General features: G+C 64.7%; 100 protein-coding genes and 1 pseudogene (1 of these 101 running past the window's edge). 47 read left to right on the top strand and 54 right to left on the bottom strand.

The annotated features are described in order from the left end of the window. The 5 genes from MRBLSP13_RS03400 to MRBLSP13_RS03380 form a co-directional block, all read right to left on the bottom strand. Nucleotides 1–3015 carry the 5' portion of a glycosyl hydrolase gene (locus tag MRBLSP13_RS03400; protein ID WP_363752708.1) on the bottom strand. The gene continues 267 nt to the left of window position 1, outside the view, so only the first 3015 of its 3282 coding nucleotides appear in the window; its start codon is at nt 3013–3015; the stop codon falls past the left edge of the window. 75 nt (nt 3016–3090) lie between these two features. Next, complete coding sequence (locus MRBLSP13_RS03395) at nt 3091–5832, bottom strand: TonB-dependent receptor plug domain-containing protein (RefSeq protein WP_363752706.1); 2742 nt, start codon at nt 5830–5832, stop codon at nt 3091–3093. A 240-nt stretch (nt 5833–6072) separates the two neighbouring features. After that, the gene (gene lldD / locus MRBLSP13_RS03390; protein ID WP_363752704.1) at nt 6073–7257 is read right to left on the bottom strand and encodes an FMN-dependent L-lactate dehydrogenase LldD; all 1185 of its coding nucleotides are present in this window, start codon (nt 7255–7257) and stop codon (nt 6073–6075) included. Next, nucleotides 7254–8018: an SDR family NAD(P)-dependent oxidoreductase gene (locus MRBLSP13_RS03385; RefSeq protein WP_363736898.1), complete on the bottom strand. Its 765-nt coding sequence runs from the start codon at nt 8016–8018 to the stop codon at nt 7254–7256. Before MRBLSP13_RS03385 ends, lldD begins: the two co-directional genes overlap by 4 nt. Then, nucleotides 8018–8812 carry an IclR family transcriptional regulator gene (locus MRBLSP13_RS03380; RefSeq protein WP_363736728.1) on the bottom strand — a complete coding sequence of 265 codons (795 nt, stop codon included), beginning with the start codon at nt 8810–8812 and terminating at the stop codon, nt 8018–8020. The genes MRBLSP13_RS03385 and MRBLSP13_RS03380 overlap by 1 nt, the downstream gene beginning before the upstream one ends. A gap of 51 nt (nt 8813–8863) precedes the next feature. On the opposite strand from MRBLSP13_RS03380, the gene rhmD reads away from it, so the two are divergent. From rhmD to MRBLSP13_RS03345, 7 genes are all read left to right on the top strand, one after another. Beyond that, the gene (gene rhmD, locus MRBLSP13_RS03375) at nt 8864–10093 is read left to right on the top strand and encodes an L-rhamnonate dehydratase (RefSeq protein WP_363736730.1); all 1230 of its coding nucleotides are present in this window, start codon (nt 8864–8866) and stop codon (nt 10091–10093) included. Between the two features lie 9 nt (nt 10094–10102). Then, a complete protein-coding gene (locus MRBLSP13_RS03370) occupies nt 10103–10960 on the top strand; it encodes a fumarylacetoacetate hydrolase family protein (protein WP_363752702.1) in 858 nt (285 codons plus the stop codon). Continuing rightward, a complete protein-coding gene (locus tag MRBLSP13_RS03365) occupies nt 10957–11706 on the top strand; it encodes an SDR family NAD(P)-dependent oxidoreductase (protein WP_363736734.1) in 750 nt (249 codons plus the stop codon). Before MRBLSP13_RS03370 ends, MRBLSP13_RS03365 begins: the two co-directional genes overlap by 4 nt. 63 nt (nt 11707–11769) lie before the next feature. Further along, nucleotides 11770–12678, top strand: a complete 909-nt coding sequence (locus tag MRBLSP13_RS03360) for an amidohydrolase family protein (protein ID WP_363752700.1) — start codon at nt 11770–11772, stop codon at nt 12676–12678. Continuing rightward, nucleotides 12678–13766 carry an L-rhamnose/proton symporter RhaT gene (gene rhaT, locus MRBLSP13_RS03355; RefSeq protein ID WP_363752698.1) on the top strand — a complete coding sequence of 363 codons (1089 nt, stop codon included), beginning with the start codon at nt 12678–12680 and terminating at the stop codon, nt 13764–13766. The genes MRBLSP13_RS03360 and rhaT overlap by 1 nt, the downstream gene beginning before the upstream one ends. A gap of 189 nt (nt 13767–13955) precedes the next feature. After that, nucleotides 13956–14324 (top strand): DUF6481 family protein, encoded by a 369-nt coding sequence (locus tag MRBLSP13_RS03350; RefSeq protein WP_363736740.1) that lies wholly within the window; start codon nt 13956–13958, stop codon nt 14322–14324. Between the two features lie 124 nt (nt 14325–14448). Next, nucleotides 14449–14640: a hypothetical protein gene (locus MRBLSP13_RS03345; RefSeq protein ID WP_363736742.1), complete on the top strand. Its 192-nt coding sequence runs from the start codon at nt 14449–14451 to the stop codon at nt 14638–14640. A 384-nt stretch (nt 14641–15024) separates the two neighbouring features. On the opposite strand, the gene MRBLSP13_RS03340 is transcribed toward MRBLSP13_RS03345, so the two are convergent. From MRBLSP13_RS03340 to MRBLSP13_RS03310, 7 genes and pseudogenes are all read right to left on the bottom strand, one after another. After that, the gene (locus MRBLSP13_RS03340; protein WP_363752695.1) at nt 15025–15711 is read right to left on the bottom strand and encodes a spermidine synthase; all 687 of its coding nucleotides are present in this window, start codon (nt 15709–15711) and stop codon (nt 15025–15027) included. Between the two features lie 132 nt (nt 15712–15843). After that, nucleotides 15844–16119, bottom strand: coding sequence for a hypothetical protein (locus MRBLSP13_RS03335; RefSeq protein ID WP_363752693.1), 276 nt, complete (start codon nt 16117–16119; stop codon nt 15844–15846). Then, on the bottom strand, nt 16112–16255 hold the full coding sequence (locus tag MRBLSP13_RS03330; protein ID WP_363736746.1) for a hypothetical protein: 144 nt from the start codon (nt 16253–16255) through the stop codon (nt 16112–16114). The genes MRBLSP13_RS03335 and MRBLSP13_RS03330 overlap by 8 nt, the downstream gene beginning before the upstream one ends. 257 nt (nt 16256–16512) lie before the next feature. Then, entirely contained in the window at nt 16513–16719 is a 207-nt protein-coding gene (locus MRBLSP13_RS03325; RefSeq protein ID WP_363736748.1) for a cold-shock protein, read from the bottom strand. Between the two features lie 364 nt (nt 16720–17083). Next, nucleotides 17084–19612 (bottom strand): cation-translocating P-type ATPase, encoded by a 2529-nt coding sequence (locus tag MRBLSP13_RS03320; RefSeq protein WP_363752690.1) that lies wholly within the window; start codon nt 19610–19612, stop codon nt 17084–17086. Between the two features lies 1 nt (nt 19613). Next, nucleotides 19614–21011 (bottom strand): annotated as a pseudogene (gene ppsA, locus MRBLSP13_RS03315) (phosphoenolpyruvate synthase); the annotation flags it as partial. Nucleotides 21012–21023: 12 nt separating this feature from the next. Then, entirely contained in the window at nt 21024–22037 is a 1014-nt protein-coding gene (locus MRBLSP13_RS03310) for a PEP/pyruvate-binding domain-containing protein (RefSeq protein WP_363752688.1), read from the bottom strand. Nucleotides 22038–22192: 155 nt separating this feature from the next. Between MRBLSP13_RS03310 and MRBLSP13_RS03305 the strand changes: the two genes are divergently transcribed. From MRBLSP13_RS03305 to MRBLSP13_RS03280, 6 genes are all read left to right on the top strand, one after another. Continuing rightward, complete coding sequence (locus tag MRBLSP13_RS03305) at nt 22193–23788, top strand: MBL fold metallo-hydrolase (protein WP_363736754.1); 1596 nt, start codon at nt 22193–22195, stop codon at nt 23786–23788. Nucleotides 23789–23799: 11 nt separating this feature from the next. After that, on the top strand, nt 23800–24471 hold the full coding sequence (locus tag MRBLSP13_RS03300; RefSeq protein WP_363736756.1) for an NAD(P)H-dependent oxidoreductase: 672 nt from the start codon (nt 23800–23802) through the stop codon (nt 24469–24471). 5 nt (nt 24472–24476) lie between these two features. Next, entirely contained in the window at nt 24477–25964 is a 1488-nt protein-coding gene (locus MRBLSP13_RS03295) for a thymidine phosphorylase family protein (protein WP_363736758.1), read from the top strand. Beyond that, nucleotides 25961–26845 carry a ribose-phosphate diphosphokinase gene (locus MRBLSP13_RS03290; RefSeq protein ID WP_363736759.1) on the top strand — a complete coding sequence of 295 codons (885 nt, stop codon included), beginning with the start codon at nt 25961–25963 and terminating at the stop codon, nt 26843–26845. Before MRBLSP13_RS03295 ends, MRBLSP13_RS03290 begins: the two co-directional genes overlap by 4 nt. A 167-nt stretch (nt 26846–27012) precedes the next feature. After that, on the top strand, nt 27013–27369 hold the full coding sequence (locus tag MRBLSP13_RS03285; RefSeq protein WP_363736760.1) for a hypothetical protein: 357 nt from the start codon (nt 27013–27015) through the stop codon (nt 27367–27369). Nucleotides 27370–27382: 13 nt separating this feature from the next. Continuing rightward, nucleotides 27383–27511 carry a hypothetical protein gene (locus MRBLSP13_RS03280; protein ID WP_363736761.1) on the top strand — a complete coding sequence of 43 codons (129 nt, stop codon included), beginning with the start codon at nt 27383–27385 and terminating at the stop codon, nt 27509–27511. 15 nt (nt 27512–27526) lie between these two features. Here MRBLSP13_RS03280 and MRBLSP13_RS03275 read toward each other — a convergent pair whose 3' ends face one another. From MRBLSP13_RS03275 to MRBLSP13_RS03230, 10 genes are all read right to left on the bottom strand, one after another. After that, a complete protein-coding gene (locus MRBLSP13_RS03275; protein WP_363736762.1) occupies nt 27527–28195 on the bottom strand; it encodes a phosphoribosyltransferase in 669 nt (222 codons plus the stop codon). Next, nucleotides 28192–28848: a dienelactone hydrolase family protein gene (locus MRBLSP13_RS03270; RefSeq protein ID WP_363736764.1), complete on the bottom strand. Its 657-nt coding sequence runs from the start codon at nt 28846–28848 to the stop codon at nt 28192–28194. Before MRBLSP13_RS03270 ends, MRBLSP13_RS03275 begins: the two co-directional genes overlap by 4 nt. Before the next feature lie 2 nt (nt 28849–28850). Further along, a complete protein-coding gene (locus MRBLSP13_RS03265) occupies nt 28851–30197 on the bottom strand; it encodes an erythromycin esterase family protein (RefSeq protein ID WP_363752685.1) in 1347 nt (448 codons plus the stop codon). Nucleotides 30198–30351: 154 nt separating this feature from the next. Further along, nucleotides 30352–30621: a response regulator transcription factor gene (locus tag MRBLSP13_RS03260; protein ID WP_363736767.1), complete on the bottom strand. Its 270-nt coding sequence runs from the start codon at nt 30619–30621 to the stop codon at nt 30352–30354. Nucleotides 30622–30632: 11 nt separating this feature from the next. Beyond that, nucleotides 30633–31052, bottom strand: a complete 420-nt coding sequence (locus MRBLSP13_RS03255; RefSeq protein ID WP_363736769.1) for a response regulator transcription factor — start codon at nt 31050–31052, stop codon at nt 30633–30635. A gap of 35 nt (nt 31053–31087) precedes the next feature. Further along, nucleotides 31088–31726 (bottom strand): response regulator transcription factor, encoded by a 639-nt coding sequence (locus tag MRBLSP13_RS03250; RefSeq protein ID WP_363752682.1) that lies wholly within the window; start codon nt 31724–31726, stop codon nt 31088–31090. Beyond that, on the bottom strand, nt 31692–33590 hold the full coding sequence (locus tag MRBLSP13_RS03245) for a PAS domain S-box protein (protein WP_363736773.1): 1899 nt from the start codon (nt 33588–33590) through the stop codon (nt 31692–31694). Before MRBLSP13_RS03245 ends, MRBLSP13_RS03250 begins: the two co-directional genes overlap by 35 nt. A 259-nt stretch (nt 33591–33849) precedes the next feature. After that, the gene (locus tag MRBLSP13_RS03240; RefSeq protein WP_363736774.1) at nt 33850–34650 is read right to left on the bottom strand and encodes a universal stress protein; all 801 of its coding nucleotides are present in this window, start codon (nt 34648–34650) and stop codon (nt 33850–33852) included. A gap of 237 nt (nt 34651–34887) precedes the next feature. After that, the gene (locus MRBLSP13_RS03235) at nt 34888–35544 is read right to left on the bottom strand and encodes a BON domain-containing protein (protein WP_363752679.1); all 657 of its coding nucleotides are present in this window, start codon (nt 35542–35544) and stop codon (nt 34888–34890) included. Further along, nucleotides 35516–36268: a HAMP domain-containing sensor histidine kinase gene (locus MRBLSP13_RS03230; protein ID WP_363752677.1), complete on the bottom strand. Its 753-nt coding sequence runs from the start codon at nt 36266–36268 to the stop codon at nt 35516–35518. Before MRBLSP13_RS03230 ends, MRBLSP13_RS03235 begins: the two co-directional genes overlap by 29 nt. Nucleotides 36269–36454: 186 nt before the next feature. Between MRBLSP13_RS03230 and MRBLSP13_RS03225 the strand changes: the two genes are divergently transcribed. From MRBLSP13_RS03225 to MRBLSP13_RS03170, 12 genes are all read left to right on the top strand, one after another. Beyond that, nucleotides 36455–39121, top strand: coding sequence for a bifunctional acetate--CoA ligase family protein/GNAT family N-acetyltransferase (locus tag MRBLSP13_RS03225; RefSeq protein ID WP_363752675.1), 2667 nt, complete (start codon nt 36455–36457; stop codon nt 39119–39121). After that, nucleotides 39111–39341 (top strand): hypothetical protein, encoded by a 231-nt coding sequence (locus MRBLSP13_RS03220; protein WP_363752672.1) that lies wholly within the window; start codon nt 39111–39113, stop codon nt 39339–39341. Before MRBLSP13_RS03225 ends, MRBLSP13_RS03220 begins: the two co-directional genes overlap by 11 nt. Further along, the gene (locus MRBLSP13_RS03215) at nt 39335–39802 is read left to right on the top strand and encodes a cation transporting ATPase C-terminal domain-containing protein (RefSeq protein ID WP_363752669.1); all 468 of its coding nucleotides are present in this window, start codon (nt 39335–39337) and stop codon (nt 39800–39802) included. The genes MRBLSP13_RS03220 and MRBLSP13_RS03215 overlap by 7 nt, the downstream gene beginning before the upstream one ends. Nucleotides 39803–39976: 174 nt before the next feature. Then, the gene (locus tag MRBLSP13_RS03210; protein ID WP_363752737.1) at nt 39977–40972 is read left to right on the top strand and encodes a zinc-dependent alcohol dehydrogenase family protein; all 996 of its coding nucleotides are present in this window, start codon (nt 39977–39979) and stop codon (nt 40970–40972) included. A gap of 231 nt (nt 40973–41203) precedes the next feature. Next, nucleotides 41204–41350: a hypothetical protein gene (locus MRBLSP13_RS03205; protein ID WP_363752667.1), complete on the top strand. Its 147-nt coding sequence runs from the start codon at nt 41204–41206 to the stop codon at nt 41348–41350. Beyond that, nucleotides 41347–41841 (top strand): Hsp20/alpha crystallin family protein, encoded by a 495-nt coding sequence (locus tag MRBLSP13_RS03200; protein ID WP_363736781.1) that lies wholly within the window; start codon nt 41347–41349, stop codon nt 41839–41841. The genes MRBLSP13_RS03205 and MRBLSP13_RS03200 overlap by 4 nt, the downstream gene beginning before the upstream one ends. A gap of 58 nt (nt 41842–41899) precedes the next feature. Beyond that, nucleotides 41900–42898 (top strand): efflux RND transporter periplasmic adaptor subunit, encoded by a 999-nt coding sequence (locus tag MRBLSP13_RS03195; RefSeq protein ID WP_363752664.1) that lies wholly within the window; start codon nt 41900–41902, stop codon nt 42896–42898. Next, a complete protein-coding gene (locus MRBLSP13_RS03190) occupies nt 42895–44145 on the top strand; it encodes an ABC transporter permease (protein ID WP_363752661.1) in 1251 nt (416 codons plus the stop codon). The genes MRBLSP13_RS03195 and MRBLSP13_RS03190 overlap by 4 nt, the downstream gene beginning before the upstream one ends. Then, a complete protein-coding gene (locus MRBLSP13_RS03185; RefSeq protein ID WP_363752658.1) occupies nt 44142–44834 on the top strand; it encodes an ABC transporter ATP-binding protein in 693 nt (230 codons plus the stop codon). The genes MRBLSP13_RS03190 and MRBLSP13_RS03185 overlap by 4 nt, the downstream gene beginning before the upstream one ends. Before the next feature lie 1264 nt (nt 44835–46098). After that, the gene (locus MRBLSP13_RS03180; RefSeq protein WP_013054122.1) at nt 46099–47295 is read left to right on the top strand and encodes an AAA family ATPase; all 1197 of its coding nucleotides are present in this window, start codon (nt 46099–46101) and stop codon (nt 47293–47295) included. A 53-nt stretch (nt 47296–47348) separates the two neighbouring features. Further along, nucleotides 47349–48440 carry a ParB/RepB/Spo0J family partition protein gene (locus MRBLSP13_RS03175; protein ID WP_363752656.1) on the top strand — a complete coding sequence of 364 codons (1092 nt, stop codon included), beginning with the start codon at nt 47349–47351 and terminating at the stop codon, nt 48438–48440. Between the two features lie 310 nt (nt 48441–48750). Further along, on the top strand, nt 48751–49938 hold the full coding sequence (locus MRBLSP13_RS03170; RefSeq protein WP_363736788.1) for a replication initiator protein A: 1188 nt from the start codon (nt 48751–48753) through the stop codon (nt 49936–49938). A gap of 640 nt (nt 49939–50578) precedes the next feature. Here the strand turns inward: MRBLSP13_RS03170 and MRBLSP13_RS03165 are convergent. From MRBLSP13_RS03165 to MRBLSP13_RS03155, 3 genes are all read right to left on the bottom strand, one after another. After that, a complete protein-coding gene (locus MRBLSP13_RS03165; protein ID WP_363752654.1) occupies nt 50579–51508 on the bottom strand; it encodes a hypothetical protein in 930 nt (309 codons plus the stop codon). An 892-nt stretch (nt 51509–52400) separates the two neighbouring features. Continuing rightward, the gene (locus MRBLSP13_RS03160) at nt 52401–53225 is read right to left on the bottom strand and encodes a MucR family transcriptional regulator (protein WP_363736791.1); all 825 of its coding nucleotides are present in this window, start codon (nt 53223–53225) and stop codon (nt 52401–52403) included. Nucleotides 53226–53925: 700 nt separating this feature from the next. Further along, nucleotides 53926–54201 carry an HU family DNA-binding protein gene (locus MRBLSP13_RS03155; protein WP_363736793.1) on the bottom strand — a complete coding sequence of 92 codons (276 nt, stop codon included), beginning with the start codon at nt 54199–54201 and terminating at the stop codon, nt 53926–53928. 461 nt (nt 54202–54662) lie between these two features. Here MRBLSP13_RS03155 and MRBLSP13_RS03150 point away from each other — a divergent pair, with 461 nt between their 5' ends. The 6 genes from MRBLSP13_RS03150 to MRBLSP13_RS03125 all read left to right on the top strand — a co-directional run bounded on the left by MRBLSP13_RS03150 (nt 54663) and on the right by MRBLSP13_RS03125 (nt 61935). Next, nucleotides 54663–56345, top strand: coding sequence for a ShlB/FhaC/HecB family hemolysin secretion/activation protein (locus MRBLSP13_RS03150; protein ID WP_363752652.1), 1683 nt, complete (start codon nt 54663–54665; stop codon nt 56343–56345). A gap of 48 nt (nt 56346–56393) precedes the next feature. After that, nucleotides 56394–56954, top strand: a complete 561-nt coding sequence (locus MRBLSP13_RS03145) for a 2OG-Fe(II) oxygenase (protein ID WP_363736795.1) — start codon at nt 56394–56396, stop codon at nt 56952–56954. A gap of 935 nt (nt 56955–57889) precedes the next feature. Beyond that, nucleotides 57890–58843: a hypothetical protein gene (locus tag MRBLSP13_RS03140; RefSeq protein ID WP_363736797.1), complete on the top strand. Its 954-nt coding sequence runs from the start codon at nt 57890–57892 to the stop codon at nt 58841–58843. 195 nt (nt 58844–59038) lie between these two features. After that, nucleotides 59039–60256 (top strand): autotransporter outer membrane beta-barrel domain-containing protein, encoded by a 1218-nt coding sequence (locus MRBLSP13_RS03135; protein ID WP_363736799.1) that lies wholly within the window; start codon nt 59039–59041, stop codon nt 60254–60256. A gap of 178 nt (nt 60257–60434) precedes the next feature. Further along, a complete protein-coding gene (locus tag MRBLSP13_RS03130) occupies nt 60435–61433 on the top strand; it encodes a ParB/RepB/Spo0J family partition protein (RefSeq protein ID WP_363736800.1) in 999 nt (332 codons plus the stop codon). A 316-nt stretch (nt 61434–61749) separates the two neighbouring features. Beyond that, entirely contained in the window at nt 61750–61935 is a 186-nt protein-coding gene (locus MRBLSP13_RS03125; protein WP_363736802.1) for a hypothetical protein, read from the top strand. Between the two features lie 322 nt (nt 61936–62257). On the opposite strand, the gene MRBLSP13_RS03120 is transcribed toward MRBLSP13_RS03125, so the two are convergent. The 15 genes from MRBLSP13_RS03120 to MRBLSP13_RS03050 all read right to left on the bottom strand — a co-directional run bounded on the left by MRBLSP13_RS03120 (nt 62258) and on the right by MRBLSP13_RS03050 (nt 80935). Then, nucleotides 62258–62680: a TadE/TadG family type IV pilus assembly protein gene (locus MRBLSP13_RS03120; protein ID WP_363736804.1), complete on the bottom strand. Its 423-nt coding sequence runs from the start codon at nt 62678–62680 to the stop codon at nt 62258–62260. 5 nt (nt 62681–62685) lie between these two features. Continuing rightward, on the bottom strand, nt 62686–62868 hold the full coding sequence (locus MRBLSP13_RS03115; protein WP_066562160.1) for a Flp family type IVb pilin: 183 nt from the start codon (nt 62866–62868) through the stop codon (nt 62686–62688). A 70-nt stretch (nt 62869–62938) separates the two neighbouring features. Next, nucleotides 62939–64654 carry a TadG family pilus assembly protein gene (locus tag MRBLSP13_RS03110; protein WP_363752650.1) on the bottom strand — a complete coding sequence of 572 codons (1716 nt, stop codon included), beginning with the start codon at nt 64652–64654 and terminating at the stop codon, nt 62939–62941. Between the two features lie 146 nt (nt 64655–64800). Beyond that, nucleotides 64801–65016, bottom strand: coding sequence for a hypothetical protein (locus MRBLSP13_RS03105; RefSeq protein WP_363736809.1), 216 nt, complete (start codon nt 65014–65016; stop codon nt 64801–64803). Next, complete coding sequence (locus tag MRBLSP13_RS03100) at nt 65013–65621, bottom strand: tetratricopeptide repeat protein (RefSeq protein WP_363736901.1); 609 nt, start codon at nt 65619–65621, stop codon at nt 65013–65015. The genes MRBLSP13_RS03105 and MRBLSP13_RS03100 overlap by 4 nt, the downstream gene beginning before the upstream one ends. A gap of 8 nt (nt 65622–65629) precedes the next feature. Beyond that, on the bottom strand, nt 65630–66493 hold the full coding sequence (locus MRBLSP13_RS03095) for a type II secretion system F family protein (RefSeq protein WP_363752648.1): 864 nt from the start codon (nt 66491–66493) through the stop codon (nt 65630–65632). Beyond that, a complete protein-coding gene (locus MRBLSP13_RS03090) occupies nt 66493–67386 on the bottom strand; it encodes a type II secretion system F family protein (protein WP_363736813.1) in 894 nt (297 codons plus the stop codon). Before MRBLSP13_RS03090 ends, MRBLSP13_RS03095 begins: the two co-directional genes overlap by 1 nt. Next, nucleotides 67380–68708 carry a CpaF family protein gene (locus MRBLSP13_RS03085; RefSeq protein WP_363736815.1) on the bottom strand — a complete coding sequence of 443 codons (1329 nt, stop codon included), beginning with the start codon at nt 68706–68708 and terminating at the stop codon, nt 67380–67382. Before MRBLSP13_RS03085 ends, MRBLSP13_RS03090 begins: the two co-directional genes overlap by 7 nt. Continuing rightward, nucleotides 68705–69856, bottom strand: coding sequence for an AAA family ATPase (locus MRBLSP13_RS03080; protein ID WP_363736817.1), 1152 nt, complete (start codon nt 69854–69856; stop codon nt 68705–68707). The genes MRBLSP13_RS03085 and MRBLSP13_RS03080 overlap by 4 nt, the downstream gene beginning before the upstream one ends. Nucleotide 69857: 1 nt before the next feature. Then, complete coding sequence (locus MRBLSP13_RS03075; protein WP_363736903.1) at nt 69858–71015, bottom strand: type II and III secretion system protein family protein; 1158 nt, start codon at nt 71013–71015, stop codon at nt 69858–69860. Between the two features lie 20 nt (nt 71016–71035). Then, a complete protein-coding gene (gene cpaB, locus MRBLSP13_RS03070; RefSeq protein ID WP_363736819.1) occupies nt 71036–71941 on the bottom strand; it encodes a Flp pilus assembly protein CpaB in 906 nt (301 codons plus the stop codon). A gap of 271 nt (nt 71942–72212) precedes the next feature. Then, on the bottom strand, nt 72213–73394 hold the full coding sequence (locus MRBLSP13_RS03065) for an amino acid aminotransferase (RefSeq protein WP_363752646.1): 1182 nt from the start codon (nt 73392–73394) through the stop codon (nt 72213–72215). Between the two features lie 212 nt (nt 73395–73606). Then, the gene (locus MRBLSP13_RS03060) at nt 73607–74452 is read right to left on the bottom strand and encodes an oxygenase MpaB family protein (protein WP_363736823.1); all 846 of its coding nucleotides are present in this window, start codon (nt 74450–74452) and stop codon (nt 73607–73609) included. A gap of 45 nt (nt 74453–74497) precedes the next feature. Continuing rightward, nucleotides 74498–77893, bottom strand: a complete 3396-nt coding sequence (locus MRBLSP13_RS03055; RefSeq protein WP_363752644.1) for an acyl-[ACP]--phospholipid O-acyltransferase — start codon at nt 77891–77893, stop codon at nt 74498–74500. A 24-nt stretch (nt 77894–77917) separates the two neighbouring features. Beyond that, nucleotides 77918–80935, bottom strand: a complete 3018-nt coding sequence (locus MRBLSP13_RS03050; protein ID WP_363752642.1) for a DUF2339 domain-containing protein — start codon at nt 80933–80935, stop codon at nt 77918–77920. Nucleotides 80936–81045: 110 nt separating this feature from the next. Here MRBLSP13_RS03050 and MRBLSP13_RS03045 point away from each other — a divergent pair, with 110 nt between their 5' ends. From MRBLSP13_RS03045 to MRBLSP13_RS03030, 4 genes are read left to right on the top strand one after another with little or no spacing between them, the layout of a single operon-like run. Further along, nucleotides 81046–81645 (top strand): TetR/AcrR family transcriptional regulator, encoded by a 600-nt coding sequence (locus MRBLSP13_RS03045; RefSeq protein WP_363736829.1) that lies wholly within the window; start codon nt 81046–81048, stop codon nt 81643–81645. Nucleotides 81646–81697: 52 nt separating this feature from the next. Next, nucleotides 81698–82846, top strand: a complete 1149-nt coding sequence (locus MRBLSP13_RS03040; RefSeq protein WP_363752639.1) for a sterol desaturase family protein — start codon at nt 81698–81700, stop codon at nt 82844–82846. 39 nt (nt 82847–82885) lie between these two features. Next, nucleotides 82886–83518 (top strand): DUF1326 domain-containing protein, encoded by a 633-nt coding sequence (locus MRBLSP13_RS03035; RefSeq protein WP_363736831.1) that lies wholly within the window; start codon nt 82886–82888, stop codon nt 83516–83518. A gap of 2 nt (nt 83519–83520) precedes the next feature. Beyond that, nucleotides 83521–84312: a DUF2182 domain-containing protein gene (locus MRBLSP13_RS03030; RefSeq protein WP_363736832.1), complete on the top strand. Its 792-nt coding sequence runs from the start codon at nt 83521–83523 to the stop codon at nt 84310–84312. Nucleotides 84313–84353: 41 nt separating this feature from the next. Here the strand turns inward: MRBLSP13_RS03030 and fixJ are convergent, their stop codons facing one another. The 3 genes from fixJ to MRBLSP13_RS03015 are packed head-to-tail and all read right to left on the bottom strand — an operon-like array spanning nt 84354 to nt 86974. Further along, nucleotides 84354–84977, bottom strand: a complete 624-nt coding sequence (gene fixJ / locus MRBLSP13_RS03025) for a response regulator FixJ (RefSeq protein WP_363736833.1) — start codon at nt 84975–84977, stop codon at nt 84354–84356. 3 nt (nt 84978–84980) lie between these two features. Then, complete coding sequence (locus MRBLSP13_RS03020) at nt 84981–86138, bottom strand: sensor histidine kinase (protein ID WP_363752636.1); 1158 nt, start codon at nt 86136–86138, stop codon at nt 84981–84983. 20 nt (nt 86139–86158) lie between these two features. After that, a complete protein-coding gene (locus tag MRBLSP13_RS03015; protein ID WP_363752634.1) occupies nt 86159–86974 on the bottom strand; it encodes a universal stress protein in 816 nt (271 codons plus the stop codon). 111 nt (nt 86975–87085) lie between these two features. On the opposite strand from MRBLSP13_RS03015, the gene MRBLSP13_RS03010 reads away from it, so the two are divergent. The 3 genes from MRBLSP13_RS03010 (at nt 87086) to MRBLSP13_RS03000 (ending at nt 90796) form a co-directional block, all read left to right on the top strand. Continuing rightward, nucleotides 87086–87448, top strand: coding sequence for a hypothetical protein (locus MRBLSP13_RS03010; RefSeq protein WP_133654858.1), 363 nt, complete (start codon nt 87086–87088; stop codon nt 87446–87448). 115 nt (nt 87449–87563) lie between these two features. Further along, nucleotides 87564–89714, top strand: a complete 2151-nt coding sequence (locus MRBLSP13_RS03005; RefSeq protein ID WP_363752631.1) for a TonB-dependent receptor — start codon at nt 87564–87566, stop codon at nt 89712–89714. Next, nucleotides 89714–90796: a PepSY-associated TM helix domain-containing protein gene (locus MRBLSP13_RS03000; protein ID WP_363752629.1), complete on the top strand. Its 1083-nt coding sequence runs from the start codon at nt 89714–89716 to the stop codon at nt 90794–90796. Before MRBLSP13_RS03005 ends, MRBLSP13_RS03000 begins: the two co-directional genes overlap by 1 nt. Nucleotides 90797–91010: 214 nt before the next feature. Here MRBLSP13_RS03000 and MRBLSP13_RS02995 read toward each other — a convergent pair whose 3' ends face one another. After that, complete coding sequence (locus MRBLSP13_RS02995) at nt 91011–92510, bottom strand: CoA-acylating methylmalonate-semialdehyde dehydrogenase (RefSeq protein WP_363736842.1); 1500 nt, start codon at nt 92508–92510, stop codon at nt 91011–91013. Between the two features lie 99 nt (nt 92511–92609). Between MRBLSP13_RS02995 and MRBLSP13_RS02990 the strand changes: the two genes are divergently transcribed. Beyond that, nucleotides 92610–93530, top strand: coding sequence for a LysR family transcriptional regulator (locus MRBLSP13_RS02990; protein ID WP_363736843.1), 921 nt, complete (start codon nt 92610–92612; stop codon nt 93528–93530). 187 nt (nt 93531–93717) lie between these two features. After that, nucleotides 93718–94362: a class I SAM-dependent methyltransferase gene (locus tag MRBLSP13_RS02985; RefSeq protein WP_363752626.1), complete on the top strand. Its 645-nt coding sequence runs from the start codon at nt 93718–93720 to the stop codon at nt 94360–94362. Between the two features lie 40 nt (nt 94363–94402). Here MRBLSP13_RS02985 and MRBLSP13_RS02980 read toward each other — a convergent pair whose 3' ends face one another. The 3 genes from MRBLSP13_RS02980 to cysD are packed head-to-tail and all read right to left on the bottom strand — an operon-like array spanning nt 94403 to nt 97973. Next, nucleotides 94403–95152, bottom strand: coding sequence for a 3'(2'),5'-bisphosphate nucleotidase CysQ (locus tag MRBLSP13_RS02980; RefSeq protein WP_133654902.1), 750 nt, complete (start codon nt 95150–95152; stop codon nt 94403–94405). A gap of 2 nt (nt 95153–95154) precedes the next feature. Beyond that, nucleotides 95155–97062: a sulfate adenylyltransferase subunit CysN gene (gene cysN / locus MRBLSP13_RS02975; protein WP_363752623.1), complete on the bottom strand. Its 1908-nt coding sequence runs from the start codon at nt 97060–97062 to the stop codon at nt 95155–95157. Next, nucleotides 97062–97973 carry a sulfate adenylyltransferase subunit CysD gene (cysD, locus tag MRBLSP13_RS02970; protein WP_363736908.1) on the bottom strand — a complete coding sequence of 304 codons (912 nt, stop codon included), beginning with the start codon at nt 97971–97973 and terminating at the stop codon, nt 97062–97064. Before cysD ends, cysN begins: the two co-directional genes overlap by 1 nt. Before the next feature lie 85 nt (nt 97974–98058). Here cysD and MRBLSP13_RS02965 point away from each other — a divergent pair, with 85 nt between their 5' ends. After that, nucleotides 98059–99147, top strand: a complete 1089-nt coding sequence (locus MRBLSP13_RS02965) for a helix-turn-helix transcriptional regulator (protein ID WP_363736846.1) — start codon at nt 98059–98061, stop codon at nt 99145–99147. Between the two features lie 246 nt (nt 99148–99393). Further along, nucleotides 99394–100974 carry an ABC-F family ATP-binding cassette domain-containing protein gene (locus MRBLSP13_RS02960; protein ID WP_363752620.1) on the top strand — a complete coding sequence of 527 codons (1581 nt, stop codon included), beginning with the start codon at nt 99394–99396 and terminating at the stop codon, nt 100972–100974. On the opposite strand, the gene MRBLSP13_RS02955 is transcribed toward MRBLSP13_RS02960, so the two are convergent. Continuing rightward, a complete protein-coding gene (locus MRBLSP13_RS02955) occupies nt 100944–101900 on the bottom strand; it encodes a LysR family transcriptional regulator (RefSeq protein WP_363752617.1) in 957 nt (318 codons plus the stop codon). The genes MRBLSP13_RS02960 and MRBLSP13_RS02955 overlap by 31 nt on opposite strands. 111 nt (nt 101901–102011) lie before the next feature. Between MRBLSP13_RS02955 and MRBLSP13_RS02950 the strand changes: the two genes are divergently transcribed. Next, nucleotides 102012–103064 (top strand): aromatic ring-hydroxylating dioxygenase subunit alpha, encoded by a 1053-nt coding sequence (locus tag MRBLSP13_RS02950; RefSeq protein ID WP_363752615.1) that lies wholly within the window; start codon nt 102012–102014, stop codon nt 103062–103064. Nucleotides 103065–103181: 117 nt separating this feature from the next. Here the strand turns inward: MRBLSP13_RS02950 and MRBLSP13_RS02945 are convergent, their stop codons facing one another. Genes MRBLSP13_RS02945 through MRBLSP13_RS02920 form a run of 6 tightly spaced genes read right to left on the bottom strand, consistent with a single transcriptional unit; the run spans nt 103182 to nt 109983 of the window. Then, the gene (locus tag MRBLSP13_RS02945) at nt 103182–103658 is read right to left on the bottom strand and encodes a YaiI/YqxD family protein (RefSeq protein ID WP_133654848.1); all 477 of its coding nucleotides are present in this window, start codon (nt 103656–103658) and stop codon (nt 103182–103184) included. Between the two features lie 52 nt (nt 103659–103710). After that, a complete protein-coding gene (locus MRBLSP13_RS02940; protein WP_363736851.1) occupies nt 103711–103932 on the bottom strand; it encodes a hypothetical protein in 222 nt (73 codons plus the stop codon). Between the two features lie 47 nt (nt 103933–103979). Continuing rightward, nucleotides 103980–107192 carry an efflux RND transporter permease subunit gene (locus MRBLSP13_RS02935; RefSeq protein WP_363752612.1) on the bottom strand — a complete coding sequence of 1071 codons (3213 nt, stop codon included), beginning with the start codon at nt 107190–107192 and terminating at the stop codon, nt 103980–103982. Nucleotides 107193–107195: 3 nt separating this feature from the next. Continuing rightward, nucleotides 107196–108317, bottom strand: coding sequence for an efflux RND transporter periplasmic adaptor subunit (locus MRBLSP13_RS02930; RefSeq protein WP_363736853.1), 1122 nt, complete (start codon nt 108315–108317; stop codon nt 107196–107198). Then, nucleotides 108317–109585 carry a TolC family protein gene (locus MRBLSP13_RS02925; RefSeq protein ID WP_363736854.1) on the bottom strand — a complete coding sequence of 423 codons (1269 nt, stop codon included), beginning with the start codon at nt 109583–109585 and terminating at the stop codon, nt 108317–108319. The genes MRBLSP13_RS02930 and MRBLSP13_RS02925 overlap by 1 nt, the downstream gene beginning before the upstream one ends. A 59-nt stretch (nt 109586–109644) precedes the next feature. After that, complete coding sequence (locus MRBLSP13_RS02920; RefSeq protein WP_363736856.1) at nt 109645–109983, bottom strand: hypothetical protein; 339 nt, start codon at nt 109981–109983, stop codon at nt 109645–109647. A 161-nt stretch (nt 109984–110144) separates the two neighbouring features. Between MRBLSP13_RS02920 and MRBLSP13_RS02915 the strand changes: the two genes are divergently transcribed. The 4 genes from MRBLSP13_RS02915 to MRBLSP13_RS02900 all read left to right on the top strand — a co-directional run bounded on the left by MRBLSP13_RS02915 (nt 110145) and on the right by MRBLSP13_RS02900 (nt 114477). Next, entirely contained in the window at nt 110145–110441 is a 297-nt protein-coding gene (locus MRBLSP13_RS02915) for a putative quinol monooxygenase (RefSeq protein ID WP_363752610.1), read from the top strand. Nucleotides 110442–110453: 12 nt separating this feature from the next. Beyond that, complete coding sequence (locus MRBLSP13_RS02910) at nt 110454–111110, top strand: glutathione S-transferase (RefSeq protein ID WP_363752608.1); 657 nt, start codon at nt 110454–110456, stop codon at nt 111108–111110. An 85-nt stretch (nt 111111–111195) separates the two neighbouring features. Next, nucleotides 111196–111921, top strand: coding sequence for an HAD family hydrolase (locus tag MRBLSP13_RS02905; RefSeq protein WP_363752605.1), 726 nt, complete (start codon nt 111196–111198; stop codon nt 111919–111921). Between the two features lie 156 nt (nt 111922–112077). Further along, nucleotides 112078–114477 (top strand): hypothetical protein, encoded by a 2400-nt coding sequence (locus MRBLSP13_RS02900; protein ID WP_363752602.1) that lies wholly within the window; start codon nt 112078–112080, stop codon nt 114475–114477. The last annotated feature ends 458 nt before the right edge of the window (nt 114478–114935 follow it).

Here is a 114935-nt window from a genome sequence, read left to right as displayed (position 1 = left end):
AAGATCCCGGACGTTGCCGAGATCGAGAACCATATGGCGCCCTGTACCGATCATCTTGCCCGGCACGTCGATCATCGTGTCATAGGCCGCCACGCCCGAGAAATAGCGTATCGACGGTTCGGTGGATTTGGACCAGTCACCCAATTTGAAGGATTGACGTCCCGGCGGCCCACCCCAGCCATTCTCGAACCGGATGCTCCAGCCGCGGTCGAGCGTCATCGTTGCCGCGACGCGCGGGCCGGCGACGGTCCGGGACAGCTTGTCCGTCCGACCTTTGAAGACGACAAATCCCGCCTGTTGGGGGTCGAGCTTCAGATCGACGACCGTTTTGCCTCCGGACCGCCTGAACGACAGATCCCGGGCCTTGCCATCCTCGGGAGACCACCATTGCGGGATCCGGCCATCTACACGAAACGCGACCTGCGGATTGATGTCTGCCGAGGACTGGTTCGACAGGAAATAGATGTCGCTGTCTGACGCACGCCTGTGCAGGAACAACAGCTGCGCGCCGTTATCGTCCACATCAGGTGCTATCCGCCTGGTTCGCAGGACATCGGCCAGAGAGCTTTGGGCATAGACCATACCCTGACCGAGCTGGCGAACCTCCCCATCATGTCCCCAAAGCAGATCTACTCCCTTCCAATAAGCGGCACCTTCGTCGTTCAGGCCGATGCCGCCCTTCGGACGCATCGCAACCAAAGTCGCCCCGGCACGCACCAGCGCGCCAAGCTTCTCGACGACCGGCAAGGACAGCCGATGAACGGTTTGAGGGATGTAAAGCACCTGATATTGCATGCCCGTCTGGGTGACGATCTTACCGTCGCGCACCGACAGTTTGTCGAGAAGAGCCTCGGGGTTGATATAATCGAAGGCATAACCGGGAGGCACGTCCTTGTTCGGAGCAAGCTCGAACTGGCGCGTCGGCCCATCCTCCTCCCCGTAGAAATAAGCGACGTCCGCCACGAAGCGACCCTGCTGTAGCAGGTGCGACGTTCGCGCCAGATAATCGACGAACGGGCGGGCCATTCCCGCCCATGTTTCGTTCCGATTGAAATATTGTCCGAAAAAGCCAAGCGCGAGGCCCGGCTTGCGATCCGGGAACGGTTGGAGGTGTGACTCGTGAAGGAGAATGCGATTGACGCCTCGCGCGAAGATTTGGTCGGCGACGGGCTTCATCATCGCCGGAGAGAAAGCCCATGGATCGTTGCCTGCCGCAACCGTCAGCGCTTCCGCGGCCACCAGGGGCTTTCCGTAGACGTGCGCAGCCGACGCCGCCTCCTGGAGATCGGCTACGAGCGAAGGCTGCCCGGCAACCGTCGCGAACGGCCGATACCAAAACTCACCCGTCGGTATGTCGGATCGGGATTTCGCCGTCATGGCATCGACGATGGCGCGGGGCGTGTCGCCCTGGACCTCCGTATAGTAGGTCATGCCGCGTTTGTGAGCAGCATCGGCCAGGACATCATAGTGACTGGAGATCAGAAGATCTTTCAGCGTCTGGCGGAAGTCAGCAAGAAATGCGTCGCTACGTTCGGAACTGCCCACTACGTAACCCGCCAGAGCAGGAAGCCACGGCAAGGGATCATAGCCTCGCCGTTTGCGGAACTCCTGCAACAAGGCGGGTGTCCAGTTCTGGACTCCCGCCTCCCAGCTATCGGTAAGCAGGCCATTGACCGCCGCAGGACCGAGATTGACGCCGATACGATCGCTGTACAGGCTGAAGAGCCCATCGACATAGCGGTCGACAGCTTTTGCATCGAGCTTGTCGACTTCCAGCCCGGTCGCGACCGGTTCGGCGGGTCCGTTGGTCTGTCCCGTCAACGACCAGCCGAAGCGGAGGATCATCCAACGCCCTGGAGGCGGCGTCCAGTCCAGAGCCCCTTCGCCGGTGACATAGCGTTCAAGATCGATGACCGATGTCGGTGACAATCCCGCCGATTTTGCGGCGGGTTCCAGGGTCGCCTGGTCGACTATGGATTGAAATCCGGCCTTGGCTTCGAAGCCATCGATCCGCGGCGCGGCACTATACGTCACGCGCTGAAGGTGGAAGATGACCGGTCCAGGAGGAGGGACCAGACCTCTTGGCAGACCCGAAAGCACGCGCCAGGGCTTGGGCGCGCCGAAGCGGATCCTGAACACCAGGCCTGTCGCAGGTTTGAAGGCAAATGTCTGCTGTCGCGACGGATGCTCGGCCTCGTCTTGGGGAACGTGCCGCACCAGATCGAAGGTCTTGCCATCGCGGCTGACCAGGATGTCGATCGCAGGCCGCGTGCTCATGGCCAGCGTGAGCGCCCGCATTTCCACGGGTTTGGCGTAACGCACATCGACGTAGGCGCTGCCGTCCGTCGACATAGGTAACGCAAAGTCTGACGATAAGTCGGCCGCTGCAGTCGCCAGGGCCTCGGCGGAGCCGGCGCTCGACGTATAGGAAGGAGCCGCAGCCTCCTCCGCCGGCAGAGGAAAGGCGATGACGGGACCGGGCCCCGATGCAATCGGATCCGGTGTTTTCGGATCGCCGGGTAAGGAAAAGCCTGGGTCTCGAGGCACGGAAGCAAATGGTCCGGTCGCGGTCGGGAGGGACGGCAAGTCGGTTTTTATGCGATGGCCACCCTCGACGATCTTCGTCGCCCAAACATATTTCTTCATGCCGTCAGCGGGTTGCACCCAGGGCCCGCCCGTCTCACTCCAACCAGGCGAACCGGCTATCGTCACGTCCATCCCATCCGCATGCGCCCTATCCACGGCGGCGCGAAAAGCTGTCCTCCACGTAACGCTCATGAAGGGAGCAGGATGATCGACGACAGTGGGCTCCAGCCGGCCACCGGCAAAAGCGTGGACTCCGCCGATGCCCACGTCGTGCAGCCACTGTAGATCGAGGAGCGCGCCCTCTTGCGTGACGTTCCCGCTCATCCAGTGCCACCAGACCTGCGGGCGCGCCTCATGTGGCGGGTCTTCGAAGCCCGCCCTAAGCTTGTCCGATGGCGCCGGCTGGCTTTGGCCGTTTGCCGATGCCATTGCAAAGAGGCCGCAGGCCGCTGCAAAAGCGCCTTGAGTGACCCGCCGCCCCATCCTCTCCTCCCTATTCGACCGTCAGAACCGTCCGCGAAGGGACAGGCTGACAATCCGACCGAGCGTACCTCCGTTTGTATAACCGGAAAGGGCACCCGCCGAGACGGACGCACCATAATAAGGCGGATCGGCGTCAAACAGGTTCTGCACCGTGACCCCGATATCCGCTCCTTTCATGAAGCCGATCGCATTGAGATTATAACCGACGAACACGTCCGTCACAGTATAGCCGCGAACATGGCTTTGGCCGGGCGAGATGCCGTCGAGCACATGATACCCACCGTTGCGCCGAATAGTCAGGTTTGTGGTCACCGGGCCGCTGGTGGCGCCGAGCGAACCGACAATGTTATATTTGGGAGTCTGGCCATTCACGACCGTGCTTGCGAGATAATCCTGATACGCCCCGCCGGCGGTGGCCGAGATCTTCTTGTTCAGGATATAAGTTCCGGCGATTTGTCCATAAATCGTGCCGAAGGAAACATCGGTATTGTAGGAAACATTGAAATCAAATCCGTCCAGCTTTTCGCTGCCGAAATTAGCCCGTCGTGCGTCCACCACGCCGATGATGTTGCTTCCCGGCTTGAACAGGTCAGCGACAGACTGGATGTTCGGAGCACCGCCATTGTCGAGTCTCAGCCAGAGCGGCTGAATGCTGCTTATATAGGCCTCGCTGCACTGCTGGACGGGCGAAGCGGCGCCGCATAGATTATAGGCGGTGCTGAGGGCCCCCGGGAATCCATATGCCCCGAGCGAAAGTGAAACGAGATTGTCGATCTTCGTGTTCCAATATGTCAGGCCCAGCTTCAGCCCACGGATCGCATGCGGGCTATAATCGCCACCGATCGAGTAATTTCGACCGGTCTGCGGCTTCAAACCCTGGCCCGCGCCGGCGATAAAGGCCAGATAGGTTTGGGGCGCCAAAGTCAGGACCTGCAGGCGCGTATCGATCTTGTTTCCTGAGTCGGCAAGGCTGGGTGCAACGAACGTCGTCTGGTAGACGCCACGAAGCGTCAGATCCTCGAACGGCTTATAGTCGATACCGAAGCGGGGGTTCGTCGTTCCGCCAAAGTCGCTATAGTGGTCATATCGGACGGCGGCGTCGAGCGACAGCGCGTTGATAAACGGCACCGCATTCTCGCGTCCGACAACAGGCACAAACAGCTCCGCAAAGCCAGCCTTGACAGTCCGCGTGGCGTCGTAGCTCGCCAGGCCGGACCGATCGCCGATCGAACCGGTCACGGTAGAGTTGAACAGCGATTGCCGGCGAACTTCGCCGCCAACAGCCAGCTTCACATCACCGCCCGGGAGGGAGAACAACGTTCCGTTGGCAACGATCTGGCCGCTGACAATCTTGTTCACGCCGCGCGTGTAAATCTCGTGATCCGCCAGATTTGCCAGCACATCAGACGGGGTCTGCGACGTGTCGTAAGGATTGAAATTCGTTGCCGTGATGGCCGATCCGTTCAAGCCGGTCCGGTCGTGGATGGTAGCCGTGCTATGGCCGTACAGGAAATCACCGCGCAGTTGCCAACGATCATTGATCGTCCAGGTCAGACTTGGATCGACCTGATACTGTTCAAATCGCTGGGGCGAAACGCGGGCATTTCCCAGCCCTCTGGAGTAGTTGTAGCTAACCGTCTGCGACGTCTCGCCGTTCACTGGCCTGAAGTAGGAATTGCTTGCGTCGATGGTGATTGACGAAGGAATAGACGCGATATCGGTATAGACCTTGTCAGTTCTGAGACCGTAGATGCCGTCGACAGAAAACTTGAGCGAAGGGGTGATTTCCTGTTCGAGGTAGGCGAAGACATTGACACGACGCTCGACCGGAGTGAGGCTCGTATAGTCGGTCTGATCGCAACGCGGAACGGACGGGACACTTTGGAAATTCGGAGCAGTGTACACCGTGCCGTTGACGGTGAAATTGCCGTAGCCGCACGACGTGGTGCGCAGATCCGAACCTCCGTGGCTCGTGAAGTCAGACGTGATGTAGTCGCGGTCCTTGCCGAAGATCGCGTCGTGAGCCGCATAGGCGGCACTGATCAGAACAGAGCCTGTCGACCAGTGAGTGCCAGCAGTCAGCGTTACGTCGTTCTCGTGATAATCCTGACCGAACTGATGCTGGTAGTGCATCTGAAGGCCGTCGAAGCGCTTCTTCGCGACGAAGTTGACCACACCGCCAATCGCATCAGAACCGTATGTCGCCGACCCGCCGTCCGGCAGGACCTGGACGGTTTCGAGTGCGTCGGCCGGAATCAGATTGGGATCGGGGTCGGTGGAAAGAACGCCGACAGGCACGATCCGATGGCCGTTGAAAAGAACCAGGGTCGCTGTCTGGCCGGAAGAATTGCCATTTGTGTTTCCGAAGCCGCGCAGCGCAATCTTGGCCACGGGTGTGGCGAAGCTCGCCGAACCGGAAGAGACGCTGTTCAGCGTCGGAAGCTGTGGCACCGTCTGGTTGAGGACGTCGATTGCCGCACTGCTGCCGGTCGACCGAATTGCGGCACTGCTCACGGTGAGAAGGTTGGAGCCGGTGGGTTTCGCCACGCCGCGTATCAAGGTGCCGGTGACGACAATATCCTGCGAAGACGCTTGTGTCTGGCCATCGTCCGCCGCAGGCGCGAGCGTCGATCCGGCCGCATCCGCGCCGGCAGTGTCCGCGACGGGCGCGGGCGTATCTGGCGCGGTCTGTGCAAAAACAGCCTGGGTCGAGCACAAGGCGGATCCCGCCAGCAGCAGGGCGAGTCCCTGGATCGTCTTCATATCATTCCCCTCTTGCGGGCACGCCACGCCGGCCGGCGACGGCGGTGGCCGCATCCCGGCGAGACGAACCTCGTTATCTGTTGAAAATCGGGCGGCGCATTTCGAGGCGCCAGCAATCAGGTCAGCGGATCATAGCCTTCAATCCTCCCCGGCCTCACCTGAGACTCGATGACAGTCGCATTGCTGCCTGAGCCTCGGGATGCGGGGGTTGACGGCAGATGTCAACATAATTCTCAAAAATTATTCTATCATTCCATTATGTGGGAATTGATTTGCCAGGCGTGACCGATCGATGGAGGAGATGTCCGTGCACCCGGTCAGCGCCATCGCCACCCGCATCTCGGCCTCGACCTGGCGCAGGACGTGGGCAACGCCCGCCTGCCCGGCGGCGGAAAGCGCGTAGACCCAGGCTCGCCCCAACAGCACCGCATCGGCGCCGAGCGCGAGCATCCGCACGACATCGAGGCCGGATCGGATACCGCCGTCCGCCAGCACGGCCAGCCGGTCGCGCACCGCATCGGCGATCGGCGGAAGCGCGCGGGCACTCGACAGCACGCCATCAAGCTGGCGGCCGCCATGGTTGGAGACCACGATCCCGTCGGCGCCGATCGCGGCGGCGGCCTTCGCATCCTCGACGTCGAGGATGCCCTTGATGATCAGCGGTCCGTCCCAGGTCTGGCGGATGAAGTCGAGATCGCGCCACGATACCGAGGGATCGAAATTGTTGCGCATCCAGGCGAAGAAATCCTCCAGCCCGGTGTTGGGGCCGAGCACCGGCGCGACGTTGCCAAGCTGGTGCGGGCGGCCGTTGAGGCCGACGTCCCACGCCCAGCGCGGATGCGTCGCGCCCTGCCACGCGCGCCGCAGTGCGCCGCCGAGGCCCGGCGCGCCGGCCAGACCCGAGTGATAGTCACGATAGCGCGATCCCGGCACCGGCATGTCGACCGTGAAGACCAGCGCCGAGCAACCGAGCGCTCGCGCCTTCTCCAGCAATTCGCGCATGAAGCCGCGATCGCGGATCATGTAGAGCTGGAACCAGAAGGGCTTCGTGGTTCCTGCCGCAACCTCGTCCAGCGGGCAGGCCGAGACGGTCGAAAGGCAGAAGGGCACGCCCGCCGCCTCCGCCGCGCGCGCTGCCTGCACCTCGCCGCGTCGCGCGTTCATCCCCGCAAGGCCGATCGGGGCGAGGCCCACCGGCAGCGCCAGCCTCTGCCCGAAGAGAGTGGTCGCCAGATCGATCGTCGATACATCGTTAAGCACCCGCTGGCGAAGCGCGATCGCCTCCAGGTCCGCGACGTTGCGCTTCAGCGTCACCTCGGCATAGGAACCGCCGTCGATATATTCGAACAGGAAGGGCGGCAGACGGCGCCGGGCCAGCTCGCGATAGTCGATCGCGGAGGCTGCCGTGCGGATCTTCCGGCTCATTGCAGGTTCACGAACGCGCCGCCATCGACCAGCAGCGCCGCGCCGGTGACATAGCGCGCCATGTCGGAAGCAAGGAAGACGATCGGACCGGCGAGATCCTCGGGCGCCCCAAGCCGCCCGAGCGGGATGCGCGCCTCCATGCGCGTCCGCTTTTCCGCGTCGGCAAGGTCGTCCTTGTTGATGTCGGTCAGGATCGTGCCGGGCAGCACCGAATTGCAGCGGATGCCATGTCTGCCGAGCGCGATCGCGGTCGATTGCATCAGCGAGTGGATGCCCGCCTTGGTGGGGGTATAGTGGGTCTGCATCTCCCCGCCGACCAGCGCCGAGATCGACGAGACCGCGACGATCGCCCCGCCGTCTCCCTGTCGCACCATCTGGTTGGCGGCCGCCTGCACCATGTAGAAGGCGCCGTGGAGGTTGACGCCCATCGTCCGCTCGAAGGTCTTGGCAGGCATGTCGAGAAAGGCGTGGAACGGGCAGATGCCGGCGTTCGACACGAATATGTCGACCCGCCCGAGCGCGTCCACCGCTCGGCTGACGAAATCGGTTGCGGTGCGCGCATCGGCGACGTCGCCTTCGATGGCAATCGCGCGGCGTCCCAGCGCCTCGATCTGCGCCACCGCGCTCGCGGCGCCTTCGTCGTGCCCCAGATAGTTGATCGCGACATCGGCGCCGTGGCGCGCCGCCTCGATCGCCGTCGCCCGCCCGATGCCGGCGGAGCCACCGGTGACGAGCAGCACCTTGTTCTGCAAAAGCATCATCATCCTCTGGTCTTGGGGGGCGACCAGCCGAGTTCGGTGCTGATCGCCTTCGCGGTGTCGACCACCTCGGTGGCGAGGTCCACCATCCGCTGGTCGTCCATATATTGCGCGGCGCTGGATACGCTGATCGCGCCGACGATCTTGCCGGCGACGTCCCGGATTGGCGCCGCCACGCAGCGTATCTGGTCCTCATTCTCCTCGAGGTCGAAGGCGCGGCCTGCCTCGACATAGCCCGCCATCCGCTCGCGCCACAGCGCGGGATCGACCGGGTGGGAGCCGCTTTTCTGGTCGGCATCGAAGCGCTCGGCCCAGTAAGCGGGCGGGTGATCGAGCATGAGCGCCTTGCCGAGGCCCGTGGAGCTGAGCGGTTGGCGATCACCGACCCGGCTGGAAATGGTGATCCGCCGGCGCCCCGGAACCTTGTCGAGGTAGAGCGCCTGATCGTCGACCAGTACGCCCATATGCACGGTGTCGCCGGTCGAGGACGAAAGGCGCTCGAGATGATCGCGCGCAACCTGGATGAGGTCGATCTGCGCCTGCGCCATTGCGCCCAGTTGCAGCAGCTTGGCGCCCAGGCGGTAGCCGGCGCGCGGCGTGTAGGCGAGGTAGCCGCGATCGGCCAAAGCCGTAGCCAGCCGGTACGTCGTGCTCTTGGCGAGGCCGATCCGCTCGGACAGTTCGGCCAGCGCCAAACCCTCCTCGCTCACCGCCTCCAGAATATCGAGCCCGCGCATAAGCGTCTGGCTGCCCGCGCCCACGCTGCTGCCGCTCTCCTCGTTTTTGTTTTCGGTCATGTTGACGCCCTCATATCCATTCTATAAAACACGTTTCCATATATTGGCAACATGGTCGTGCAGCGGCCTGACTATATAGGGGTGAGGATCTCCGTGGCGCTACCGTTGATCAAGTATGTCCGCGCCTTTGTGGTGCGCGGCGGCGGGGCCGACTATCACGACCAGGGCGAGGGGCACTGGATCGACGATCACATCGCGACGCCGATGGCGCGCTATCCCGAATATCGGCAGAGCCGGCAGAGCTTCGGGATCAATGTGCTGGGCACGCTTGTGGTTGAAATCGAGGCGGCTGACGGCACGGTCGGCTTCGCGGTGACGACCGGCGGAGAACCGGCCTGCTACATCGTCGAAAAGCATCTTGCCCGCTTCCTCGAAGGTCGCGACCCGGCCGACTATGAGAAGATCTGGGACCAGATGTACTTCTCGACCCAATATTACGGGCGCAAGGGACTGGTGATCAACGCAATCTCCGGCGTCGATCTCGCTTTGTGGGATCTGCTCGGCAAACTGCGCGGCGAGCCGGTCTACAAGCTGCTCGGCGGCAACGTCCGCGAAGAACTGCAATTCTACGCCACCGGAGCGCGGCCCGATCTCGCCAAGGAGATGGGCTTCATCGGCGGCAAGCTCCCACTCCACCACGGTCCCGCGGAAGGCATTGAGGGCCTGCACAAGAACATCGCCGAACTGGCCGAGATGCGCGCGCGGGTTGGCGACGATTTCTGGCTGATGCTCGATTGCTGGATGAGCCTCGATCTCGATTACGCCACCCGGCTCTCCCACCGCGCCTACGAGGAATGTGGGCTCAAATGGATCGAGGAGGCGCTCTCACCCGACGATTACTGGGGCTATGCCGCGCTGAAGCAGAACGCGCCCAGGGGCCTGCTCGTCACCACCGGAGAGCATGAGGCGACCCGCTGGGGCTTCCGCATGCTGATGGACATGGATTGCTGCGACATCATCCAGCCCGACGTCGGCTGGTGCGGCGGCGTTACCGAACTGATCAAGATCGCCAATTATGCCGAGAGCAAGGGTGTGCTGATGATCCCGCACGGATCGTCGGTCTACAGCTATCATTTCGTCATCACCCGCCACAACTCGCCCTTCGCCGAGTTCCTGATGATGCACCCCGGACCGACCGAAGTGGTGCCGATGTTCGCACCGCAGCTGCTCGGCGAACCGGTCCCGGTCAATGGCCGCATCAAGGTTGGCGCGCTCGACAAGCCGGGCTTCGGCGTCGAGCTCAACCGCGACATCCCCCTTCATCGCCCCTATACCCACTGAGGATTTCCCATGAAGCTCTGCCGCTACGGCCCGCGCGGGTCCGAAAAACCCGGCATCGTCGATGCCGAAGGCCACATCCGCGATCTGTCCGAGGTCGTCGAGGACATCACGCCGGCGACGCTCGCCATCGCCAGGGCGGTCCATCCGGACCAGCTGCCCGTGGTCGAGGGCACGCCCCGCTACGGCGTGCCGCTGAAGGGCATCGGCAAGATCGTCGCGATCGGCCTCAATTACGAGGATCACGCGATCGAATCGAACCTGCCGATCCCGACCGAGCCGGTCGTCTTCATGAAGGCGCTGTCGGCGCTCACCGGCCCCAATGACGAGGTGATGCTGCCGAAGGATTCGACCCATGGGGACTGGGAGGTCGAACTGGGCGTGATCATCGGCAAGACCTGCCGCTACGTGGAGGAGGCGGACGCGCTTGATCATGTCGCGGGCTACGTGCTGGCCAACGACGTGTCGGAACGGTTCAACCAGAAGCAGCGCGGTACCCAGTGGAGCAAGGGCAAGGGCCACGACACCTTCTGCCCGGTCGGCCCCTGGCTGGTGACGCCCGACGAGGTCGGCGATCCGCAGGATCTCGACATGAGCCTCGACGTCAACGGCCAGCGCATGCAGACCGGCAACACGAAGACAATGATCTTCACCGTGAAGCAGATCATCGCCTATCTCAGCCAATATGTGACGCTGTTCCCCGGCGACCTGATCATAACCGGCACGCCGCCGGGCGTGGGCGAGGGCAAGAAACCGGACGCGATCTTCCTCAAGCCCGGCGACGAAATGACGCTTTCGATCGCGAAGCTCGGCACCCAGACCCAGACGGTCGCAGCGTGGCGTCATCTCGGTGACGAGGTGCTGACATGACCCTGTTCTCGGGGCGCTATGCCGGCCGGACCGCCATCGTGACCGGTGGCGCTTCCGGGCTGGGCAGGGAAGTGGCGAAGCGGATCGTGGCGGAAGGCGGCACCGTCGCCCTCTGGGATCTCAATGCCGAAACGCTGGCCGCCGCGAAGGACGAGGTCGGCGCCGCGCACACCGTCGCGCTCGACGTCGCCGATCCGCAGGCGGTTTCGGCCGCCGCGCGTGAAACCGCAGACCTGTTCGGCAATATCGACATTCTGGTCTGCTCGGCGGGCATCACCGGGGCAACACAGCCCGTCTGGGAGTTCCCCATCGACAGCTTCCAACGCGTGGTCGATATCAACCTCAACGGCCTGTTCTACTGCTGCCGCGAGGTGGTGCCGCACATGCTGGCGAACGGTTATGGCCGCATCGTCAACGTCGCCTCGGTGGCGGGCAAGGAAGGCAATCCCAATGCCTCGGCCTATTCGGCATCGAAGGCGGGCGTGATCGGCTTCACCAAGTCGCTGGGCAAGGAACTGGCCGGCAAGGGCGTGATCGCCAACGCGCTGACGCCTGCAACCTTCGAAAGCCCGATCCTCGATCAGCTGCCGCAGAGCCAGGTCGATTACATGCGCTCCAGGATTCCCATGGGCCGGCTGGGCAAAGTCGAAGAATCGGCCGCCATGGTCTGCTTCATGGCATCGGAGGAGTGCAGCTTCACCACCGCCGCCACCTTCGACACATCGGGTGGACGCACGACCTTCTGACTTTTGCGGGATGCGACCGCCCGCCCGAGAGGCGGCGCATCCCCCACTGACCGGAGAAGCCGCTTGGACGCCATTCCCTTCGTCGATGCCCACGTCCATCTCTGGGATCTGGCGCACATTCGCTATCCGTGGCTGTTGCCGCCGTTCGACGATGCCGGCCCCAACGGCAGCACCGAGGCGATCGCGAAGAATTATCTGATCGACGACTATCTGGCCGACGCCGGCCGCTGGAACGTCGTCGGTTGCGTCCATATCGACGCCGGCGCGGTGCCCGATCAGGCGCTCGACGAGACGCGCTGGCTCGAAGGCCTCGCTGCGGCGCAGGGTATGCCGAACGGCATCGTCGCCTTCGCGGCCTTGCAGGACGACGGGATCGATGCCGTGCTGGAGGCGCATGCCGCACATCCCCACGTCCGCGGCATCCGCCAGATCGTCAACTGGCACGTCAACCCGATGCGCACCTATAACCCGAGCGACGTCACGCTCGACGACGACTGGTGGCGCGGTTTTGGCCGGCTCGGCCGCCACGGCCTGTCGTTCGACCTGCAATGCTATGCCCCGCAGATGGCGGGCCTCGCGCCGCTGATCCAGCGTCACCCCGACGTGCCGGTGATCATCAACCATCTCGGCATGCCGATCCCGTCCGAGCGGGAGGGGCTGGCGCGCTGGCGCCACGGCATCCGCGCGCTCGCCGCATGCCCCAATGTCTCCATCAAGATTTCGGGGCTGGGCTTCATCGATCGGAACTGGACGCTGGATGCCGTGGCGCCGCTGCTGCGCGAGGCAATAGACGTGTTCGGCACCGCGCGTGCCATGTTCGCCAGCGACAGCCCCACGGACAAGCTCTTCGCCCCGCTCGACCGCTACCTGGCAGCATATCACGCCTTCGCCGCAGGTTTTTCCGAAGAGGAGCGGCGGGATCTCTTCGGCCGCAATGCCAACCGCATCTATCGCTTGGGGCTTGACCTCTGATGCCAGCCAACCCCCTTCTCGGCGTTCTTTTCCACTGGCTGGGCGGCCTTGCCTCGGCGAGCTTCTACGTGCCCTATCGCGGCATCAGGCGATGGAACTGGGAGATATTCTGGCTCACCGGCGGGATCTTTTCCTGGGCGGTCGCCCCGTGGTTTTTCGCCTCCGTCCAGACGCATGATCTGATTGGCGTGATGGCGCAGGTTCCCGGCCGGATCGTCGGCTGGTGCGTGTTCTTCGGCATGTTGTGGGGCTTTGGCGGCCTCACCTACGGGCTGACCATGCGCTATCTCGGCCTGTCGCTCGGCATGGCGGTGGTCCTGGGGCTATGCACGGTGTTCGGCACGCTGATCCCGCCAATCTTTCAAGGCGATTTCGCGGCGAAGCTGCTCGGCAGCACATCGGGCCACATGATCCTGCTCGGGCTGCTCGTCACGTTGGCCGGCATCGTCGTGGTGGCGATGGCGGGCGCCGCCAAGGACCGTGCGCTCTCCGATGCGCAGAAGACAAAGGCTGTGGCCGAGTTCAATTTCCGCAAGGGTATCGCGGTCGCGATCTTCTCCGGCGTCATGTCCTCCTGCTTCGCTTTCGGGCTGAGCGCGGGCGAGCCGATCAAGGCACTCTCCGCCGCTGCCGGCACTGGCCCGCTCTGGACTGGTCTGCCGACGCTCTGCCTCGTCATGGCGGGCGGCCTCGCCACCAACGCGATCTGGTGCGCGATCCTGATCGTCCGCAACGGCTCGGCAAGCCAGTGGCTGGGCGGCACTGCCATGCACATGGACGCGGACGCCGGTCGCGGCGAGGGGCGCCCTCCTCTCGGCCGCAACTTCCTGCTCGCCGGGTTGGGCGGTACCGCCTGGTACTTCCAGTTCTTCTTCTACACCATGGGCGAAAGCCAGATGGGGCGCTTCGGCTTCTCGTCGTGGACGCTGCACATGGCCTCGATCATCATCTTCGGCACGCTCTGGGGCTTTGCCTTCCGCGAGTGGAAGGACGCCGCGCCGCGCGTGCGCGCGATGGTGTGGAGCGGTGTCGGCCTTCTCGTCATCGCAACCATCATCATCGGCTATGGCAACATGCTGGCGACCTGACAAAGTTCCCAAAGATCTTTTTTAGCTATGCCGATCTTCAGACTGAAATTTCGGACAGTGCCTCTACCCGCAATCTGACGATCTTGAGACCAGGGGTATTTTTTGCTAGTGGCTCCCCCTTCACCGCTAAACCGGTCTTGCGTCTGCAACGCGAGGTCCGCCGTCGATATGAACGTTCAAGGATAAACTTTGCCCTCTTATAAAGCTCCCTCGTTTCAAGACCGTATTGCCGCAGCAGGATTGGCCAAACAGAAAGCCCTGGATGCGCTGAGAGCCAAGCCGCCCGTTGACGAGGCAATTATGGCGGAGCGGCGCCGCGCGCGCGAAGCCAAGGATCAAGCACTTGCAGTCGAGCGGGCTGCCAAGGCTGAGGCTGCTGCTTTGGCCAAAGCTCAGAAGGCAGAACGCAAAGCGGCCGAACTGGCGGCCGAAGCCGAAAAACAAGCCGCCGCAGAGGCCGCGGCAGCACTCAAGGCCGCCAGGCTGAAGCCCGCCAGCGCCGCTGAAATGAAGGCTGCGCGCGATGCGCGTTACGCTGCGCGCAAAGCTCGAAAATAAATAGCTGAGGCTGGTTCATACAGGATGGCCGATGGCGTGGGGCAAGCCCCACGCCATCACCTGAAACGACTCGCTCGGGGTAGCCTATCGACGCTGAGCATCCAACCGAATTGCGGAGCAGAATATGGCCGACTTGTATCAGAAAGCATTGGAGTCCGAACGCCGAAGCCTGTGGGCCGAATGCAGGCTGAAAGGTCTTGCAAAGGATACTCCGGAGCGCATCCGTATAGCGGAACTGGACGGATTGCTTGCAAAGCATAAAGCGAAGAAAGGCGGCGGATCTGCTCCGTCCAGTCCTGAGGCGAAAAATCCTTGAACGGGTACGTCAAATTCGAGACGCCCGACGGTGACGTCCTGGCAATCAATGCAGACAGTGTCAGCTTCGTTCGGCGTTACAGAGGAACTGATCAAGCTGGCCCCGTTTTCACTATGAACGAAAACGCTCTGGTCTTTTGATGCCGCATTTTCCGAGCCGTTGACCGTAAACGGTCAACTTGAAAATGCTCGAGCGCCGTTAATTTTGAAAAGGGCCACTACGTCGTCGTTAAGCGCGACCTTGAGGCAGTAATGGACGCGCTCGCCAAAGCATAGTTCGCCAAGGTCGACCTTCCCGGCCGTTCAGGCGTTCAGTTCCAGTCCCCCGCTGCGGAGGGGGCCGTTTTCTGAAAGCCCCTCGCACTGAGGGTCAAATCACGACGAACTACCGGCAGTCATCCTGCTTCGAAGCCAGCCAGATTGTATGAATCACGTCCTCACCATCAACGAGGGCTGCCACACTGACCTCTTCTACATCGAAATGCGCGTTTTCAAGGCGTGCAACGAAGCCTTCATCCCCATAGGCTGACCAGACAGCCAATATTCCATTGGGCCTTAAGGCCGCGTGAGCAGCGCGCAGTCCCCAATTGCAGTATAGGCGTTCATTTGCCAGGTGGATCAGCCCATCGGGTCCGTTGTCGACATCCAGCAGGATGGCATCGAACGCCGACTTCTCTCGGGCGATCACGTCATGCACGTCGGCTATCTCAACCTTGACGCGGGGATCTGAGAGATAATCATGGAAGAGGTGTGACAAAGGCCCATTTGCCCACGTCACAATCTCCGGAACGAGTTCTGCTACGCTTATGATGGCTGTGGATGGCAAGGATTGCAGGGCAGCGCCGAGGGTGAAGCCCATGCCCAAACCGCCGATAAGGATGCGGCTGTCCCGATGCTGCAGGCGGCTACAGGCCAGGGTGGCAAGAGCTTCTTCGGAATGACGGACCTGATTACCCATCAGTTCATTGTCCCCGAACCTGATGGAATAATCATCGCCGCGTCGCCATAAGTGCAGCCGTCCTCCATCAGGAAGCTCTGCCTTGCCGATCAGTTCGACGGCATCATCGGGCATGGATAACATTGAGCTATTTTCCCTTTGCTGATGTCGCTCGCATGGACGCCATGAAGCGCCACTTGTAGCCACGATACCGAGATGAGAATTTTCCGAGGCCAGGCTCAACCAATCGTGTGAGCCGGCAACAATTTACTTGGTTGTAAACTGTCCGGGTCCGGCCTTGAACATATCTCGCGCAAAGTTCCGCACAGCAGTTGCCGTCTTGAACGTCTCCTCCTGCATCTGGGAGGTCACAAGCGGATAACCCTGCGAATTATAGCGTGTTTCACGCACAGTGAGCCGGAAATGACCATCCTCATCCTTTGTAATCAAAAAGGGGCGGATTGCTTCTCGGCTCATTACTGTTCCTAATTCTGGAGAAAGGCCGACAGCGTGGGATACTGCCGGCGCATGATGTTCAACCAATCATCGCTGCAACGATCCGCTTCAATTCATTGGTAGAGAGCGTCGTCGATCGAGTGGGAGAAAAGGGTCTTTTGCCCTGCTTGCCAAAAGGCAGGTGGATAATCGCACGTTTTCTGATCTGTGTAACAATATTCATCGTAAGTCCTTGCGGCTCTTGCCGCATTCCATTTTCAAATTCATTGGTGGGTTGTCCCTGCGTCCGTCTTCCGGCGGATTGATGCCCGCTATCCGTTTGACCAGGGGATGCTTCGCGGTTTGGCTTCGGTGGAAATCCGTATGTTCCGGACGCCTGACCTGTTCACGGGCGGTTTCGTCCCCCGTGAGGCCTCGCAATGCGAACCAATGTCCACAGGCATGTGCCGGGAGCGGCCTCCTGGCCTGCCCCCGCACCGTTTACGCTGATTGGAGATTGACCGCGGACATCTTGCCGCGCTTGTCCTTCTCCAGTTCATATGTCACGCGCTGCTCCTTTTCGAGGGTGTGCATACCTGCGCGTTCCACGGTGGAAATATGCACGAACGCGTCATCGCCTCCGCCTTCGGGCGCGATGAAGCCATAGCCCTTGTCGGCGTTGAAGAATTTGACTGTTCCGGTGATCATGCTCGGTCTCCTTGTTGCATGTCCTGCGAACGCGCGACCATTCGCGCATTCCGGCTTAAAAGAGGCAATGTGGGGACAAAGGTGAACCGAAACGGCCCGATATCCGTCAAAACGCGACGTTCAGCGAAGCGTCGATAGCACAGGTAGAACGAAATGCAAAATCCAGGTGATCGGATCGGTCGCGGCGACGTCGCTTGCAGCAATCACTCAACCCTGCACAACCTGATCCGCCTCAGCGCGCACAGACGACGCAACTGTGGCGGATCCGGGCCATACCTGTGTTCACATATGGCGTCATCACGACTTCCAAAGGAGCAGCACGCCGCAATTCGCTTTTATCGAAGCAACTGCACTTGAAGGGCGGTCAAGCGCGCCTGCCACGCCGTTCCTTGACGATCTCGCACAGAAACAGAACGATCGTGGGCGGTGTGATCAAAAAAGGGAAATCCGCTGGCCTGAGGGGGGAGAAATCGAGAATCCGTCGTAACGGCGCCAGCAGGACGATCGACGCGGATGCTAGCAGCACAGCAGCCGCTGTGTACCGCAATGACGCATTGTTTCGCCATAGGGCGCGGATGAGCGAGGTGCTGAAGGATCGGCTCACCAGTATGAGCGCCATGATGGATCCGACCAGCGCGAAGAAAAGGATCGTCCTAACGCGATCCGGAGCAAATCCCCAATACGTCACTCCCAGCTGAAGCCCGAGCAGCAGCGCGAAAGCAATCCCGCCATATACGATGCTGGGCAGGATCAAGCCCTTCGAAAAAAGACGCTCGGCCGGGTCGCGAGGCGGCCGCTGCATGATGCGGCTTTCGTCCCGCTCCGCCTCAAAAACGAGAGCGCAGACGGGATCGATGATCATTTCCAGGAGCGCGATCTGAATCGGCCCCAACACCAATGGCAGGCCCAGCAACAGCGGAGAAACGGCAAGCCCCGCAATCGGCACATGCACCGCGAAGATGAAGCCGATGGCCTTGCGGATATTGTCGTAGATGCGGCGGCCAAGGCGAATGGCGATGACGATCGCGCCGAAATCATCCTCCACCAGCACGATGGCCGACGCCTCCCGCGCAACATCTGTGCCGCGCTTGCCCATCGCGATGCCGATATCGGCGGCCTTCAGCGCCGGCGCATCATTGACCCCGTCGCCCGTCATCGCCACCACTTCGCCTGCGGCCTTCAGCGCCGACACGATCCGCAGCTTCTGTTCCGGCATGGTGCGGGCGAATATCGTGACATCCTTCACCCGCACGCAAAGGTCAGCGTCGGAAAGCGCCCTCACCTCGTCGCCCGCCATCACCACGCCCGCCCCGATCCCCGCCTGCGCGGCGATCGCCTGCGCGGTAATTGGAAAATCGCCGGTTATCATCACGACCCGGATACCCGCCGCCAGGCATTGCGCGACGGCCTCGGTCACGCCAGCCCGCAGCGGATCGGACAAGCCAATCAACCCCAGCAGCGTGAAGTCGTGCACTTCATGCCCCTTCGACAGATCATCGCCCGACGCCTGCGCCGATGCGACGCCGAGAACGCGTATCCCCCGCGCCGCCATCGCCTGCGCCGCCTGTTCCAGCGCCCGGCGCGCGTCCCCATCCAGACGGCACAAGCGCGCAATCGCTTCCGGCGCGCCCTTGGCCGCCACGGTCAGCGGCTCGCCTTCGCCCGCCGGCCGCCAGACATTGGACATCGCCAGCAGGTCCGGTCGCAGGCCATAAGTATGTACTAACTCCCAATCGCCGCGGGCAGGAAGCCGGGCATCCCTGGCAATGCCATGAAACGCGACCTCCATGGGATCGACCGGCACCGGCGCGCTGGCCAGCGCTGCCGCCCCGATCAAGTTGTGGAAGTCGGGATGCGGCAAACCTTCGCCGAGACCCGTCGCAGCGCCAGACGGCAACCAAAGTTCGGTCACGGTCATCCGGTTCTGTGTCAGGGTGCCGGTCTTGTCAGTGCAGAGGACCGTCGCAGCGCCCAAAGCCTCTATAGCCGACGCGCGCCGGGTCAGTACCCCCACCTGCGCGATGCGCCAAGCGCCCATCGCCAGAAAGATGGTCAGCACCACCGGAAATTCTTCCGGCAACAACGACATGGCGGTGGCGATCCCTGCCAGCAGCGCCGCCATCCAGTCGCCACGCAAAGCGCCATAAAGCAGCACGACCAGGAGCGCTACGCTGACACCGCCAACGGCGCACAGGCTCACCGTCCGCGCCGTTTCCTTCTGAAGGTGCGGAACCTGCGTCTCCAAAGTCTCCAGGAACCGCCCGATCTGACCGACGCGGCTGCGAAGGCCTGTCGCCGTCACGCGCGCAACGCCGCTGCCGCGCGTCACGATGGCGCCTGAAAAAAGATGGGGCGTATCATCCCCGCCCGGCTCGGCCTGTTCCTGATCGCTTGGCCCCGCCGCCCGTTTCCGGACAGGTACCGCTTCGCCGGTCAGCAGCGATTCGTCCGCCTCCAGTGCCTGCGTCTCCAGCAGCAGAGCGTCGGCCGCAATCCGGTCCCCGGCATCCAACACCAATATATCGCCGGTCACTACCTCGCGCCCCGCTATGCGCAGCGCTTCCCCATCACGTATCACCAGTGCGCGCGGCGCGGACAGGTCGCGCAGCGCTTCCAGCGTGCGTTCCGTGCGCGCCTCCTGAACGATGGTGATGAGGATGGAGAGGCCCGCAAAACCCAGCAGGATCAACGCCTCGGCCTTGTCGCCCAGCAGCAGATAGAGGCCACCCGCTGCCAACAGCATAGCGAACATGGGTTCGCGCAGCACCTCCATCGCGATCCTGAACGGCGTGCGCCGCGCTGGCCGTGGCAGTTCGTTCGGCCCTTCCGCCGCCAGCCTCTCCCGCGCTTGCGAAGCGGAAAGGCCCGTCAGTTCAGCGCCAGCACCGGCCATCTCAGGCCGCAGGAACAACTCGCCCGGCTTCCGCCGCGGCCACGCATTTCAGGGTCGCGACGAAGCTGTCGGGGTTCAGGGATATGCTGTCGATCCCTTCGCGCACCAGGAATTCGGCGAACTCCGGATAATTGCTCGGCGCCTGCCCGCATATCCCGACCTTCACCCCCGCCTTGCGCGCACGGGCGATCAGGTCCGCGATCATCTTCATCACCGCAGGATCGCGCTCATCGAACAGCGGTGCGAGCAAGTCTGAATCGCGATCTACGCCAAGCACCAGTTGCGTCAGATCATTGGAGCCAATCGAAAAACCATCGAACCGCGCCGCGAACTGCTCCGCCAGCACCACATTCGCGGGAATCTCCGCCATCATGTAGAGTTGCAACCCTCGCTCTCCCCGCATCAGCCCATGGCGCGACATTTCGGTGATCACCCTGTCCGCTTCGCCAAGCGTCCGGCAGAAGGGGACCATCACGATCACATTTTCAAAGCCAATCACCTCCCGCACAAACCGGATCGCCCGGCACTCCAGCGCGAAGCCGTCGCGATAGCGCTCATGATAATAGCGCGATGCCCCCCGGAAGCCGAGCATCGGATTTTCCTCATGCGGCTCGAACGCCGCGCCGCCCAGCAAGTGCGCATATTCATTGGTCTTGAAGTCAGACAAGCGCATGATCACCGGATGAGGATGGTGCGCGGCGGCGATCTTCGCGATGCCCCGGCCCAGCGTCTCGATGAAATAGTCGCGCGGATGATCATAGCCACGCGTCAGCAGCTCGATTTCCCGCCGCTCAGCCGCATCGCTCACCTGATCGGGATGGGCGAGTGCCATCGGATGGACCCGGATGAGGTTGCTGATGATGAACTCCATTCGCGCCAGACCCACGCCGCGCGAGGGCAGCCGCCACCAGCGGAAGGCGCTCGCCGGGCTCGCGACGTTCAGCATCAAGTCCGTGCGCGTGAGCGGCAGGCTGGCCGTATCGACCTCTTCCGAAACAAAGGGCAGGCGGCCAGGATAGACATGTCCCCGGTCCCCTTCCGCGCAGGACAAGGTAAGGTCCTGCCCTGCGGTCAAGCGACTGGTCGCGTCTCCCGCCCCCACGATGGCGGGTACGCCAAGCTCCCGACTGACGATCGCCGCATGACTGGTCGGCCCGCCATGATCGGTGACGATCCCCGCCGCGCGCCGCATCACCGGCACCCAGTCGGGATCGGTATTGTCGGTCACCAGGATCGCGCCATCGACGAATTGCGCAATGTCATCGGTGCTGCGGATGATGCAGGCCGCGCCGGACGCGATGGCATCGCCCACCGCCGCGCCCGTGACGACCGGCGCAGGCGCCTTGCCCGTCAGCCGCCAGGTCTTGAGCGCCGTCGCAGATCGCGTTCCATGCACCGTTTCGGGCCGCGCCTACACGAGGAACAGCTTGTCGCTCTCGCCATCCTTGGCCCATTCCAGGTCCATCGCGCAGCCATAATGCCGCTCGATCAACACGGCCCAGCGGGCCAGCTCCAATATCTCCTCGTCCTCCAGCACAGGATGGTCGCGCTCATGGCGGCTGCATTCGACCAGTACCGTCCGCGCGCTGCCGCCGGTGGCATAGATCAGCTTCTGCGCCTTCGCGCCGACCCGCTTCTCGACGATCGGCTTGAGCCGTCCGTCCGACAGGAAGGGCTTGAACACCATATAGCTGTCCGGATCGACCCGCCCCTGCACCACCGTCTCGCCCAGCCCCCAGGCCGCGCTGATGACGGCGACGCGCGGGAAGCCCGTCTCCGTGTCGATCGAGAATATGACCCCAGATCCCGCAAGGTCCGACCGCACCATGACTTGTATCCCGATCGACAGCGCGATCTGCAAATGGTCGAAACCCTTCGCCTCGCGATAGGAAATCGCCCGATCGGTAAACAGCGAGGCGAAGCAGCGGCGGCACGCGTCCAGCAGCGCCCGCTCGCCCACGACATTCAGGAAGCTTTCCTGCTGCCCCGCGAAACTCGCGTCCGGCAAATCTTCCGCCGTAGCGCTCGACCGCACCGCGACCGCGACCTCGCGCTTGCCAGCCTTCCGCGACAGATCCCGATAAGCCGACACTATCGGATCAGCGACCGACGGCGGCAATTCCGCGTCCAGAAACAGCCGCCGCGCGCCCTCGCCTGCCTCATGCAGCGGCATCGCACCGCTGCGATACTGCGCCACGATGCCCGCCAGCCGATCCCCAATCCGGTTATGCTCCACCAGCGCGCGATAGGCCGCCGCCGTGGTCGCAAAGCCCGGCGGCACCGCGATGCCCGCCCCGCCCAGCATGGAGACCATCTCGCCAAGGGAGGCATTCTTGCCGCCTACCCGGCCGACATCGCCGCGCCCGATCGCATCGAACCAGAGGATCACCTCGTCCTTGACGGGCAATGGCGGCTTCGTTGGCACTTGGCTGCTCATCGCTTCACTGTGCGGACGCGCCCCGTCTCGCGACATTAGGAAAGATACGGATGCGCCCCTGCCCATCAGTATAACTACGGACTGCCTCCCCCGCCCGTTGGCCCCATGATGATGGCCGGAAAACAAGGATCGGGAGAAACGGCTTGAGCCCTGCCTTAACCCTCACATTCCATGGCGCGGCAGGCACCGTCACCGGCTCCTGCATGGAATTGCGGCTGGGCGATCGGGCCATCCTCGTGGACTGCGGCCTCTTCCAGGGATCGCGCACGCTCGAAACGCTGAACCATGGCGCATTCAGCTTCGAGCCAGGCAAGATCGACGCGGTCGTCCTCACCCACGCCCATATCGACCATTGCGGCCTGCTCCCCAAGCTCGCGGCGCAGGGTTTCGACAAGCCCATCTGGTGCACGCCCGCCACGTCAGACCTGCTCGAATATATGCTCGCCGACGCGGGGCGCATTCAGGAAAGCGAAGCGGATCGCCGCAACCGCCGCCGCGACCGCGCGGGCGAAAGCCTGTTCGAGCCGCTCTACACCGAGCAGGATGCGCTCAATGCCTGGCGCCTCACCCGCCCGACGCCGCTGTGCGACTGGTTCGACCCAGCCCCCGGCTTCCGCGCGCGCTTCTGGAACGCGGGCCATATATTGGGCGCAGCCTCGGTCGAGATAGAAACCGCAGGCATGCACCTCCTCTTTTCGGGCGACCTTGGCCCCATCAACAAGGCCTTTCACCCCGACCCACAGGCCCCCGCCGGTCTCGACCATGTGGTCTGCGAAGCCACCTATGGCGACCGCGCGCGGGAAAAGTTCACCATCGAACAACGCCGCACCCAATTGGAGACAGAGATCAAGGACGCCCTGTCGCGCGGCGGCAACCTCATCATTCCCAGCTTCGCGCTCGAACGCACGCAGGAACTGCTGCTCGACCTCGCCAAGCTGGCCGACGCCAACCGCATCCCCAACGTCCCGATCTTCGTCGACTCCCCCCTCGCCAGCCGCGCCACCAAGGTGTTCGCCGCCCATGCGTCGGAACTGGAGGACACCGGCGGGGAAGACGTCTTTCGTCACCCGTCCATTCATTATGTCGAGGATGTCGCGGAATCGATCCGCCTCAACACCATGACCGGCGCTATCATCATGGCCGCATCGGGCATGTGCGAAGCGGGCCGCATCCGCCATCACCTGAAGCATAATCTGTTCCGGCGGGACTCCACCGTCCTGTTCGTCGGCTTTCAGGCGAAGGGATCGCTCGGCCGCGTCATCCTTGACGGAGCCCAGCGCGTCCGCATTTCTGGCGAGGACATCAATGTCCGCGCCCGCATCCGCCGCATCGACAGCTATTCTGCCCATGCCGACCGCGATGAACTGCATGGCTGGATCGGCGCGCGCAGGCCGATCAGCGGCAGCCTGTTCCTCGACCATGGCGAACCCGAAGCCGTCGCCGCCCTGCGCATCCTGACGCAGGCGGACAATCCCGCAGCCAGCATCATTGCCCCGCAGATCGGCGAAGTCTATGCGCTGGAACCCGGCAAGCCGGCCCACCGCATCCAGACCGGCCGGGTCGACATGGAGGAGCTGAGCGGCCCCGACTGGCAGAATGATTATGCCGACTTCATCACCCACCTGAAACAGCATCTCGGCCGCATCCGCAGCGAACGCGCCCGCCGCGATGCGCTGGCGCGGATGCGGCGCGTGCTCGACGCCTATCAAGAGGCGAAGCAGCGCCAGCACGCCAAATGAGGAACTCGGCCATGCCCAGCGCGTCCCCATCTCCCATCCGCCACGCGGTGGTGCTCGCCCACCCCGATCCCCGCAGCTTCAACGCCGCCATCGCGCAAACCTATTGCGAGGCGGTGGAGGCGGCGGGTCAGCAGGCGATCCTGCGCGACCTCTACGCCATGAACTTCGATCCGGTGCTGAAGGCACATGAACGCCCGGGCCGCAGCGACTTCCGCCTCTCCCCGGACGTGCAGGCCGAACTCGCCCTGCTATGCGGCGCCAATGTCATCACCTTCATCTTTCCCGTCTGGTTCGGCATGCCGCCTGCCATCCTCGTCGGCTATATCGACCGGGTGCTGGGTGCGGGAACAACCATAGGCCAGGTCCAGCATGGCGCGGGCACTGGCCTGCTCGGCAACGGCCATCTGTGCGCCATCACCACCTCCGGCGCGCCGGAGGACTGGCTGCAATCGCAAGGCCAGGCCCAAGCGCTCCGCAATCTCGCCGGCACCTATCTGTTCCGCGCCTTCGCCATGCAATCGAGCGAGGCGCTGTATATCGGCAATGTCGTGGACAGCGCACCCGCCGACTTCTTCAAGGACAATCTTGCCCGCGTGCGCCAGCGGGCGGCCAGTATCTGCGCCCGTGTCGCGCAGGAACTGCATGGCACACCCGTCCCGCCGCAACTTGGCGACGGCAGCTGATCCTCATGCTGACGATCAAGCGCCTCGCCATCGACACCTACCCTGAAAACACCGCCTTTCTGTTGCGTGAAAGCAATGGCTATTCCGCCGAGCAATTCCAGGCGCTGCGCAAGATCCGCATCAGTGACGGAAGCGCCGAAATCCTCGCCACCCTCGCGCTGGTCGATGAACCCGCGATGCTGAAGCCGGGCGAAATCGGCCTTGGCGAGCAGGCATTCCGGCGCCTCGCCCTGCCCGAAGGCGCGGCCGTTGCAATCGAACAGGCGATGCCGCCCCGCAGCCTGGAATTTGTCGGGCGCAAGATCGACGGCGATACGCTTCAGGATGACGAGATATCCGCGATCATCCGCGACATCGCCGCCCACCGCTATTCACCGATGGAAATCGGCGCATTCCTGGTCGCCTGCGCCGGGTTCATGAGCACGCAGGAAACCCTTGCCGTCACCCGCGCCATGGCCGATGTCGGCAACCGCTTCGACTGGAAGGCCCCGCTGGTCGTCGACAAACATTGCATCGGCGGCATCCCCGGCAACCGCACGTCGATGATCGTAGTGCCGATCGTGGCGGCGCACGGCCTCATCATGCCCAAGACATCGTCGCGCGCGATCACCTCCCCGTCCGGCACCGCCGACACGATGGAAGTGCTGGCGAGCGTCGACCTCAGCGAAGACGCGATGCGCGCCATCGTCGCCAGGGAAAAGGCCGTGCTCGCCTGGGGCGGCAAGGTGAACCTGTCGCCCGCCGACGATGTGCTGATCTCCGTCGAACGCCCGCTGCGCATCGACACGTTCGAGCAGATGGTGGCTTCCATCCTGTCGAAAAAGCTCGCCGCCGGGTCCACCCATCTGGTGCTCGACATACCGTTCGGACCCACCGCAAAGGTCCGCACGCAGGATGACGCCGTTCGCCTGCGCAAGCTGTTCGAACATATCGCAGACGAGATCGGCCTCGTCATCGACATCGTGATCACGGACGGTTCGCAGCCCGTTGGCCGGGGCGTCGGCCCGGTGCTGGAGGCGCGCGATGTCATGGCGGTGCTGCGCAACGATGCCGACGCGCCGCAGGACTTGCGCGAGCATGCACTGTTCCTCGCGGGCCGCGTCCTCGACTTCGATCCCGCCCTGCGCGGCGGCCGGGGCTATGCGCGGGCGATGGACCTGCTCGCCTCTGGCAAGGCGCTCGCCGCCATGGAAAGGCTGATCGACGCGCAGGGACGGCAGCCGGTGAAGTTCGCCCTCGGCGACCATGTCCATGAAGTGGTCGCGCCGCATGAAGGGCGGGTGAGCGCGATTGATTGCCATCGCATCGCGCGCATCGCCCGCCTCGCCGGTGCGCCGATGGACAAGGGCGCGGGCATCGACTTACTGCACAAGGTCGGCGCGCAGGTGCGAAAGGGGCAGGCGCTCTATCGCATCCACGCCCAGTCGCCCACTGGCCTTGGCTTCGCGCGCGACCTCGCGGCGGAAGATTCGGGCTATATGGTGGCACGGTGAGCGCGGTGATCCTCGCCTTCGCGGACAGCATGGCGGCGGCGGATAGGCTGGGCGCATCGCTCGACCTGCCGGTTCGTGACGTCGCCGTTCACCGCTTCCCTGACAAGGAAGCGCTCGTCCGCATTCCAGCATCAGCGCGGAGCGTCATCCTGTATCGTTCGCTCGACGATCCCGACCGCAAGCTCATCGAACTCCTGCTCGCCGCTTCCGCCGCGCGGGACAGCGGGGCGGAGCGCGTCATCCTCGTCGCGCCCTATCTTGCCTATATGCGGCAGGACAAAGCCTTTCACCCCGGCGAAGCGGTCAGCCAGAAGGTCATTGGCGGCCTGCTCGCCAGCCATTTCGATGCGCTCCTGACGGTCGATCCCCACCTCCACCGCGTCGCCACGCTATCCGAAGCCATCCCCGGCATCTCCGCCATCAGCCCGTCCGCAGCCCCCCTGCTCACGGCGCTGATCGACGCCGGGGATAATCCGATCATCATCGGCCCGGACAGTGAATCCCGCCAATGGACCGAAGCGATCGCCAGACCGCTCGGCCTCGAAACCCTGGTCGCCACGAAACAGCGCCTCAGCGACCGCCAGGTGAGCCTGACCATCCCGGACGTGGAGCACGCAAGGGGCCGCCGCGCCATCATCGTGGACGACATGATCTCCAGCGGCCGCACGCTGGTGGAAGCGGCGAAATTGCTGCGTCAGGCAGGCGCAACCTCCATCGAAGCCATCGCCACTCACTGCCTCGCTCACCCTGACGACCTCGCCTTCATGGCTGCCCACGGGATCGCGCGCATCGCCAGCAGCGACAGCATCGACGGACCAACAAGCAAGGCCGCGCTCGCCCCCCTCATCGCCCACGCGATGAGGGACAACGGGCTGGCTTAGATCATAGAAGCACCAACCCCGCTCGGGCGGTGCTTGCCGAGGCCCTCTACTCCGTCATGATCTCGGCCACGCGCCGCCGGCCAGCTCGCGCGCCGCGCTGCCCACGCCGGCATAAGTATATGTCCCCATTGGTCCCGCGCGGCGGGCGTGGGAAAAGGGGGATGCTGATGACCAGTAAAGGACAAGGTGCGATGCGGACGATGGCCGTACTGGCGACGGCTCTGCTGGCGGTCGCATGCAAACCCGCCCAGAAGGCAGAGGCTCCCGCCCCCGACCCCAATGCGTCGGCGACGAACTACGCTACGGAGGTCGCCGTGCTGCCCAAGCAGGCCCGCGACGCCGTCTTCTTCCGCGCCATCCGCGATGCGGGCCTGCCGTGCCAAACTATCGTGAGCAGCAACCCCATGCCGGGCGCGCCCTCGCCCGCCGTCGTCTGGCGCGCCCAGTGCGAGGACAAGGCCTATCACCTGATCCAGATCCAGCCCAACGGATCGGCGGTCGTCACCAGCCGCTCCACGCCCTGACGGGTTGCGTACCATGCGCTACCGGCTCATCCTCGCCACCCTTGCCGTAGCGCTGATCCTTGCCGTCCTCGTCCTCCAACTGATCGGCATGGAGTGGCTCTGGGTCATCCTGAACGGCATCATGCAGCACGAACTGCGCTGACAGCCCTCAGGCCGACTACCCGCTCCGCAAAGCCCGCGCCTCGCTGAGCAGGCTCACCACTTCCTCGTCAGTCGTCTGATCAAAGACGACATAATGCGCTCCCACCGCATAAAAGGGATAGGGTTCATAGAGGCATATCACATCGTCGCACTCCTCCCGCAGCCCCGCGACAACATGGGCGGGCGCAACCGGCACCGCCAATATCAGCCGCGCGGGATGCGCCTTGCTCAGTCCCTTGAGCGCCGCCTTCACCGTGCCGCCGGTGGCGATCCCGTCATCGACGATGATCACCGTGCGGCCTGCCACCGCAATCGGCTCCCGGTCGCCCAGATAGGCCCGCCGCCGCCGGTCGATCTCGGCCAGTTGCTTGCGCATTTCGGCCCGGACATATTCGGGCGTCGGCCCCAATTGCCGCACCACATCCTCGTTAAGCACAAGCTGCGGGTTCGCGCCGTCGACCACCGCGCCGATGCCCAGTTCTTCATATCCCTGCGCGCCCAGCTTGCGCACGAACAGCAGGTCAAGGTCCGCCCTCAGCGCCTTCGCCACCTCGAAAGCGACCGGCACGCCGCCGCGCGGCAACGCCAGCACCAGGGGATTGTCCTCGGCCAGATGGGACAGCACCTTTGCCAGACGTACACCCGCATCGCGGCGATCGTGGAACAGCATCGATGGCAGCTTCATCGCGCCGCTCCTTTCAGGTGAGAGGTGAACCAGCGCGCCGCAAGCTTGATCACCTGGTCGAGCGTCCCCTGCTCGTCGAACAGGTGGCTGGCACCCGGAACCACCACCAGTTCCGCGGGTGCCTTCATCAACGTCTTGGCATCATGGTTGAGCGCCAGCACATCCTGGTCCAGGCTGCCGACGATCAGCAGCGTGGGCGCCTTCACGCCCCCCAATGCAGCCGCGCCCGCCAGGTCCGGCCGCCCGCCGCGCGACACGATGGCCGCGGCCCGATCCCCCGGCATGGACGCCGCGATGATCGCCGCCGCCGCGCCCGTGCTCGCGCCGAAATAGCCGAGCGGCAACGGCCCAAGCTGCGGCACCTCCTCCGCCCATTCCGCCACCTCGCGCAGTCGCCGTGCGAGCAACCCCACGTCGAACACATTGCGTCGGTCCCGTTCCTCCTCCGGCGTCAGCAGGTCGACCAGCAACGTCGCCATGCCCACACGGTTCAGGCCCGCCGCCACATGCTGGTTGCGTGGCGAGTGCCGCCCGCTGCCGCTGCCATGGGCAAATATCACCAGCCCGGTTGCGTTTTCCGGAACGTCCAGGAAGCCCGACAGGCGATGCGCGCCAATGACCACATCATGTCTGTTCGCGATAAGCTCTGTCATGATCATAATCCAAAAGGCCAGGTTTCTGGCGCGCCATGCGGCCGTTCGGCGCCCAGCGGCACCACCGCCGTCGTCTGAGCGAACCACACCCACGCGTCGAACTGCTCCGCCATCACGGCCTCGAAATAATGGCTGAGCCGCTCGGTCTCGGGCCGGTAAACGACACCTATGGCGCGCTCCAGCAGCGGCTGGCTCAGCGCATCGCGCAATGCCGCCTTGTCCCGCCCGCGCCAGTCGGTCAGGCAGCGCGCCACGCCCGTTCGGCGAAAGGCATGCTCATAGCTGTCGGGCCGCGCCGGGCGCACCGTCTTGATTTCCATCGCGCTGCCCCAATCGCTCGCCGCCGCGACCAGGCCCGTATCGGTGCCGAACCCGATCGACACCGCATCATCGCCATAAGCAAGGCGGCAAAGCTGGCCGATGTTGAATTCCCCCTGCCATCCCATGGCCGTGGCGGCGGCGTTGCCGATATGGCTGTTATGCGCCCAGATGACCGCCTTCGTGCCACTGCCGCGATGCGCGATCAGGTTTTGCAGCGTTTCGAACATATGGCGGTCGCGCAGATTCCAGCTCTCGGTCGAGCTGCGATACATGGCCCGGTAATAGCGTTCGGCCGCCCGCACGATGCGCGCATTCTGATAGGCGTCGAACCACGCGTCGCCATCGTGTTTCAACAGGTCCAGCCGCTGGTCGAGCAACTCGCGAAGCTGCGCCACGACGCCGTCCTCGCACCCATTGCCGCCCGACATCATGACGGTGCGGCCATATTGGGCCGGTTCGTCCTGCCATGGCGTCAGACATCCATATCGGCGGCGAGCCTGCTCCGCTTCCTGCGGATCGACCTTGTCCAGATAGGCCAGCACGGCATGGATGGATTCGCTGAGGGAATAGACGTCCAGCCCGTGAAAGGACGCCTGCCGCTGTGCCTCCAATCCCTGATTATGGCCACGCAGCCAGTCGGCAAAGGCCAGCACTTCCTGGTTGCGCCACATCCATGTCGGAAAGCGGACGAACACATCGCCTTTTCTGGGGCGCGGTGCCTGATGCCGGACATAATCGTCGATGCGCGCCGCGTCGGGCCAATCCGCCTCCACCGCCACCAGCGCAAAGCCATGCCGTTCGATCAGCCGCCGCGTGATCGCCGCCCGCGCGCGGTAGAATTCCGACGTGCCATGGCTCGCCTCGCCCAGCAGGACGACGCGCGCATCCCCGAAACGGTCGAAGAAATTTCCGAACGCCTCCACCTCGTCGGGCGAAGGCAGCAGCTCGGCATGGCGGCGCAGCATCTGCACCAGCTCGTCGGACGCTTCCATGGTCGAATGGCGGGCGGTTCTTGCCTCAGTCATCATCTTCCTCGCATGCAATCGCTGAAGATAGAGGGGCCACTATTCCGGGGTCCCGCCGCCATGATCCCACAATCCATGCCCGGCGACATTGGGGATTATACGAGGTGCTCCAGCGCCGGGACCGGTTGCGCCCGGTGAGACGGGCAGGCGATCGGCCTCAATGCGACGGCCTGCCTTGGCCGGCGTGCGACTGGCCGTGAAGCACATACAGGGCAACGAGCTGGGCCACCGACTGCACGCCCAGCTTTCGCATCAACCGGGCGCGATGGACCTCGACCGTCCTGTGGCTGATGCCCAACAGCTTGCCGGTCTCCCGGTTGGTATGGCCGCTTGCCACCGCGGCCAGCACTTCGCGTTCGCGGGGCGACAGCAGGTCCATGACGGCGAAAGGCCGCGCGGCTGCCTGCTTTTTCCCAGCGTTCGTCATGACGGCACCTGTCAGTTCCCTACTTGACCCATCGTCGCGTCCCTGATGGCGTTTATCAGCGCCGAATCCTTGCACGGCTTGTCGATCAGAGCGCCAAAGCCATGCGCCATCGCCTTTTGCAGCAATTCGGCCGAACCATAGGCAGTGACCAGTATCGCGGGCCCGCTCCATCCCGCCGCGCGCAACCTGTCCAGCACCTCCAGGCCATTGCATCCCGCCATCCGGTAATCCGTCACCAGACAGGCCGGGTTGTTCGCCTTCACATCGGCGACCAGCGCCTCGGGGTCGGCAAAGGAACGCACCTGAAAACCCCGCCCCTGCAACAGCAGCTGCATCGAACGCCTCGCTCCGGCATCGTCGTCCAACAGGGCGACGAAAATCGGGGGGCTGGATAATTTCGGCGCGCCTTGCGCCGCTGGTGTGAGCAACATGAGAAAATGGTGCCATGGCGCGCGCGCGCAAGTCTTTACGTATTGATCGCAGTCAGGTCCTTGTGGCCCATGCCTGCGGCAAAGGCGATGCGCAGGGCGTCCGACAGGCTATGGACATGCAGCTTCGCCATCAGATTGGCGCGATGCACCTCGACCGTCCGGGATGAAATGCCAAGGTCATAGGCGATAGTCTTGTTGGGAAGCCCCTGCGCCAGCCCCTCCAGCACCTCCCGCTCCCGCACCGTCAACGCCCCGATGATCAGCTCCGCGCGCGCAGCATCGGCCGTCGCCCCCTTGGCAGAGCGCACCCGGTCCAACGCGCGCTCGATCGCATCGATCAGGACCACTTTTTCAAACGGCTTCTCCAGAAAGTCGATTGCGCCTGCCTTCATCGCCTGCACCGCTATCGATATGTCGCCATGTCCGGTCATGATGATGACCGGCATCGCGATCCCCCGCTCCACCAGGACGCGTTGCACCTCCAACCCATCCATGTCGGGCATGCGAACGTCGAGCAGGATGCAGCCTTCCTCGGCCGATCTGGCTTCCTTCAGGAAGGAGACCCCCGACACCCATGTCTCCACGCTATAGCCCGACGTCTTGAGCATATAGCCCGCCGACCGCCGGACGGCATCCTCGTCATCGATGATGTGAACGAACTTCTTCACGGTCATATGCCTCCTCGGCTTGCGCTCGAATGAGAGTGAAGTGGAAATCGGTGCCTTTTCCCTTGCGGCTTTCCATCCAGATCTTGCCGCCATTCACCTCGACGATGGTGCGGCATATGGAAAGGCCAAGGCCCATACCGTTGGGCTTGGTGCTGACGAATGCGGTGAAAAGCTGTCGCGCCACCCCCGGTGCAATGCCGCAGCCGGTGTCCGACACGATGACTTCGACCAGATCGTCCTTGGCCGCGCGCGTGGCGATGGTCAGCTGCTTGACCGCGCTGTCCGCCATCGCCTCGCACGCATTGCGAACGAGGTTGATCAGCACTTGCTGGATCTGGACCCTGTCGACCAGCACGGGCGACGCCAGCGGATCGATGTCGAACTGCACGTCGATCCCCATTTCGCGCGCGCCGGCGAGGCCCAGCGCAGACGCCTCCTGCACCAGTTCGGGCAGGCTTTCGATCGTCTTTTCCACCTCGCCGCGCGACACGAACTCCCGCAGTCTGCGAACGATCTGGCCTGCCCGCAGCGCCTCGCTCGCCGCCTCTTGCAATGCCTCTCGCATCATTGGCCACTCGCTTTGCTGTGGCTGCGCCATCTGGTCGCGCACGGCCTCGACATAATTGGCGACGGCGGCGATCGGCTGGTTGAGTTCATGGGCCAGCGTCGACGCCATCGTTCCCATCGCGCTCACCCGCGTCACATGGATCAATTCGGCCTGCAATGTCGCCATATGATCTTCGACCGCCCGCCTTTCGGTAAGGTCGCGGATGAAGCCGGTGAAGATGCGCTCATTCCCGCGCACCGCCTCGCCGATATATAGTTCCATGGGGAATATGGACCCGTCGGCCCGCCGGCCCGAAACGACCCGGCCCTTGCCGATGATGCGCTTTTCACCGGTTTCCAGATAACGCTGGATATAACTGTCATGCCGTTCACGATCAGGGGACGGCATCAACATGCGCACATTCTTGCCCAGCACCTCTAGCTCGGCATAGCCGAACAGCGCCTCTGCGGCCGCGCTGAACGACAGCATCGTGCCAGCCTCGTCGATCACCACCATCGCGTCCGGCACGGTGGACAGGATCGCGCGCAGCTGGCTTTCATGGGCGCGCAGCTGGCCTTCGGCCGACCGTTTTTCGGTGATGTCGGACACGATCTTCGCAAAGCCGCGCAGCGCGCCATCTTTGTCATGAAGCGCGGTCCAGCTAACCGCCGCCAGGAATTCCGACCCGTCCTTGCGGACGCGCCAATCCTCTTCTTCGAATCGCCCTTCTGCGCAGGCACGCTCGATATCGGCCTCGGGCTTGCCCGCCGCAACGGCTTCGCGGGGATAGAATAGGGAAGATGGCTTGCCCAGCACCTCCTGCTCGGTCCAGCCCTTCAACCGCTCGGCGCCCCGGTTCCAGATCATCACCCGGCCAGCCGGATCCAACATGTAGATCGCCAACCCGTGCGCGCCATCGATCAACAGGTTGAGCTCGACCGCCAGCTGCTCGTTCGCCGCGCCGCCATGTTCGACGGCGACTTCAGCCACCTCCAGCCGCTGGTTCGACTGGCGGACGAGGCGGCTCATCAGGATGATGCCGGCAGCGGTCACGACGAACAGCGCGATCTCGATCAGGTCGCGGTTCTGTAGCGTCGACCGATAGGTAATCGCCACCCCTGCCGCAACGCTCAGCAGGGTAGCGAGGATCGCCGGTCCCTTGCCCAGCCAGAGCGCGATGCCCAGGATTGCGATGACATAGGGCAGATAGGCCGACCGGTCGCTCAGCCATGGATCAAGAAGCAGCCGGACCGCCGCTACTAAAGCAACCCCCAGAATGGCGAGGGCGTAATATTGCGGACGCGCTGTTTTCCATGACGGCATGGCCTCACCCTATGCGGGATTTTGACGTCAGCCTGGCAAGGCCCTGCGCACCCTAACATCATTGGCCGTATTCCAACACACGACTTATCCATTCCCTCGTAAGTCTTTGATATGGAACAGATGATATTTCAGCCATGTCCGTGCAATCCCGGATGGTCATTACGCTACCTAAACGACTCCATGATCTACGCCTTTAGGTTGGACAGCCTCCCCGCCTTCCACCCAAAGCCATTTCAATTGATGCTTTCATTATGGGATTTCAGTGAGCCAGGAATAACGGGACATTCGCTTCCCCCAGCATTGTCCGGGTGATTCCGCCGAACAGACTCTCGCGCAACCGCGAATGTCCATATGCTCCCATGATGCAGAAAGCCGGCCGCCGCCTGTTCATCTCGGCCAGCAGTCCCGCCGCGACGCCGCCTTCCGGCTCGTCCAGATGCTCAACCCGCGGCCTGACGCCATGTCGGGAAAGATAGGCCGCCGCATCTTCCGCAAGCTCGCCACTGACTTCGCCCATCTCGATGATCGTCACGCCCTCGGCGCTCGCCAGCAGTGGCACCGCCGCCCGCAACGCTTCGGCAGCCGGGCACGATCCATCCCACGCGGCCAGCACATGGCCGCCAAAGTCGATGCCCCGGCTATCGTCAGGAACCGCCAATACGGGCTTTCCTGATTTCAGCACCGCATCTGACACGATTGGGATCATGTCGGGCATCATGCGATCCGCGAGCGACGTATTGAGGACGATGATGTCCGCCAGCATCGCGCTGTCCTGTATCGGCGGCGTGATGAAGCCCGTTTGATCAACCCAGTTCCAGGCCACGTCTTCCGCCTGTAGCCGCGCCCGGATACGTCCGGCATTGACCTCTTCCCGTTGTCGCGCATCCTGAAGCAGCATCAGTTCGGCGTCCGGATAATATTCGCTGCCCGCCAGCACCGGGACCTGCACGACGTCGAGGCAGGTCAGATGGCCGGAAAGGCATCTGGTCAGGTCCAGCGCCGCCTGAAGGCGCGCCTCCTGACCGGCATCATCATGGACGAGCAAGAGCACGTTCTTCATGTCGATTTCCTCATGATAAGATGTTCGCTATCCAACGGATGTCATCCCGGCATTCGGGCCAGGATCATCGCCGCGATGGCGATCATCAGTCCGATGGTCATGGCTGCCTGAAACATGGCGTCTGCGGATTGGCGCACGCGATCTATGACGGACATATGCTCCTCCAATGAAATAGCGTCAGGGACCGACCCGCAATGGAGCACCCCGGCAGGCAATGGCGCCCGCCGGGGGATCGGGTCAGAATGTTGATACGACGATATTGTCCTCGACCTTGGTCACGCCGGGCGCTGCCCAGGCCGCCCGCTCCGCGACGCCGCGTTCGTGCCAGGCCTTCACCCGTCCGCCGAGGCGTACCGTGTTCCCAACCGTCGCGATCGTAACGCCGGCAGCGTCGAGATCCGCCTGACGCTTGAAGGCGGCGGCGATCCGTTCCCGAATGTCAGCGCTGACGGGCAGCTTCTTCACCTCGACAAGGTTGCTGACGCCGGTCACGCCGGAAACCCTGGCGGCTGCCCGTCTCGCCTCATCGCTCTGATAATAGGCATCGACAACGCCCGACAGCGTGACCCAGCCCTTCTCCACCTTCACATTGATCTTCTCGTGCGGGATGGAGACGTTCCACGAAAACATGTCGAGGATGCGCTTGGCAATTTCATGGTCCGCCGTCTTGGGTTCGGACTTGAAGCGCACCTGGATCTCCTCGGCGATCGCCTTGACCCCGCTGACACGCCGAGTCGCCTTTTCCGCTGCCATCTTCTCCAGATAGTTGGAAACATAGCCGGACAGGGTCACCACCCCGTCATTCACCGCCACGCCGATATCCGCATGATCGACGCTGGGATCCCACTCAAGTTCGTCCATCACGTCATGCTGCAACTGTCCATCGGTCTTCATCGCAACTCTCCTTGTTGATGGGTGCGCTCCAATGCCGGGCGCGTGATTTGCTGGCGGCGGAAGGCGCCACCGGCAAAAGCATGGCGACCACTGTGCCCGAGCCTGCTCGGGCACCGCCGCGAATGAATAATTTGCCTCTCATGTCCCGGATTGCTCTACGGACCCGCTGCAAGCCGTTCCCACGGCATCCGTCCACTGTGGTTAGTCGCGGTCGCGCAGCGCCGTTCGCCTGCAAGCCCGGACCATCGTCCGCAATCACCAGCCAGATCCAGTCATTGATCCTGCGGCAACGGAGCCAGATATGCCGCGCACCCGCCCTGACCGCATTGGCGACCAGTTCCAGCATCACCGCTTCCAGTTCGGCCGGGTCGGCGCTTACCCGAGCATCGGGCAAGGCCATCTGCGTGTCGATCTCCAATGACGCCGGGTGGTTCACCATGGCGTGGAGCAAGGGCGCGGCGTGTGCGACCTGCGCGCCCACATCCATCGGGCAGCACTGTCCCGCCTTCTGCCTGGCAAGCAGCCGGGACGTGAGCTCGTTGCCCCGCACAGCCGCCTCCTCCAGCCCGCGCAGCATGGTTTGCCGCTCGGGGCCGTCTTGATGCTTGTCCAGCAGATGCCTGATTGAAGCAATGACAGCGAACAGGTTGCGCAGATCGTGAACCGTTTCCCGGACAGGATCGTGCCGTGGAGCACCGCCTTCCATGTCGCCTGAACGCTGCATGTTCGCCTCCTCGCTGATGAGGCCATTTTACGAACTGCGCATCGCCGCCCTATTCGCAACTTCCCGTAAGTAGCTTTTCATTAACCGTGCCGGACGCCCTGCGGCATTTACGGATATCTCCATGGACATCGCCCTTCCTAGGATCGCTGCGTACCCGCGCGATCCCAGCCAAGGACGAAATCAGCCATGACCATCCGCAATCTGTCGCCGCTTCTTCACGCCAGGACCATCGCCCTGATCGGAGGATCGCAGGAGGAAGGCGCCATCGGCACGCTCGTCCTCGACAATCTGCTCGCGGGCGGGTTCGAAGGTAGCATCCATGTGGTCAATCCTCACCCGGTGACGCGACAAGGCGCGACATGGGTCGCCAGCCTCGCCGACCTGCCCGCCGCACCCGAACTTGCCGTCATCATGACGCCCGAACCGACCGTGGCGGGCATCATCGACGAGCTTGGAACCCTCGGCTCCCGCTGCGCCGTCATCCTGTCAGCGGGCCTTCACGATGCCAGCGCATTTCACCACGCGATCAGGGCCGCGGCCCAGCGGCACGACATGCGGATCGTCGGACCCAATTGCCTGGGCATCATGGCGCCCCATGCGCGGATCAACGCTACCTTCGCCTGCACCCCGGCGCTGCCGGGCAATCTTGGCCTCATCTCGCAGAGCGGCGCGCTCATCACCGCAGTACTTGATTGGGCGCAAACCCGCCGGGTGGGCTTTTCGGGCATCATTTCCGCAGGCGACATGACCGATGCAAATCTTGGCGACCTGATCGACCTGCTCGCGGCCGATGCGCACACCCACGCCATTCTGCTCTATGTGGAGGGCGTCACCGAGGCGGCCGAGTTCATGGCAGCCGCTCGCGCGGCTGCGCTCCATAAGCCGATCATTGCGATCAAGGCCGGCAAAAGCCAGCTCGCCGCGCAGGCGACCCTTTCGCACACAGGGGCCATGATCGGCTCCTATGATGTGTATAAAGCCGCCTTCGAACGCGCCGGGATCCTGCTGGTGGACAGCCTGACGGAACTGTTCGACGCCGCCGAGATCCTCTGCGCCTGTGAGCCAATTCCCGGCAATCGCCTGGCGATCCTGACCAATGGCGGCGGCGCCGGCATATTGGCGGTCGATGCCTTGGCGCAGGCGGATGGGCAGCTCGCGTCATTGGCGCCGGAAACGATCGCCTCCCTTGCGGAGGTCACGCCCGCAGGTTCGCCGCGCGCCAATCCCGTCGATATATTGGGCGACGCGGACCCAGGCCGCTATGCCGCTGCTGTACGAGCCATCCTGCGCGACAGCGGGAGCGACGCGGTGCTGCTCATGAATTGCCCGACCGCACGCAGCGAAGCGAGGGAAACGGCGCTGGCTATCTGCCGCGAAGTCGCGGCGGCGGCGCAGGATCGCATCCGCAAGCCTGTCCTGGCTTGCTGGCTCGGTGACGCTAACAGCGACAGGGTAAGGCCCGTCTTCGCGGCGGCGGGCATCCCGGTCTTTTCGACACCCGATGACGCCGTCCGCGCCTTTGGCTATCTGGCCCAGGCTCGCCGCCTGCGCGAGAGCCTGACGGAAGCGCCCGCCCGGTCGCGCGATGTGCAGGCCGACCGTGCCGCCGCCCGCGCCATCATCTCCGGTGCGCAGGCGGACGGATGCACGACACTCTCCGAAATCAAGGTGAAGAAGCTGCTGGAAGCCTATGGCATCCCTGTCGCCCCCACGCGCTTTGCCGCTTCGGCGGACGCCGTGGAAGAGGCCTGCTGCTGGCTGAGCGCGCCCTATGCGGTGAAGATCGTCTCGCGCGACCTGCCGCACAAATCGGATGTGGGCGGGGTCGCGCTCGACCTGCCAGACGCCGGGGCTGCCGTGGCCGCCGCGCGAGAGATGGAACGGCGCATCCGCCGCGACTTGCCCGAGGCCCGCATCCAGGGGTTCGCCGTCGAGGACATGATAAATGTGGAAGACGGGAGGGAGATGATCGTGGGCCTCAGCACCGATCCGGCTTTCGGCCCCATCATCATGGCTGGCGCGGGCGGGGTCGCGACTGAACTTCTCGACGACAAGGCCATCGACCTCCTCCCGATCGACCATGCGCAGGCTGACGCCCTCATTGCGCGGACGCATATCTCCCGGATGCTCGCCGGATATCGCAACGTCCCGGCAGCGGATGTGGAAAGCGTCGCCGATGTGCTGGACGCCGTGTCGGCCATGGCGGTCGACCTTCCCGACCTGATGGAACTGGACATCAACCCCCTGATCGTGAGCGCGGCCGGCGTCATCGCCCTTGATGCACGGGCGCGTATCACCGCCGGGGCGGCAACGGCATCCCGCCTTGTCCTGCGCGCGCCGCCGGAAGGATGGACGTCCGACCTCGTCACGGAGCAGGGCCTTCGCTTCCATGTGCGGCCGGTGCGCCCTGACGACGGGCCCGCCGTGGCGGCCCTTTTCGACCATGTCTCGCCCGAAGACCTGCGCTTCCGCTTCATGTCGGGCGTAGCCAAGGTCAGCCGCGAGCAGATCGCGATGATGACCCGCGTGGATTATGTCCGCACCATCAGCTTCGTCGCCTTCGGAGAGGAGGGCGACCTCCTCGCCATCGCCATGCTCGCGACCGATCCTGATCGCACCCGCGCGGAGATCGCACTCAGCACGCGCACCGACATGAAGGGCAAGGGCCTCAGCTGGACCTTGTTCGAACATGTCCTGCGCTATGCGAAGGCGGAGGGGATCGAGACGATCGAGTCCGCAGATCACGAGGCGGCCCTGCGCATGGAACGGGAACTTGGCTTCGTCACCATCGCGGATCCCGACGATCCCACCGTCCGGATCGCCAGGAAAAGCCTGGCGGCTCATGTCAGCTGACAGCATGTGCGGCAACGAACGGCCCTTTGATTTCGAAAGACGGCGCGTATCGGTGTTGGCTGAGCAGGAAGGAGACAGGATCGAGATCGTCAAAGGGGCGCCAGAAACGATCCTGGACCTGTGCGATCAGGCGCAAGTGCCAGACGGAACGATCATGCCGCTCGACGCTACGCTCAAGGCAAGCCTCATCAAGCTGCACGATGACAATGCCGCATGTTGACGATGGCGCTCGCGTCGCTGTTCCTGCCCTTCCTGCCGCTGACGCCGGTCCAGATCCTGCTCAACAACATGCTCTATGATTTGTCGCAGACAGGCATAGCGTTTGACCGGGCAGAAGGCGGCGATCTTGCCACGCCGCGTGGATGGGCCATGCGCGGCCTCGTTCACTTCACCCTCATCATGGGGCCCTTGTCGTCACTGTTCGACATCGCGACCTTTGCGGCACTCATCGCCCTTGTGGCGGCAACGGCCGCACCGCCTGCTCGTAATGAGCGCCAGCCTCTGCCTCGGCACGGCGATCGCCCTGCCTTTCCTCCCGTTCGCGCCTACGTTGGGTTTCTCCGCGCCTCCACCGGGCATCCTCATGGTGACGGCAGCGCTGGTCGCCGCCTACCTCCTCTGCGCCGAAGCGCTCAAGCGGGTGGCGATGCGATAAGGTCTCTGCGGCGAATCAGGGCGTGATCGTGTATTATGCCACCAGAGCCGCTCCAGAGCCGTGCTGGTGGCGGTTTCGTGGCCGTGGAGCTGCCTCTGGCTGCTGGGCATGGTGCTCGCCATAGACCTCATATCGCAAGGCGTGATGCTTATGCTGTTCGGTTTTTCCCTGCGTTCGGCGGACAACGTACAGTGAAGCCGATGGTGGCGATGCAGATCCCCGCGCCGGGCGCTGCCCTCCGGCGGATCGAACGCCCCATCCCCGATCCCGGACCCGGCGAACTGCTGATCGAAGTCGCTGCCTGTGGTGTCTGCCGGACCGATCTGCATGTCCTCGACGGCGAAATCTCCGCCCACTATCCCATCATACCAGGCCATGAGATTGTCGGCCGCGTCGCGGCACGGGGAACCGACGTTGAGGGCTTCGCCATAGGCCAGCGCGTGGGCGTCCCCTGGCTCGGGCACACATGCGACATCTGCTCCTATTGCCGGGCAGGGCGAGAAAATCTCTGCGACGCTCCGCTCTTCACCGGAGCCACCCGCGACGGGGGCTATGCGAGCCATGCGATCGCCGACGCGCGATATTGCTTCGACCTGCCCGATTGCTTTTCCGACGTGGAGGCCGCCCCCCTCCTCTGTGCTGGCCTGATCGGGTGGAGAGCATTGCGGTTGGCCGGCCCGGCAAACGTCATCGGCCTCTACGGCTTCGGCGCCGCCGCGCACATATTGGCGCAGGTCGCCCGGCATCAGCAGCGTACCGTCTACGCGTTCACCCGATACGGCGACACAGCGGGGCAGGACTTTGCCCGTTCGCTTGGCTGTGCCTGGGCGGGCGGCTCCTCCGAAAAACCGCCTGCGCTTCTCGACGCCGCGCTGATCTTCGCCCCGGCGGGCGAACTCGTTCCCCGTGCCCTGCGATCGGTCAAGAAAGGTGGCCGCGTAATATGCGCAGGCATCCACATGAGCGACATCCCCTCCTTCCCTTATGCCGACCTGTGGGAGGAAAGACAGATCCTGTCGGTGGCCAACCTGACGCGGGAAGACGGCACCTCCTTTTTCGAACTGATCGGCGGCATGGAACTGCACATCGTCACCCAAAGCTTTCCCCTCGATCAAGCCAATCAGGCATTGCAAAGCCTGCGCGAAGGCAGGGTCAAGGGCGCGGCCGTCCTTGTCCCGCCGATGCCGACTGCGTGACTCTACTTATGGCGCGGCATCCTGCTCCGGACGACAATTCAGCATGGACTCTATAATGGAGAATGACCCATGCGCCGCCATGTCGCCAGTGCCGCGCTGCTCAACCTTTCGCTCATAGTCGGAGCGTCGGCGCAGACCGCTCCGCCCCGCGCGCCGTCACCCCCGGCCGCGCCTAAGATGGACTGCCCAATGCATGACCGGGCAGGCGGGCACATGATGCAATCGGGCGCCATGCCGATGCAGCAGGGGCGTCCCATGCCCGGAGCGATGGAGCATTGCCGCGCGATGCATGATCCAGCCGAACGCCGGCAACAGCATCAGATGATGCACCATCCCGGCGAACCGCCAGTTTCACAAAAGCAGGAGAAGGACAAATGACTGATTTTCGTTCACTCATCCCCTTTGGGCGCAGCAATCTCTTCCGCACCGGCTTTGATCCCTTTGCCGAGATGCGCAAGGAAATGGATCGCCTGAGCGACGATCTCGGCCGTGGCTGGCTCACCAACGGCGATGGCGGAAACAGGGGCTTCAACCTCCCCCGCGTCGACATTGCGGAAACGGACAAGGGCTTGGAACTGACCGCCGAACTGCCAGGCTTTGACGAAAAGGACGTGTCTCTCGACGTGCAGGACGATATCCTGACCATAAAGGCCGAGCATAAGGAAGACCGCGAGGAAAAGGATGAAAAGAAGAATTATCATCTGATCGAGCGCAGTCGGGGCAGCTATCTGCGCCGCGTTGCACTTCCGTTCGAAGCCGATGCGGACAAGGCCAGCGCCCATTTGGAAAAGGGCCTGCTGAAAGTCATCGTCCCCCGTCTCGCCACGGAAGCAAGCAAGCCGCGTCAGATTCCGGTCGGATCGAAATAGCAGGACAAAAATCGATACGGGCAGGCAATGGTCTTGGCGTGATGCTATATACCCTCTTATGAAACGCATCGCGCTCTGGCTGTTGCCGCTCGCGCTGGTCGCGGTGGCTGCGGCATGGTGGTTGCTCGCGAGCCGGGCGCACAAGGTCGAACTCGCGCCCGTCCGTATCGGCCAGGCCGTCGAACTGGTCTATGCCACCGGCTTCGTGGAGGCGCAGCAGCCCGTTTCGGTCTCGGCCCGTCTCACCGCTCCGGTTCGCCAGGTATTGGCTGAGGAAGCGCAAACTGTCGTGCGCGGTCAGCCGCTGATCCTTCTCGATGACGAGGAGCAGCGCCACGCGCTGCAACAGGCGGCTGCGCAACGCCGCCTTGCGCAGCAGGATGAGCGGCGCGTGCTCACGCTTTTCGCCAAGGGCTGGGTCACCCGCGCTGCACGGGACTCGGCCGTAGCCGCCGCCCAAAGCGGGAGAGCGGCGGAAGACAGCGCCCGCGCCCGGCTCGACCAGATGATCGTGCGGTCGGGCATCGACGGCGTCGTCCTGCGCCGGGATGTGGAGCCCGGCGATCTCGCCAGCCCCGGCCGCATCCTCATGACGCTGGGCGATCCTTCCCGCATATGGATCACGGCCACCGTAGATGAACGCGACGTTTCCCGCGTTCGTGCCGGTCAGGAAGCATTGATGTCGAGCGACGCCTGGCCCGGCCGGGTGCTGCATGGTCATGTGCGCGAGGTGACGCCGGGCGGCGATCCCGAACAACGCGCCTTTCGCGCCCGCATCGTGACCGACGGCGCGGTGGCGCTGCCGCTGGGCCTGACGTTGGAGGTGAACATCGTCACGCGCAGGGCGCAACAAGCGCTGCTGGTGCCCGCAACCGCGATTGAAGACGGCAAAGTGTGGATCGTTCGCGACAATCGCGTTCATGCGAAACCTGTCCGCACCGGCATTGCCGGGACCAACGACGTGCAGATCTTCTCCGGCCTGTCGCGTGGCGACATGGTGGTGAAGACGCCGGAAGGGAAGCTCAAGGACGATATGCGCGTTCGGGTGCGGCGATGACCGGCCAGTTGCGGCTGCTGGCCAGCGTCGCCGCCCGTCATCTTGTCGGCCGTCGCCGCCAGACCGTCGTCGCAGTAAGCGGGGTGGCCGTCGGCGTCGGATTCTTCCTCGCCGTGTCGGCCATGATGATCGGCAGCCAGAATGACTTCATCAAGACACTGATCGACGCCGCCCCGCACATCATCATTTCCGACGAGCTGCGCAGCCCGCCGCCTCAACCCGGCATCAGCCACTACAAGGGCGCGGCTGTGGACCTTCGCCACTACAAGGTCCGCAACGAAGTGCGTGGGCTTAAAGGCTGGCCGGAGATATTGCGTGCCGTCGACGCGGTGCCCGGCGCCATCGGTTCGCCCAGCCTCAGCGGCGCGATCACCCTGCGCAGCGGCGGACGCGAGGAAGCATTGACCATCGTGGGCGTCGATCCGGCGATCGAGGAAAAGGTCAGCACGATCCAGGACCAGTTGCGCATCGGACGCCTGCGCGACCTCGAAAGCACGCAGGGCGGCATTATCATAGGCGAGGAAATGGCCCGACGGCTTGGCCTTGGCGTGGGCGATGTGGTTGGCGCGACCTCCGCTTCGGGAAAGAGCCGGTCGCTCCGCATCGTCGGCCTGTTCAAGCGCGGCCAGACGCAGATTTCGTCCGGCCTGGGCTATGTCCTGCTGCGGGAAGCACAATCACTGCTCGGCCGTCCCTTCATCATCAACCGCATCGGCGTCCGCCTTGCCGATCCCTATGAGGCCGAGCCGATCAGCCGCCGCCTGGAGGCGCGCTATGCCTATAAGGCGGAAAGCTGGCAGGAACGTTCCGCCGACTTCCTCTCCCTGCTCGTGACCCGCAACGTCATCATGTACAGCGTCGTATCGGCCATCCTGCTGGTCGCCAGCTTCGGCATCTACACGGTCGTATCCAACAGCGTGTCCGACAAAAGGCGCGACATCGCGATCATGCGCTCGATGGGCTTTTCAGAGCGCGATCTACAACTGATCTTCGTATTCGAAGGGCTGGCCCTGGCATTGATCGGCATCGTCGCCGGATGGCTGCTGGGCTACGGGCTGATGGCGATCCTCGGCTCGCTCAAATTCCCCATCGCGGGCGAAGACCAACGCCTGCCGCTGGACCGCTCCGCGCGTCAATATGCGATCGCAGCGGCGGCGTCCCTGATCTCGGGGGTGATTGCCGCATGGCTCCCCGCGCGAAAGGCGGCGCGCGTCGATCCGGTCGACATATTGCGGGGCGCGGTATGAGCGCGATCATAGAGGTTCAGGACCTGTCCCGCAGCCTGCCCGGCACGCCGCCGGTGACGCTGGTCTCCGACGTGTCCCTGTCGATCCAGCCAGCCACATTCGTCGCCATCGTCGGGCCGTCGGGCTGCGGCAAATCCTCGCTGCTCTATCTGCTCGGCCTGCTCGATCGGCCAACATCAGGACGGGTGCTGTTCAACGGGCAGGACATGAACTCGCTGCGCGGTGACGCGCGCGCCCGGATCCGGTTGGCGAGCTTCGGCTTCGTCTTCCAGTTTCACTTCCTTCTGCCGGAGTTCACGGCACTGGAAAATATCATGCTGCCCATGCGCAGGCTCGGCAAGCTCCCGCTGGCGGAAATACAGGCAAAGGCGCAGGCGTTGCTTGAAGGCATGGGTCTTGGAGAGAAAGGCGCGAAGACGCCTGATCGCCTCTCCGGCGGCGAGCGCCAGCGTGTCGCCATCGCCCGCGCCATCGCCAATGATCCCGCACTGGTGCTGGGCGACGAACCCACAGGCAATCTCGACAGCCAAAACAGCGCCCGCGTGGTCGAGATGTTTCGCAATCTTGCTCACGATCAGGGTCGCGCGGTGGTGTGCGTCACCCATGATCCCGATGTCGCGGCGGCGGCCGACGTGCAGATCTCCATGCTGGACGGCCGTATCAAGGAAACAAGCGTGAGACCGCGATGACTGCTGGCATCAGTTCCTCCATCATACAGCCTTATCTGCCGCTGTTGGCCGCCGCGTCGCCAGATTTCGCACCTTCGGTTTGATCGGCGGTATCGGTGGTCCGGCGCCGGACATGGTTGCCGCCGCCCTCGCTCACATCATACTCCGCACGCGCCCGCACGGTCGCCTTCGGGCGGATATCAATCCACCGGAATGATTGGTCTATTGACCGGGCGAGCGCTGATTGATCCAAACAGCACGGCATTGCGTTATGTTAAATTTACCGGAGCAGGGCGGCTAGCGACCAAAGTGAGACATTCGCGGCTTTGCTACTTGATCCGCAACCGGACATTCCATCGCACCGCGATTTCCTACAGCTAGTTGCGACGTCCAATCTTTTTGAAGGTGCTTTAGGGTGCGATGGAACCGAGGATGTTCGATGCGCTTCGCCCGATGCGCCTCGTAGCTCCGCCCCATGCGTCACCGGCGTTTCCTTCGCCATGAGGATAGATCAGGTTAAACGCTTCTCGATGGACAATTGTTGAGGTTCGGCATCCAAGCCTCGTTACCCGGACTTCACCATTTGAGGCGGTTATTTTACGAGCCTCCACCGAAAATACGATAAGCTTGTTGTTCGCGCATATGTCGGATTTTGTGAACCGCCACTGCGGGTTTGTTTCTGCTACTGCGCTGATTTTCAAATTCTTGATCTGAGCAAAAGCGGATGATTTTGCTTCCGATCTAAGCGCAATCGCAAGATATGTGGCTATACCTCGCTCATCATTTGACTGGACGGTCAGGTTGGCTGAGCCAGTGTGGTGGAGGCGCGGATCTAACGCTACACGCACCCAGAGCCTGCCCGACGAGACTGCAGGAAAGCTCTCCCCGTAGGGGATGGCAGCGCTGACTGTCAGAGGCAAGCTCGCGCCTAGGCTGGTAATGACTCCCGACACACAGCCCGCAAGCTGGAGTGCAACGCGCCGTCGTCCCGACGCGACTGTGTGAGTCAGCCTGTTTCGCCTACCTATCAACGGGGCGGGATGACCATATCTCATTCAGCGCACCCAACATGAGGTTTCGAGTGAAGTCGGAATGTTAGCAGTTGGAGAGGTGAGCGGCCAGTCCGCTATCCACCCATCCTGACCTCTCAACCTCGCCACCCTAACACAGCTTCCAACCCGCCCCTTTCCCGCTACCACATCTCAATCCCCATTCATTTGCCAATTTGAACTATTTATGCCACATATACCCTGAACAAGCTTCAACTTCGCGCAAGAGGGCAGGAATGAACGCAGTGGTGACCCAGATCGGGGATCTGGCGGAGGCCGGCGAAAAGATGGTCGAACGCCTGCGCCGCAAGGCGTTTCTGCCGGATAGCCGGAAGGAACTCAACATCCGCTTCGGCATTGCGGAGGCGGCGCAACTGCTCGGCTGCTCCACGAATCGCATTCGCATGGCGGAGGAGGACGGACGCCTCCCCCCTGCCCCACCGACCGAAAATGGACGCCGCCCCGGCTACAAGGTGGAGGAGCTGCTGAACATGCGGCAGGTGCTCGGCGCCTCGCCCGAACGCGCCCCGCTGGACATTCCGGCCATCATCGCGGTACAGAATTTCAAGGGCGGCGTCGGCAAGTCGACCGTCACCACCCATCTCGCCCATTATTTTGCGGTGCAGGGCTATCGCGTGCTGGTCGTCGACTGCGACAGCCAGGCCACCACCACCACCCTGTTCGGCTTCAACCCGCATTTCAACATCCAGCGGGAAGAGACGCTCTACCCCTATCTGTCGATCGACCCGACGCAGGTGGACCTGCTCTATGCGGTCAAGCACACCGCCTGGCCCAATGTCGACCTGATCCCGTCCAATCTGGAACTGTTCGACGTCGAATATGAGCTGGCGGCCGCAGGCAGCGATGGCGGCTCCGTCCTCGCGGCGCGGTTCCGCAAGCTGAAACAGGGCCTGATGGATCTCGCCCGCCATTATGACGTGGTGCTGCTCGATCCGCCGCCAGCGCTCGGCACGATCAGCCTCGCCGTGATGCAGGCGGCCAATGCCCTGCTGGTGCCGCTGGCCGCGACCACGCCCGACTTCTGCTCCACGGTCCAGTTCCTTTCGATGATGGACCAGGTGATCGGCCAGCTCCAGCAGGCCGGGATAGAGGTCGACTATCAGTTCGTCCGCCTGCTCTGCTCGAAATTCGACAGCAATGATCCCAGCCATTCGATGGTCCGCGCGATCATGGAACAGAGCTTCGGCCCGGCCCTCCTGCCCATTCCCATTCTCGACAGCGCGGAGATCAGCCATGCGGCGCTGCGCATGATGACCGTCTATGAGCTGGAGAAGCCGATCGGCACGCCGCGCACCCACAAGCGGTGCCGCGCCAATCTGGACGAGGCCATGGGCCAGATCGAGGCGCTGGTGCGCCAGGGCTGGGGCCGCGTGGCCCCGGCGCGGGAAGAGGACATCGTCAATGCGGCGTGAAGGCCTCATCCATATGTTCACGATATGTTCCCATATGATCGAAGGGGAATGTCATGGCGCGTAAGCAATCCGACTATCTGGCCGCCCTTCTCGCCGACGAGCCGGAGGCGACAGCGGCGCCATCAGTCGAGCCGGAGGAAGTGAGCCCGCCCCCCTCGCCTCCCGACCCCTCGCCGGTCGCGCCACGCCAGGATCGCGCGCGGGGCACCACTCTGCTCGGCCGCGAATCCGCCCTCGCCCGCCTTGCTTCCGGAGAGGTGCGGCAGGTCACGCAATTGCTGCTGGACCCGTCAAAGGTTCGGATATGGAGCGGCAATGCCCGCCTCTACGCGCATCTCGATGCGGAAAATTGCCGTGAACTGATCGACTCGATCATCGCGGAAGGCGGGCAGAAGGTGCCTGCGGTGGTCCGCCGGATCGAGGGCGATCCCGACCATGATTATGAAGTGATCGCGGGCACCCGCCGCCACTGGTCGATCAGTTGGCTGCGCGCCAACAGCTATTCCGACATGATGTTCGTGGCGCAGGTCGCCCAGCTCGACGACGAGGCCGCCTTCCGCCTTGCCGACCTCGAGAACCGCGCGCGCAAGGACGTGTCGGACCTCGAACGCGCGCGCAACTATGCGGAAGCGCTCAAGGCCCATTATGGCAGCCACCTCACCCGAATGGCCGAACGGCTGAAGCTTTCCAAGGGGTGGCTCAGCAAGATGATCAAGGTCGCGGGAATCGAGGACGCGGTGATCGACGCCTTCGCCTCTCCGGCCGACGTCCAGCTGAAGCCTGCCTATGCGCTGGCCCAGGCGCTGGACAATCCGAAGGCGGCACCGGCCATCCGGGCGGAGGCTGGCCGCCTCTCCTCCGAACAGCGCGCCCTGCGCGCGGCGGGCGCTGCCCCCATCCCCGCGGCGGAAGCGCTCAAGCGCCTGCTTGACGCCCCGCGCATTGCGCAGTCCGCGCCCAGGGAGGAACCCTTCACCTGGACCACCCGCTACGGCCGCCCCGCGCTGACCGTGCAATCGGTCAATCGGCAGGGCATCACCATCCGCCTCCACGCCGGGTCGGGCGCCGACATGGAAACGCTCACCACCGCACTGCGCGACACGCTCGAACATCTCGAACGCCAGGGCATGGGACTTCAACGCTGATGGAGGCTGGGGGGGCACAATCTGATCCAGGAAGCAGGAAGGCAGGCGCCGCGAGCCTCCTCGCGCCTGCCAGCTGTTTCCCCGGGGAAACAGCGTCTCCCCCCCCCTCCCCTTCCTGCTCCTCGTTTCCCCGGGGAAACAACCACACCCACCCTCACCCCAACTCCGCCATCCGGCCCACAGCACGCTCCCACCATCATTTCAAAACCCGCGCCCAGTCGCCGTCTCGTTCATGGAATTGCCACGGTCCAGCCCTGCCGCCGCCCCGCCTCGCGCGCCATGCACCGCCGTTCATCTTCAGGATCCGCCCATGACCCGCGCCGCCAGGACAGAGATCACCGACCAGTTCGAGCTCTTCCTCCCCTATATTGCGGACATGCCCTTGCGCGATCAGCGCGAGATGATGGAGCGTCCCTTTTTCAGTCTCGCCAAGACAAAGCGGGTCAAGCCGATCGACTACACCTCCCCCGATGGCAAGGCCTGGGTCCATGTCTCCGCCAATCCCGACTATGGCATGGCCACCATCTGGGACGCCGACATATTGATCTACTGCGCCTCGGTGCTGGCCGACATGGCGCGCCGCGGGCTCAACGACATTCCGCGCAAGCTGCATCTTATGCCCTATGACCTGCTGCGCGCCATCCACCGCCCTACCACCGGCCGCGCCTATGAACTGCTCGGCCAGTCGCTCGACCGGCTCGTCTCCACCACCATCAAGACCAACATCCGCGCCGAAAACCGCCGGGAAGCCACTTTCAGCTGGCTCGACGGCTGGACCCAGCTTGTCGATGAACGCACCGAACGATCCCGCGGCATGACCATCGAACTCAGCAACTGGTTCTATGAGGGCGTGCTGATGCAGGGTGGAGTGCTCAGCATCGACCGCGCCTATTTCGACCTGACCGGCGGGCGCGAACGCTGGCTCTACAAGGTTGCGCGCAAACATGCCGGTGGGGCAGGGGAGGGGGGCTTCGCCATCTCCCTGCCGACACTTTTCGAAAAGTCGGGCGCCGAAGGGCCCTATCGCCGCTTCAAATTCGAGATCGCCAAGATTGCAGAACGCGATCCTCTGCCGGGCTATGCGGTGGAACTGGAACAGCCCGACGGCAAGCGCGAACCCTCGCTTCGCATGCGCCGTCGTCGCTCCAACGATCTACCTCGCTCGGTAGCACCCACCCCGACAGTAGCGGCGGCACCCCAGTCCGGCCGTATCACCAGCCCCACGCCTGCGTCCGCCGACGAAGACATGCTGATCGATGCCGGCAGCATGATCCGCAAGACCTTGGCCGGAATGTCCGCCAAGGCGACCGCCGGCGAAATCACGGACGCAACCATGGCGACCCTTCGCGCGGAATATCCGGGCTGGGATTATCAGACGCTCCATCGGGAATTTCGCGACTGGCTCGAAGCCGATCCCGCACGCACGCCGGTCAATTATCAAAAGGCATTTATCGGTTTCGTCCGCCGCTTCCACGAGAAGAACCGGCACCGTCTCTAGGACACGCCGAACCCGACCGCACCGGGTCGCTTCTCTGGATTTCCCCGATATCGCGATTTCCTGATCATGGATCAGACCGCTCCAGCACCGCTCATCCGAAGATCAGCATCACAGGCGGAACGGGCGAAGTCCGCTGATGCTCTCCGCCTTCCGTTCAGCCGACATCACCGATTTCCATGCGGAAGCAGCGATTTTCAGCGGATGCCTCGACATATCCCTCTTTCAACGCAAGGTGCGTTCCCGAAGTGTCGGGTTAGTCGGGCGGCATCCAACAACCAGGCTGCAGGCGGCTCCATTCCTTCCACCTACCCAAAGAATTTGAACGTCCTCTCCGACACCCCGCACGAATATGATTCAATCTCCTCCCACCAATCCCCACCGCCAGGCGAGCTTCGACATTACAGGAACGGTCTTCGCCCCTTCGGGAACGCTTACCCGACATTTCAGGAACGACAGTATCGACATTACGGGAACGAACTATCGACCTTATGGGAACAGGACAGAACAACCGACTCGTGCTTTTCCTGCGATTCGCACTGCAAGCCGAACCGATTAACTCTTTAACTTTCTTAGAAACCTTATAACCAGGCCATGATATTATTGGTTGAAGAAATTTGGATAAGGACTGGCTCGCCCAGGTTCAAAGGCGCCCTGTCAGCCTCTCCACCTGTGCGATCAATTTCGTTGCGCCTTGATGGGAAATGCCCAGCAAGTGGGCGACCGCAACCTTGCTGAGGCCCGGATAAGCAAGCTCAAGCCGCATCAACAGTGGAGCCTTGCTGCGCCGTGTCACGCGCGCATCCGTTGGGAGTTGCGCGAGCTTTGCCTCCAGCCGTCCCAGTTCGGCCAGTCCCCGATTCGCTTCGCGCGCAACCATGGTCGCAATCTGCTCCGCCAGCAAACTGGCATCATCTGGCAGAAAGCGTGGCAGTTCGACGAAGGCCGGTAACGCACGTAAGCTCAGCCCTGCCGCGAACATGGCGCCGGGAAGATGGCAGGCGAGTATCCAGCCCACATCGAAACGCCGGGGATCTATGCGCCATTGGCGCCCATCGGCTGTCGTGACCAGATGACCTTCGCCAACCGGTGTGTCGAGGCTCCCCCTCGCGTCGATCAGACGCTGCGCGATCCCGAGGAAGGACGGTGCGGAATAGGGGGCCTCAAGCAGCATCTGAGCCGTCCGCCATGCGGGACCGAAGCGAACAAGATCCTCAGGCGCCCACAACGCTGCCTCCTTTCGGTCGTCCAACAGCGTGCGGGAGACTTTGAGTGTCGCTCGGGCGACCGGATCATGGCTGTCGCTCACTGAGAGTGCGAAATGAAAAAGGGCCGCGACGGAGAGCGGATCGTTGAGGCCTTCATTATGGCGTGGGGGAGGCGTGCGCCCGCAAATCCAGTCCTGCAAATCCGTGACCGATACAGGCACACCAGCAAAGCGCGACAAGACAGAGGCGCCCTTCAACCTTGCCCTGGCGAGCCAGATGTCGGCCGCAGGACTATTGTAGAGGCGCCCATCAAGCCGACCGAGGAGAAGAAGGGCATGGTCCGACGAGGTTGGAAAGTCGCGCATTACCTAAGCATAGCGCAGCATGGTGTACAACCAAAGATGCCTGTTGGTTGTATCAGCTATGATGGAGGAAAGGCTGGAGCAAGCCGCCGTAACAATCTGCTATCGATCATTCTCATGCCACAATGAAGCACTCGCTGCCAGCGACATTTCACCTTGAGCCGTGCTGCCCGATGGCCATGTACAAGCCGAGGAAATCCTCTCAAATGGGGCAAATGCGGAACAAAACAGGAAACGGCCATAATTTGCCTTCAGGGCCCTCTGGAGAGCTTTTGGTCGGCCTGCATGATCAGACATAGGGGAGGCGATTTTTCGCGCTCAGTGAGCGCCCCAGGCTGCACGAATTTTAGGCATTCTCGCTCAAACGGCGCTGGGGTGCCCGACCTGAGAAGCCGTCCTATCGATCCGCAGGGGAAAATATCGATCACTGATAGTTCATCACGCAGCACCCAGAATGTGAAGTGCTGGGCGGAAGCTTCCCGATGCCTTGCTGAATGACGGTGAAAGTTTATGACGATGATACCGCCCAATTGGAAAATGCTCCAAATCTTCTTTCGACACTCTGTTTCAAATTTCCCAAGCGATATTTTGGGTCTTGTAACGGCTTGCACTGATCCAAATCTCGCAGCAGCGTGATTGGATTGCGATATTATGATGAGCTAAACTGGCGGGATTGATTTGGGTGATCTGCTGAACATGCCCTTGAAGCGAACAGCACTTCCGCCACTCTACCCAAAAACTATCACATTAGTCAGGGTGATATCGTGATCAGCAGTTCATATTTCGCGGAGCCGGGCATTTTCAGCCGCCCATCTTCGAACGAGCTTCCGCAAAGCTCGCGGAGGTAAAGCGCCGGCATGTTGTTGCTCATGGCAAAGACATGCCGGCGTGCCAATCAGGCCTTTTCGGCTGTAGGTGCCTTGGCTGCGGGCTTCTTCTTGGCCGCAGCCTTGGCGGGCGCCTTCGTCGATGCTGTTCCTGCGGCGGGCTTTTCAGACGGTTTGTCGCTGGCCGAAGCCGCCTTCTTCTTCGGGGCTGGTGTTGCTATGGATAGACGCTTGCGCGAAGCGGCGGGCTTTTCAGCAGGCTTCTTGGCTGCGACCGACTTTGCTTCCACAGGCTTCACTGCGAGCACCTTGGCGTCTGTCGACTTGGTAGGGGCAGCCTTTGCTTCCGCAGTTTTGGAAGCCGAAGGCTTGGCCGGGGACTTCGCCGCTGCCGGCTTGGCAGGGCTGGCCTTTGCGGGCGCACTCTTCGGAGCTGCTGCTGCGCTGGCTGCTGGAGCAGGCGCCGCTTCCGCCGGCTTCTTCGCGGTTACGGGCTTGCGGCCAAGGCCAAGCTTCGTGGCGACCGCCCGCCGTGCTTCCGAATAATTGGGCGCAACCAGCGGATAGGATTTCGGCAAGCCATAGCGTTCGCGATATTCATTGGGCGACAGACCATGGCTGGCCAGGTGCCGCTTCAACGTCTTGTATGGCTTGCCGTCAATCATGCTGAGAATATGTTCGGGCGAAGACAGGCTTTTGCGTACCGATACGGCTGGAGTATAAGTCGGCACTGCCGCCTCTTCAGGCTTTGCGGCCGGATCATCAGTCAAGGCAAGGCGGGTGGTCCGGATGAGGTCGGCAAGACCTTCGCTCGCGACATTATTGTTCGAGACAAAGGCACTCACCAGCTGAACAGTGAGCGTCGTGATGTCAGGCTGGTTGTTTTCAGACATTGGCCCCGCTTCCCATCTTTGAGTAATAGAAGCGGCCTTTTGCGCGGTTTTGCGTGAAATGTAAATCCGAATCGACTTGACAGCACAGACACGGGCTATCGAGCGCGGCTAAACAACTCCAATTTGTCTCGACATGGCACACTTGATGAAGGGGTTTCCATCAATGAACCGCTGTCTTCATCGGTCCTTTGGCGGCCACGTCTCGGAAATAAGATGTTGGTACAAGGATGACGGACAAGATTCTATATTCGCGTGCCGGCTATCAATGCTCGATCAATGCAAGATAAGATCCCATAGTATGAAAGCTGTTCCCTGTATAAAATGCAAGCTTTCGACCCGCCCGCGGACTTTGAGAGAGGATGCCCGAACGACGCCCAAAGGCGCTACGTCTGCAACGGCAAATACGAAGTCGCGGGCAGCAACCCGTCGCGACATGGTGGGACGGAGTGCTGAGAGGGGCCTCGGGAATTGCAGAAACAGCGTCGTGACGGCCGGCATGTCCGGGTCTCATATCATGTGCTGGACAGCTCGTCAGTTCACGAGGAAAGGCAGGCTCTTGTGAAAATGGCGCGCCCGCCAATAAGGCAGTGCGCGCCATTTCATAAAAGGAAGATGCGGTCCGCCATCTGGGACCAAAAACTTCCGATCATGTTTCGACGGAGACTTGATCGGCGACCGGATGCGGCCGCCAGGATCGTCTTCAGCCGTTCAACTGGTCCTTCACGGCCTTGGCCGGGGTGAAGGTCAGCTTCTTGGAAGCGGCAATCTGGATAGCGGCGCCGGTCGACGGATTGCGACCTTCGCGAGCTGGCTGGTCCTTGACCTTGAACTTGCCAAATCCGTTCAGCGAAACTTCCTCGCCCTTAGCAGCAGCACCGGCGATGGTGGAAAATATGCCATCGACATATTTGCGCGCGTCGGCCTTGGTCAGTCCATGGTCGGCGGCCAGTGCTTCGGCGAGTTCAGTATTGTTCATGATGATCTCCCTTTCGTGGACGGCTGGTCTTAACCTGTCTCTGCGCGCTCAACTAGCCCCTTTGCGATCGGTAACCGGCGAAAATCGGCAGTAAAATCGCGTTATTGACGCTTTCAGACGTCAAAATCATGCCGGCGCGAGCGGTTGGGCCGCATTTATCCGTCCGTGGCGACTCCTCCGGCTTGTTACAATGTGGATGCCGGAACGGGCATTTCGCCTGGGAAAGAGGGCTACAGACGGCCGTTCCGCCAAAATGGTCGCAATTGCCGCGCGCCCGTTCAGCGCCGCGTCGGGTGGGGATCGCCCAAGGCGCGGCCTTCGTTCCCAGAGGGTCTTTTACAAAGACTTGCCGATACAACCGATCCGGTCCCTGTTGCGGATGAACGGCAGGTCGTTTTCGCCCATCCTGCTGTGCGGCCGCCCCTTGGTGGCGGAAATGGTGCGGAACGATGTGGCGGCGGATGATGGCGGGGATAGGGTGGCGCAGACGCACGGCACGCGCGGTCGCGTGGGGCCTGGGGCTGATGCTGGCGGTTCCCGCGGTCGCGCAGGATACCGCGCCGGGTCAGCAGAGCGCAGCCCCGATTATTGATCGCGACCGCACAGACCGGCTCGAACCCCAGGTCGTCCCCACGCCTGTCGCCACGCCGCAACCTGCGCCCTCGGTCCAGGTGGCGCCCGGAGCTTCCTCCGCTTCCCAGATCCTGTTGACGCGCCTGCGCTACAGCGGAACGACGCTGCCCACGGCCCGTCTCGATGCCGCCACCTCATCCTATATCGGACGGCCGCTGACCGGCGAGACCCTGCAGGGCATCGCCAATGCGATCAGTGCGACTTATGCGAAGAGCGACATTGCTTTCTATTCCGTCTCCATACCACCCCAGGTGCCGGGCGGCGGCATATTGACCGTTCGTCTGGTCGAGGGACGGGTGAAGGATTATCGTCTCGCGGGCATGTCGCCCAGCGCGCCCGCCCGGCTTATCGCCGCACATATGCGTCGGCTGATGCGCGACGCGCCGCTGCGCAAGAGCCTTCTGGAGCGAACATTGGCTTTGCTGCGCGACATTCCGGGGCAGACGGTCGATGCGCGGCTGCGGCAGTCGGGGGCGCCCGGCGACCTTCTGATCGACCTTATCGTCAAGCGTAAGCAGGTGCAGATCGGGCTGACGATCGACAATAGTGGGGTCAGCAACGTCGTGCAGGGCGTGCAGGCGCAGATGTCCGTCACGATCAACGGCCTTGTCCGCGAAGGCGACAGCACGCGCATTGCCGGCTATCTGCCATTCTACCCCGACCGCTACCAATATTATTCGCTTAGCCACAGCACGCCGATCGGCAGCGACGGCCTGACCCTGGCTGCGCAGGCCGCTCATGTCGAGAGCCGGTCACGCGGAAGCATGATTAGCGGCAAGGCGACACTGGCGGGCCTGACGCTCAACTATCCCGTTGTTCGATCGACGAAGACCCAACTTTCCCTCACCGCGTCCATCGACGGCATCGACAGCGACAACTATTTCCTCGATATCCGCTTCGGGGATTATCGATCGCGGGCGCTGCGCCTGGGCGCTTCCTGGTCCCGCGCCGACGCGACGAACGGCTATGCGATTTCCTCAGTCATCAGCCAGGGTATCGACGCATTGGGCGCCAGACCTTTTGCCGGCTTTTCCGAAACCGGCTTCACCAAGGTCAATGTTCAGGCCATCGCGGTGAAGGGGATCAGCGGCAAGCTCAGTCTCAGAACTTCAATCAAGGGCCAATATTCGAAAGATCGTCTTCCGGTAACGGAGCGCTTTCCGCTGGGCGGCCGTGGCGCCGGCATGGCTTTCCGCACTGGAACGCTGACGGCGGAACAGGCGCTTGCGGGCAGCGCGGAACTCTCATGGTCGCTGCCCGCCCGGTCGCCCTTGCTGAAGGCCAGCGCGTTGTTCATCGCGGTCGACGGTGCGCTGGCGCATGGGACGGCGCGGCCGGCCTACCGCCTTGCGGCACGCGACTACAGCCTTGCATCTGCCGGCGGTGGGGTGCGGTTGGGCCTGGGACCGAAATGGCGGGTCAGCGCGGAAATGGCCGTGCCGGTCAAGCGGCCCGATCCGGCCTATAGCGACAAGGCGCGTTTTTTCTTCGGGATAGGGCGGGCTTTTTGATCCGTTCTTTTTGCGAATACGCAAAAACAAAAAGCGGGAAGCAGGACAATGAACAATGTGTGGGAGCTATGGCCCTCGGCCCTGACCGGGGCGGAATGCGATGCGATCGTCAAGCGCGCGGCACTTTACCAGCCGGAAAGTGCGACTGTCGGCTTTGCGCAGGCGGTGCGCAGCGACCATGGCTATCGGTCGTCGACCATAAGCTGGCTGGATATTCATCGCGACAAGGACATTGTCGATCGGCTGATGCAGTTCGTTCAATCTTCCAACCGCACTAATTTCGGGGTCGACATCATGGGGCCTTATGAGCTGCAGTATACGGAATATCATGGGCGGGCTCAGGGCAAATATGACTGGCATCAGGATGTATGGCTGGAATCCTCGCGTCCCTTTGACCGTAAGCTTTCGGTCGTGGTGCAGTTGTCCGACCCGGAGCAGTATGAGGGTGGCGCCTTCGAATTTTTCGGCCTTCAGCAGCCCGGCGTCAATTTTGCGCCACGCGGCAGCATGCTGATCTTTCCCTCTTTCCTCCAGCATCGCGTCCTGCCCGTAACCAAGGGCGTGCGTCGCAGCCTGGTGAGTTGGATCGAAGGGCCCAGATGGCGATGAGTCGTCGCTGACGGTTCGATCAGCATTTTGTCCCCAAGCGAAGAACCGTAGGCGATGATCTGGCGCGGGCGGGATGCGCGCGACCGACGCATTTACGACCCCTAGAGCGATTTCCAAACGATCGGAACCGATCGCTGGTTAAGAAATCGCGGCAAACAAGGAATCCAGAGCGGCGATCTGATTCAATCAGATCGAAACCCGCTCTATGATCGATCCTCGCCCTGCAGGAAGAATGAACCATATCGGAAGAAAAGCCAGGGAAGGAGATTTGCTTGCCTCAACCCCACCCTTGCGGGCGAAGGGCTTTTTTGGAAGCCCATAAAAGCTCTAAAATTCAGCGATTGAATCATGTTTACGAAGGCTTTGCGCATGCGGCAGCATGCTTTTGCGCGGTGGATCGGGGCGCATTCGGGCAGTGTGAACTGTTATAACCAGACTGGTTTCTTCTTGACGCGGCGATAAGGACTGCCCCGCTTAACTTGCTCCCGTTGCGATCTGCTCGCAGGAAAACAGGGAGTCTTGCAATGCCACGTTATGGATCGGTCCGTTCGGGACGGCATTATTTGCTGTGCGCCACGGCGATACCTCTTCTTTTGCTCAGCGCCTGCGCCGACGGCGTGGGCTTCGACGTGGGGGCGGGGGGCGGTCCGTCTCCCACTGGTCCCAGCGGCCCGACAGGTCCGACCAATCCATCTGGCCCAAGCGGACCAACCGGTCCCGGCGGACCCTCTGGCCCTGGCGGTCCCACAGGTCCCACCAGTCCCACAGGTCCAGAAGGCCCCACCGGCCCGTCCGGTCCCACGGGTCCTGGGGGACCTGCTGGACCGACAGGCCCTGGTGGGCCCACTGGACCTGGTGGTCCAACGGGACCTTCTGGCCCCACCAGCCCGACCGGCAGCGGATCAATCATCGGGGCATCCATCGGCAATCTGCCGGTGGTTGGCCCAACCGGCCCGGGGTCGCTGATCGGCGTCAATGTCCTTCCCGGCGAGACTCCGGCGACTGGCAACCTGGCCACGGTCGATCTGCTGACGGGCGACGGCACCGTTGCGCAAGTCACCCTGCCGACCACGTCCCAGGGCGTTCAGCAGGGGCTTGCGCCGGTGGGCACGCTCGCCGGAAGCCTGCTTGGCGCGCCAGCCGGGGAGGCTGTGTCTCAGCTTACCGATGGCCTTTCCCCCACGGTCGCGGCTGTCACCTCGACCGTCAGCCAGCTCACCACGCCCGTGCTGGACACGGTCAACGGGGCGCTCTCGCCCATTGCCGGCCCGCTGGTGGGCGGTAATGGCGTCCTCTCCCCGGTGACGGGGCTGGTGGAAACCGCGGTGGGCGGCCTGACCGGCGCTCTGGGCGGTGTCGGCGGCGACCCCGCTACTGGACTGAACGCACCGCTGGTCGGCGCGAATGTCGGTGGCAATGTGCTGACGGGTGCTTCCACTGCAGGCACGTTGGTTGGTGTCAATCTCCTGCCGTCGGATGGCGGCGCGGTTGCCGGGCAGCTGGCGACGGTCGATGTCCTCACCCAAGGCAATCTGGTCGACGTCGCTGTCCCCACTACTGCATCCGGGGTGCAGGCGGGATTGCAACCGGTCGGCAATCTGGCGGGGGGGCTTCTGGGGCCGCAGGCGCAAAGCACGGTCGATCAAGTTGTCGGTGGCGTTGCCCCAGTGGTCGCAACCGTCACCAGCACAGCCGATAGCGTCGCCGCGCCGTTGCTCGACACTGTCAACAGCCCGGCTCCCGCGCTGCCCGGAACAGGAAGCGCTACACCGCTCGCTCCCGTGACCGGCGTGGTCAACGGCTTGCTGGGGGCAGGGGAGGGAACTGCCGGCAATGCCCTGGCACCCGTCACCGGCCTGCTCGGCGGGTTGCTCGGGGGCAGTAACTGATGCGGCGTCGCGGTCCGCCATGGTCCTCATGCATGACGGACCGCGCGCCGACGATGCTCTCCCCCAAATAGCCCCCGGGGTAGGGCGGGGGCGAGGAGGCAGTGGGCGCACTGCCTCCTCAAACCCATTCGAACGCAGCTCGGTGGACTTTGCGTTCACGCAAAAAATGACTTCGTCAAAAAGGGGAATATCATCTTGCTCACCCGCCTCTTCTCCGTTCGGCGCCTTATCGAAGGCGCTGCGGCATTACTGATGCTTTATGGCCAACCCGCCATGGCCGGTCCCTATACGCCCTATGCCGTAACGCCAGGCGAAGCCGCAGTCGGGATGACGCTGGACGCCGCGTCGGGCGCGCCCGGCAGCGACCGCTCAGCCATGCTTGCGTCGATCGATGCCCTGCCCACGGCTGCGGCGCGGGCCGATGCGCTGGGTCAGCTTTCGCCGCGCAGCTATTCCCTGCTGCCCCGCCTGTCGATCCAGTCCATGGACGCCGTCGACCGGGATATCCGCTCCTGGCTGGTTGAGCGGCGCAGCGTCGCCATCGACGCGCCGGCCGATATTCCGGTGCGCGGCGACCGCACCATTACCATGATGTTGAGCGGCGGGATAAAGCAGGCGAGCTATAAGGCGCGTATCGATCGCCCCGAAGCGGAGTCCGACAGTCGGTCGCTGCGCTTCGCCGTCGATGTGAAGCCCGTCGCCGGCCTGATCGTCGGCGCAACCCTGGGCATCGACGGCATCGACGCACGGCTTGGTCCGGCGCAACGCCCGCGCATCAGCCAGTTCAACAGCCAGATCGGCTCTTATGCCAGCTATAGTGACGGCCGCTTTTATGCCGATGCGACGGCTGTTTATACGCTCTCGGAATACAAGCTGAGGCGCCAAGTCGGCTGGGCGGGTTTCACCGGACAAATGGTGGCGCCGGTCGATGGCGACGGCTGGGGCGCTTCGGGCGAGGCCGGGGTGATGCTGCGATCCGGCGCTGTCCGGATACAGCCCTTTGCCGGTTTGCACTATCGTTATGCGGATGTCAGTGGCTTCGTCGAAAATGGCGGACCCGCCGCTCTGGAGGTTGCTGCCTTCCGCACGAAATCGCTTCGTAGCGGGTTGGGCGGGCGCATCTCCGCCACGGTGATGCAAGGCGGCTGGACGCTCAGGCCCTCGGTCGAGGCACAATGGCAGCGCGAGCTGCGCAGCCATCCCGACAGTCGGATCGAGGCGCGTTTCGCCACTCGTGACCTGCCGATTTTCACGCTGCGTCCCACGCGGCTGGCGCGAGATGCAGGATTGGTGAATGCCGGGGTCAGCGCGACATGGAATAATCGCACCACGATCCGTCTCGGCTATGCGGGCGAGTTCAGTTCCGACCGCCATGTCCACGCGGCGACGCTGACCGTGGGGCGGCGCTTCTAGAGCGGAACAAGTGGGAACGGGCTTTCCACTGGTCATGATGTGGCAGGAAAAGCTTGGAGCGCGTGATCTGCATCCGTTTCAACGCAATGCGTGATTGATCCGAAACGAACCCGATTCCGGCCCACAACCGTGCCTATATCGCTATTGCGTAGGCCAGCTCACGCAAAGGAAGTGAATCATGGCACGCTTCATACGCGACATTCTGGCGACCCTGGCCCAAGAACCAGCCGACAAGGGCGCGGCCGATGAGGAGGAGCTCAGCCGCCTCGACCAGCGGCTTGCTCCGTTCGCGGACAGGGCGCCGGGATCGCGGGGCACGATTTTGATCCAGCCGGACGAATGTTCAGTCTGGGACGGCAATCCGCGCGACCAGCCGGGACTGACGGCGGACGGCTGCCGGTCGCTCATCGATTCCATCGCCAGCGAGGGGGGTAATCGCATCCCCGTCCTCGTTCGTCTCAATCCACCGGGTTCGGACCGGACCTATCAGCTTCTGGTCGGCAGCCGCCGCCGTTTCGCGGTGGACTGGCTCAACCATAATGGGCGGCCGGAAATCCGGCTGTTGGCCCTGGTGGTCGACCTGTCGGACGAGGAAGCCTTCCGCCTGGCCGACATCGAAAATCGCGAGCGGTCGGATATCAGCGAACTGGACCGGGCGCGCAGCTATCAGCATGCGGTCGAGCGCTTCTACGGCGGGGTGCAGTCCCGTATGGCCGAAGCGCTCAGCCTGTCCAACAGCCAGCTGAGCCGGCTGCTTGCCCTGGCGCAATTGCCCGTGGAAGTGGTTGACGCATTCGCCACCAAGGATGAACTTCGGGTGCGTTATTCGGAAATACTGACGCCGCTGTTGCGCCGTCCTGACCAGCGGGCACGCATGATTGCCGAAGCCCAGTATATTGGAGGGCAGCAAGGGGCGCTGGCGCGTGAAGGCGGCCGCATGATTTCGCCCGCGACGGTTCTTGCCCGCTTGCGCAAGGCGGCCATGCCGCAACCCGTGGAGGAAGCGCGCGACATGACGATTGTCGCGGGTGGATCGCGCATCGGCTGCGCCAGGCCCGGTCGAAGTGGGTGCCTGACAATCGACCTCAGCATCGCTCAAGATGCGGATCTGGACGAACTATTTGCACGACTGCGCGAGACAATCGTCGCGGCCCGCGCCGGTCCCGCCATAGTATAGCGATCCGCTTTCGACACGATGACCGGCGTTGCGTATACGCAATATCTGTCCCCCAGGTGCGCTTTCCTGCCTCCTGGTTGGATGATCACTTGGACTTGGGCAGACGGCCTTTGTCAGCTTCTGCGCCGTCATCCGGCGCCAGGCCAACGGGGCATGTCGCGGCCGACGCAGCCCGCTATTCCCGCCTTCTTCTTTTGGCAGCGCCAAGAAAGCTGAAGGCGTGCCGCGCTCTTGAACAGTGCTTTTCCTTCTTTAATTTGTCGTTTGGCGGCTACCGCCGAAAGGTAGAGAGGATTGGAAGAAAGGAGGCAAGCCCATGTCCCTCTCCCATTTTCATGGACCCTTTGAAAAGGTCGATCACCCCCAGATGGAGCCTGAGGTGAAACGCGCGATCCTTGCATCCTGGGCTTCGGACGCGAACGCCGTCGAGGGAAATCCCAATGTCCCTGGCCCGCCCGTGCACCTCAAGAGCGCGGCGCCGCCCCGGCCGCCGGCGGACTGAACGCCCGGTAATCTTTGTGACGGATGTTGTGGGGCAGGCCGGTTCTGCCGGACCTGCCCCAAGCCGGTCCGACCTGTGCCTAAAGGCTGCTGTCGTAGCGAGCCAGTCTCCCGCCGTCGCGGCCGCCCGCGCTTTCTCTCTTGCACGGGCGCGGTCCTCTTCCGATTCCGGCGGAGTGACGGCGGCGACGATCCTGTCGATGACGGACATGGGAGACTCCTTTGTTCGTGAGCGTGACCCCATGCAATCGTCGCGCGGCAGCGCTGGTTCCTGATCGGCGGGCCAAAGAGCAAGGCCGCTAACACAGGTTAGAGCCCGCCCTTCAATAGCTTCCGTTCGTGACGATGACGCTGGCGCTGACAGTGGGGGAGGGCATGGGCACGAAGGCTGCATAGCGCATCATCGGACTGCCGCTCATATTGTAGCTCACACGCACCCGGAAGGTGCCGGTCGCATCCGGCACGGCCGTGACGACCGGCCCGCCCCCTGCCGCGAGCAAGGTGCCGTATCCGCTGATCACCGCCTGTGCCCGATCCTGCGCCAGCGCCGTACGCTCTGCTGTAGAAAGGCCGGCAACGGCGGCGCGAGCGCCCTCGATCGCGGCATGGCGCACGCCCATCAGGGCGGCGAAATAAAAGGAATAAAGCACGACCGCGAAGACCAGCATGAGCAAGGCCGGAGCCAGCAGCGCAAATTCCAGCGCCGCCAGCCCCTGCTCGCATGCCCGCAGCTGTCGTTTTCGCATGGCGATCAGCTTGATGGGATGCTGTTGAACATCGTCGTGAAGGCGGCGCCGAGCTGCGTGCGGAAATTGGTGCCCACCGCAACGATAGCCGCGACCACCACGGCGCCCAGAACGGCATATTCGACCGCCGTCAGGCCCTTTTCATCCCGCGCCAGTTTCGCGATCAGCGAACCCAGAAACTTGTTCATCCTAGTCCTCCTGCCCCCTCGGCAAATGACCGGCTGCGCGCGAGGGGGGAACCGCGCGCCGCCGTAGGACTCACACCAGCACCGGCACTCCGCAGCGCGCGCCGGTCGCCCAGAGCGTGGCATGGCCAAGCTGGATGCCCAGCGCTGCAAGCAGATTGGTGACCAGAGGATCGATGGCGGTGCCGACCAGCCCGGCGACCGGATTGACCACAGCGCTCAACAATTGTGATCGTGCCAGCGCCCTGGTCGTGTCGCAGACAAGCGGCAGACATGCGCCCAACAGATTGATCTGCAATCCGTCCTGTCCGCCAAGGCTGCCCACCAGTGACGTCAGCAGCGGCCCGACCTGCGCCTCATTGCCGATGCTGGCAGGCGTACCGGGCGATCCGGGGCGGCCTATGCTGCCCTGTCCGCCGGGACCGAAGATGATCGCGCCGCTCGCGCCCATGACCGGCTGCGCCACGGCGCGGCTGTCCACCGTGATGAGACCCAGGACATTGACGATCCGGACCGGGCGCAGATCGGCGACCGAAAGGGGCGGCATCGGCCGCGTCATGGCACCGGCCGGCAACGCGCCGATATAGGCGTTGACGAGGCCGCTGCTGGCCTGGACCGTCACCCGCGTGTCGCGCGCCTGTTCGGCCGTATCGGGGCAATCGATGGCGCTGACCTGCCCTTGGGCCGCCGCGATGTCGATGGTGACCGGCAGGTTGACGGAGATCAACGAAGCGCCGAGCAGGCTGACATTCCTGATCCCGACATCCAGTTGCAGCCGTAATGCGGAGGTGGAAACATGGGTTTCGCCCACTGGGCCAAAGGAAAAGCGTGGCCGGTCCATCGGCCCTGTCGCCATTGCCGCCAGCAGGACGCTGCTGCCCGGCGCGACGGTGCCGACCGCGTCCGACAGGTCCACCGCGCCGTTGCCCGCCTGAACGGCGTAGGAAAAGAGTTGATAGGCATTGATGCCGGCGCGCAGAGCGGGTTTTTCGTCTGCGCCGCCGACCGGCATGTTCTTCCACACGCCAAGGCCGAACAAGCCGTTAAGCGGTACCGCATAGCCATTGCCGACCTGCCCGGCGAGCAGGGTGAGGGCGGCGGCGGTGGTGCTGTCGTCTGCGGCACTGGCCGCGGCGGCCAGCAGGTCGCCAAGCCCCACGGTGCGGGCCGTGAGCGCGCCATAGGTGCCGCTTTCCCCGACCCGCCGCGCCAGCGCGTCGAAGAAAAGGCCGGCATCGATATCGCTCGCCATCAGCGCCTCCACATCGGCTGTGGAGAGGCGCAGCTTAAGGCCCAGCAGCGCCCCCAGCAGGTCATTGACGCTGTTCACCAGGGCATTGGTGACGGTCAGTACGCCGGAGCTGATGCCGATGCCGGCCTCGTCGATGCGCGCTGCCGTGGCAGTGGCGGACAGGTCGGGCAGGGGATTGGCCGGACCCAGCACGCGCATCAGGAACTGTCGCGCCGGCTTGCCGGTGCGGATGCGCACGGCGTTGACCCGCCCATTGCCGGGGCAAAGCGCCATGCTGGCGTCGAAGCGTTGCGCGGCACCAAGCGCGGCATCGGCGCAATAGCGGCCCAATTCGACCGAGCGGAGAATGGCGGGGTCATATCCGTTGCGACTGAGGCTATCCCGCGCGCGTGCCGCTGCCTGAGCCGGGTTCTGCGCCGCAGCCAACGCGGCCGCATCGGTCGCGGCGCGCAGATCGCGCTCGCTCACATAATAAAGCCCTGCATCCAGCGCGAATCCGACCGCGCCGATCAACACCGCCCCCAGCGCAGCGACCATTGGCGCGACGGCGGCGGATTGGTCGCCAAGCAGCGAGCGAACCTGCGCCCAACAGGATAGCTGCTCCCACAAAGGCGTCGGAAAGAGACCAGAAAATCGCGATAACTCGGATCGGATGGTGGCTCTGATCGACCAACTCCACGGGATCATCGCGCCGCATCCGCCGCCCGATCGAGTTGCCGCCCAATCGACTCCAGATATCGCTGCCGGATGAGCGCGGCCTCCTCCGCCGACAGCAGGGCATCCTCGCGTGCCGGTGCCTTCAGCTGCGCCTCGACGACCTGCCGTGCTTCGCCAGCCGGCACCGGCGTTGTCGCGGATGTTGGCGTTGTCGCGGACATCATCAGTAACAGCGCCATCATTTCTCAACCCCCTTGCCGATCCGTGCCGCTTCCGCTGCCAGTTCTTGCCGCAGCGCGCCGTCGCCGGGCCGACGCAATGCAGCCTCCGCCTCATCGCGTCGCCCGCCCACCATCAGCGCCAGCAGCAGATTGTTGCGGACAACCGCCATTTGCGGCGCCAGATCACTCGCCCCACGCAACGCCTCTATCGCCGCGTCGACCCGCCCGAACCGCAACAGCGCATAGCCCAGTGCGTTGCGCAGCAGCGGATCGGCCGGGCTCGACCGGCTCGCTTGTTCATAGCAGGCCGCCGCTTCGCCCCATCGACTCCGCGCCGCCAGCAGATGTCCGCGCACCGCGCTGACGTCGCCGCCGGTGGTTTCAGGCGGCAAGGACACCGCCTCCGCCACATCGATCTGTCCCAGGTCGATCAGGCTGTTGACCCGCAGCAGCCGGGCCTCCGTATCGCCGGGATAGCGGCGCTCGAAATCGTCGAGATAGGCCAGTGCCGCCCGCGGCCGACCGTCCGCCCGCGCCTGACGGATGAGTTGCAGATAAAGTCCCCGCGTGTCGGGCGTTTCCTGCGCCTGCACGGGCACCGCCGCCATCAGCATTGCGGCCAGCATGAAACGCCTCATTGCGACACTCCCCGCAAAGTATCGAAGATCGCCACCACCGGCGGCCCGCCCAGCACCACGAACAGGGCGGGCATGAAGAACAGGATCATCAGCACCACCATGCGCACGGTGATGCCGCCCATCGCCTCCCGCGCGCGGGCGACGCGGCGCTGGGTAAATTCCCGCACGAATTCGCGCAGGGCAGGGGCCAGTTCGACCCCCTGGAACAGAGCCTGACGGAAGAGGGCGGCCAGTTCCCTTGCCCCATTCACCGCCACCCGCGCTGCCCAGCGATCCAGCGCCTGATCATAGCGCATGCCCCGGTCGAGATCGGCCACCAGCATCGCCACCAGCCGTGCATGGTGCGGCACCGCAATGGCTTCGTCGCGGGCGATGGAGCGGAAGCACTGGTCGAGCGAAATGCCGCTTTCCAGCATCATCAGCATCAGGTCGAGCAGGAAGGGAAATTCCGCCATGATCGCCCGCGCCCGCCGCGCCGCGAGCAGGTGGATCGCCTGCTTTGCCCCGACATAGGCGAGGCCGGTGGCAATGACGATCAGCAGGGGTTGGGCAAACAAGCCGCCCCAGCCAATCCGCGAAGCCAGCATCGCTGCCAGCCCCGCGCCGACGGTCGTCGCCATGCGCGCCCAGACGAAACGGTCCGCAGCCCTTGCATCCTGAAACCCTGCCAGCATCAGCTTGTCAGCGATCTCCGATCGGTCCCGTCCGCGCGCGGCGAAGGCCGCGGGGAGGCGAAAGTCGGGCCGATCCCCTGCCATGCCCAGCCGCGCTTCCAGCCGCTGGTCGGCCAGCAGCATCCGCATGCCCATTACGGCGCACAGGACGCCCAGTGCCGCGCAGAAAAGGAACAGCGCGCCCATCAGAAGGTGAGCCTCATCACCCGCCGCATCACCAGCATGCCCAGCCCCTGCAGGACCATGGCGACGATGGCCAGCCGATGCCCGCGCGGATCGCGCAGGAAGAAGTCGATATAATCCGGGTTCATCGCCACCAGCGCGGCCATTGCCACCAGCGGCATGACGATCAGCACCCGTCCGCTGATCTTCGCTTCGGAGATGGCGGCTTTCAGCTCGCGCTTGATGCGGATGCGCTCGCGCAGGATGTTGGCCAGGTTCAGCAGCACCGCGGAAATCGACCCGCCATAACGCATGTTCGTGCGGATCGCGGCGGCGAGCATCGATATTTCAGGAACGCGCAGCCGCTCCGCGAGCATCTGCATGGCGTCGGCCACCGATGCGCCCAGTTCCAGCCGTCTTGCGACCGGCGCGATATAGCTTTGCACCACGGCGGGCGCATCGGCCAGCGCCCGTTCCAGCGCCTGCGCCAGGGAATTGCCGACCGCCTGCATCTGTCGCACGGCGTCGATATAATAGGGCAGCGCCTCGATCAGTGCTTCGACGCGCCGCTGCGCCCGCCGGCGCACCCAACCGAGCAGCGCCGTCGGCACGCCCGCCATCACCGCCAGCGCAGCCACCGGCCCTGCCGCAAGCAGCGCGGACAGCGCGATCAGAAGCAGCAGGCCGCCCGCCATCCCCACCGCCCGCGTCGTGAACTCGATCTGGGCCTGCGCTAGCAGCGGCGCTATCCGGTCGGGCACCGTCAGCGCCGCGGCGCGTGGCGGCGCGGCGGACAAGGCCGGTCCCAACCGGCGGTCGATCACTGCCCGCTGCCGCGCTTGTTCGGCCAGCAGTTGCCAGCCGATCCCGGCTATGATCAGCAGCGACAGCAGAAGGTAGGCGGCCCCGCTCAGCACGATCGGACGCTCCTGTAATCACGCAGCCTTGGCAGGAAATGGGGCCGCAGCGACAATGTCCGGAACTCGCCCAGTCCCGACAGGGCTGGCTGCTCCTGAAAGGCGAAAAGTTCGTTGAGCGAATAGGCGTCGCCCTCCAGCCCCGTCACCTCGCTGACCGACATGACCCGTCGGCTGCCGTTGGAAAGCCGCTGCAGCTGCACCACCACATGCACGCTGTTGGCGATGAAGCGCCGGATCGCCCGCACATCGCTCTGTACCCCGGCAAAGCCCAGCAGCATCTCCAGCCGGGCAAAGGCGTCCCTGGGGCTATTGCCGTGCAGCGTTGCCATCGACCCGTCATGCCCGGTCGACATCGCCTGCAACATCTCGACCGCCTCGACCCCGCGCACCTCGCCCAGGATGATCCTGTCTGGCCGCATCCGCAGCGCATTGCGCACCAGTTCGCGGCTGCTCACTTCCCGGCTGCCGTCGACTGTCGGCGGCCGCGTCTCCAGCCGCACCACATGGCTCTGCCGCAACTGCAGTTCGGCGGCGTCCTCGATGGTGATCAGTCGCTCGCGATCCCCGATGAAGGACGACAGCATGTTCAGCAAAGTCGTCTTTCCCGCGCCGGTCCCGCCACAGATCAGGATATTCAGCCGGGACCGTACCGCCGCGCTCAGATATTCCGCCATGTCCGCACTCATCACCTGATTGGCGACGCAGTCCTCGATCGTCATGCTCTGCAACCGGAACTTGCGGATCGACAGCGTCGGCCCGTCCAGCGCCACCGGCGGAATGACGATATTCACCCGCGACCCGTCAGCCAGGCGCGCGTCGACATAGGGACTGGCCTCATCTACCCGGCGGCCGATCGGCCCCACGATCCGCTGGATGACGTTCATGAGGTGGGCGTCGTCGCGAAACCGCGTCTCGACCTTCTCCAGCAACCCGCCCCGCTCGGCATAGATATGACCCGGGCCGTTGACGATGATGTCGTCCACGCCCGCATCGCGCAGCAGCGGCGCAAGCGGACCCATGCCCGCCACCTCGTCCTCCACATCCTCGATCAGCAGCAGCCGCTCCGCGCTGTTGAGCGCCATTTGCCCCCGGCGGCTGCGGCTGGCGATGATCTGCTCGATCTCCTCGCGCAGCGCTCTCGGACCCAAGGTCTCAGCCGTGTCCCCGCGCGCTTCCAGTTGCTCGATCAACTGGGCGCAGGTCTGCGCCTTGGCAAGCTGATAGATGTCGCTCATCCGCTGTGCCGCGGGCTGCGCGACGGGCATGATCCGCACCTCCCGCGCAGGAATGAAGGCCTCTTCGCCGGTCAGCAGGCTCATGATGCACGCTGGACGATACGCAGCATCGCCCCCCGCAGCCGGTCGATCCCGCCGGCCTTCGACGTCACCCCGCAAACCCGTCGGATCGTCGCCATATAGGTCCCGCCATCCGCCTCCATCGCCAATGGCCGGCCCGCGTTCAGCGCATTGCGGATCCGCGCCCGGTCGATGGGCAGCGCCATCGCCGCGCCGACGCCCAGCGCGTCCGCCATGCGCCGCGCGTCGAGCAGCACGCCGGGCAGATGATCCCACACCAGCAGCCGCATTGCCTCTATCCGCTCGCGTTCCGTCCCAATCCTGTCCAGCAATCGGCGACACGCCTCGATCTCCCGGATCGACTGGCCGCACAGCAGTTCCACCTGGCTCGCCTCCGCCACCACCTCGCGCAGCAGCCCGCCATGGCGCAGGCTTCCCGCATTCAGCACGACATGGCTGCAACAGCCCCGCAGCAGCCGGATGAGCGCCGCCAGGTCGCCCGGTGTCAGTCCCGCAGGTTCGGCGCCAGTCCCCCCGTCGAAGGTCAACAGCATCAATCCGCTGGGTCCATGCCGCGCCACCGTGCTGGCGAGCAGGCTGGCGTCCAGCCGGTCCATATCGCTGATCGCGGAAGCCAGCCCATAGTCGACGCCCAGGTCCAGATAGGTCGCCGCCGCGCTCGTCGGCAGGGTGCAGTCGATCAGCAGCGTCGATCCCTGTCCCGCCATGGCAATGGCCATGTCCGTCGCCACCATCGCGCACGCATCGCGATCCGCACCCAGCAGCAGCGTCAACCGCCCCCGGCTACCCTGATCCACCGCCGCCTCATTCAAAAGACGCGCCAATATGGGGGCGATCTCCCCTTTTTCTCCGTTGCGCGGAACAACATCATGCACGCCGGCCCGAATGGCGCGCAGCAAGGGCTCGGCCTCCATCTCGTCGGTGGCGAGCAGCACGGGCCGACCCTCCGCGCTCGACACCACGGCGCCGATCGCAACCGACAGGGCGCGATCGGGCGGGATGGCGGCACGGTCGATAATGATCAGCCCCGGCCCATCCAGCGCCTCTCGTTCCACCGATTGCACCAGTTCGACTGGTACGCGCCCGCCCGCAGCGTCCTCGATGCGCTGTGCCAGCATGCGGTCGACCGACAGCAGAAGGATCCTGGCCATCTCAGCGCCTCACGACGCCGAAGGGCATATTGGTCTGGTCCAGCCCGTCCGTCGCCAGGATCATGTCGCCTATGCCGGGGTCGATCCCTGCTGTTGCCGCGCCGGGCAGGGGCGGCAACTCCTCCGGCTTCACCGGCCCCACCAGCCGGGGCGTGGCGACGATGATCAGCTCCTGCTTCTCCTTCTGGTTCTGTTGCCGCTTGAAGAAGGCCCCGAGCACGGGGATATCGCCCAGGAAGGGCGTCTTTTCCGTCGTCACCGTCTGGCTGGAATAGCTGAGCCCCGCGATCACGAAGCTCTGCCCGCTGCCCAGTTCGACCGTCGTCTCGGCCGACCGCCGCCGCAGTCCCGGCACGACATAGCCCTGCAACTGCACGCCATTATTATAGTCGAGTTCGCTGACTTCCGGCGCGATCTTCAGCACGATATGGTCCTTCGACAACACGAAGGGCGTCACCGACAACCGCACGCCAAATTCCTTATACTGGATGGACAAACTATTGCCCGATCCCGAAACCTGCGGAACCGGCACCGGAAATTCACCGCCCGCCAGGAAACTCGCCTGCTCGCCGGAGCGTACGAGCAAGGTCGGCTGCGCCAATAGTTGCGACAGTCCATTGGAGGACAGGGCACTCAACACCGCCCCGATCCCTCGATTGGGCGCCGAAAGGAACAGGTTGAAGGCGTTCTGGATCGGCGCGCTCGCCTCCAGCGCCAGCCCATCGGGATTGAACGAAGCGCTCCCCAGACTGCTGGGCGAAACGATAGCCCCCTGGATATCGCCTGAAAGCTTGGAGAAGTTGAAGCCGAGCGCCTTGAGCGTCGTCGCAGAGACGGCCGCGAACTGTACGTCCACCGCCACCACCTGCTCGCCCGCCCGGACAATCGGCGCACTCGCCGCCGCATCGGGCGTGACGCTGACCGGCTCCCGCGCCATCAACCCGCCATCGCCGCCATAGACGCTGACGGTCGCCGCGCCTTCGCCGATCGCCGTGAGCCGCAGCGAGCGCGAAGAGGGCGCGGTGATCGATAAGACACCCTCCCGGTCGACCTCGACCCGCCCGATGGCGCGGGGGTAGGAGAGGGTGCGCTGCTCCTTCACTTGCAACGCCGTCTGCGCGGCGCCCTGCATGGGCAGGCCCAGCGCGATCGCCGCCAACCCGCAACAGCCCAAAATCCTCACTTGGCGGCGCTCCCGGAATAGATGGTCTCGCGCCGGTTGCCCATGACGAGTTCGATGGCGTGAGGCGCCGGACGCGCTGTCGCGCGGGGCGCGGGTGCAGCCACTATGGGCGGGGGCGCCTGCACCGCTGTTGGATCGGGACCCCTCGAAGCCGCCACGGCAACCGCGACCTGCGCGCTGTCCGCCGGATTGCGCAGCGACAGCGTCAGCGCCCCCGTATTCTTCGCCAGCGAAAGGAGGGACACCTGTTCCGGCGTCAGGGCGAGCGTCACGGTCCGCGCGGGTGGGGGAGGGGAGGAGAGAGCGCCCTCGGCACCATCGGCCCCCGATGACTGCTGCGTTCCCACCACCACCTCGCCAACGGCCAGTATCTGCACCATCTGGAGCAAGGCCTGCGCCCGGCTGCGTCCCGATCCGCGCGCCCCGCTGATCGCGTCGGCACCGGGATAGACGACCTGCACATCGACCCGATCGCCAGGCCGGATCAGACCGGCCACGGCAATCTCCGCCGTGGTGTCGATGCTGACGGCGCGCATCCCCATCGGTACGCGGATGGCAAGCTTGCTCTCCATCCCGACCGCATCGCGGGCGATCAGCGCATGCAAGCCTATGTCCCGCGTCGCGACCTTGCCCACCACCTCAGTCGATGTCGCCGCATAGGGATAGCGCGCCGGATCGCCCGCCGCGTTGCGGATCATCGCCGCCGTGATCGTTTCACCGGTCCGGATCGGGCGGGCCGCCTGCACCATCAGGACAGGCGCAGCCGCCCTGATGGGCGCGGCCGGACCCTGCGCCGCTGCGGCGGAGCTATTGCGCAATTCCCGAACGCCCAGCGCCAGAAAAGCCGCAGCGGCAGTCAGCCCGACGGCGATCGTCAGCTTGGCCTTGGAACCCAGACGCATTGCTTTCCCCCAGCAGCACCTTGCGTGAACGCAAAACGCTTCAACTGGAAAATTCATAGCCCTGGTGCTGTTGTCAGGGCATGAAAGAAGCAACCGTTACGGTGAAAAATATTGGCGCGGGGATATGCGGTCGGCGGATTGCAAATCAGCGTTTTGCGGGCTTGGATCACGCAAGAGGTAGCCGATGGGGATATATTAAGTCCAAAACGGGCTAAACTATATCCTCAACTGCTATCGACTGACGAACTCCTCGATCCGCTCTGGCCGTCGATTACAGATAGGATGCAAGGGCCGCAACGAAAGCAGGAACGGTTTCCAGCGTGAGGCCGGCAATATTGATACGTCCATTGCCGGCCATGTAGATGCCATGGTCACGGCGCAGTGCATCAACGGCCTCTGGCGTCAGGGGCAATAGCGCAAACATGCCACGCTGATCGCCTATGGCCGCCAACCGGGGATGACTTGCCGCCAGCACCGAGCGCAGTTCGTTGATGCGCGCCCGCATTGCATCGAGTTCCGACACCCAATCGGCGCGCAGCGCGTCATCCTCCAGCACCAGTCTCGTCACCGCCGCGCCATGATCCGGCGGCATCGACCAGAGCGACCGCGCCAGCGCCAGCATGTTGCTGCGCACCAGTTCCGCCGCACCGGATTGCACCCACAGCGCGCCTACACGCTCCCGATACAGCCCGAAATTCTTGTCGCAGCTATAGGCGACCAGCGCCTCCGGCAACATGTCGAGCAGGCCGCGCATTCCCGCCGCATCGGCCTCCAGCGCATCGCCCAGTCCCTGATAGGCGAGGTCGATGAACGGCACCAGCGCCCGGCGCGCGCAAAGCAGGCCAATTTCCTGCCATTGCGCGCTGTTGAGGTCCGCTCCGGTCGGGTTATGGCAGCAGCCGTGCAGCAACAGCACGTCGCCCGCCTTGGCTTCGCGCAGATCCTCTATCATGCCGTCGAAATCGATCGCGGCGCTCGCCACGTCGTAGAAACGGTGCGTGCGGGTCATCATCCCCGCCTCCCGAAAGATCGGCGCATGATTGGGCCAGGTCGGCGTCCCGATCCATACCGTCGCGTCGGGTCTGCTGCGCGCGATCAGTTCCGCGCCCAGCCGCAAAGCCCCGGTGCCGCCGGGCGTCTGGATCCCGACCGGCCGATCCGCGCCGGCTCCGAAAGCCACCTCCGCGAGCAATTCGACAAAGCGGATGTCACCCTCGGCGCCCAGATAGGATTTACTCTCCTGGTCCCGCAGCAGCTTCGCCTCACCCGCCTTCACCGCACGCATTACCGGCGTCCGACCGGCATCATCCCGGAACACGCCGACGCCCAGATCAATCTTCCCCGGCCGCCTGTCCGCGCGATACAGGCCGATCAGGCCCAGCAGCGCGTCAGGAGGCTGGATCGCCAGACGGCTGAAAATTTCGCGGTCCGCCACCGATTCCTGCATCAACATGCTATTTCAGCCCCTGCATAATCCTGGCCACAACCCTGGCCACAACCCTGGCCACAACCCTGGATTGTCCGGTGCAGAAGGTCTGCGGAGCGGTCCATCACATATGCCATGCGCATCTTATCGCAGCTTCGAAGAGAAAACGGGTTTCAGTTTGTCGCCATTATTCCTTCAAAATGAAATATCTTGATCACCAGGCGCGAAAATCTGAAACGTTACCTCTCCGCTTTGAACGCCCATCGCATCGTCCCCGCCAGAGCGAAAGCGCTGGCCCGAACCAGCGGCCGTGCAAGAGCAGGCATGGAAAAACCATGCATCCGCCTCGCCCATCCGGGGAGCAGCGTCACGGCCGCCTGCATCATCATCGCCTGCGCCGGCATCAACCCCAGGGAGGGTGCCGGCTGCCGCAGCACGATCCGGGCCACCTCCCGCGTGCGCGGCGTCACGGCAAGTTCGCTGCGGAAGCGCGTCATCAATGCTCTGGCCTCCGCCCGGCTCTCTGGCACCGGATCGGCGCCCAAAGCCCGCGCCACGAGCGCGGCCTCCGCGAAATAGCGATCCTGTTCCGCCAGCGGCATGAACGGTTCGCCATAGGCCATCCAAGCGTCGAGAAAGCTCGTCGCCTCGCAAACATGCACCCAGGCAAGCAGCCACGGATCGCCTGCGGCATAAGCCGTCCCGTCGGGGAGCGTTCCGCGCACATGCTCATGCATCCTGCACACCCGCGCGATCTCTGCCTCCGCTTCCGCCCGTTCGGCATAGGTGGTCACGGCAATGAAGCGCGCCGTCCGCCTCAATCGGCCCAGCATGTCATCGCGAAACCGGCTGTGGTCCCATATGCCCGCGAGCGCCGCGGGATGCAGCATCTGGAGCAGCAATGCGCTGACGCCGCCGATCATCATGCTGGTGACATCGCCATGCACCCGCCGGATCACAGCGCCCGGGGGATAGAGCGCCTGGTCCGACGCGACTACCGGGGCCTGACCCGCCGCGCTGTCGTGAAACACGCCCCGCACCTTCCCGACCAGCAGGCGCCGCATCAATCGCGAAGGCCGTTCCACCACCCGATTTCTCCCCACGCGTCGTCGACAGGGATGGATCTCTTCCTACCCGGCCGCCATCTGCGTCATGGATGCATAGTCCGTCTTCCCGGTTCCGAGCAGTGGCAGCGCGTCCAGCACCCTGATATCGCGCGGCAACGCCAGCTCCGCCACACCATTCGCCTTGCCCCACGCCTGCAATGCCGCCGCCTTCGCGTCCTGCGCAGTGGTGAACAGCACCAGTTGCTCCCCCTTGCGCGCATCGGGCCGCGTCACCACCGCATGATCCGCGTCCGGCCATATGGCCGAGGCATAGCCCTCCACAGCAGGCAGGGAGATCATCTCGCCCCCGATCTTGGCAAAGCGCTTCGCCCGTCCCCGGATCGTCACGAATCCCTGGTCGTCGATGGTCACGATGTCGCCGGTATCGTGCCAGCCCTCCTCCGGCGGTTGCAGCACGCCCGGCGCATCCGCCTTCATATAGCCCGCCATGATGTTCGGCCCCCGGATCGAAAGCCGGCCGCCTTCCTCGATCCCCGGCACATCGTCCAGCTGCGCTTCGATCCCCGGCAGCAGCCGGCCGACAGACCCGGCGCGGAAATGCATCGGCGTGTTGACGGCGATCACCGGCCCCGCCTCCGTCGCGCCATAGCCCTCCAGGATGCGCAATCCGAATTTCTCGGCATAGATTTTGCGCGTCTCGTCCCGCACCCGTTCGGCGCCGGCAAAGATGTAGCGCAGCGAATAGAAGTCATAGCCATGCGCCATTCGCGCATAGCCCGACAGGAAGGTGTCAGTGCCGAACAGGATGGTCGCATTGGCGTCATAGGCGAGCGCCGGGACGATCCGGTAATGCAGCGGGCTGGGATAAAGCAGCGTCTTAACCCCGTGGAAGATCGGCAGCAAAGTGCCCCCGGTCAGGCCGAAACTGTGGAACACCGGCAGGGCATTCAACACCACATCGGCGGAGTTGAAGTCGATCCTGGCCGCCAATTGCCGGCAGTTGGACAAAAGATTGCGATGCGTCAGCACGACGCCCTTGGGCAGGCCCTCCGATCCGCTGGTGAAGAGGATCACCGCCGCATCGTCCGGCGAAACCTTGAGCCGCCTGTGCGCCCGCCCGGCGAAACGGCTGGCGATCAGGCCGCGCAGCTTTGCGCCGGGGCCGATGCCTGCCGCCACATCCTCCAGCCAGAGGAAGGTGATCCCTTCGGCCTCCAGCCCCGCGACGATGTCGCCCAGCTTGCCCTGCTCGACAAATGTTCGTGCCGTCACCACCGTCCGAATGCCGGCCGCCATGCAGGCGGCTTTCAGATTGGCCAGCCCGGCGGTGAAGTTCAGCATCGCCGGCACCCGTCCGCCGGCCTGCAAGGCGAAGAAGGCCACGGCTACCCCCGCCACATTGGGCAACAGCACGCCGACCGCCTCGCCCTGTCGCGTCGATCGTGCCAGGATACGGCCCAACACCAGCGATCCGGTCATGAGCCGCCCGTAGGTCAGCGGATCGCGCTTCACATCCTCGACGATGGGGGATCCGCGCCCATGCACGTGGCTCGCCTCCAGCAGCGCTTCGAACAAGGTCCTGTCCGTGTCGGACGTCGCGAACATCATCTGGCTCATCTCGTCATAGAGCCGCCGACCGGCGATCGCGCGCCGTGCCCGCGCCGTCATTTCGCCCTCTATGGCGAAGCGGCGCGGCGGCAGGACGGTAAGAGTGATCCTGGGAAAGCGCCGCAGCCGGACCTTGCCTCTGAGGCGCGAGAAGGGCGTGAATTGCGCGCCGTCGATCCGCACTGGAATGATCGGCGCATCCGCCTTGTCCGCGACCATGCCGGGGCCGTCGAATACTTTCATCAAGGCGCCGGTGACGGTGATCCTTCCTTCCGGAAAGATCACCAGCGTCCGTCCTTCGCGCACCGCCTTCACCATCGCCTTGGCCGACAGCGGATTGGTCGGATCGACTGGAAAGGCGTCGAACAGCGAGAGGAACGGCTTTACCCACCACGCCCTGGCAATCCGCGTATGCACCGCGAAGGTCGGCTTGCCCGGCAGGAAGGCTGCCAGCAGCAGGCCGTCGAGGAAGGACACATGGTTGACCACGACGACGGCCGGTTCGCCCGCGCCGGGCATATTCTCGGCTCCCAGCACCTGCACCCGGTAGCATAGCCGCAGCATCCCGCGCACCATGGCCTTGATCACCGTTTCCGGCAGCAGCCAGCAGCTGATCAGCGCCACTGCCAGGGTTGCAAAGCCCATCACCCCGATCACGCCGGGCACGCTCTCGCCCCGCGCCAGCATCGCCGTCACCGCCGTGACGACCGCCACCGTGACCGCCGCATTGACGATATTGTTGGCCGCAATGGTGCGCGATCGTTCCTCGCGCGGGCTATGCGTCTGAAGGATCGCATAGAGCGGCACGATGAACATGCCGCCTGAAAAGGCGATGCCGGTGAGGTCGGCCATGATCCGCCAGCTTCCCGGCGATGCCACGAATTGCGTGATGCCCGCGCCCGAATGCGCGGGCGCATAGGAACTGGTCGACAGCCACAGGTCGATCATGAATCCGGCCAGCGTCAGCGCGGACACCGGCACGAAGCGCGCAGACACCTGCCCGCCGAGCAGCCGGTTCACCAGCATCGACCCCAGCGCCACGCTGATCGAGAAGATCAGCAGGAAAAAGGTCGCGACCTCCTGCTTCGCCTTCAGCACGCCGCTCACCAGCGGAGCGAACTCGGCTAGCAACACCGCGCCCACGGCGAAGAACCAGCTGATGCCCAGGATCGACAGCCACACGCCGCGCCCGTGCCGCGCCGCCTTCAATATATGCCAGGTGCTCTTGAAGATGTTCCGCTCGATCCGCAGGCCAGGCACCACGGTCGGCGCCGAGGGAATCGCAAGGCTGGCCAGGAAGCCCAGCGTCGCCAGCCCCACCGCCACCAATCCCGCTTCCCAGGGCGGGATCACGCCGGCCAGCAACTGTCCGCTCAATATCGCGAGGAATGTTCCCGCCTCGATCAGGCCGGTGCCGCCCATGATCTCATCGGTATGCAGATGCTGTGGCAGGATGGAGAATTTGACGGGCCCGAAGATGGTCGAATGCAGTCCCATCAGGAACAGGCAGGACAGCAGCAGGGGCACCGATTCCAGCCAGAAGCCCGTGACGGCGAGGGTCATGATGATGATTTCCGCCGCCTTCACCGCTCGCACCAGTTTCGCCTTGTCCCAGGCGTCGGCCAATTGGCCGGCCAGCGCGGAAAAGAGGAAATAGGGCAGGATGAACAGGCCCGTGGCGATGGTCGCCAGCATCTCCGCCTTGTCCGGCTCGGCCCGGTACAGGCCGAAATTGGCGAGGAACAACAGCGCGAACTTCAACAGATTATCGTTGAAGGCGCCCAGGAACTGAACCACGAACAATGGCGCGAAACGGCGCTTACCCAGCAATGACAGATCAGGTGCGGACATTTTCTTACCCCCGTCCTTCACGCATTATGCAGCAATAGTCGCGGAGTTGTTAACCGGCTCGCGCAACAGGCGATTATAGAGCCACCCTATGCCGATCAGGCTGAAGCCAAGGGCCAGGAACGATGCGATCCGCAGCAGCCCCGTCAATCCCGAAGCATCGAACAGGAACACCTTGGCCACGGCAAGCAGCATCAGCAGCAGCGAAGCGATCCGCCAGTCTCGCGCCTGCCTGCGGATGCCCCAGAGCAGGAAGCCGATCGCCAGCGCCAGGGCGAGCACCGACCGGAGAATATCCTCCGTCGCGCTGACTCCCGGCACGGTCAGCAGAGGCCCGACGAAAAGCTGCCGCAGCATCGCCAGGCCGACCAGCGAGATCAAACCCATGCGGACCCCATCCGCAACGCGCGGCGACCAGTCGTCGGCGACCTCGAGCGCCACGAAGGCAAGGGCCAGCAGGACAGGCAGCAGATTGAACAAGGGCCAGCTTCCCACCACCTGCGGAAACCAGAGGGGATTGTGCAGCAGCAGCGAATAAACCAGCAAGTGGCCCAATCCCGCGCCGACGAGGATAGTCCCTACCAATCGCCCTGAAATCGTCCCATTGGCCCGCGCCGCAGAAAGGCGCGTGTCGTTCTTTGGTGGCATGGAATGCGGCAGGGCGATCCCACCTCGCCATGCGACGAACCCCGATATGATGAGTATCCCCTCCCAAACTGTCCGCTCCGCGAGGGCGAGGCGCGTCACGTCCCCAAGGCTCGCCAGGCCGAAGATCTGCTTGAACGCGATATGCGCCGCAATGCCGCCCAGCGCTCCCACGACGGCACAGCCGATCCGCTGCCCGATCGGACCCATGATCGAACCGTTCCGCCATAGGGCAAATCCCGTCGCCGCAGCAGGCAGGGCGAGCCGCCGCATCGCCTCGCCAATCGGAGGCAGATCGCTCACCAGCACGGGTTCGCCCACCAGTGACAGCAAAGCCCGGCCGAGCCACAGGGCCAGAGGCCAGCCGGCCCAAAGCATCACCACCGTCAAGGCGACTCCCAGGGCGGGCATGGTCGACCGGAGCGACAGCTTGCGCACCCCTTGCGCCAACACAGCCAGTCCAAGGGCAGCTGCCACCGGCAGCCAGAGCGCCGGCACGGCTTGCGCGACCGTCCCATAGGCGAGCAGCACCGCCACGCCCTGCGCCACCATCCGTCCCTCGGCAAAGCGTGCGCGCCAGGCGAAGAGAGTCGCCATCGCCGCGCCCGCCGTCCAGCGGAGGACGCCCTGCCAGCCCGGAACATCCGCCCCATCGCCCCACAGCCTGGCGACCTCGTCTGATCCGGCCAGAACCACCAGGGCGATAAAGGCGAAGCTCCAGCCGCTCCATTCGACCCGTCTATCCTTCGCCAGCTCCGCCAGCGCCAGCAGGCCAACGGCAAGGGCCGCGATCACGATCGACAGCATCCATTGCGGCAGTCCCAGTCCGCCCGCCACAGCCAGCAGCAACGCTGCCGCGCTCGCCAGCGTTACGAAGCGCGCGTCCCTGTGTCGCGTTTCGCAACGCCAGCCCATTGCCATGGCCACGCCCGGCAATCCGGCCGCGGCCAGCGCAAGCAGGGCAAATTCCCCATCCAGCCCGGCCCGCCAGAGCTGTCCCAGCGCCACGGCAAAGCCGCCCAGCGCCAACCCTGCGATCTGCCCTGCCTCGACAAGCCCACTGCGCCAGACCCGAAGCAGGGCCGTACCGCCGTAAATCGCCGTCAAGCCCAGCATCACCAATGCGAAATGCCCTGTTTCCGGCGCCGGCCACACCGCTGTCAGAAGCAGCCCGACGCTCGCCCCGACCGCCGCCAGCGGCCGCAATGCCGCCTCCCGTCCCAGCCAGACCAGGGCGATCGACAAGAGTCCGAACAGTCCCCATTGCAACAGGCCGAAGCCGCCCGTCGCAACCAGCGCCGCCATCTGCGCCGCCGCAGCCAATGCCGCGCCCGTGCGCAGCAGCGCCGCCCGCGTTCCGGGAAAGGCGAGGACGGGCAAAGCCACGCCCAGCATCAGCACCAGCAAGCCGATCGACAGCGATGATGCCCAATCCAGCGCGCCCATGGCCAGCATGACAACGCCCCAGCCGGCTCCGCCCACCAGCGCACTTATGCCCAACCACATCCAGCGCTGGGTGCGCGACAGCATGCAAAGACCGCCTACCGCCAGGGCGAGATAGCAGCTCAGCAACGGTATATTGGGTTGTCCCGCCTTGACCAAAGCGGGCGCCGCCAGTCCGCCGACCAATCCCAGAAGCGCGCTGGGTGCGCCGAAGCGCAGCGACAGCGCCATGGCCAGCCCGGTGACGCCCGCCAGCCCCGCAAAGGCGACGCCTGGCCCCACCAAACCGTACAGCATGTGCGCCGCCAGGATCGCTGCGTAGAGTGTCGCCAGCCCTGCGCCCCCCAGCGCCTGCCGCACCCGGGCGTCGCGCACCTGTTCCTCCAGCCGCAACGCTGCCTCGGCCCCGCCGATCAGCGCTCCGCCGAACAACAGTCCCAACAGCACGCGCACCAGCGGTGAGAGCAATCCCGCATCGATGGAATATTTGACGAGCAGCACGCCCGCGACGGCAAGCGTCACTCCGCCCGCCCATATCGGCAGTTGGCGGCCGAACAGTTCCTCGAAACTGAAGGTGGCGCGGGCAGGCCGGGCGCGTTCAGGGGCGATGGCTTGCGCTTCGATCCGATCATGTTCCGGGGCGAGAGAACCCGTCTCCTCGATCGCATCCGTGGTGGCGGCTTGGGTGGAGGGCGTTCCGTCTTCGCCGGAACGACGGCTCAATATGACCGCTGGCGCAGGAGGCGTGATATCCCGCTCCACCACGCGGGCGGGTGCGGACGTCCCTTGCGCGGGCTCGTCATCCTCATCCTCGCGGGGATGGTCGTGGCGCATGGGGGAAGAGGCATTTCCCATAACCTCTTCCAATAGTGCCAGCCTTTTCTCGGTTGCCTTCAACCGTCCGCGCATGTCGAACAGCACTATTCCGAAAACCAGCAGAACCAGTGTCACGAGCATGAGTCGAATCCCTGCAAACCCCGCCAATGGCATGAGGGCTACCCAAAAATTCAACACTGTTCAATAAAATAATTAGACAGCGTCTAATTGTTCTCTTATCCGTTGTTCGCATGGGCAGACGATCCGATCATAGCCGCGAGGAACTGGAGGCGCTCATCCTTGAAGAAGGCCACCGGCACATGGCGGAAGCCGGTTTCGCCCGATTTTCCTCCCGAGAGGTGGCCAAGCGCATCGGCTATTCGGTGGGCACGCTCTACAACGTCTTTGGCAGCTATGACCGGTTGGTCGTCGCCATCAATACGCGCACGTTCGACCAATGGGCCGCCTTCCTGGAAAAGCGCCTTGCCGGCCAGCCGCAGGACCGGATCGCGGCGCTGGTGGAGGGCTATTTCCAGTTCGCCTCGGAAAACACGAATATCTGGATGGCGATCTACGACCATCGCCTGCCGCCTGGCGTCGCCATGCCGGAGGATTATGCGCGGCAGCGGGCGGGGCTGACGGAAGTCGTCGTGCGCGAAGTCGCCGCCGTCCTGCCGCCGAGCGCCAGGGATGGCGCGCCGCGGCTCGCGCGATCGCTGGTGGCCACGGTGCACGGCCATTGCACCTTCGCCCTCAACGGCAGCTTTGCCCTGTTGGGTGAGACTGCCCCCCTCGAAATGGCCACGGCGCGGGTCAAGGAAAGCTTGAGGGCGGCGGGGGCAAGGCTCTAACATATCGGTGGGCGCTCCCTATGGGCGGGTGGGCGACAAGAGGGGACATATCGTGGCAAACTGGTTCGACAGCCTGGAACGCGACCTGCAATCGCCGCTCGCGGTGCGGCGCCTTGGCAGCGGTTGGTTCTCGGGCTTCTTCGCGCTGCTGCTCAGCCTCACCGGGCTTTGCATGGTCATGGCGCTACGCTGGCCAGACTGGTTTTCGACGCCCGAACTGGCGGCGCTGCATGCGTGGGGCGGGCTGCGTCCTCTGGTCCACGCGCTTTTGATCGGCGGCTATGCGCTGGCGTTGCTCAGCCTGCTTTTGCGTACACGCAAAGCCATCGGCGCGACCGCGCTCCTTGCCGCGCTGTTCGCCACCCTGTTGGGAGGGGCGGAAGTCCAGCCGCAGGAGACCCATGATTGGGGCGTGTTCTTCGGGCTGGATTTCTTCGCCGTCAACATGGTGGCGACCGGGCTGATGTTCGCCCCGATCGAGCGCCTCTTTCCGCACAGGGCCCAGCAGCGCCTGTTTCGCCAGGAATGGCGGGAGGACCTGTTCTATTATCTGATCAGTTCGATGATGGTGCAGCTCATCACCTTCCTTGCGCTGGCGCCATCCGGCCTTATCAACGCCAACACGGCCGGCCTGGCAGGCATACGCGGCATGATCGCCAGCCAGCCCTGGCCGTTGCAGTTCCTGGAAGTGGTGCTGCTGACCGATTTCGTCCAATATTGGTTTCATCGCGCCTTCCACCGCGTCCCCTTCCTCTGGGGTTTCCACGCCGTCCATCATTCGGCGAAATCCATGGACTGGCTGGCGGGTGCGCGCATGCATTTCTTCGAGATCATTGCGCTGCGCGGCGTGACGTCCTTGCCGCTGCTTACCTTCGGTTTTTCGCCATTGGTGATGCAGGCCTATATCGGTTTCGTCTATATCTACTCCTCGCTCCTCCACGCCAATCTGCGCGGTGATTTCAATCGCCTGGGCGCGATCGTCGCGACCCCGCGCTTCCACCATTGGCACCACGCGATAGAGGAGGTTGCGGTCGACAAGAATTTCGCGATCCACTTCCCCTTTCTCGACCGTTTGTTCGGCACCCATCATCTGCCTGACGGCGCATGGCCGACGGGCTATGGCGTGCCCGAACAGGTGCCCCAGGGCTATCGCGCGCAATTCCTCTATCCCTTCCGCCGAAAACGCGACGCGGCCGCGTGAATCTGCTATGATCGTTGCGGGCTGTGAGGGAGTCGGACCATGGTCTACTGGATGCTCAGGGGGCGCGAGTTCGCCAATTGCAACTGCGAATATGGCTGCAACTGTCAGTTCGGCGGCCTGCCGGACAAGGGGCATTGCCAGGCCGCCTTCGGCTTCGCCATCGATGAGGGCCGGCATGGCAATATCGACCTGGCCGGCCTGAACATCGCTGCCGTCTTCCGCTGGCCTGGGCCGATCCATGAAGGCCAGGGCGAATGCGCCGCCTTCGTCGATGAACGGGCGACGCAGGCGCAGCGCGATGCCCTGCTGACGATCATGACCGGCGGCGACACCGCACCGATGGCGACGGTCTTCGCCGTCTTCGCCTCCACCATCACGACCATGCATGAACCCAATTTCGTCCCCGTCGACTTCGAGGTCGATGTGGAAGGACGCAAGGGCCGCCTGCGGATTCCGGGCCATCTGGAGATGGACGGCGAACCGATCCGCAGCCCGGTGGACGGATCGGAAATCCGGGCGCGGATTCAATTGCCCGACGGCTTCGAATATGAAGTGGCGGAGGTCGGCTCCGGGACCAGCCGCGCCATTGCGCCAATGCGGCTGGACCATGCGGCGAGCTACGGACAGTTCGCCTATCTGCACCTCGACAGTCACGGCGTGGTCAGGGGCTGACGGTGTCGGCATTCCGTACGGTGCTCGCCCGGCATCACCTGATTTCCCTTGCCGCCCTGGCGGTGATGATCGTGCTGGCCTGGGGCTGGCTGCTTTCGGGTGCGGGCATGGGCATGGCCCCCGGCGCGTCATGGCTTCCGGCTGGACTGGCGGAAGACCCCATGCTGGCAATGATGATGCCCGGCGATATGCCATGGACGGCGGCGCAGTTCCTCGTGACCTTCGCCATGTGGTGGGTGATGATGGTTGCGATGATGCTGCCTTCCGCCGCGCCCATGATCCTGCTCTATGCCCGCGCGGTGCCCGCCGCGGCACGGCCCGCCACGGAAAGTTTCACCCTGGGCTATCTGTTGATCTGGGGCTTCTTCTCCCTGGTCGCCACTCTGGCGCAATGGCGTCTGGCCACGGCGGCGCTGCTGTCCTCCATGGCGATGGCGACGTCCAGCCCTTCGCTAGCCGCCGCTCTGCTGATCGCGGCTGGCGTCTATCAGATCAGCCCATGGAAGGACGCCTGCCTGCGCGAGTGCCGCAATCCCGCGATATTCCTCAGCCGCCACTATCGGCCGGGATGGACCGGCGCGCTGCGCCTGGGTGCGCGTCATGGCGCCTGGTGCGTGGGATGCTGCTGGATGCTGATGGCGCTGCTGTTTGTCGGCGGAATCATGAATCTGGCCTGGATAGCCGTGCTGACGCTGCTGGTCGCGCTGGAGAAGCTGTTGCCATGGGGTCGCGCGATGTCGATCCTGGCGGGCGCGGGCTGTATCCTGTTGGGCTGGGCGATATTGCTGGGTTGAGTGCCCTCGGTCGCGCAGGCGACGGACAATCCGCAACCGGATTATGCCTCGTCCTTCTCCGCGGCGGCATGGAAGGCGATCCTCAATGCTTCGGCCAGGCTCTTCACCTCCAGCTTCTGCATCAGGTTGGCGCGGTGGATTTCCACCGTGCGCGGGCTGATGCCCAGATCATAAGCGATGGTCTTGTTCGGCAGCCCTTCGACCAGCCCGTCCAGCACCTCGCGCTCGCGATCGGTCAGGATGTTGAGCCGTGCCCGCGCATCTTCCGCCCTTGCGCTTGCGCCGCGGTCCGCCACGGCCGTCCGGCGCGCCGCATCGACGCAGGCCAGCAGCGCTGCCTTCTCGAACGGTTTTTCGATGAAGTCGCTGGCGCCCGCCTTCATCGCCGTCACCGCCATGTCGACGTCGCCATGACCGGTCATGATCACCACGGGCAGCATGATTCCCCGCGCCCGCAATTCGCGCTGCACCGCCAGCCCGTCAATATCCGGCATCCGCACGTCCAGCAGCACGCACCCCGGCTCCAGCGCGGCGGCCTCCTTCAGAAAGTGCGAGCCCCCTTCGAACAGCTTCACGGCGAAGCCGCTCGTCCTCAGCATGAAGGACAGTGACCGTCGGATCGCCTCGTCATCGTCCACCACATAGATCGGGAATGCTTCGTTCATGCTCTAGTCCGCTGCGTCCAGGGTGAAGTGAAAGGCCGTGCCGCCCCATTGCGACGGTTCGGCCCAGATCCGGCCACCATGGCCCTCGACAATGGTCTGGCTGATCGAAAGGCCGACGCCCATGCCGGACGCCTTGGTGGTGGTGAAGGGGGTGAAGAGCGTGCGCGACATTTCCGGCGCCAGTCCCGGTCCGCTGTCGGCGACGATCACTTCGACCCGGCCGGCATCGGTCGGGGAAGGGGCCGGGATGGCGGAGAGGCGCAGGATGCGCGCAGGGCTGCCGGCCATCGCCTCCACCGCGTTCTTCGTGAGGTTGATGATGACCTGCTGCAATTGCACCCGGTTGACCAGCACCTTGTCGACGCGCGGGTCGACGCTGATATCCATGTCCAGGCCCCGGCTGTCGACGCCGATGAAGGCCAGTGCCGCCCCCTCCGCCAGCAGCCCGCGCAGCGCTTCGGGCTGGCGGATGGTTTCGCCGCGCCGGATGAATTCGCGCAGCGACCGGATGATTTCTCCGGCGCGCAGGGCCTGGCTGGCGCTTTCGGCCATAGCCTCACGCAGCAATTCCCGGTCCACAGGCCCGTCGGCGTCGAGCATGTCGCGTCCCGCCTCCAGATAATTGGCGATCGCGGTCAGCGGCTGGTTGAGTTCATGCGCCAGCGCCGACGCCAGGGTGCCCATCGCCGTCACGCGGGAGGCATGGGCCAGTTCCGCCTGCAGGTCCGCCACCCGCCGCTCGGCCTGCTGGCTTTCGGTGAGGTCGCGGATGAAGCCGGTGAACAGCGGTCGCCCCTCATCCTGGACCTCTCCCACGGACAGTTCGATGGGAAAGGTCGAGCCGTCCCGGCGCCGCGCGCTCGTCAGCCGGCCGATGCCGATGATCCGCCTTTCCCCCGTTTTCAGATAATGGTCGATATAGCCGTCATGCCTCTCCCGGTCGGGGGAGGGCATGAGCATCGAGATATTCTCGCCCAGAACGTCGCTTTCGGCATATTGGAACATGCGTTGCGCCGCCGCGCTGAACGACACGATCTGCCCGCGCACGTCGATGACGATCAGCGCATCGGGCACCGTCGCCAATATGGAGCCGAGCAGCGCCTGTTCGAGGCTGTGCTCGCGCTGGGTCAGGCCATCGGTTTCATCGTCCGCTACCGCCATGCGCCCACCATGCCGCGCATTCAATGCGCCAGCAAGAGCGGAACATGGACTTCGCGCAGCATGGCGCGGGTGACGCCGCCAAACACCATCTCGCGCAACCGGCTGTGACCGAAGGCGCCCATCACCATCCATTCAGGCTTCAGCACGCCGAGGGCCGCCTTCAACGACGCCTCTATGGTGCGGCCGTCCTGCGGCCATGTGTGCAATTGGCATTTGATGCCGTGGCGCGCCAGATATTCGGGCGCGTCTGTGGCCGGGAAGGGATATTTGCCGGCTTCCTCGACCGTAACGACATGCACTTCCTCCGCCAGTTTCAGCAGCGGGACGGAGAGGCGCAGCGCGGTGGAGGCCTCCTGCGAACCGTCCCATGCTATCAGCGCGCGACCCGTGACGGGAAAGCTTTTCGCCTCCTGCGGCACGGCGATCACCGGAACCCTTCCGGCGAGCGCCAGATCGGCCGCCAGGTGCAGCGGGTCGGCATATTCCCGGCGCGGTCCCGATGGCAGGGTGACGATGATGCCGTCGGTCAGCGTTGCGGCGGACAGCAGGCCATGGACGACATCGCCCTCTACATGGCGCCAGTCCCAGCTTACATCCTCGCGCCGGAGCCGATCCTCCACGCGCATTCGCGCCTTTTCGTCGATGTCGTACAGTTCCGCCATCATCGCCGGGGCCATGGAGGCGCCGCCATACATGTCGGCCGCGACGAAATTGGGCATGGCCGTCACCTGCACGCAGTGAATATGCGCATTGGATGCGCGGGCGAGATCGCAGGCCGCCTGGAGGCGGCTTTCCGCGCCAAGATCTTCATGAATGTGCAGCAGGACCGATTTCATCGTCTGTCTCCCGGCAAGCGTATCTTCCATCTGGCTAGGGCTGCCGTGGCGCGGTCGCCATCAGGAATAATCCTTATATCTCTTTTCGCTGCGGAATCCGATGCCATTCCCATGAGTTGGACCACCATACGCCTCGAACTTGCCCGGACGGCGGGTTTTCCCAACGGATCGGCGGCGCGAAGCTATGTGCTGCGCCTGCCGCTCAGCACGGGCGGGCTGATCGATGAACGGGAATATCGCGTCAATCCCGAACTGGCGACGGCGCGGCGCTTCTGGCCCAATGAGCCGGACCGGCACGGCACGCTGCTGCACACCCGGCAGGGCTGGGCGCTGTCCTGCAAGCCGGGAGAGGCGGATGACGAGAAGATCTACCGGCTGGAAGCGCAGGCCATCCAGCTCGGGACCTGTCTGACCCTGACCGATCCCGACGGGGAGAGCCTGCCCTTTGTGGTGAAGGGTTTCTGTCCGGCCTGATGATCGGAAGGCGCGTCGGTGCAAAGGCGGCAAAGCATTTGCTCGTTAATACTGCTAATGACTTGCAACATCCCCTTCTTTTGGCTAGCGGGACGGCGGCTTTAAGGGGTGATGCATGCCTATTCGTTCGTCTGTCCTGCTTGTGACCAGTACGCTTGCTCTGTTGAGTCCCTCCGCGCTCGCCCAGTCCCGACCCGCCGCAGAGGATGGCGGCCCGATCATCGTGACCGCCGCGCGCACGATCCTGCCGGCCAACGCCCTGCCGTTGACCGTCGACGTGATCGACCAGGAAATGCTCAACCAGCAGGTTGCGATCGGTGGGTCCATTGTCGATGCGGTGTCGGCGCTGACCCCTTCCTTTTCGCCGACGCGGCAAAAGCTGTCTGGCGCGGGTGAGACGCTGCGCGGCCGATCGCCGCTCTACGCGATCAACGGCATACCGCAGACGGCGCCGTTGCGGGACGGCGCGCGCGATGGCTTCACCATCGACCCGTTCTTCATTGATCGGGTGGAGGTGATCTATGGTTCCAACGCGCTGCAAGGGATCGGCGGCACGGGCGGGATCGTCAATCAGGTGACCGTTGCGCCGCCCCGGAACGACGGATTGACAGGCCGGGTGCTGGTGCAGGGCAATGCCGACACCGGCTTTCACGGTGACGGCATCGGCGGCAAGGTGGCGGGGCTGGTCGGCTGGCGCTCCGGGCGATGGGACGCGATGGTGGGCGCAGCCTATGAGAAGCGCGGCGCATTCTATGACGGGCATGGCAATCGCGTCGGCACCGACCTGACGCAGGGAGAGACGCAGGACAGCCGGAGCTGGTCGCTGTTCGGCCGCTTCGGCTACGCGCTGAGCGACAGTGCGCGATTGGACCTGACCATGAGCCGCTTCCAGTTGAAGGGGGAGGGCGATTACGTCGCGGTGGACGGCAATTATCGCATCGACCGCCCGACAAGTTCGGTGCGCGGCACGCCGCCCGGCGTTCCGGCCACCAACCGCACGGAAAGCGCTGCGCTTACGCTGACCGACAGCGCCCTGTGGGACGGCAACTTCATCGCCCAACTTTTCTTCAACCGCTCGCGCGACACCTATGGCGGGGAGGTTGCGCCGATCGCCAGTTTTCAGGATCCGCGCATTGCGCCGGTCGGCACCCTGTTCGACCAGTCGCAGAATCGCAGCCGCAAATATGGCGGCAAGATCAGCTATGAACGCGCCATGCCGGGATTTGAGGCGCTGACCGCGACCATCGGCTTCGACGCGCTCTATGACCTGACCGAGCAGCGGCTGATCGCGACGGGCCGGAGTTGGGTGCCGCCTACCGATTATCGCAGCCTCGCGCCCTTCGCGCAGTTCAACCTGGCATTGTTCGACAAGAAACTGCGCGTGGCGGGCGGCGTCCGTCATGAGGATGTGCGCATCAGCATCGATGACTATCACACCCTCTGGACCTATGGCGGCGGCGTCGATGTCGCAGGGGGCAGGCCGACCTTCAGCGATACGCTGGTCAATGGTGGCGTGATCCTGGAACCCTGGACCGGCATCCGCGCCTATGCCAGCTATGCCGAGGGTTATACCGTGCCCGATGTCGGCCGGATCGCCCGTGCCGTCGCCGCGCCCGGCGTCGACATAGACGATTATGTGAACATCAGCCCGATCGTGTCGAACAACCGGGAGATCGGCTTTGAAGTGAAGCGCGGCCCGATCGATGCCAGCGCGGCCTATTTCTGGTCGACCAGCAAGAACGGGTCGCTGCTGGTGCAGAGCGGCGGCGTGTTCGAGGTCCAGCGCCAGCGGGTCGAGATACAGGGGCTGGAACTGAACCTCTCGGCCCGGACGCCGCTGCCGGGACTGACCCTCTCGACCGGCTATGCCCATCTGATCGGCCGCACCGACGGTTCGGACGACGGGATCGACAAGGTTGACCGCGATCTGGACGGGGCGAACATCTCGCCCGACCGCCTGAACGTGGCGGCCAGCTATGTGCATGGACCCGTTTCGGCGCGCATCCAGACGCAATTCTTCCTGTCGCGTCAGTTCGAACGGACGCCGGGCGCCTATCCGCCGCTCTACAGGTTCGACGGCTATGACGTGACCGACCTGTCGCTGCGCTATCAGACGCGTTTCGGGGCATTGACGCTGGCGGCGCAGAATATCTTCGACACATTCACCATCGATTATTACAGCCAGACCGTCCGGCCCAATGACAATGCCCATTATTTCGCGGGACGCGGCCGCAATTTCACCCTGTCCTGGGATTATCGCTTCTAGTGAAACTGATCGACACCCTCCACCGCTGGACCGGCGGGCTGATCGGGCTGCTGCTCGCGCTGCTGGGCCTGAGCGGCGCGTTGCTGGTGCATAAAAATGCCTGGACGCTGGCGCCCCATGCCGGCGATCCGCGGGTGGAGGACGTGCGCCAACTGGCCGAGGTGACGCAGCGCCTCATGGCCGATCCGGCGATGCGGCCGCAGTCGATCACCTATGCGTCCGACGATTTCGGGCTGCTCAAACTGCTGTTCGACAATGGTCGCGGCGCCTATGCGGACCAGCAGGGTGCAGTGGTGATGCGGTGGAGCAGCCAGTGGGAGCGGCCCGAACTGTGGCTGTTCGATTTCCACCACCATCTCTTTTCCGGCGAAACGGGCGATTGGGTGATCGGTATTGCCGCGCTTTGCGGGCTGTTCTTCGTGTTGACCGGCTTCATCCTCTGGTGGCGGACGCGGCGGACCTTCGAATGGCGCCTATGGCCGGCACGGATGAGCCGCCCCGCGATCGTGCGGCATCACCGCGACCTGGGCATCATCGTCGCGCCCTTGTTGCTGCTGTCGCTGGTGACGGGTGCCGTCCTGGTGTTCCGTCCCATGGCGGCGTTGCTGTTCGGGCCGGGAGCGCCTGCGCAGATCGACAAGGCGCTGGCTCCGCCCCCGCCCCGCAATGCCGGGCTTGCCGGAAGGCTGGACTGGGCGGGCATGATCATGACGGCCAAGGCGCGCTTCCCCGATGCGGAAGTGCGCAGCCTCAGCCTGCCGCGCAAGAAGGGCGGTCTCGTCACGCTTCGCATGCGGCGACCGCAGGAATGGCTGCCCAATGGCCGCACCACTCTCTGGTTCGCGGCCGACAGCGGCATGCTGGTTGCCGCGCGCGACGCCTCGACGCTGCCCACAGCGGTGAAGGGCTATAATCTGCTTTACCCGCTCCATGCGGCGAAGGTCGGTGGCTTGCCCTTCCGGCTGCTCATGACGCTGTCGGGTTTGGCGCTGACGCTGCTCGGCTCGCTGACGGTCTGGACGTTCTGGTTCAGGCGTCCCGCCCGGCCTGCACGGCCGCGTCAGATCGCGATCAGGACATAGGGACGGTCGAACCGTTCCGAAGGGACAATTATAGACCGGAACACCGCCGGGCTTGCAGAAGATGTCCAGATCCCTGGTCGGCCGCATGAAGGGGATGCCCGATCCCACCGGATGCGCCAGGCTTTCCGCGTAATATTCGGCAGCGTCTGGCGACGGGGCGAAGGTGACGGGGAACGGGCGAGCGGTCGCTTCCGTTCCCCGGCCGGGCGGAGGCCTATCTCATCGTCGGGATGACGAAGCTCTGGTCGATCACCGCACCTCCATCGGGCCAGCGCTGGGTGATCTTCTTGGTGCGGGTGTAGAAGCGCACGCCGTCCATGCCATATTGGTCGAGGTCACCGAACCCGGAACGTTTCCAGCCGCCGAAGCTGTGATAGGCGACCGGCACCGGGATCGGCACGTTGATGCCGACCATGCCGACCTCCACATCGGCGGCGAACTTGCGGGCATAGTCGCCGTTGCGGGTGAAGATGGCGACGCCATTGCCATATTGGTGCTGCGAGGGATAGCTGAGCGCCTCCTCGAAGCTGTGGGCGCGCAGGATTTGAAGGACAGGGCCGAAAATTTCGTCCTGATAGCTCTTCATCTGCGGCGTCACCCGGTCGATCAGCGTCGGGGCGAGGTAGAAGCCCTGCTCATAGCCCTGGAGCGAGAAGCCGCGCCCGTCGACCACGATTTCCGCGCCTTCGTCGGCCGCCATCTGGATATAGCTTTCGACGCGGGCCTTGTGCACGCCGGTGACGAGGGGGCCATATTGCGCGTCGGGATCGGTCGGGATGCCGGGGCGCAGTGTTTCGATGGCGTTCACCAGCTTGGCGCGGAAGGCGTCCGCCGTGGCTTCGCCCACCGGCACCACAACGGGCAGCGCCATGCAGCGTTCGCCCGCCGAACCATAGGCCGCGCCGACGATATCGGCGACCGCCTGGTCCATGTCCGCGTCGGGCAGGATGATGCCGTGATTCTTGGCGCCGCCCATCGCCTGGACCCGCTTGCCGTTCTGCGCGCCGCGGGCATAGACATAATTGGCGATGTCGGACGATCCGACGAAGCTGACCGCCTTGATCGCCGGATGGTCGAGGATGGCGTCGACCATTTCCTTGTCGCCATGGACGACGTTCAGGATCCCGGCGGGCATGCCGGCCTCTATGGCGAGTTCGGCAAGGCGCACCGGGACGGAAGGGTCGCGTTCCGACGGCTTCAGGATGAAGGCGTTGCCGCAGGCGATGGCCATGGCGCTCATCCAGAGGGGGATCATGGCGGGGAAGTTGAAGGGCGTGATGCCCGCCGCGATGCCCAGCGGCTGGCGCATGGAATAGACGTCGATGCCGGGGCCGGCGCCCTGGGTATATTCGCCCTTGAGCAGATGGGGGATGCCGCAGGCGAACTCGACGACTTCCAGGCCGCGCTGGATGTCGCCCCTGGCGTCGGCCACCACCTTGCCATGTTCGGAGGAGAGGAGGACGGCCAGTTCGTCCATATTCTGTTCGATCAGTTCCTTGAAGCGGAACATCACGCGGGCGCGGCGCTGGGGATTGACGGCGGCCCATTCGGGCTGGGCGGCGAGGGCGGAATCCACCGCCTTCTGGAGATGGGCGGCGGTGGCGAGTTCGACCTGCGCCTGGACGGTACCGGTGGCTGGATCGAGCACGTCGGACAAGCGGGCGCCGGGGAGCGGGGCGGATTGTCCATGAATGAAATGAGTAATCGAACGCATTTTTCCGGTTCCTCTCCTGCGGGTGGATGGCCTTGCTATAGACCCGCCGGCTTTGCGGATATACGGGTATGTCGACACATTTGTTGTGCGGATTTGCCCATGCTGAATTCCGATGAGCTGCGCCTGTTCCTGGCCGTGATGCGGGAGGGCAACATGCTGGCCGCTGCCCGCAGGGTCGGCGTTGACCATAGCACGGTTGCCCGGCGCCTGACCAATATGGAGGCGACGCTGGGCGCCCGGCTGTTCGATCGCAGCCCGCGCGGGGTGACGCCTACGCCCGCCGCCTTCGCACTGGTTTCCCATGCCGAGCGGATCGAGAGCGAGCTGCTCGCCGCGATGAGCAGCGTCGCCGGGCGCGACCGGGAAGTGGAGGGGACGGTGCGGCTCGCCACGCCGGAAGCCATTGCCAGCCATCTGATCGCCCCCAATGTGGCGGCCCTGCGCGCGCGCCACCCGCGCCTGACGCTGGAGCTGGCATCCGAAAGCAAGGTAGCGAGCCTGTCGCGGCGCGAGGCGGAAATCGCCGTGATGCTGAAGCCGCCGCCCCGGGGCCGCTTCGTGACGCGCAAGCTGGCCGATTATCGCCTCGGCCTTTACGCCTCCAAGGCCTATCTGGAGCGGGAAGGGGCCCCGGCGACCCGCGCCGACCTTAGCCGCCATGTCTTCGTTTCCTATATCGAGGAGCTGGCCGGCTTTGCCGAGATGATCGCCCTCGACCAGTTGCTGCCCGGCGCGTCCATCGTCTTTCGCGCCAGTTCCAGTGCGGCGCAGCATGCGGCGGTGGCGGCGGGCATGGGGCTGGGCGTGCTGCACCGCTTCGCGGCGGCGGAGGATGAGCGGCTGGTCCAGCTTTTCCCCGAGTCGACGCCGGAGTCGATGCCGGGGTCGATGCCGGGGTCGATGGAGGTCTGGCGCAGCTATTGGCTGGTCATGCATGCCGATCTGCAGAGGCTGCCTCGCGTGCGCGCGGCCGCCGATTTCCTGGACGAGGTCATGCGGACAGTGCGGGACCGGCTGTAGGACGGATCGATATCAGCGCTGACGGCCTGCAAATGGCGGCCTTTCGCGCTTCCGGTGCGTGCCGGGCGCGGCGGATCCTGATCCAGTTAAGGCGATTTTCCAGGAACCCGGTCCCGTTCCCGCGGGTTTTCCAGGCAGGCTGCAACGCGCTGATTGCGGCATCACGGCATGGGAGAGTGGAGCAGTCGTGGCGATATCGTTCGAACATCGGATGGCGCGGGGCGCATGGGGTGAAGCGCAGGGCCGCGGCACGGACCATCTGGCTCTCGCCTTTCGCGAGTTCTTCAAAAATCCGCTGGCGGTCGGCTCTGCCTTTCCCGCTTCGCATGGCCTTGTCGAAAGGATGCTGGCCCCGATCGACTGGAGCCGGATGGAATGCGTCGTCGAATATGGACCGGGTACGGGCATCTTCACCCGTGCCCTGCTGGATCGCCTGCCCGCCCATGCGCGGTTGCTGGCGATCGATACCAGCGCGGGCTTCATCGATCATCTGCGCAGGGTGACGCCGGACGGGCGGCTGGTCGCGGTCGCCGGTTCGGCCGATGCCGTACGCGGCATCATGACCGGTCACGGACTGGGCCGGGCGGACTGCATCCTGTCGGGCCTGCCCTTCTCCACGCTGGCGCCGGATCGGGCGGAACGGCTGATGAAGGCGAGCGCGGGGGTCCTGGCGCCTGACGGGCGGTTCCTGGCCTATCAGATGCGCAAGGCCGTGCTCCCCCTGCTGGAGCGGCGTTTCGAGACGGTCGAGACGGGTTTCGAATGGCGCAATCTGCCGCCCTGCCATCTCTATTGGGCGACGCGGCCGCGCTCCCTCCTTCCCTCCCCTTGAAGGGGGAAGGGACGATTTTGCTCTTTCCGCGTCCGGGGCTTCAGTCGCCGGTGGGAGTTAGAGCGGCGATGAGATCCAGCACCCCCTGCGCATGCTCCTTCCGGCAGATCAGCAGGTCGGGCAGATAGACGTCCTCCTGATTATAGACCAGCGGCGATCCGTCGATGCGGCTGCAATGCAGGCCGTGGGCGAGCGCCACGGCGACCGGGGCGCAACTGTCCCATTCATATTGGCCGCCCGAATGCAGATAGATGTCGGCCTGCCCCAGGATCACCGCCATCGCCTTTGCGCCCGCGCTGCCCATGGGGACGAGCTCCGCGCCCAGCCTTTCCGCGACGGCGACCGCTTCGGCGGCCGGGCGGGTGCGGCTGACCACCATGCGCAGCTTTTCCGGCGCGGGCGGAACGGGGCGGGGCTGGTCGGTGCGCAGCACGACGCCGCCGTCCAGTCCGGGCAGCGCGACCGCGCCCACCGTCGCCACGCCGTCCACCGACAGGCCGACATGCACCGCCCAGTCGGCGCGTTCCTCCCCATATTCGCGCGTGCCGTCGACCGGATCGACGATCCAGACGCGCGACTTTTCGAGGCGGGAGCCGTCGCACTTCATCTCCTCCGACAGCAGGCCGTCATCGGGACGCTGTTCGCGCAGGGCGTGGACCAGGAACTGGTTGGCGGTCTGGTCGCCCGCCTTGCCCAGCGCCTTGGCGCCGAGCAGGCCGCTGTCGCGCACCGTGAGCAGCAGGCGCCCCGCAATGTCGGCCAGATGCGCGGCAAGATCAGCGTCGGTCATGCTCATGGGATCAGCCTCGCGATGATGGCTTCGGCCGCTTCCTCTGCGGTCATGGCCGTGGTGTCGATCCGGATTTCCGGATCCTCCGGCGCTTCATAGGGGCTGTCGATGCCCGTGAAGTTTTTGAGTTCGCCCGAACGCGCCTTCCTGTAGAGGCCCTTGACGTCGCGCGCCTCCGCGTCGGCCAGCGGTGTGTCGATATGCACCTCGATGAACTCGCCGGGCTTCATCATCTGGCGCACCATGTCCCGTTCCGCCCGGAAGGGGGAGATGAAGGCGGTGATGACGATCAGGCCCGCATCGGTCATGAGCTTCGCCACCTCGCCCACGCGGCGGATATTTTCCACCCGGTCGGCGTCGGTGAAGCCCAGATCCTTGTTGAGGCCGTGGCGCACATTGTCGCCGTCCAGCAGGAAGGTGTGGCGGTTCATGCGCGCCAGCTTCTTTTCGACGAGGTTGGCGATGGTCGACTTGCCCGCGCCCGACAGCCCGGTGAACCACAGCACGGCCGGCTTCTGGTTCTTGAGGTTGGCGTGGAATTCACGGGTGACGTCGGTCGCCTGCCAGTGGACGTTCTGCGCCCGCCGCAGCGAGAAGTGCAGCATCCCCGCCGCCACGGTGGCATTGGTGATCTTGTCGATCAGGATGAAGCCGCCCAGCGTGCGGTTGGTTTCATAGGGTTCGAACACGATCTGCCTGTCGGTCGACAGATTGGCGATGCCGATGGCGTTGAGGTCCAGCGTCTTCGCCGCCAGATGCTCCATCGTGTTGACGTTGACCTGATATTTGGGTTGCTGGATCGTGGCGGTGACGGTCTGCGTGCCGAGCTTCAGCCAATAGGGGCGGCCCGGCAGCATTTCCTCGTCCGCCATCCAGACGATCGTCGCCTCGAACTGGTCGGCGGCCTGCGGCGGATTGTCCGACGCCGCGATCACGTCGCCGCGCGAGCAGTCGACTTCATCGGCAAAGCACAGCGTGACCGACTGCCCGGCGACCGCGACATCCAGGTCGCCGTCAAGCGTGACGATGCGGCTGATCGTGCTGGTCTTGCCCGAAGGCAGGACGCGGATCGCATGGCCCGGCCTGACCGTGCCGGTGGCGATCTGGCCGGAAAAGCCGCGGAAGTCGAGATTGGGGCGGTTGACCCACTGGACCGCCATGCGGAAGGGCTTTTCCTGATCGGAGACCTGGTCGACCTCCACCGTTTCCAGATGCTCGATCAGCGCTGGTCCCTTGTACCAGGGCGTGTTGGCCGAAGGGCCGGTGATATTGTCGCCCCTGAAGCCGGAAATGGGCATGGCGGTAAAGGCCTTGATGCCGATCGACTGGGCAAATTCGGTATAGTCCTTGACGATGCCGTCGAACACCGCCTGGTCATAGTCGACCAGATCCATCTTGTTCACCGCCAGCACGATGTTCCGGATGCCGATCAGATGGGCAAGATAGCTGTGGCGGCGGGTCTGCGTCAGCACGCCCTTGCGCGCGTCGATCAGGATGACGGCGAGGTCGGCGGTGGATGCGCCCGTCACCATGTTGCGCGTATATTGTTCATGGCCGGGCGTGTCGGCGACGATGAACTTGCGCTTTTCCGTCGCGAAGAAGCGATAGGCGACGTCGATGGTGATGCCCTGTTCGCGTTCGGCGGCGAGGCCGTCGACCAGCAGGGCGAAGTCGATCTCCTGCCCCTGTGTGCCCACGCGCTTGCTGTCCGCCTCCAGCGCGGCGAGCTGATCCTCGAAGATCATCTTGCTGTCATAGAGCAGGCGGCCGATCAGCGTCGACTTGCCGTCGTCCACCGACCCGCAGGTGATGAAGCGCAGCATCGTCTTGTGCTGGTGCACCTCCAGATACTGGTCGATATCCTCCGCGATGAGGGCGTCGGTCTTGTAGATCACATCGGCGTCCGACATCAGAAATACCCTTCCTGCTTCTTCTTTTCCATGCCCGCGCCGCCGGCATCCTTGTCGATGGCGCGGCCCTGGCGTTCGGAGGTGGTGGTGAGCAGCGTTTCCTGGATCACCTCCGGCAGGGTCTTCGCTTCGCTCTCGACCGCGCCGGTCAGCGGGTAGCAGCCCAGGGTGCGGAAGCGGATCGACCGCATCACCGGCTCCTCGCCGGGCTTCAGGGGGAAGCGTTCGTCATCCACCATCAGCAGCATGCCGTCGCGCTCCACCGTGGGGCGCTCCTCCGCGAAATAGAGCGGCACGATGGGGACGTCGTTCAGGTGGATATATTGCCAGATGTCCAGCTCGGTCCAGTTGCTGATCGGGAAGACGCGGATGCTCTCGCCCTTGTTCTTGCGGGCGTTGTAGAGGTTCCACAGTTCCGGGCGCTGGTTCTTCGGATCCCAGCCGTGCGACGACGTGCGGAAGGAGAAGATGCGTTCCTTCGCCCGGCTCTTCTCCTCGTCGCGGCGGGCGCCGCCGAAGGCCGCGTCGAAGCCGTAGAGGTTGAGCGCCTGCTTCAGCCCCTCCGTCTTCCACATGTCGGTGTGCAGCGGGCCATGGTCGAACGGGTTGATGCCGCGTTCCTGCGCTTCGGGATTGTGATAGACGAGCAGCTCCATGCCCGATTCCCGCGCCATGCGGTCGCGCAGTTCGTACATCGCCTTGAATTTCCAGGTGGTGTCGACGTGCAGCAGCGGGAAGGGCGGCGGCGAGGGGTAGAATGCCTTGCGCGCCAGATGCAGCATCACGGCCGAATCCTTGCCCACCGAATAGAGCATCACCGGCTTCTCGGCCTCTGCCACGACTTCCCGCAGGATATGGATGCTTTCCGCCTCCAGACGCTCCAGATGCGTCAGCCTCTTCGAATCGATCATCATTCACCGCCTTGTGTTGTGACAGCCTGATGGCAGAAGCGGTGAGGTACTGGACCTCCCATATGGGAGGATATACATATTAGCCATGCGACTGGACGATGGCGGATTATTGGCGGCTCTCCATGAGGGTATGTTCGAGCAACCCCTTTGGCACGGGTTCCTCGACAGGTTGCGGGCGCGATCCGGGGCGGCCTATGCCAGCCTCGCCTTCCGCCCGGTGGATGAGGAGCGGATCGTCGAGCTGTATGCCGGGCCGCCGACGCCGCTGCACCTCGACCGGCTGTTCAACCAGAAATATGGGCGCGATCCCCTGCCCTATCGCCGGATGCGGGAGGCGCGGGTCTATACGCTGGACGAACTGCTGGATCCCGGCGACGCGGTGCAGCAGGGCTATCGGGCGGAATTCCTGCAACCGCTGGGCATCACCAACATGCGTTCGGTGCGCGTGACCGAGCCGAGCGGCATGGATGCCTGGCTGAGCTGCGCGGGGGGGAGGGAGCTGGGGTCGGGCGTGGGCGCGCTGATGACCGCGCTGGTGCCGCATCTGCGCATCGCGCTGCGCAGCTTCGTCGCGCTGGAGCGGGAAAAATTCCGGTCTTCGGTGAATTCGGAGGCGTTCGGGCGGCTGAACTTCGGCTGGCTGACGCTGGACGCCCAGTGCCGCATCGTCGACATGACGCCGCATCTGGAGCAGCTTTTCCAGCGTTCGCGACTGCTGCGCAGGGGGCGTTACGACCGGCTGATGCCGGCGTCTCCGGCGATCGACCGGGAAATGACCGCGCTGGTCAAGACCTTTGCCGCCGATCGCGAGGCGCGGCCGAGGGCGATCAACCTGAGCCGCGATCCGTTGATGGACATGCTGGTCCGGCCGATCCAGGATCGCTCGCTGTCCGTGCCGTCGGCACCCGTCGCCATCGCCTATATCAGCGGCGACCGATGGTCGCAGGCGGACCGTTGCGACCAGCTGGTCGACCTGTTCGGACTGTCGCCCAGCGAGGCGCGGCTGGCCTGGGCGATCGCGCAGGGCATGTCGATCAGCGAGGCGGCCGCCGACCTGGGGCTGACGGTGGAAACGGCGCGCAACTATTCGAAGAAGATCTATGCCAAGACAGGGGCGCGGGGGCAGGCGGAGCTGGTGCGCAATATCCTGACGGGTGTGCTGGCGCTGGCCTGAGGGTGGCCGGTCCATTCGCGGCGCGGCCGCTGGCAGATTCCGCCATCCGGGAGGAAGCGCGCGAAGATTGCGGTGGACATGGTGCTTCGTTCAGGCCAGGATTCCCGTGGCCGCCAGAGCCTGATCTCTCCATGGACCGGGATGCAGTGGCGAGCGAGCGGATGACCCGACAGGAAGGACTTACGACCATGGATGACCGGATGACCAGCGCCCCTTGCCCTGTTGTCCCTGTTCGTCATGGTGTCCATGTCCGCTTTTCTCACATTATCCAGCCTGTCCGCCGCCACGCCTGAAGGGCGGACGCTTTTCCATGACCTGACCCTGTCGGTCGGCGCCGAGCGCATCGGGCTTGTCGGGCGCAACGGGTCGGGCAAGTCGACATTGCTGCGCATTGCGGCGGGCGCGCAGGCGCCTTCGTCCGGCAGCGTTCATCGCGGCGGCACGGCCGCCATGCTGGCCCAGAACTGGCGCAGCGACCAATTGATCGGCGAGGCGCTGGGCGTTGCCGAGGCGCTGGCGATCCATGCGCGTATCGAGCAGGGCGAGGGGACCGAAGCGGATTTCGACGCGGTCGACTGGATGCTGCCCGCTGCGGTCGACGCTGCCCTTGCCGATATCGGGCTGGCCGGAGTGGACATCGAACGGCCGATGGGCAGCCTGTCGGGGGGCGAGCGGACGCGCATCGGGATAGCGCGCCTCGCGATCGAGCGCCCCGATCTCCTGCTGCTCGACGAGCCGACCAACAATCTCGACCGGGAAGGCCGCGCCGCGATCGAGCGGCTGGTCGCGACCTGGCCGGGCGGCGTGCTGGTCGCGAGCCATGACCGGGCGCTGCTGGAACGCATGGACCGAATCGTCGAACTCAGCCCCATCGGCATCCGCATCGTCGGTGGCGGCTGGTCCGCCTTTGCCGCCGCGCGCGACGCCGATCAGGCGCGGGCGGAGGTCGAGCGTGATCGCGCCGACGCCGCGCTGCGCGCGACCCGTCTCGCCGCGCAGGCCGCGCGGGAGGCGAAGGACCGGCGCGACAGGGCCGGCCGCGCCTTTGCCGAGAGGGGATCGGAACCGAAGATCCTGCTGGGCGCGCGGGCGGAGCGGGCGGAGAATAGCGGCGGCCATGCGCGGCGCCTGGCCGAACGGCAGATAGACGAGGCGGTTCATGCCAGCGATGCCGCTCGCGCCCGGGTGGAAATATTGACGCCGCTCGCCATCGACCTGCCCGCCACCGGCATCCCCTCGCAAGCTGAGTTGCTGGCTATGGAGGGCGCCAGCGTCGATCTGGGCGGACGTCGCCTCGGCCCCTGGACAATGGCCATTCATGGGCCGGAGCGGGTGGCCCTGGCGGGTGCGAACGGAACCGGCAAATCGACCCTGCTGCGCCTGGTGACCGGAGCGCTCGCTCCGGTTACCGGCATGGTCCGGCGACGATCCGACCGGATCGCCATGCTGGATCAGCATGGCGACCTGCTGGATGAAGGGGACACGATCATCGGCAACATGCGTCGCCGGCACCCGACGCTGGACGAGGAGGCGATCCATGCGGCCTGTGCCCGTTTTGCCTTCCGTAACCGCGAGGCGCAGCGGATCGTGGGCAGCCTGTCGGGCGGCGAGCGCCTGCGCGCCGGTTTGGCCGTCGCTCTTTCGGGACCCCAGCCGCCCTGGTTGCTGATCCTGGACGAGCCGACCAATCATCTCGATATCGCCTCGATCGAGGTGCTGGAGCGGGCGCTTGAAAGCTTCGACGGCGCGCTGCTGGTCGTCAGCCATGATCGCCGATTTCTCGACGCGATCGGCATTCAGCGGACGGTGGATGTTGGCCGTGAGTGAACCGGGTCGTCGTCCAGCATGGGATCGCGGCCGCCGAACAGATCCGCGATCAGGCGCCGCAGCCAGATGGTGCCGGGGTCATGATGGCTGCGCCGATGCCATAGCTGCTGGATCGGAATGCGGGGCGCGTCGAAGGGAAGGGGAAGGAACTGCAGGCCGGCAAGGCGGGAGAAGATGCGGGCCACGCCATAGGGCACCGTCGCGATCATGTCGGAACGGGCGATCAGCAGCGGCACGGTCAGGAAATGCGGCGAGCGCAACAGCGTCCGCCGGCGCAGCCCCAATGCGCGGATTCGCCGCTCCAGCACTTCCTGGCTGCGGCCTTCCTGTTCGATCATCGCGTGGTCGGCCGACAGATAATCCTCCAGTGACATGGTGGTCGCGCCGTCCCGCCACCCGGCGCGCACCAGGCACACGAAGCCCTGTTCGAACAGCGTCTGGGTGAAGAGATTGTCCCCCTCCAGCCCCAGGAAAAAGCCGAGCGCCAGATCGACCGACCCGTCCGCCAGGGCGCGGCGCAGATCGGGCGGCGCCAGGGTGACCGAACGCACCGTGACCCCCGGCGCCCGTTCCCGCAGGGCGGTCATGAGGTCGGGCAGGAAGGTCAGTTCGCCCAGATCGGAAAGGCCGATGGTGAAGCAGCGTTCCGACCGGGCGGGGTCGAACGGGGCGGCGGTCACGATGTCCGACCGGACCGACGCCATCACCGTCATGACGGGGTCGATCAACCGCTGGGCCACCAATGTCGGCTCCATCGCAGCGCCCTGCCGCACGAAAAGTTCGTCCCCGAAATGCGCGCGCAGCCTTCGCAGTGCCAGGCTGACGCCCGGTTGCGTGACGCCCAGCGCCCGCGCCGCGCCCGACACGCTGCGCTGGGTGAACAGCGCCTCCAGCACGCGGAGCAGGTTGAGATCGAGCTTTTCCATCAGGGAATGATATAGTTTCTATAAGAATTATGCGGGATGCTTATAATCGGCCGTCGCCCTACAGTGCAAGCCGCCGCCGCGCGAAAGGGCGGACGATCCCTGGAGAGAGACATGCCGCGATCCGCCCCCACCCCGAAGCCCTGGCCGAGCGACGCCTGGTACATTGCCTGCACCCCCGACGAACTGGCGGAAAAGCCGCTTGGCCGGACGATCTGCGGCGAACCCATGGTCCTTTATCGCGGCAAGGACGGCAAGGTGGCGGCGCTGGAGGATTTCTGCCCGCATCGCGGTGCTCCGCTGTCGCTGGGCTTCGTGCGGGACGGGGATCTCGTCTGCGGCTATCACGGCCTGGCCATGGCCTGCACGGGTCATGCGGCGTCGATGCCGGGACAGCGCGTGAAGAATTTCCCGCCCATCCGCTCCTACCCGGCGATCGAGCGCCACGGCTTCATCTGGGTCTGGCCCGGTGAGGCGGAGCGGGCGGACGAGGCGAAGCTGCACCCGCTGCCCTGGGCGGAGGATGCGGGCTGGGCCTTTGGCGGTGGCCTCTATCATGTCGCCTGCGATTATCGGCTGATGATCGACAACCTCATGGACCTGACCCATGAAAATTATGTCCATGCGGGCAGCATCGGCCAGCCCGAGATTGACGAGGCGCCGGTCACCACCCGCGTCGAGGGGGATGAGGTCGTCACCACCCGCGTCATGTCCGCCGTGCAGGCGCCGCCCTTCTGGCGCATGGCGCTGCGCAGTGCGGGGCTGCCCGACGACGGGCTGGTCGACCGCTGGCAGATCTGTCGCTTCAGCCTGCCCAGCCATGTCATGATCAAGGTCGGTGTCGCCCTGGAGGGGCGCGGCGGACCTGACGCCGATCCTTCGGCCAAGGCCGCCGCCGTGGTGGTCGATTTCATCACGCCGGAGACCGAACATAGCCATTGGTATTTCTGGGGTTTTGCCCGCCAGTTCGCGGTGGACGATCCCGCCGTCACGGCCTCCATCCGCGAGGGTCAGCGCAAGATCTTCAGCGAGGATCTGGCCATGCTGGAGCAGCAGCAGGAGAATCTGCTGCGCCGTCCGGACCGCAAGCTGCTCAAGCTCAATATCGATGCCGGCGGCGTTCGTTCGCGCATGATGATCGAACGCGCCATCGCGGCGGAGGCATAGAGCGATTTCCAGGCGATCGGAATCGATCGTCGGTCAGGAAATCGCGGCAACAGCAGATCCTTGGCGATTTCCAGGCGATCGGGGCGGGAACCGTACCGGCACCTGCCGCCCGCGTTATCAGGATCGCCGTTTCAGGCGCACGATCGCTTCGTCCAGGGCCGACAGGAAGCGCGACCGATCGGCCCTGGCGAACGGCGCGGGGCCTCCGATGCCGTCGGTCAGCATGCCGGCGCGCAGATCGGCCTTTATCGCCCGCACGGCCACGGCATTGCCGATCGACCCATGGGTGAAGGGCTTGCCGGTCGGCGCGATCACGGCGCCGCATCCCGCCTTCAGGCATCGGTCGGCCAGCAGGATGTCGGCGGTGATGATGATCGATCCGGCGTCGCCCTGCTCGACGATCCAGTCGTCCGCCGCGTCGAACCCGTCGCTGACGATGACGCGGGAGACGAGGGGATGCGCGGGCACCCGGATCAGACTGTTGCTGACGACCACGACCGGCACGGCGTGGCGCCAGGCGACCTTGTAGATTTCCTCCTTCACCGGGCAGGCGTCGGCATCGACAAGGATGTTGGGCGTCGGGGTCTGGCGCATGGCTGACGCTCCATGCACTGCCGCATGGCGATCGTGCAAGGCCGGATCACCGTCATCGCCGGTCATCGGTGGGCGGCTCTGGCCGGGCAGGCAGTTCGTCCAGCCTGGCGAGCAGATCCTTGAACAGCTCGTCATCCCGCACGGGAAAGTGCCGCCGGAATCCCTGGCCGAGGATCTCAAGATCCCTGGCTGTCAGCAGCCCGATGGAAACAATCTCGTCCGGCACGGCATCCTCCTTGCGGCAGGGAACGGTGCGGGAGCGCGCAAGTGCCAAGGATTCCGCCTGCGATATGAAATCTGTCGCCGCGACCCGCCATCCTCTCAGGGGACGGCCGTCCCCGCTGCCCCGCCAGCGTCGCTGGTCGACCCGCGCCTGCCGAAGCGGGCATAGAGGGTCGGCAGCAGGAACAGGGTCAGCAAGGTCGCGGAAACAAGGCCGCCTATGACCACCGTGGCCAGCGGCTTCTGCACCTCCGCCCCGGCGCCGGTCGCAAGCGCCATCGGCATGAAGCCGAGCGATGCGACCAATGCCGTCATCACCACCGGCCTCAATCGCGCCAGCGCGCCCGCCTGAGCCGCCTTGGCGCGATCCACGCCGCGCGCCACCAGATCCTGGATCGACGTCACCATCACCAGTCCGTTGAGCACGGCGATGCCCGACAGGGCGATGAAGCCCGCGGCCGCCGAGATGGAAAAGGGCATGCCGCGCAGCGCCAGCGCCAGCACGCCGCCGACCAGGGCGAGGGGGATGCCGGTGAAGACGATCGCGGCGTCCCGCACGCTGCCGAGCGCGCCGTAGAGCAGCAGGACAATGAGCGCGAAGCAGGCCGGCACGACCAGCAGCAGCCGGTCCCGCGCCGATGCCAGATTTTCGAACTGGCCGCCCCATTGGAGATAGGTGCCGGCCGGCAGCCGCACCTCCCTTGCGATCCCCGCCCGCACGTCGGCGACCACGCTGGACACGTCCCGGCCACGCACATTGGCCTGCACGACGACCCGCCGCTTGCCGTTTTCGCGGCTGATCTGATTTGGCCCGTCGACCAGGGCGATGCGGGCGACGCTGGCCAGCGGCACGAAAGCGCCCGAGGGCGTCGGCACCGGAAGCTGACCCAGCGTCTCGACATTGCTGCGCGCCTCCTCCCCCAGCCGGATCGTGACGGCAAAGCGTCGGTCGCCCTCGAAGATCACGCCGGCGTCGCGCCCGCCCACGGCGGCGGCCAATATGTCCTGCAACGCCCGCGCGCTGATGCCCAGCCGCGCCATGGCGTCGCGATCGGGCTGCACGTCGAGGATGGGCAGCCCTTCGGTCTGTTCCACCCGCACGTCGGTGGCGCCCTTCGTCCGGCGCAGCACGGCGGCGATGCGGTCGGCCGTGCCGCTCATCTGGTCGGCATCGTCGCCGAAGACCTTGACGGCGATGTCGCCCCGGACGCCCGCGATCAGTTCGTTGAAGCGCATCTGGATCGGCTGGGTGATCTCATAGGCGTTGCCGGGCAGCATCGACAGCCGCTGCTCCAGCCGTTCGATCAGCTCCGCCTTGGGAAGGCGCGGGTCGGGCCATTGCGCGCGGGGCTTCAGGATGACGAATGTGTCGGTCGCATTGGGCGGCATGGGGTCGGAGGCAAGCTCGGCTGTGCCGGTCTTGGAAAAGACGAAGCGGACCTCCGGTTCCCGCGCGATCGCGCGTTCGACCTCGAACTGCATCGCCTGGCTCTGGTCGACCGAAGTGCCCGGCACGCGGACCGCCTGGACGAGGATGTCGCCCTCGTCGAGCTGGGGCAGGAATTCCTGTCCCAGCATCGAGAAGCCGGCGATGGCGGCAAGGAATGCCGCAATCCCGATGCCGATCGTCCGGCCCGGCCGGCGCATCGCCGTCTCCAGCCCCGGCTGATAGCGGGCGTTCAGCCAGGACATGATCCGCCCCTCCTTCTCCTCCACGGGTTTCGACAGCAGCAGGGCCAGCATCGCGGGGACGAAGGTCAGCGAGAGGATGAAGGCGAAGGCGAGCGCGAGGATGACCGTCATCGCCATCGGCGTGAATGTCTTCCCCTCCACCCCGTCCAGGGTGAGGAGCGGGACATAGACGAGGATGATGATCGCCTGCCCATAGACGGAGGGGCGTATCATCTCGCGCGCGGCGGCGGTCACCGCGCAAAGCCGTTCGTCGGGGGTGAGCGGCCGGCCCCTGTCATGCTGATGCCCGGCGATCCGTCGCAGGGCGTTTTCCACGATGATGACGGCACCGTCGACGATGAGCCCGAAGTCGAGCGCGCCCAGACTCATGAGGTTGGCCGATACGCCGCCGCGCAGCATGCCGAAGCTGGTGAGCAGCATGGTGACGGGGATGACGAGCGCGGCGATCAGCGCGGCGCGGAAGTTTCCGAGCAGGGCAAACAGCACGACGATGACCAGCAGCGCCCCTTCGGACAGGTTCTTCGCCACGGTGCCGATCGTTGCGTGGACCAGGGCCGTGCGGTCCAGGACAGGCTGGACGATGACATCGGTCGGCAGCGAGGCGTTGATCTCTTCAAGGCGCCGGGCGACGGCGGAGGCGACGGCGCGGCTGTTCTCCCCGATCCGCATCACTGCGGTGCCGACGACGACTTCCCGGCCATTTTCGGATGCGGAACCCATGCGCAGCGCCTGGCCGGTCCGCACTGTCGCGACCTGGTTGAGCAGGATGGGAACCCCCTCCCGCGTGGCGATGACGGTCCGGCCAAGATCGGCGGCATTGCGAAGGCGGGCATCGGACCGGACGGTCAGGCCTTCCCCGTTGCGGTCGATGACGCCCGCGCCGACGGCGCTGTTGTTTTCCTCCAGCGCCGTTGCGAGGTCGCCGAGGCTGAGCTTGAGCGCCGCGAGCCGATGGACATCGGGCGCCACCTGATATTGCTTCACATGGCCGCCAATGGCGTCGATGCCGGCAAGACCCGGCGTGTTCTTGAGCAGGGGAGCGACGATCCAGTCCTGCACCGTGCGCAGATAGGTCGCCTGATCGGACGCGCCGACCAGCCGCTCGCCCTCCGGCGTGATATAGCTGCCGTCGGGCTGGATGCCGGGTTCGCCGGGCGCATGCCGGTCGTCCTCGCGGTGGGCCAGATGGACGGTCCACATATAGACTTCGCCCAGCCCCGTGGCGATCGGCCCCATTTCGGGCGTGACGCCAGCGGGCAGGCTCTCTTCCGCGCCGCGCAGCCGTTCGGCGACCTGGGCCCTGGCGAAATAGATATCGGTGGATTCGGTGAAGACGGCCGTCACCTGGGCAAAGCCGTTGCGGCTCAGCGAACGGGTATGTTCAAGGCCCGGCACGCCCGCCAGCGCGGTCTCTATGGGAAAGGCGACCTGCTTTTCGACCTGTTCGGGCGACAGCGCGGGCGCGCGGATGTTCACCTGCACCTGGTTGTTGGTGATGTCGGGGACGGCGTCGATGGGCAGGCGGCTGAGCGCCCAGGCGCCGATCACGGCCGCGATGAGGGTGACGAGCAGCACAAGCCAGCGCCGCTCGACCGAAAAGGTCACGATACGCCCGATCATGGATCAATCCTCGTGCGTGGCTTCGCTCTTTCCGAGCTCGGCTTTGAGAGTGAAGCTGTTGGCGACGGCGATCTGTTCGCGGCCGGTGAGGCCCGACAGGATGGTGGCGGCATCGCCATTGGGCTGGCCGACCGTGACCGGCACGGCCCGGAATCCCTGCGCCACGCGGACGAAGACCGTCGAGCGTCCCTCGACCATCTGGATCGCATTGGCGGGAATCGTCATTCCGCCGCTGCCGCCCGTCACCGCGATGGCGGCGGTAACCGGTTCGCCGACGCGCCATTGGCCGTCGCGATTGTCGATGATGGCGAGAACGGGGACGAGGCGCGTCGTTTCGTCGAGCACTGGGGAAACGAAGCTGACGCGCGCGCCCGTCCTGCGTCCCGGCGCGCTGATGTCCACGCTCGCGCCCGGCCGGATGCGGCCCGCATCGGCAGGGGAAAGCGACAGGCGAACCGCCAGCCGCGAGAGATTGGCGACGCGATAAAGCTCCGCATCGGCGGCCACCATCTGCCCCAGGGTGACGGTGCGGGCGATGACCTGGCCGCTGATCGGTGCGACGATGCCCAGCCGGTTGAGGCCGCCTCCTCCGCCCCCTGCCGCCGCGACCTGCTGCCGCGCGAGGCGCAGCGCGATCCCCGCTTCCGTCGCGGCGGTGCGGGCCGCGATCAGATCCTGTTCGGGCGAAACCCGTTCGGCGAACAGGCGCTGTTCCCGCTGCAGGTTGGACCGGGCGAGCGCCAGACGCGCCTGCGCCGCCTCGACCTCCGCCTTCAGCGATGCGGCCTCGCGGCTTTCGATCACCGCCAGAGTGTCGCCCCTCTTCACCCCCTCGCCCAGATTGCGCGTGAGCGACACCACGCGTCCGCCGATGGCGGCGGACACGACCTGCGTTCCCTGGGGATCGCCCTCTATCGTGGCGGGCAAGGTGATCGCGCCGCCGCCAGTCGTCGGGCGGGCCAGCTCGATGCCCGCGGCGGCGATCTGCTGCGCGGTGAGGTGGATCAGTCCTTCCTCGCCGGCATGCGCCTCCCCCTCGGCATGGCTCTCCGGCGCGGGCGCTTCGCAGGCGGCGAGGGAGGATAGTAGGATGGCGGCCGCTACGGTCCGCTGGAGGATGTTCATCAATTGTCTCCCTGGTCCGGCGCGCGAGCGGTCAATCGCTCCAGCTGCGCCTGTGCGTCATGATAGGCGAGCAGCGCCGCTATGGCGGCTGCCCTGGTTTCGGTGAGCGTGCGTTCGGCATCGAGCAGGTCGAGCTGGCCGAACTTGCCCTCGCGATAGCCGATGCGCGCGATGCGGGCGGCTTCCTCGGCGGCTGCCAGCGCCGGTCCGGTCGCCGTCGCCGCGCCGATGGCGGCGTTCGCGGCCTCCGCCTGCGCGCTGGCTATCGCCTGGGCGACCTCCTGCGCGGCGATGCGCCGCCTGGCTTCGGCGCGGCGCTGTTCCGCCATCGCCTGGCCAACGGCCGCCCTGCCGCCGTTGAAGACGGGGAGGGGGAGGGACAGGCTGAACAGCGCGGCATTGTCATGGGTCGCTTCCAGCCGGCGGGCGCCCGCGCCCACCGTCAGGTCGGGAATGCGCTGGCTGCGGGCAAGCCGCACCTGCGCGCTGCTGGCCGCCAGATCGGCGTCTGCGGCTGCCAGCGCCAGCGTCTGCGCCGGATCCATGGGCGCCAACGGACCCTGGATCGAATCGATGCGATCGAACCAGCTTCCGTCCAGCGGGCCGGGGATGGCCTGCCCGATCCGCTGGGCCAGGGTGAAGCGCGCCACTTCGGCGGATCGCTCCGCCCTGGCAAGCGCGGCCTGCGCATTGATCCGCGTCAGCCCGGCGCGCTGCACCTCGATGGGGGAGGCGCGCCCGGCGCGCACGCGGGCATCCGCGGCGCGCAGGCCTTCTTCGGCAATCCGAAGCTGGTCGCGCGCATTGCCCGTGCGCCGTTCGGATGCCACCGCTTCCGCATAGGCGCGCGTCACCGCCCATCGAAGGTCGGCCGCCGCCATCGCCTGTTCGATCAGGGCGCGATCGCGCTGCGCGCCTGCGACGGCGAGCCGCGCCGACCGCTTGCCGCCCAGTTCCAGCGGAATGGCCACAGAGGATGTCGCCTCCAGGCTCTGCGTGCCGGAATAGGGCCCGGTGCCGGCCACATTTTCAGCTTCGAGCGTGACGACCGGGTTTGGCCGCAGGCCCGCCGCGGCCTGTGCGGCCCTGGATGCGTCGACGCCGGCGGCGGCGGCGTCCAGTGCGGGCGATGCGGCGCCGGCCAGGTCGAGGGCCTGGCTGAGCGTCAGGCCTGGTTGCGCCTTGGCCGCCGGCGCGGACGGCACTTGTGCCTGCGCTGCGGACAGGGATGAGGCGGCGGCAAGCCATGCCGCCAGCAAGGGGTTCATGTTCGGTAACTCCTGACAACTGTTGACCGCCTGCGCGATGCGCAGGCCGGGCGGCAGGGTCAGGCGATAGGCGGCCGCAATTCGGCTCGCGTGGGGGCGGCGCCATGGGGCGAAGAGGTCCAGCGCAGCCTGGCCGTCCGCTGGGCCATTGCGGGTGCGATTTCCGATGCGGCAAAAGCGGCCGCGACATGATGGCCATGACAGCCGCCATGATGGTGGGGATAGGCACGGTCCGCGTCGCCGGACGCCTGCCCCTCATCGTCGCCATCAGGGCTTTCGGCCGCCGAGGGCGACACCCCATCGATGCAGCCGATCGGCTCCATCGCGTGCGCGACCGATGCCGTCGCAAAGGACAGCGTCAGGGCAAGACATGCCAACAGGGCGAACAGCCGGTTCATCGACTCGTCCTTAACGCGGATTTTCCGGCTGGTTGCAAGGAAAGAAATGCCTGTTGCCCGATCGCAGCCCGCTTGATCGGCGCGCCCGATCAGGCATGAGGACATGCAAGGCGGCGGCGCGCTCCCGCAGCGCCCGCTCATCAGCAAAAGGAATCCTGCCCATGTCCGGACCCGTTAAGATCGTCGCCGTCCTGACCGCCAGAGCCGGCAGGGAGGCGGCGCTGTGTGCCCTGCTCGATTCCATGCTGGCGCCCAGTCGGGCGGAGCCGGGCAATCTGCGCTATGATCTATGGCAGGATCAGGCCGATCCCGCTCGCTTCATCCTCGATGAACTCTATGTCGATGACGCCGCGATCGCCGCCCATCGCGCAAGCCCGCATTTCCAGGCCTATCTCGCCCAGATCGGCGATCTCGCGGAGCGCAGCGCCTTCGTGCTCGACGCCGTCGCCATTGCCTGAAGGGGAGGCGGCATGACAGTCCCCATCCTCTACAGCTTCCGCCGCTGCCCCTATGCGATGCGGGCCAGGCTGGCGCTGGCGATCAGCGCCACGCAGGTCGAACTGCGCGAGGTCAGGCTGTCGGCAAAGCCGGAGGCGATGCTCGCCGCCTCGCCCAAGGGAACCGTGCCCGTACTGGTCGCCGCCGACGGCAGGGTGATCGACCAGAGCATCGACATCATGCGCTGGGCGCTGGCGCGGCATGATCCGGAAGGCTGGCTGGACCGCGATGATCCCGCGCTCATCGCCGCCAATGACGGGCCGTTCAAACATGATCTGGACCGCTACAAATATCCGGGGCGGCATGGAGTCGATGCCGAGGGCGCTGCCGAAACGCACCGCGCCGGCGGGCTCGCCTTTCTACACGCCCTGGACGACAGGCTGACCGGATCGCCGCATCTGTGCGGCGCCCGGCGCGGGCTGGCCGACGCTGCCGTCATTCCGTTCGTGCGGCAGTTCGCCGCCGTCGATCCCGGCTGGTTCGAGATGCAGCCGCTCCCCCGCCTGAAGAAATGGCTGTCCGATTATCTGGCTTCGGACCTGTTCGACGCGATCATGCGGCGCGTGGCGCCGTGGTCGCCGCCCCAGGATGATCGCCAGGCGATCGAAACCGGCGGCCAGTCAGGGTGACGACTGCGCCGGAGCGTCCGGGCCCGCAATCCCTGCATCTGCGGGTGCGGCCTATGCACTCGCAAAAGCGCGGCCGAAACGCCACATGGATGGCATGACCGCGTCGACCCTTGCCAGCAGTGAACCCGCCATCCTCAATCGCCGCCTGCCCGATCCGGTGCGCGCGGTGATTTTCGACATGGACGGCACGCTGCTGGATACGGAGGCGGAACATCGCCGCACCATGGCGGAGGCGGCCGCCGCCCTGGGCTGGCCCTTTTCCGAGGCGTTGCAGCTTGCCATGGTCGGCATTCACCGCGATGCGAACCAGGTCATGCTGGCGGAGCATTTCGGCGCGGACTTTCCGCTGGAGCAGTTCTATGCCGACAGCGACCTGCTATTCGAGGCGGCGCTGGAGGCGGCCGTGCCGATGCGCCCCGGTGTCGAGCCGACATTGGCCAGGCTGGCCTCCGCCGGTATCCCCATGGCCATAGCGACCTCCACGGAGGCGCCCCATGCCTGCCGTCGGCTGGAGAAGGCGGGCTTGCTCGACTATTTCGACATTGTCGTGACGCGCAACGATGTCGATCGGCCAAAGCCGCATCCGGAACCCTATCTGCTGGCCGCCAGGCGCCTGGGCGTGGCGGTGACCGATGCGGTGGCGGTGGAGGACAGCTATGCCGGCGTGCGTTCGGCGGCGGCGGCCGGCATCGCGACGGTGATGGTCCCCGACCTGCTGCCGCCCACCGATGCGGAGAGGGGGTTGGTCGCGGCGGTGCTGCCCAGCCTGCACGATCTGGTCGCGCTGATCCTGGACGAACCGAGGGAATAGCCGTTCGTCCCGCGATCCTGACCCTTCGCCGCAAAACCGGTTGCCTCTCTCCGCCTTCTTGGAATTGGGGCCTCCTGGAATTGGCCCCTCTTGGAATTGGAAAGCCGATGTGGGACAGCGGGGTCCGGATCGCTGACAGGAAGATGTCGAAACCCTATGCCGCTGCCCGACCGATGGAAGATCCTGTCCTGGACCTGCGGTGCCGCCGCCATCGCGCTGTCGGCCGCAACGGTGCAGGCGGCCGATCCCGCGCCGTTCGAGCTTGGCGGCCCGGGTCTGCGCATCACCGTCATGCGGGGCAAGGACGTGCTGCCCATCGCGCAGGTGCCCAGCCTGGCCGAAGGCGACCAGCTGTCGATCAGGGCCGACCTGCCGGAGGATCAGGGCACGAGATTCCTGCTGCTCTCCACCTTCCTGCGGGGCGCCACCAACCCGCCGCCCAAGGATTGGATCAGGTCCGCCGAAACCTGGAAGAAGAAGGCGAAGGACAACAGCCTCAGCCTGACCGTGCCCAAGGGCGCGCGGCAGATGACGCTCTTTCTGGTTCCGGAAACGGGCGGCGCGCTAGGCACGATCGAAGATGCGGTACGCGGCAAGCCGGGCGAGTTCGTCCGGGCGACGCAGGAACTGAACCAGGCATCGCTCGACCGGTCGCGGCTGGACGCCTTCATGGCGGCGATCCGGGCGCAGGAAAACACCCATCCTGAATTTCTGCGATCGGTGGCGCCGGCCCTGGCGCGCAGCCTGTCGATGAAGCTCAATGACGAATGTCTGTCCAAGGTGGTCGAGCTTCAGGCCAATTGCCTGCTGGAAAATCGCGAACAACTGGTGCTGGCCGACGTGCACAGCAGTTCCATTGCGGAGACGCTGACCGGCGCGCCCACCGATCTGGCGCTGCAACTCAGTTCCACGCGGGAGGCGGGCTATGGCTTCTACAGTCCCTATATCGGCGTGGTGCGTGACCTGGCGCGGATTTTCGGCGCGTTCAGCAATCCGGAGTTCGACTATCTGCCGACGCTGAGCGTCCGGCGGGACGATGCCGCCGCGCTGCTGCTCAACAAGGCGCCTTCCTTCCAGAAACCCAAATCCGTGCTGGTCGTCGGCATGCCTGCGATCGAGGCGGACAGTCCGCCCCGCCTGCGGAGCGCGGCCAACGGGCCGATCTGCGCCGCGCGCCCCGGCGTGGTGCTTCCTGTCGAAGGCGCGCCGCTCATCTATTCGACCGCCTATGCGCGCGCCATGACCGTGAAGCTGACGGCGGCGAGCGGCGAGACGATCGACTTGCCGGTGGAGGCGCGGGCGGACCGGGGCGGTTATGTCGTCCGGGGCAATGGCCCGCTTCCCGCCGCGTTCCGGGGCACGGTGAAGGGGCATCTTTCCGGCTATTGGGGGTTCGAGCGGTTCGACGGCCCGGATTTCTCGCTGCAACTGCCCGGCGATGCACCCTGGAAGGTGGCTGGCGAGGAACCGACGCTGGTGGTCGGCCGCGACAATGAGCTGGGCCTGACCGGCGAGGCGCCTGCCTGCGTCGAGGGCGTGACGTTGCGGCAAGGTGACGGCGCACCCCAGTCGCTGGCGTGGAAGGTGCAGGGAAACGACACCCTGCTGCTGACGCTTCCCCTGGCCGAGCGCAGGCCCGGTGACATCAGGCTGGAGGTCAAATATCAGGGCATGGCCACGCCAACGGCGCTGACGCTGAAGGCCTATGCGCAGGCGAGCAGGCTGGACACGCTCAGCCTGCATGCGGGGGACCATGAGGCGGTCCTTTCCGGTCAGCGGCTGGATCAGGTCGCGGGCGTCGATCTGGCGGGCATGGCGCTGGTGCCCGATGGGCTGACGCGGGATGGGTCGGTGGATCGGCTGCGGCTGGTCGCGAAGGGGGATGGCGCTGCGCTCAAGGCCGGCGACAAGGCCACCGCGCGGGTGCGGTTGAAGGACGGCCGCACCGTGGATCTTGCCGCAGCGGTAGAGGCGGCGCGGCCCCGACTGACCCTGCTCAGCCGGACCGTTTCGGCGGGGACGGCGGAGGGACGCCGGCTGCAGCTTCAGGGCGAGGGCCTGTTGCCCGACGATGGACGGCTGGTCTTTTCGGTACGGGCTGAGGAGGGCGGCGCCTTTCGGCAGGATGACGTGCTGGAGATCGCATCGGCGGATGGCGCGAATGCCGTCAGGCTGAGTGGCCCCAACGGCCTCAGGCTCTCCGGCCCGGAGGTCATGGTCGCGACGCTCGATCCGGCGACGCTGGCGCCCGCGGCGGGGCCGCTCCGGTTCCGTCTGCTGCGCGGCGAGGGGGCCAGCGACTGGCAGCCCCTGGTGACGCTGGCCCGCCTGCCGCATATCGACGGCGTCAGTTGCGAGGCGCGCTATTGCACGATCAAGGGGCGCGACCTGTTCCTGATCGATGCGGTGGACGGTACGCCGGGCTTCCAGAAACCCACGGTCGTGGCGCAGGGTTTCACCGGATCCAGCCTGCAGGTGCCGGCGACGCGGGACGGCAGGTTCTACATCCGGCTGCGCGATGCACGGGACCAGGCAGTCATACTCAACGCGAGCTGATCTCCGCTCAAAGGAAGCCGAACCTCCGGGAGGGCGGGCGAGCGGAAACCCGCCTTTTCCCGCGACCGGAGGAAATTTTCGGAAATCCTATTTTTCCTGTTGACCGACTCATTCGACGCGCCTAGATGCCACTCCACCGACGCGGTGATGCCCTCCGGTTTTCGCTGCGCACGGTCGCCAATATCAAGGATGGCCAAATCCTCGGAAGATTTTTCGAGGATCCATGGTTGTCCGCTTCTGATATTTGGTTGTGAGGTTCTTTGACATTGTAGATTGATGAAGGGACATGTGGGCGGCGGCTCCGGGTTCTGACGGCTTCTGGGCGTCGGAAATTCGGTTAAAGCAAGCCATTACTCACAATGTCCTTACACACCATGTAAGATTTGTGCAGGAATGGCTCCTAGAAATGAGCGGTTCTATCTTGGGATTATTCCTCCTGGGATAGGATCGGACATCAA

The organism is Sphingobium sp. LSP13-1-1.1 (assembly GCF_040676415.1).
Taxonomy (GTDB): Bacteria; Pseudomonadota; Alphaproteobacteria; order Sphingomonadales; family Sphingomonadaceae; genus Sphingobium.
The sequence above is the reverse complement of the archived record's forward strand: the minus strand, read 5'-3'. Positions and strand labels throughout refer to the sequence as shown.

Excerpts from the sequence above, each read along its gene's own strand:
- MRBLSP13_RS03395 (WP_363752706.1), bottom strand. The coding sequence starts at position 5,832 with ATGAAGACGATCCAGGGACTCGCCCTGCTGCTGGCGGGATCCGCCTTG.
- lldD (WP_363752704.1), bottom strand. The coding sequence starts at position 7,257 with ATGAGCCGGAAGATCCGCACGGCAGCCTCCGCGATCGACTATCGCGAG.
- MRBLSP13_RS03385 (WP_363736898.1), bottom strand. The coding sequence starts at position 8,018 with ATGATGCTTTTGCAGAACAAGGTGCTGCTCGTCACCGGTGGCTCCGCC.
- MRBLSP13_RS03380 (WP_363736728.1), bottom strand. The coding sequence starts at position 8,812 with ATGACCGAAAACAAAAACGAGGAGAGCGGCAGCAGCGTGGGCGCGGGC.
- rhmD (WP_363736730.1), top strand. The coding sequence starts at position 8,864 with ATGGTCGTGCAGCGGCCTGACTATATAGGGGTGAGGATCTCCGTGGCG.
- MRBLSP13_RS03370 (WP_363752702.1), top strand. The coding sequence starts at position 10,103 with ATGAAGCTCTGCCGCTACGGCCCGCGCGGGTCCGAAAAACCCGGCATC.
- MRBLSP13_RS03365 (WP_363736734.1), top strand. The coding sequence starts at position 10,957 with ATGACCCTGTTCTCGGGGCGCTATGCCGGCCGGACCGCCATCGTGACC.
- rhaT (WP_363752698.1), top strand. The coding sequence starts at position 12,678 with ATGCCAGCCAACCCCCTTCTCGGCGTTCTTTTCCACTGGCTGGGCGGC.
- MRBLSP13_RS03345 (WP_363736742.1), top strand. The coding sequence starts at position 14,449 with ATGGCCGACTTGTATCAGAAAGCATTGGAGTCCGAACGCCGAAGCCTG.
- MRBLSP13_RS03340 (WP_363752695.1), bottom strand. The coding sequence starts at position 15,711 with ATGCCCGATGATGCCGTCGAACTGATCGGCAAGGCAGAGCTTCCTGAT.
- MRBLSP13_RS03330 (WP_363736746.1), bottom strand. The coding sequence starts at position 16,255 with ATGAATATTGTTACACAGATCAGAAAACGTGCGATTATCCACCTGCCT.
- MRBLSP13_RS03325 (WP_363736748.1), bottom strand. The coding sequence starts at position 16,719 with ATGATCACCGGAACAGTCAAATTCTTCAACGCCGACAAGGGCTATGGC.
- MRBLSP13_RS03320 (WP_363752690.1), bottom strand. The coding sequence starts at position 19,612 with ATGGCCGGTGCTGGCGCTGAACTGACGGGCCTTTCCGCTTCGCAAGCG.
- MRBLSP13_RS03300 (WP_363736756.1), top strand. The coding sequence starts at position 23,800 with ATGCCCAGCGCGTCCCCATCTCCCATCCGCCACGCGGTGGTGCTCGCC.
- MRBLSP13_RS03295 (WP_363736758.1), top strand. The coding sequence starts at position 24,477 with ATGCTGACGATCAAGCGCCTCGCCATCGACACCTACCCTGAAAACACC.
- MRBLSP13_RS03285 (WP_363736760.1), top strand. The coding sequence starts at position 27,013 with ATGACCAGTAAAGGACAAGGTGCGATGCGGACGATGGCCGTACTGGCG.
- MRBLSP13_RS03280 (WP_363736761.1), top strand. The coding sequence starts at position 27,383 with ATGCGCTACCGGCTCATCCTCGCCACCCTTGCCGTAGCGCTGATCCTT.
- MRBLSP13_RS03275 (WP_363736762.1), bottom strand. The coding sequence starts at position 28,195 with ATGAAGCTGCCATCGATGCTGTTCCACGATCGCCGCGATGCGGGTGTA.
- MRBLSP13_RS03270 (WP_363736764.1), bottom strand. The coding sequence starts at position 28,848 with ATGACAGAGCTTATCGCGAACAGACATGATGTGGTCATTGGCGCGCAT.
- MRBLSP13_RS03265 (WP_363752685.1), bottom strand. The coding sequence starts at position 30,197 with ATGATGACTGAGGCAAGAACCGCCCGCCATTCGACCATGGAAGCGTCC.
- MRBLSP13_RS03260 (WP_363736767.1), bottom strand. The coding sequence starts at position 30,621 with ATGACGAACGCTGGGAAAAAGCAGGCAGCCGCGCGGCCTTTCGCCGTC.
- MRBLSP13_RS03255 (WP_363736769.1), bottom strand. The coding sequence starts at position 31,052 with ATGTTGCTCACACCAGCGGCGCAAGGCGCGCCGAAATTATCCAGCCCC.
- MRBLSP13_RS03250 (WP_363752682.1), bottom strand. The coding sequence starts at position 31,726 with ATGACCGTGAAGAAGTTCGTTCACATCATCGATGACGAGGATGCCGTC.
- MRBLSP13_RS03245 (WP_363736773.1), bottom strand. The coding sequence starts at position 33,590 with ATGCCGTCATGGAAAACAGCGCGTCCGCAATATTACGCCCTCGCCATT.
- MRBLSP13_RS03240 (WP_363736774.1), bottom strand. The coding sequence starts at position 34,650 with ATGAAGAACGTGCTCTTGCTCGTCCATGATGATGCCGGTCAGGAGGCG.
- MRBLSP13_RS03235 (WP_363752679.1), bottom strand. The coding sequence starts at position 35,544 with ATGAAGACCGATGGACAGTTGCAGCATGACGTGATGGACGAACTTGAG.
- MRBLSP13_RS03230 (WP_363752677.1), bottom strand. The coding sequence starts at position 36,268 with ATGCAGCGTTCAGGCGACATGGAAGGCGGTGCTCCACGGCACGATCCT.
- MRBLSP13_RS03225 (WP_363752675.1), top strand. The coding sequence starts at position 36,455 with ATGACCATCCGCAATCTGTCGCCGCTTCTTCACGCCAGGACCATCGCC.
- MRBLSP13_RS03220 (WP_363752672.1), top strand. The coding sequence starts at position 39,111 with ATGTCAGCTGACAGCATGTGCGGCAACGAACGGCCCTTTGATTTCGAA.
- MRBLSP13_RS03215 (WP_363752669.1), top strand. The coding sequence starts at position 39,335 with ATGTTGACGATGGCGCTCGCGTCGCTGTTCCTGCCCTTCCTGCCGCTG.
- MRBLSP13_RS03210 (WP_363752737.1), top strand. The coding sequence starts at position 39,977 with ATGGTGGCGATGCAGATCCCCGCGCCGGGCGCTGCCCTCCGGCGGATC.
- MRBLSP13_RS03205 (WP_363752667.1), top strand. The coding sequence starts at position 41,204 with ATGCCGATGCAGCAGGGGCGTCCCATGCCCGGAGCGATGGAGCATTGC.
- MRBLSP13_RS03200 (WP_363736781.1), top strand. The coding sequence starts at position 41,347 with ATGACTGATTTTCGTTCACTCATCCCCTTTGGGCGCAGCAATCTCTTC.
- MRBLSP13_RS03195 (WP_363752664.1), top strand. The coding sequence starts at position 41,900 with ATGAAACGCATCGCGCTCTGGCTGTTGCCGCTCGCGCTGGTCGCGGTG.
- MRBLSP13_RS03190 (WP_363752661.1), top strand. The coding sequence starts at position 42,895 with ATGACCGGCCAGTTGCGGCTGCTGGCCAGCGTCGCCGCCCGTCATCTT.
- MRBLSP13_RS03185 (WP_363752658.1), top strand. The coding sequence starts at position 44,142 with ATGAGCGCGATCATAGAGGTTCAGGACCTGTCCCGCAGCCTGCCCGGC.
- MRBLSP13_RS03180 (WP_013054122.1), top strand. The coding sequence starts at position 46,099 with ATGAACGCAGTGGTGACCCAGATCGGGGATCTGGCGGAGGCCGGCGAA.
- MRBLSP13_RS03175 (WP_363752656.1), top strand. The coding sequence starts at position 47,349 with ATGGCGCGTAAGCAATCCGACTATCTGGCCGCCCTTCTCGCCGACGAG.
- MRBLSP13_RS03170 (WP_363736788.1), top strand. The coding sequence starts at position 48,751 with ATGACCCGCGCCGCCAGGACAGAGATCACCGACCAGTTCGAGCTCTTC.
- MRBLSP13_RS03165 (WP_363752654.1), bottom strand. The coding sequence starts at position 51,508 with ATGCGCGACTTTCCAACCTCGTCGGACCATGCCCTTCTTCTCCTCGGT.
- MRBLSP13_RS03160 (WP_363736791.1), bottom strand. The coding sequence starts at position 53,225 with ATGTCTGAAAACAACCAGCCTGACATCACGACGCTCACTGTTCAGCTG.
- MRBLSP13_RS03155 (WP_363736793.1), bottom strand. The coding sequence starts at position 54,201 with ATGAACAATACTGAACTCGCCGAAGCACTGGCCGCCGACCATGGACTG.
- MRBLSP13_RS03150 (WP_363752652.1), top strand. The coding sequence starts at position 54,663 with ATGATGGCGGGGATAGGGTGGCGCAGACGCACGGCACGCGCGGTCGCG.
- MRBLSP13_RS03145 (WP_363736795.1), top strand. The coding sequence starts at position 56,394 with ATGAACAATGTGTGGGAGCTATGGCCCTCGGCCCTGACCGGGGCGGAA.
- MRBLSP13_RS03130 (WP_363736800.1), top strand. The coding sequence starts at position 60,435 with ATGGCACGCTTCATACGCGACATTCTGGCGACCCTGGCCCAAGAACCA.
- MRBLSP13_RS03125 (WP_363736802.1), top strand. The coding sequence starts at position 61,750 with ATGTCCCTCTCCCATTTTCATGGACCCTTTGAAAAGGTCGATCACCCC.
- MRBLSP13_RS03120 (WP_363736804.1), bottom strand. The coding sequence starts at position 62,680 with ATGCGAAAACGACAGCTGCGGGCATGCGAGCAGGGGCTGGCGGCGCTG.
- MRBLSP13_RS03115 (WP_066562160.1), bottom strand. The coding sequence starts at position 62,868 with ATGAACAAGTTTCTGGGTTCGCTGATCGCGAAACTGGCGCGGGATGAA.
- MRBLSP13_RS03110 (WP_363752650.1), bottom strand. The coding sequence starts at position 64,654 with ATGGTCGCTGCGCTGGGGGCGGTGTTGATCGGCGCGGTCGGATTCGCG.
- MRBLSP13_RS03105 (WP_363736809.1), bottom strand. The coding sequence starts at position 65,016 with ATGATGGCGCTGTTACTGATGATGTCCGCGACAACGCCAACATCCGCG.
- MRBLSP13_RS03100 (WP_363736901.1), bottom strand. The coding sequence starts at position 65,621 with ATGCTGGCCGCAATGCTGATGGCGGCGGTGCCCGTGCAGGCGCAGGAA.
- MRBLSP13_RS03095 (WP_363752648.1), bottom strand. The coding sequence starts at position 66,493 with ATGGGCGCGCTGTTCCTTTTCTGCGCGGCACTGGGCGTCCTGTGCGCC.
- MRBLSP13_RS03085 (WP_363736815.1), bottom strand. The coding sequence starts at position 68,708 with ATGAGCCTGCTGACCGGCGAAGAGGCCTTCATTCCTGCGCGGGAGGTG.
- MRBLSP13_RS03080 (WP_363736817.1), bottom strand. The coding sequence starts at position 69,856 with ATGGCCAGGATCCTTCTGCTGTCGGTCGACCGCATGCTGGCACAGCGC.
- cpaB (WP_363736819.1), bottom strand. The coding sequence starts at position 71,941 with ATGCGTCTGGGTTCCAAGGCCAAGCTGACGATCGCCGTCGGGCTGACT.
- MRBLSP13_RS03065 (WP_363752646.1), bottom strand. The coding sequence starts at position 73,394 with ATGTTGATGCAGGAATCGGTGGCGGACCGCGAAATTTTCAGCCGTCTG.
- MRBLSP13_RS03055 (WP_363752644.1), bottom strand. The coding sequence starts at position 77,893 with ATGTCCGCACCTGATCTGTCATTGCTGGGTAAGCGCCGTTTCGCGCCA.
- MRBLSP13_RS03050 (WP_363752642.1), bottom strand. The coding sequence starts at position 80,935 with ATGCTCGTGACACTGGTTCTGCTGGTTTTCGGAATAGTGCTGTTCGAC.
- MRBLSP13_RS03045 (WP_363736829.1), top strand. The coding sequence starts at position 81,046 with ATGGGCAGACGATCCGATCATAGCCGCGAGGAACTGGAGGCGCTCATC.
- MRBLSP13_RS03035 (WP_363736831.1), top strand. The coding sequence starts at position 82,886 with ATGGTCTACTGGATGCTCAGGGGGCGCGAGTTCGCCAATTGCAACTGC.
- fixJ (WP_363736833.1), bottom strand. The coding sequence starts at position 84,977 with ATGAACGAAGCATTCCCGATCTATGTGGTGGACGATGACGAGGCGATC.
- MRBLSP13_RS03020 (WP_363752636.1), bottom strand. The coding sequence starts at position 86,138 with ATGGCGGTAGCGGACGATGAAACCGATGGCCTGACCCAGCGCGAGCAC.
- MRBLSP13_RS03015 (WP_363752634.1), bottom strand. The coding sequence starts at position 86,974 with ATGAAATCGGTCCTGCTGCACATTCATGAAGATCTTGGCGCGGAAAGC.
- MRBLSP13_RS03010 (WP_133654858.1), top strand. The coding sequence starts at position 87,086 with ATGAGTTGGACCACCATACGCCTCGAACTTGCCCGGACGGCGGGTTTT.
- MRBLSP13_RS03005 (WP_363752631.1), top strand. The coding sequence starts at position 87,564 with ATGCCTATTCGTTCGTCTGTCCTGCTTGTGACCAGTACGCTTGCTCTG.
- MRBLSP13_RS02995 (WP_363736842.1), bottom strand. The coding sequence starts at position 92,510 with ATGCGTTCGATTACTCATTTCATTCATGGACAATCCGCCCCGCTCCCC.
- MRBLSP13_RS02990 (WP_363736843.1), top strand. The coding sequence starts at position 92,610 with ATGCTGAATTCCGATGAGCTGCGCCTGTTCCTGGCCGTGATGCGGGAG.
- MRBLSP13_RS02980 (WP_133654902.1), bottom strand. The coding sequence starts at position 95,152 with ATGACCGACGCTGATCTTGCCGCGCATCTGGCCGACATTGCGGGGCGC.
- cysN (WP_363752623.1), bottom strand. The coding sequence starts at position 97,062 with ATGTCGGACGCCGATGTGATCTACAAGACCGACGCCCTCATCGCGGAG.
- cysD (WP_363736908.1), bottom strand. The coding sequence starts at position 97,973 with ATGATCGATTCGAAGAGGCTGACGCATCTGGAGCGTCTGGAGGCGGAA.
- MRBLSP13_RS02965 (WP_363736846.1), top strand. The coding sequence starts at position 98,059 with ATGCGACTGGACGATGGCGGATTATTGGCGGCTCTCCATGAGGGTATG.
- MRBLSP13_RS02960 (WP_363752620.1), top strand. The coding sequence starts at position 99,394 with ATGTCCGCTTTTCTCACATTATCCAGCCTGTCCGCCGCCACGCCTGAA.
- MRBLSP13_RS02955 (WP_363752617.1), bottom strand. The coding sequence starts at position 101,900 with ATGGAAAAGCTCGATCTCAACCTGCTCCGCGTGCTGGAGGCGCTGTTC.
- MRBLSP13_RS02950 (WP_363752615.1), top strand. The coding sequence starts at position 102,012 with ATGCCGCGATCCGCCCCCACCCCGAAGCCCTGGCCGAGCGACGCCTGG.
- MRBLSP13_RS02945 (WP_133654848.1), bottom strand. The coding sequence starts at position 103,658 with ATGCGCCAGACCCCGACGCCCAACATCCTTGTCGATGCCGACGCCTGC.
- MRBLSP13_RS02935 (WP_363752612.1), bottom strand. The coding sequence starts at position 107,192 with ATGATCGGGCGTATCGTGACCTTTTCGGTCGAGCGGCGCTGGCTTGTG.
- MRBLSP13_RS02930 (WP_363736853.1), bottom strand. The coding sequence starts at position 108,317 with ATGAACATCCTCCAGCGGACCGTAGCGGCCGCCATCCTACTATCCTCC.
- MRBLSP13_RS02925 (WP_363736854.1), bottom strand. The coding sequence starts at position 109,585 with ATGAACCCCTTGCTGGCGGCATGGCTTGCCGCCGCCTCATCCCTGTCC.
- MRBLSP13_RS02920 (WP_363736856.1), bottom strand. The coding sequence starts at position 109,983 with ATGAACCGGCTGTTCGCCCTGTTGGCATGTCTTGCCCTGACGCTGTCC.
- MRBLSP13_RS02915 (WP_363752610.1), top strand. The coding sequence starts at position 110,145 with ATGTCCGGACCCGTTAAGATCGTCGCCGTCCTGACCGCCAGAGCCGGC.
- MRBLSP13_RS02910 (WP_363752608.1), top strand. The coding sequence starts at position 110,454 with ATGACAGTCCCCATCCTCTACAGCTTCCGCCGCTGCCCCTATGCGATG.
- MRBLSP13_RS02905 (WP_363752605.1), top strand. The coding sequence starts at position 111,196 with ATGGATGGCATGACCGCGTCGACCCTTGCCAGCAGTGAACCCGCCATC.
- MRBLSP13_RS02900 (WP_363752602.1), top strand. The coding sequence starts at position 112,078 with ATGCCGCTGCCCGACCGATGGAAGATCCTGTCCTGGACCTGCGGTGCC.